Annotated in this window: 97 protein-coding genes, 1 tRNA gene and 2 riboswitches; of the genes, 38 read left to right on the forward strand and 60 right to left on the reverse strand. The window is 61.2% G+C overall.

What is annotated here, in order from left to right; genetic code table 11:
* Positions 1-192: 192 nt before the first annotated feature.
* The 4 genes from BM438_RS11775 to BM438_RS11795 form a co-directional block, all read right to left on the reverse strand.
* Entirely contained in the window at positions 193-846 is a 654-nt protein-coding gene (locus BM438_RS11775; protein WP_167378371.1) for an HAD domain-containing protein, read from the reverse strand.
* A gap of 382 nt (positions 847-1,228) precedes the next feature.
* A complete protein-coding gene (locus tag BM438_RS11785; RefSeq protein ID WP_093634461.1) occupies positions 1,229-1,435 on the reverse strand; it encodes a BPSL0761 family protein in 207 nt (68 codons plus the stop codon).
* On the reverse strand, positions 1,419-1,754 hold the full coding sequence (locus BM438_RS11790; protein ID WP_093634462.1) for a hypothetical protein: 336 nt from the start codon (positions 1,752-1,754) through the stop codon (positions 1,419-1,421). The genes BM438_RS11785 and BM438_RS11790 overlap by 17 nt, the downstream gene beginning before the upstream one ends.
* 414 nt (positions 1,755-2,168) lie before the next feature.
* On the reverse strand, positions 2,169-2,708 hold the full coding sequence (locus BM438_RS11795) for a DUF6471 domain-containing protein (protein WP_093634463.1): 540 nt from the start codon (positions 2,706-2,708) through the stop codon (positions 2,169-2,171).
* A 149-nt stretch (positions 2,709-2,857) separates the two neighbouring features.
* Here BM438_RS11795 and BM438_RS11800 point away from each other — a divergent pair, with 149 nt between their 5' ends.
* The 6 genes from BM438_RS11800 (at position 2,858) to BM438_RS11825 (ending at position 10,973) form a co-directional block, all read left to right on the forward strand.
* The gene (locus BM438_RS11800; RefSeq protein ID WP_093634464.1) at positions 2,858-3,373 is read left to right on the forward strand and encodes an HAD domain-containing protein; all 516 of its coding nucleotides are present in this window, start codon (positions 2,858-2,860) and stop codon (positions 3,371-3,373) included.
* An 8-nt stretch (positions 3,374-3,381) separates the two neighbouring features.
* The gene (locus BM438_RS11805; protein ID WP_093634465.1) at positions 3,382-3,861 is read left to right on the forward strand and encodes an HAD domain-containing protein; all 480 of its coding nucleotides are present in this window, start codon (positions 3,382-3,384) and stop codon (positions 3,859-3,861) included.
* Positions 3,862-4,759: 898 nt separating this feature from the next.
* Positions 4,760-5,512 (forward strand): hypothetical protein, encoded by a 753-nt coding sequence (locus BM438_RS44805; RefSeq protein ID WP_143131696.1) that lies wholly within the window; start codon positions 4,760-4,762, stop codon positions 5,510-5,512.
* Positions 5,509-8,448 carry a DDE-type integrase/transposase/recombinase gene (locus BM438_RS11815; protein WP_244179354.1) on the forward strand — a complete coding sequence of 980 codons (2,940 nt, stop codon included), beginning with the start codon at positions 5,509-5,511 and terminating at the stop codon, positions 8,446-8,448. The genes BM438_RS44805 and BM438_RS11815 overlap by 4 nt, the downstream gene beginning before the upstream one ends.
* A 16-nt stretch (positions 8,449-8,464) precedes the next feature.
* Positions 8,465-9,520: an ATP-binding protein gene (locus BM438_RS11820; protein ID WP_093634468.1), complete on the forward strand. Its 1,056-nt coding sequence runs from the start codon at positions 8,465-8,467 to the stop codon at positions 9,518-9,520.
* Positions 9,513-10,973 carry a TniQ family protein gene (locus BM438_RS11825; RefSeq protein WP_093634469.1) on the forward strand — a complete coding sequence of 487 codons (1,461 nt, stop codon included), beginning with the start codon at positions 9,513-9,515 and terminating at the stop codon, positions 10,971-10,973. The genes BM438_RS11820 and BM438_RS11825 overlap by 8 nt, the downstream gene beginning before the upstream one ends.
* A gap of 81 nt (positions 10,974-11,054) precedes the next feature.
* Here the strand turns inward: BM438_RS11825 and BM438_RS11830 are convergent.
* Positions 11,055-11,130 (reverse strand) — tRNA-Arg (locus tag BM438_RS11830).
* Between the two features lie 296 nt (positions 11,131-11,426).
* Here BM438_RS11830 and BM438_RS11835 point away from each other — a divergent pair.
* On the forward strand, positions 11,427-12,326 hold the full coding sequence (locus BM438_RS11835; protein WP_093634470.1) for a c-type cytochrome: 900 nt from the start codon (positions 11,427-11,429) through the stop codon (positions 12,324-12,326).
* A gap of 96 nt (positions 12,327-12,422) precedes the next feature.
* On the opposite strand, the gene BM438_RS11840 is transcribed toward BM438_RS11835, so the two are convergent.
* Both BM438_RS11840 and BM438_RS11845 read right to left on the reverse strand, forming a co-directional pair.
* Positions 12,423-13,001 (reverse strand): hypothetical protein, encoded by a 579-nt coding sequence (locus tag BM438_RS11840; RefSeq protein ID WP_093634666.1) that lies wholly within the window; start codon positions 12,999-13,001, stop codon positions 12,423-12,425.
* Between the two features lie 102 nt (positions 13,002-13,103).
* Positions 13,104-15,194 carry a UvrD-helicase domain-containing protein gene (locus BM438_RS11845; protein ID WP_093634471.1) on the reverse strand — a complete coding sequence of 697 codons (2,091 nt, stop codon included), beginning with the start codon at positions 15,192-15,194 and terminating at the stop codon, positions 13,104-13,106.
* Between the two features lie 430 nt (positions 15,195-15,624).
* Between BM438_RS11845 and BM438_RS11850 the strand changes: the two genes are divergently transcribed.
* The 9 genes from BM438_RS11850 (at position 15,625) to BM438_RS11890 (ending at position 27,194) form a co-directional block, all read left to right on the forward strand.
* Entirely contained in the window at positions 15,625-16,674 is a 1,050-nt protein-coding gene (locus tag BM438_RS11850) for an oxidoreductase (protein ID WP_093634472.1), read from the forward strand.
* 201 nt (positions 16,675-16,875) lie between these two features.
* The gene (locus tag BM438_RS11855) at positions 16,876-17,229 is read left to right on the forward strand and encodes a hypothetical protein (protein WP_093634473.1); all 354 of its coding nucleotides are present in this window, start codon (positions 16,876-16,878) and stop codon (positions 17,227-17,229) included.
* A 141-nt stretch (positions 17,230-17,370) separates the two neighbouring features.
* Positions 17,371-17,471: riboswitch (glycine riboswitch) on the forward strand.
* Between the two features lie 34 nt (positions 17,472-17,505).
* Positions 17,506-17,665: riboswitch (glycine riboswitch) on the forward strand.
* Positions 17,666-17,745: 80 nt separating this feature from the next.
* Complete coding sequence (gene gcvT, locus BM438_RS11860; protein WP_093634474.1) at positions 17,746-18,864, forward strand: glycine cleavage system aminomethyltransferase GcvT; 1,119 nt, start codon at positions 17,746-17,748, stop codon at positions 18,862-18,864.
* A 63-nt stretch (positions 18,865-18,927) separates the two neighbouring features.
* Positions 18,928-19,308 (forward strand): glycine cleavage system protein GcvH, encoded by a 381-nt coding sequence (gcvH, locus tag BM438_RS11865; protein ID WP_063497688.1) that lies wholly within the window; start codon positions 18,928-18,930, stop codon positions 19,306-19,308.
* Between the two features lie 94 nt (positions 19,309-19,402).
* Positions 19,403-22,333, forward strand: coding sequence for an aminomethyl-transferring glycine dehydrogenase (gene gcvP / locus BM438_RS11870; RefSeq protein ID WP_093634475.1), 2,931 nt, complete (start codon positions 19,403-19,405; stop codon positions 22,331-22,333).
* A gap of 118 nt (positions 22,334-22,451) precedes the next feature.
* Positions 22,452-23,582, forward strand: a complete 1,131-nt coding sequence (locus BM438_RS11875; RefSeq protein WP_093634476.1) for an alginate lyase family protein — start codon at positions 22,452-22,454, stop codon at positions 23,580-23,582.
* 28 nt (positions 23,583-23,610) lie between these two features.
* Positions 23,611-24,999 (forward strand): L-serine ammonia-lyase, encoded by a 1,389-nt coding sequence (locus BM438_RS11880; protein ID WP_093634477.1) that lies wholly within the window; start codon positions 23,611-23,613, stop codon positions 24,997-24,999.
* A gap of 62 nt (positions 25,000-25,061) precedes the next feature.
* Entirely contained in the window at positions 25,062-26,777 is a 1,716-nt protein-coding gene (locus BM438_RS11885) for a thiamine pyrophosphate-binding protein (RefSeq protein ID WP_093634478.1), read from the forward strand.
* Positions 26,778-26,927: 150 nt separating this feature from the next.
* The gene (locus tag BM438_RS11890; protein WP_093634479.1) at positions 26,928-27,194 is read left to right on the forward strand and encodes a PepSY domain-containing protein; all 267 of its coding nucleotides are present in this window, start codon (positions 26,928-26,930) and stop codon (positions 27,192-27,194) included.
* A gap of 100 nt (positions 27,195-27,294) precedes the next feature.
* Here BM438_RS11890 and BM438_RS11895 read toward each other — a convergent pair whose 3' ends face one another.
* The 4 genes from BM438_RS11895 to putA form a co-directional block, all read right to left on the reverse strand.
* Positions 27,295-27,915 carry a hypothetical protein gene (locus BM438_RS11895; protein WP_200654623.1) on the reverse strand — a complete coding sequence of 207 codons (621 nt, stop codon included), beginning with the start codon at positions 27,913-27,915 and terminating at the stop codon, positions 27,295-27,297.
* An 8-nt stretch (positions 27,916-27,923) separates the two neighbouring features.
* Positions 27,924-28,127, reverse strand: coding sequence for a hypothetical protein (locus BM438_RS45865; RefSeq protein ID WP_244179356.1), 204 nt, complete (start codon positions 28,125-28,127; stop codon positions 27,924-27,926).
* Positions 28,128-28,421: 294 nt separating this feature from the next.
* Positions 28,422-29,570 carry a branched-chain amino acid ABC transporter substrate-binding protein gene (locus tag BM438_RS11905; protein ID WP_093634480.1) on the reverse strand — a complete coding sequence of 383 codons (1,149 nt, stop codon included), beginning with the start codon at positions 29,568-29,570 and terminating at the stop codon, positions 28,422-28,424.
* An 89-nt stretch (positions 29,571-29,659) separates the two neighbouring features.
* Complete coding sequence (gene putA / locus BM438_RS11910) at positions 29,660-33,589, reverse strand: trifunctional transcriptional regulator/proline dehydrogenase/L-glutamate gamma-semialdehyde dehydrogenase (RefSeq protein ID WP_093634481.1); 3,930 nt, start codon at positions 33,587-33,589, stop codon at positions 29,660-29,662.
* Between the two features lie 312 nt (positions 33,590-33,901).
* On the opposite strand from putA, the gene BM438_RS45470 reads away from it, so the two are divergent.
* Positions 33,902-34,072, forward strand: coding sequence for a hypothetical protein (locus tag BM438_RS45470; protein WP_167378372.1), 171 nt, complete (start codon positions 33,902-33,904; stop codon positions 34,070-34,072).
* A gap of 111 nt (positions 34,073-34,183) precedes the next feature.
* On the opposite strand, the gene BM438_RS11915 is transcribed toward BM438_RS45470, so the two are convergent.
* From BM438_RS11915 to hemE, 4 genes are all read right to left on the reverse strand, one after another.
* Complete coding sequence (locus BM438_RS11915; RefSeq protein ID WP_167378373.1) at positions 34,184-34,429, reverse strand: hypothetical protein; 246 nt, start codon at positions 34,427-34,429, stop codon at positions 34,184-34,186.
* Positions 34,429-35,859 carry a YeiH family protein gene (locus BM438_RS11920; RefSeq protein WP_093634670.1) on the reverse strand — a complete coding sequence of 477 codons (1,431 nt, stop codon included), beginning with the start codon at positions 35,857-35,859 and terminating at the stop codon, positions 34,429-34,431. The genes BM438_RS11915 and BM438_RS11920 overlap by 1 nt, the downstream gene beginning before the upstream one ends.
* A gap of 181 nt (positions 35,860-36,040) precedes the next feature.
* Positions 36,041-38,287, reverse strand: coding sequence for a primosomal protein N' (locus BM438_RS11925; RefSeq protein WP_093634671.1), 2,247 nt, complete (start codon positions 38,285-38,287; stop codon positions 36,041-36,043).
* Between the two features lie 464 nt (positions 38,288-38,751).
* Positions 38,752-39,852, reverse strand: coding sequence for a uroporphyrinogen decarboxylase (gene hemE / locus BM438_RS11930; protein WP_093634482.1), 1,101 nt, complete (start codon positions 39,850-39,852; stop codon positions 38,752-38,754).
* A 218-nt stretch (positions 39,853-40,070) separates the two neighbouring features.
* On the opposite strand from hemE, the gene BM438_RS11935 reads away from it, so the two are divergent.
* Positions 40,071-40,859, forward strand: a complete 789-nt coding sequence (locus BM438_RS11935) for a transporter substrate-binding domain-containing protein (protein WP_093634483.1) — start codon at positions 40,071-40,073, stop codon at positions 40,857-40,859.
* 848 nt (positions 40,860-41,707) lie between these two features.
* On the opposite strand, the gene BM438_RS11940 is transcribed toward BM438_RS11935, so the two are convergent.
* The 26 genes from BM438_RS11940 to BM438_RS12065 all read right to left on the reverse strand — a co-directional run bounded on the left by BM438_RS11940 (position 41,708) and on the right by BM438_RS12065 (position 73,299).
* The gene (locus tag BM438_RS11940; protein WP_093634484.1) at positions 41,708-43,438 is read right to left on the reverse strand and encodes an AMP-binding protein; all 1,731 of its coding nucleotides are present in this window, start codon (positions 43,436-43,438) and stop codon (positions 41,708-41,710) included.
* Between the two features lie 242 nt (positions 43,439-43,680).
* Entirely contained in the window at positions 43,681-44,106 is a 426-nt protein-coding gene (locus BM438_RS11945) for a F0F1 ATP synthase subunit epsilon (protein WP_012434800.1), read from the reverse strand.
* 155 nt (positions 44,107-44,261) lie between these two features.
* Entirely contained in the window at positions 44,262-45,656 is a 1,395-nt protein-coding gene (gene atpD, locus BM438_RS11950) for a F0F1 ATP synthase subunit beta (RefSeq protein WP_093634485.1), read from the reverse strand.
* A gap of 102 nt (positions 45,657-45,758) precedes the next feature.
* Positions 45,759-46,643 carry a F0F1 ATP synthase subunit gamma gene (gene atpG, locus BM438_RS11955; protein ID WP_054038570.1) on the reverse strand — a complete coding sequence of 295 codons (885 nt, stop codon included), beginning with the start codon at positions 46,641-46,643 and terminating at the stop codon, positions 45,759-45,761.
* A 91-nt stretch (positions 46,644-46,734) separates the two neighbouring features.
* Positions 46,735-48,276 carry a F0F1 ATP synthase subunit alpha gene (gene atpA, locus BM438_RS11960; protein ID WP_093634486.1) on the reverse strand — a complete coding sequence of 514 codons (1,542 nt, stop codon included), beginning with the start codon at positions 48,274-48,276 and terminating at the stop codon, positions 46,735-46,737.
* A 58-nt stretch (positions 48,277-48,334) separates the two neighbouring features.
* A complete protein-coding gene (locus BM438_RS11965) occupies positions 48,335-48,874 on the reverse strand; it encodes a F0F1 ATP synthase subunit delta (protein ID WP_054038574.1) in 540 nt (179 codons plus the stop codon).
* A gap of 2 nt (positions 48,875-48,876) precedes the next feature.
* Positions 48,877-49,347, reverse strand: a complete 471-nt coding sequence (locus tag BM438_RS11970; RefSeq protein ID WP_054038575.1) for a F0F1 ATP synthase subunit B — start codon at positions 49,345-49,347, stop codon at positions 48,877-48,879.
* 138 nt (positions 49,348-49,485) lie between these two features.
* Positions 49,486-49,755 carry a F0F1 ATP synthase subunit C gene (gene atpE, locus BM438_RS11975; RefSeq protein WP_007180033.1) on the reverse strand — a complete coding sequence of 90 codons (270 nt, stop codon included), beginning with the start codon at positions 49,753-49,755 and terminating at the stop codon, positions 49,486-49,488.
* A gap of 93 nt (positions 49,756-49,848) precedes the next feature.
* Entirely contained in the window at positions 49,849-50,700 is an 852-nt protein-coding gene (atpB, locus tag BM438_RS11980) for a F0F1 ATP synthase subunit A (RefSeq protein ID WP_093634487.1), read from the reverse strand.
* Between the two features lie 161 nt (positions 50,701-50,861).
* The gene (locus BM438_RS11985; protein ID WP_054038579.1) at positions 50,862-51,407 is read right to left on the reverse strand and encodes an ATP synthase subunit I; all 546 of its coding nucleotides are present in this window, start codon (positions 51,405-51,407) and stop codon (positions 50,862-50,864) included.
* Positions 51,408-52,307: 900 nt separating this feature from the next.
* A complete protein-coding gene (locus BM438_RS11990; protein WP_093634488.1) occupies positions 52,308-53,195 on the reverse strand; it encodes a ParB/RepB/Spo0J family partition protein in 888 nt (295 codons plus the stop codon).
* Between the two features lie 18 nt (positions 53,196-53,213).
* Positions 53,214-54,005 carry a ParA family protein gene (locus BM438_RS11995; protein WP_093634489.1) on the reverse strand — a complete coding sequence of 264 codons (792 nt, stop codon included), beginning with the start codon at positions 54,003-54,005 and terminating at the stop codon, positions 53,214-53,216.
* 85 nt (positions 54,006-54,090) lie between these two features.
* Positions 54,091-54,774 carry a 16S rRNA (guanine(527)-N(7))-methyltransferase RsmG gene (gene rsmG / locus BM438_RS12000; protein WP_093634490.1) on the reverse strand — a complete coding sequence of 228 codons (684 nt, stop codon included), beginning with the start codon at positions 54,772-54,774 and terminating at the stop codon, positions 54,091-54,093.
* Positions 54,771-56,729 (reverse strand): tRNA uridine-5-carboxymethylaminomethyl(34) synthesis enzyme MnmG, encoded by a 1,959-nt coding sequence (gene mnmG / locus BM438_RS12005; protein WP_093634491.1) that lies wholly within the window; start codon positions 56,727-56,729, stop codon positions 54,771-54,773. The genes rsmG and mnmG overlap by 4 nt, the downstream gene beginning before the upstream one ends.
* 175 nt (positions 56,730-56,904) lie before the next feature.
* Complete coding sequence (locus BM438_RS12010; protein WP_093634492.1) at positions 56,905-57,657, reverse strand: ABC transporter ATP-binding protein; 753 nt, start codon at positions 57,655-57,657, stop codon at positions 56,905-56,907.
* Positions 57,658-57,668: 11 nt separating this feature from the next.
* Entirely contained in the window at positions 57,669-59,453 is a 1,785-nt protein-coding gene (locus tag BM438_RS12015) for a branched-chain amino acid ABC transporter ATP-binding protein/permease (protein ID WP_093634493.1), read from the reverse strand.
* Between the two features lie 4 nt (positions 59,454-59,457).
* Complete coding sequence (locus BM438_RS12020; RefSeq protein WP_093634494.1) at positions 59,458-60,513, reverse strand: branched-chain amino acid ABC transporter permease; 1,056 nt, start codon at positions 60,511-60,513, stop codon at positions 59,458-59,460.
* Positions 60,514-60,717: 204 nt separating this feature from the next.
* A complete protein-coding gene (locus BM438_RS12025; RefSeq protein WP_093634495.1) occupies positions 60,718-61,878 on the reverse strand; it encodes an ABC transporter substrate-binding protein in 1,161 nt (386 codons plus the stop codon).
* A gap of 418 nt (positions 61,879-62,296) precedes the next feature.
* Positions 62,297-63,463, reverse strand: a complete 1,167-nt coding sequence (locus tag BM438_RS12030; RefSeq protein WP_093634496.1) for an ABC transporter substrate-binding protein — start codon at positions 63,461-63,463, stop codon at positions 62,297-62,299.
* Between the two features lie 540 nt (positions 63,464-64,003).
* The gene (locus tag BM438_RS12035) at positions 64,004-64,975 is read right to left on the reverse strand and encodes a branched-chain amino acid ABC transporter permease (RefSeq protein WP_167378384.1); all 972 of its coding nucleotides are present in this window, start codon (positions 64,973-64,975) and stop codon (positions 64,004-64,006) included.
* Positions 64,975-65,859, reverse strand: coding sequence for a branched-chain amino acid ABC transporter permease (locus tag BM438_RS12040; protein WP_054038594.1), 885 nt, complete (start codon positions 65,857-65,859; stop codon positions 64,975-64,977). The genes BM438_RS12035 and BM438_RS12040 overlap by 1 nt, the downstream gene beginning before the upstream one ends.
* A gap of 196 nt (positions 65,860-66,055) precedes the next feature.
* Positions 66,056-67,270 carry an ABC transporter substrate-binding protein gene (locus BM438_RS12045; protein WP_093634498.1) on the reverse strand — a complete coding sequence of 405 codons (1,215 nt, stop codon included), beginning with the start codon at positions 67,268-67,270 and terminating at the stop codon, positions 66,056-66,058.
* 66 nt (positions 67,271-67,336) lie between these two features.
* Positions 67,337-68,095 (reverse strand): ABC transporter ATP-binding protein, encoded by a 759-nt coding sequence (locus tag BM438_RS12050; RefSeq protein WP_054038596.1) that lies wholly within the window; start codon positions 68,093-68,095, stop codon positions 67,337-67,339.
* Entirely contained in the window at positions 68,092-68,871 is a 780-nt protein-coding gene (locus tag BM438_RS12055) for an ABC transporter ATP-binding protein (RefSeq protein WP_054038612.1), read from the reverse strand. Before BM438_RS12055 ends, BM438_RS12050 begins: the two co-directional genes overlap by 4 nt.
* Before the next feature lie 408 nt (positions 68,872-69,279).
* Complete coding sequence (locus BM438_RS12060) at positions 69,280-70,995, reverse strand: GMC family oxidoreductase (protein ID WP_093634499.1); 1,716 nt, start codon at positions 70,993-70,995, stop codon at positions 69,280-69,282.
* Positions 70,996-71,760: 765 nt separating this feature from the next.
* A complete protein-coding gene (locus BM438_RS12065; RefSeq protein WP_093634500.1) occupies positions 71,761-73,299 on the reverse strand; it encodes a CoA-acylating methylmalonate-semialdehyde dehydrogenase in 1,539 nt (512 codons plus the stop codon).
* 133 nt (positions 73,300-73,432) lie between these two features.
* Between BM438_RS12065 and BM438_RS12070 the strand changes: the two genes are divergently transcribed.
* Positions 73,433-74,332, forward strand: coding sequence for a LysR family transcriptional regulator (locus BM438_RS12070; RefSeq protein WP_093634501.1), 900 nt, complete (start codon positions 73,433-73,435; stop codon positions 74,330-74,332).
* 374 nt (positions 74,333-74,706) lie between these two features.
* The gene (locus tag BM438_RS12075) at positions 74,707-75,243 is read left to right on the forward strand and encodes a class IV adenylate cyclase (protein ID WP_093634502.1); all 537 of its coding nucleotides are present in this window, start codon (positions 74,707-74,709) and stop codon (positions 75,241-75,243) included.
* 89 nt (positions 75,244-75,332) lie between these two features.
* Here BM438_RS12075 and BM438_RS12080 read toward each other — a convergent pair whose 3' ends face one another.
* Positions 75,333-75,824 carry an Lrp/AsnC family transcriptional regulator gene (locus BM438_RS12080; RefSeq protein ID WP_093634503.1) on the reverse strand — a complete coding sequence of 164 codons (492 nt, stop codon included), beginning with the start codon at positions 75,822-75,824 and terminating at the stop codon, positions 75,333-75,335.
* A gap of 148 nt (positions 75,825-75,972) precedes the next feature.
* Between BM438_RS12080 and phhA the strand changes: the two genes are divergently transcribed.
* Both phhA and BM438_RS12090 read left to right on the forward strand, forming a co-directional pair.
* Positions 75,973-76,863 carry a phenylalanine 4-monooxygenase gene (gene phhA, locus BM438_RS12085; RefSeq protein ID WP_093634504.1) on the forward strand — a complete coding sequence of 297 codons (891 nt, stop codon included), beginning with the start codon at positions 75,973-75,975 and terminating at the stop codon, positions 76,861-76,863.
* 49 nt (positions 76,864-76,912) lie between these two features.
* Positions 76,913-77,257 (forward strand): 4a-hydroxytetrahydrobiopterin dehydratase, encoded by a 345-nt coding sequence (locus BM438_RS12090; protein ID WP_279630550.1) that lies wholly within the window; start codon positions 76,913-76,915, stop codon positions 77,255-77,257.
* Between the two features lie 94 nt (positions 77,258-77,351).
* On the opposite strand, the gene BM438_RS12095 is transcribed toward BM438_RS12090, so the two are convergent.
* Positions 77,352-77,576, reverse strand: a complete 225-nt coding sequence (locus tag BM438_RS12095; protein ID WP_093634672.1) for a DUF3717 domain-containing protein — start codon at positions 77,574-77,576, stop codon at positions 77,352-77,354.
* Positions 77,577-77,749: 173 nt separating this feature from the next.
* On the opposite strand from BM438_RS12095, the gene BM438_RS12100 reads away from it, so the two are divergent.
* Both BM438_RS12100 and BM438_RS12105 read left to right on the forward strand, forming a co-directional pair.
* The gene (locus BM438_RS12100) at positions 77,750-78,436 is read left to right on the forward strand and encodes a response regulator transcription factor (RefSeq protein ID WP_028197606.1); all 687 of its coding nucleotides are present in this window, start codon (positions 77,750-77,752) and stop codon (positions 78,434-78,436) included.
* A gap of 143 nt (positions 78,437-78,579) precedes the next feature.
* Entirely contained in the window at positions 78,580-80,082 is a 1,503-nt protein-coding gene (locus BM438_RS12105; RefSeq protein ID WP_093634506.1) for a sensor histidine kinase, read from the forward strand.
* A gap of 72 nt (positions 80,083-80,154) precedes the next feature.
* Here BM438_RS12105 and BM438_RS12110 read toward each other — a convergent pair whose 3' ends face one another.
* The 7 genes from BM438_RS12110 to mnmC all read right to left on the reverse strand — a co-directional run bounded on the left by BM438_RS12110 (position 80,155) and on the right by mnmC (position 89,384).
* Positions 80,155-80,667, reverse strand: a complete 513-nt coding sequence (locus BM438_RS12110; protein WP_093634507.1) for an SET domain-containing protein — start codon at positions 80,665-80,667, stop codon at positions 80,155-80,157.
* Positions 80,668-80,887: 220 nt separating this feature from the next.
* Positions 80,888-82,000: an NADH:flavin oxidoreductase/NADH oxidase gene (locus BM438_RS12115; RefSeq protein WP_093634508.1), complete on the reverse strand. Its 1,113-nt coding sequence runs from the start codon at positions 81,998-82,000 to the stop codon at positions 80,888-80,890.
* 73 nt (positions 82,001-82,073) lie between these two features.
* The gene (locus BM438_RS12120; protein ID WP_093634509.1) at positions 82,074-82,787 is read right to left on the reverse strand and encodes a glutamine amidotransferase; all 714 of its coding nucleotides are present in this window, start codon (positions 82,785-82,787) and stop codon (positions 82,074-82,076) included.
* Positions 82,788-82,915: 128 nt separating this feature from the next.
* Positions 82,916-83,554: a MarR family winged helix-turn-helix transcriptional regulator gene (locus BM438_RS12125; protein WP_054042738.1), complete on the reverse strand. Its 639-nt coding sequence runs from the start codon at positions 83,552-83,554 to the stop codon at positions 82,916-82,918.
* A 535-nt stretch (positions 83,555-84,089) separates the two neighbouring features.
* Positions 84,090-85,205 (reverse strand): YbdK family carboxylate-amine ligase, encoded by a 1,116-nt coding sequence (locus BM438_RS12130; protein WP_093634510.1) that lies wholly within the window; start codon positions 85,203-85,205, stop codon positions 84,090-84,092.
* Positions 85,206-85,357: 152 nt separating this feature from the next.
* On the reverse strand, positions 85,358-86,563 hold the full coding sequence (locus tag BM438_RS12135; protein WP_093634511.1) for a cation:proton antiporter: 1,206 nt from the start codon (positions 86,561-86,563) through the stop codon (positions 85,358-85,360).
* Between the two features lie 853 nt (positions 86,564-87,416).
* Positions 87,417-89,384, reverse strand: coding sequence for a bifunctional tRNA (5-methylaminomethyl-2-thiouridine)(34)-methyltransferase MnmC2/FAD-dependent 5-carboxymethylaminomethyl-2-thiouridine(34) oxidoreductase MnmC1 (mnmC, locus tag BM438_RS12140; RefSeq protein ID WP_093634512.1), 1,968 nt, complete (start codon positions 89,382-89,384; stop codon positions 87,417-87,419).
* 414 nt (positions 89,385-89,798) lie between these two features.
* On the opposite strand from mnmC, the gene BM438_RS12145 reads away from it, so the two are divergent.
* Entirely contained in the window at positions 89,799-90,077 is a 279-nt protein-coding gene (locus tag BM438_RS12145) for an HU family DNA-binding protein (RefSeq protein WP_006050811.1), read from the forward strand.
* A 123-nt stretch (positions 90,078-90,200) separates the two neighbouring features.
* Here BM438_RS12145 and BM438_RS12150 read toward each other — a convergent pair whose 3' ends face one another.
* From BM438_RS12150 to BM438_RS45475, 3 genes are all read right to left on the reverse strand, one after another.
* Positions 90,201-91,523 carry a GTP-binding protein gene (locus BM438_RS12150; RefSeq protein WP_093634513.1) on the reverse strand — a complete coding sequence of 441 codons (1,323 nt, stop codon included), beginning with the start codon at positions 91,521-91,523 and terminating at the stop codon, positions 90,201-90,203.
* 157 nt (positions 91,524-91,680) lie between these two features.
* Positions 91,681-92,130 carry a lytic transglycosylase domain-containing protein gene (locus tag BM438_RS12155; protein WP_093634514.1) on the reverse strand — a complete coding sequence of 150 codons (450 nt, stop codon included), beginning with the start codon at positions 92,128-92,130 and terminating at the stop codon, positions 91,681-91,683.
* 346 nt (positions 92,131-92,476) lie between these two features.
* The gene (locus tag BM438_RS45475) at positions 92,477-92,653 is read right to left on the reverse strand and encodes a hypothetical protein (protein ID WP_167378374.1); all 177 of its coding nucleotides are present in this window, start codon (positions 92,651-92,653) and stop codon (positions 92,477-92,479) included.
* On the opposite strand from BM438_RS45475, the gene gspD reads away from it, so the two are divergent.
* The 3 genes from gspD to gspF are packed head-to-tail and all read left to right on the forward strand — an operon-like array spanning position 92,647 to position 97,800.
* The gene (gene gspD, locus BM438_RS12160; protein WP_093634515.1) at positions 92,647-95,013 is read left to right on the forward strand and encodes a type II secretion system secretin GspD; all 2,367 of its coding nucleotides are present in this window, start codon (positions 92,647-92,649) and stop codon (positions 95,011-95,013) included. The two genes, BM438_RS45475 and gspD, sit on opposite strands and share 7 nt — an antisense overlap.
* Positions 95,010-96,578 carry a type II secretion system ATPase GspE gene (gene gspE / locus BM438_RS12165; RefSeq protein WP_093634516.1) on the forward strand — a complete coding sequence of 523 codons (1,569 nt, stop codon included), beginning with the start codon at positions 95,010-95,012 and terminating at the stop codon, positions 96,576-96,578. The genes gspD and gspE overlap by 4 nt, the downstream gene beginning before the upstream one ends.
* Before the next feature lie 4 nt (positions 96,579-96,582).
* Complete coding sequence (gspF, locus tag BM438_RS12170; protein ID WP_093634517.1) at positions 96,583-97,800, forward strand: type II secretion system inner membrane protein GspF; 1,218 nt, start codon at positions 96,583-96,585, stop codon at positions 97,798-97,800.
* A gap of 30 nt (positions 97,801-97,830) precedes the next feature.
* On the opposite strand, the gene BM438_RS12175 is transcribed toward gspF, so the two are convergent.
* Complete coding sequence (locus BM438_RS12175) at positions 97,831-98,244, reverse strand: type II secretion system protein N (RefSeq protein WP_093634673.1); 414 nt, start codon at positions 98,242-98,244, stop codon at positions 97,831-97,833.
* Positions 98,245-98,417: 173 nt separating this feature from the next.
* Here BM438_RS12175 and gspG point away from each other — a divergent pair, with 173 nt between their 5' ends.
* The 8 genes from gspG to BM438_RS12215 all read left to right on the forward strand — a co-directional run bounded on the left by gspG (position 98,418) and on the right by BM438_RS12215 (position 105,199).
* Positions 98,418-98,882, forward strand: a complete 465-nt coding sequence (gspG, locus tag BM438_RS12180) for a type II secretion system major pseudopilin GspG (RefSeq protein WP_093634518.1) — start codon at positions 98,418-98,420, stop codon at positions 98,880-98,882.
* A 30-nt stretch (positions 98,883-98,912) separates the two neighbouring features.
* Positions 98,913-99,467: a GspH/FimT family pseudopilin gene (locus tag BM438_RS12185; protein ID WP_093634519.1), complete on the forward strand. Its 555-nt coding sequence runs from the start codon at positions 98,913-98,915 to the stop codon at positions 99,465-99,467.
* Between the two features lies 1 nt (position 99,468).
* A complete protein-coding gene (gspI, locus tag BM438_RS12190) occupies positions 99,469-99,885 on the forward strand; it encodes a type II secretion system minor pseudopilin GspI (protein ID WP_093634520.1) in 417 nt (138 codons plus the stop codon).
* On the forward strand, positions 99,863-100,540 hold the full coding sequence (locus BM438_RS12195) for a PulJ/GspJ family protein (RefSeq protein WP_093634521.1): 678 nt from the start codon (positions 99,863-99,865) through the stop codon (positions 100,538-100,540). The genes gspI and BM438_RS12195 overlap by 23 nt, the downstream gene beginning before the upstream one ends.
* Before the next feature lie 548 nt (positions 100,541-101,088).
* Positions 101,089-102,447: a type II secretion system minor pseudopilin GspK gene (gene gspK, locus BM438_RS12200; RefSeq protein ID WP_234487711.1), complete on the forward strand. Its 1,359-nt coding sequence runs from the start codon at positions 101,089-101,091 to the stop codon at positions 102,445-102,447.
* Positions 102,448-102,475: 28 nt separating this feature from the next.
* Positions 102,476-103,897 (forward strand): type II secretion system protein GspL, encoded by a 1,422-nt coding sequence (gspL, locus tag BM438_RS12205; protein WP_093634522.1) that lies wholly within the window; start codon positions 102,476-102,478, stop codon positions 103,895-103,897.
* Positions 103,894-104,397: a type II secretion system protein M gene (locus BM438_RS12210; RefSeq protein ID WP_093634523.1), complete on the forward strand. Its 504-nt coding sequence runs from the start codon at positions 103,894-103,896 to the stop codon at positions 104,395-104,397. The genes gspL and BM438_RS12210 overlap by 4 nt, the downstream gene beginning before the upstream one ends.
* 22 nt (positions 104,398-104,419) lie before the next feature.
* The gene (locus BM438_RS12215; protein ID WP_093634524.1) at positions 104,420-105,199 is read left to right on the forward strand and encodes a type II secretion system protein N; all 780 of its coding nucleotides are present in this window, start codon (positions 104,420-104,422) and stop codon (positions 105,197-105,199) included.
* A gap of 92 nt (positions 105,200-105,291) precedes the next feature.
* Here BM438_RS12215 and BM438_RS12220 read toward each other — a convergent pair whose 3' ends face one another.
* Complete coding sequence (locus tag BM438_RS12220; protein WP_093634525.1) at positions 105,292-106,857, reverse strand: efflux transporter outer membrane subunit; 1,566 nt, start codon at positions 106,855-106,857, stop codon at positions 105,292-105,294.
* Positions 106,858-107,102: 245 nt separating this feature from the next.
* Positions 107,103-107,465 (reverse strand): hypothetical protein, encoded by a 363-nt coding sequence (locus BM438_RS12225; RefSeq protein WP_093634526.1) that lies wholly within the window; start codon positions 107,463-107,465, stop codon positions 107,103-107,105.
* Positions 107,466-107,717: 252 nt separating this feature from the next.
* Here BM438_RS12225 and BM438_RS12230 point away from each other — a divergent pair, with 252 nt between their 5' ends.
* Together BM438_RS12230 and BM438_RS12235 are read left to right on the forward strand one after the other, a co-directional pair.
* On the forward strand, positions 107,718-108,260 hold the full coding sequence (locus tag BM438_RS12230; protein ID WP_093634527.1) for a MarR family winged helix-turn-helix transcriptional regulator: 543 nt from the start codon (positions 107,718-107,720) through the stop codon (positions 108,258-108,260).
* Between the two features lie 135 nt (positions 108,261-108,395).
* Complete coding sequence (locus tag BM438_RS12235; RefSeq protein WP_093634528.1) at positions 108,396-109,958, forward strand: DHA2 family efflux MFS transporter permease subunit; 1,563 nt, start codon at positions 108,396-108,398, stop codon at positions 109,956-109,958.
* Positions 109,959-110,379: 421 nt separating this feature from the next.
* On the opposite strand, the gene BM438_RS12240 is transcribed toward BM438_RS12235, so the two are convergent.
* From BM438_RS12240 to ada, 4 genes are all read right to left on the reverse strand, one after another.
* The gene (locus BM438_RS12240; RefSeq protein ID WP_093634529.1) at positions 110,380-110,880 is read right to left on the reverse strand and encodes a hypothetical protein; all 501 of its coding nucleotides are present in this window, start codon (positions 110,878-110,880) and stop codon (positions 110,380-110,382) included.
* 278 nt (positions 110,881-111,158) lie between these two features.
* Positions 111,159-112,775, reverse strand: coding sequence for a glutamate--cysteine ligase (gene gshA / locus BM438_RS12245; RefSeq protein WP_093634675.1), 1,617 nt, complete (start codon positions 112,773-112,775; stop codon positions 111,159-111,161).
* 338 nt (positions 112,776-113,113) lie between these two features.
* On the reverse strand, positions 113,114-114,031 hold the full coding sequence (locus tag BM438_RS12250) for a DNA-3-methyladenine glycosylase family protein (RefSeq protein ID WP_093634530.1): 918 nt from the start codon (positions 114,029-114,031) through the stop codon (positions 113,114-113,116).
* Positions 114,028-115,203 carry a bifunctional DNA-binding transcriptional regulator/O6-methylguanine-DNA methyltransferase Ada gene (ada, locus tag BM438_RS12255; RefSeq protein ID WP_093634531.1) on the reverse strand — a complete coding sequence of 392 codons (1,176 nt, stop codon included), beginning with the start codon at positions 115,201-115,203 and terminating at the stop codon, positions 114,028-114,030. The genes BM438_RS12250 and ada overlap by 4 nt, the downstream gene beginning before the upstream one ends.
* Positions 115,204-115,343: the final 140 nt, after the last annotated feature.

Genomic DNA, 115,343 nt, shown 5'->3' on the forward strand with positions numbered 1-115,343 from the left:
CTTCTTCGATAGTGTTCACGTGTCCACCTATTTAAGTGGATACGATGCTCCCAAGACCTTCCATGCAACTCAAGATGGGATGGCTAGGCGCTTACTCTGCGGTTCCTCCGTCACATGTTCGTTGAGAAATTGGCAAACCATCGCTGTCTTGGGCTGCTGTTGCGCTGCGCCCCCCATACTCTTCGGGCGTAGTTACAAGCTGCTGTCGTCGCGCACCTCGACAAGCCACTCCCGAATGCGCTGCTGCGCGCCTTCGTCGTTAATGCCACGCGTTGAGTCCAGTAGCACGAAGTTTCGTACCAGCTCACCGGGCTCTCTGCCAAAATGGTAGGCGCCGTACACGGAATCATCGATTGCTAGCCAGTTTCTCAAGCGCTGACCATAGGCATAGCATGTAATTACGTCGGTTCGGCCAGAGCCGTTAAGCAGGTAACTGAATCGTGCCTTCCTGCCCTGAGTGGTGTCGACGACCTTCCTCGCAAGTTCCGGCGGCAGGTAGGACATGACCTTATCCGTGGGCATCGTTTGCAGCCATGAGGTCGTCAGGACGATTTGCACGGCTGGATACGGCTCGAGCATCTTGACAAGCACTGGCGCGTACTCAAACAGCGGGCGTCCAGTGTCGAGCGAAATAATTCCTTCATCGTCCATCGACGCATGACCGACATGGAGAGTCCCGTCAAAATCAAGGAAGAGCGTCGGTGTTTTGTTTTCTTTTTCGTGCAGAACATGCTCGGAACTCTCAACGCTCCTCGCCGCTACCCTATCAATGCGGCGCTGGCTCAGCTCCATGATTGATGCGCCCGAACTCGGGCCGACGCTGGCTGAAGATGGATTTCGGAACATGATTTGACCTCCATCGAAACGTGGTCGACGGTTACTCGGTGAGCAGCTTCTGAAGTCGACGCAGAGCCCATTCGAGTTCGTTCGCAGACAGCCAGCTCTTTGCCTTGACCGCCGCCCTAATGCGGAGGAGCGTCTGCAACACCGATTCCCTCGGATGCGCGTTCGCAGCCTTCTTTGCGATTGGAACAAGTTGAGCCGCGAGGTCATCGCAAATGAGCCAGCGCGTCCGACGCTCCTCTCCCGTCTCATCCGCGCAATAAACGCCGTTGGACAGCCTGACGCGAACCTTCGGCGACGCGCCCGAAACGACAGCAGTGGCGACGTTCCGAGGGAAATCGTCCGGCACATGATGTTCGTTCACGTTGCCCCCTGCCGCCACTCATCAGTGTCGCCTTGCGACCGGGTCTGCCCAGATGCCTGGCAAGGCCGCGGCGGAAGCAGCAATGTCGACGTTAAGCGGATAGTGGCGAACTAACCGAGTTGCAGCAGCGCGCACCTCGTCGCCCGCGTCCCGGTGCGACGCCGCGAGCGTCTCGAGGAACGCACGCGTTGCAATAACGGCATTCGTGCGCTCATTCGCAGTTGTCATCAGGTCCTCCTGCGAGGAGTTGGGACGTGACGTCGGAAAAGGACTTCACCTCGTTCACCACGCACCAACGCCGCCAGACATAGTCTGCATTGTCGGAGCGGCCAGGGCTTCCGAGCAGCTGGTAGACCCGGCCCGAGAGCGTCCGGCCGCGCAGTTGTTTGTTGTCGAACGCGACAATCGCAGAGCTGACTCGACCGTTTAAATTGCGCTTGTCTGCGCCGACGAAGTGCCTTGTCCCCGCGTCGATTTCGAGCACCCTCCACCTGGAGATAAAAACTGCAGGCTCAGACGCTAAAGAGCCGATGGTCCAGAGAGCCATGACTGTCTCCTTCGGGGGAAATGAGGAATCTGGTTCGAACCGGCGAGGGACCCGACGTGCGGTGCGTGGTGCCGAGTGCAGAACGTCCGGCGCGATGACGAGCATCGTGCACTGCACTTGTCGTTCCCGGTGTCGAGTTGTTTATTTGAGTCAGAGATGTGTCGAGGGGCACGAAACTGAGCACAGCCTCTCGCGCTGGGAATGCTGATGTCATGGCAACATCCACCTTCGCATGGCGCGGTCTCAAGCCACCGGTGACGCTGGGTGGATTCCGATATGTACCGCTGCGTTGAACAACCGGCGCGAACTTTGATATTTTCCTTTTGCTTCGCGCGTCTCGTGTGTGTTTACACACACGAACTCAGTGTAGATTGTGGTCCCAAACTTTCAAGTATTTTCGACCCATCCGTGCTTTTATGGTATCGATGACCCTGCAAGCGCGGCTTCGTTTAACGAGGAGATATCCAGAAAGCGGAGAATGCTGTCGAAATGACAGACTGTTGCGCACTGCAGAAACAGCGTGGTCAAGAAAGAGCCGCTATCGATTTGTGATTGCAGCGAATCGACGGCGATAGATACTCCAATTTCCTCAAGACGGTTGGAGAGCATCCTCCAGTCAAGCCATGGCTGGCCGGCCAATTCTATGGCTAAAACCCTTGTCGCACGGGCCTCCCACGTGTCTGGCGACGAAAAAACGTCGACCCACCGCGAAGGACATTCCGCTTGGGACGCAACGAGCGTCTGTAAGAAAAAACTGAAGCGAAAGGTCCCGCGTATAACCTTCGCCTCGACCGCTCGAGCCGACTCCGGGACGCCCAGCTTCGCGAGTTCACCGGCCAACTGCGGGTAGCTCATGTCCTGTCGAGCGAGCACTACGCGAGCTGCTCGCGATGCGAGTCTTGTCCAGCTGGCATCCACGGTCATGGTTGATTTCACTTGAAAACGCGCTGACATGCACTATTTTTGATGTGTGGAAACACACACGGCTCTTTCAATAAAAGTAAAAGAACTGCCTCCCAAAGAGCCCCTCACCCCTCTCGCCGTCGAGCAGGTAACAGCTCGGACATGTCCTAAGGACCGGCGGTTCATTGGAAAACCCAACTATGGTTCAGGTAATGTACCTGGGCGTCGAGGGCGTCCTGTTCGAAAATCGTCCTACCAACGTCCGATTTCAACGCCCGCAGCTTGGAACGCTTCACCTAAAGCCGCTGCCCCTGCTAACTACAATCTCGCGCCTAATTGCAGGCCAACCCGACCTGTCAGTCGTTCTCAACTCTCGTTTGATAGCCGACTATGGCTACCGCAGCATCATCAACATGCTACCGGAGCCGATTGCCCGCAACACAATCGGCGCGACCATTCCCGGCAATCGCGTGCACAGGCGCGACGCAACAACATCTCGCGCCGACTTATTGCGTGCGGATATCAGAAGGCGCTGCCCGAATCACCTCGTTATAGTCGATGCCTCATCATATGCCATACCGTACGAGTACCTCCCTATGGCAGTTCACGTCAATACAGTTCATCCCCGAGCGACTGCTGCATTCGCCGACCGAATACTTAACTTGCTGTACGCAACGGCCGAAATGAACGACAGCGAAACTGGGCTGTCTGCATAGGGGCGCATATGCGGGTCTATCTAAACTTCGATGGCGTCCTTCACCCAAACCATCTTCTTTATCGGCCCGGCTATTCGCCGGCTCTGGCATGTCCTGGCCACACATCGTTCGAGTATGCCTGGATGCTCGCCGAAGTCCTCGGTGACCGTCGAGACATCACCGTCATTCTGAATACGTGGTGGACCTACTATCTAGCCACTGACGAATGCATCCAACTCCTGCCATCTTCCGTCGCGCGATTAGTTTCCGGCACAACACTTCAAAGCGCGGTTGCTGGAGAGCCTTTGCCACAGCGCTTGCAGGAAGCAGAGAAACACATCGCCGGGCGGCCGGATACGCCGCTCCTCGTCCTGGACAATAGCACCGCACGCTACCGTCGCGAACTGCTCCCCTACCTGCTACTGGTCGATGGGGAGAGAGGCCTCTCGTCATCGGCAGCGATGAAAGCGTTCACGCGCCGCTTGCACGACGGAGCACCATCAACATGATTCTAATTAGGAATGCTATGGAACTGATGCAGATGCAAACCCTTACCCAGCGCGCTCCGATTTCTGCGTTGCCATAGACGCGCTTCCGTCGCAACGAAACCCTTAGGGTGAACAAGAAAGGAAAACTTCGCGATATACCTTGAAATGCGCAAATGTCTACCTTAACTAATTGATTTGAAAGGAGATGTTTTCACTCAAAACGCTAGGCAAGGACACTTTGTCGCTTTAGAATTTCGTATCCCCCTGCCAACCTCTGGAGGTAACGACCCGACCAAAAATCTTCATACACTGGACACGCCGGCTTGGGCTTAGCCACCCCACTTTTCGTCTGCAGAAAAGAGAAGGGGTCGCTAAGCCCAAGCGAACTTGAACCGCGACCCCAGTGGCTCCCTATGAGAAAACCACAGCTAGCAACTAAATTTTCTCACGGGAGTCATTGGGCGTCAAAGGACTTTGCTCGTTCAAAGCGAGCGCGGAGCCTTTATCAAAATGCGCACAAGTAACCAGCAACTTCGCTCAACGTCTGCCTTTTACACGCATCATGATTTCCTGAGTTCTCGGCGACGACCGCGAGACCCCGGACAGCAATCCCGCCCCTGTTTTTCCCGCACGATTCCCTCCAGCTTCTTCGTTTCTCCGCCACCGCCGTTCGGCCCACTCGGCAGCTTCCCTTCCCCTCTCAACGCCCCCGGCAGAGCCAGCATCCACCGTCGTTTGTGGGCGGTAAATCCCAAGACGCACCCTTCCTAGGCGCAGCCGGAAGGTCACATGAGTAAGCGCAATCGCGGTCGACGAGGCCGCGAAAGCGTCGTCGCGTCTACGCATCGCCGGCACATCAGTTAACGATGTGTTGCGAGGGAGACGGCTGAAAACCTGAGCTTCACACCCGGAGGGCAACATGCATACTCAAGTGTCCCACTCCCGCTTTTCCAGAGAGCTTGGCGACTTTGCGCTTCGCCTAGAGCAATTCGGCGAGTTGTCTTCAACAGCACGCGCGAGCTTCCGACCACCTAACAGAGTCGCCACCTCAAAGGGAATGGCTCGCATCGTCGCACCCATCAGAAACCTGACTATCGCGCGATGCGACCGGCCACCACGCTGTCCAGAAAGCATCCAGCGCCTGTGCAGCGAAAGTGCCGAGTGCGCCATGGATGGTCGGGAACGCAAACGCGCCTCACCTAAACAATCTAAAGCCGACCGACCCATCGAAGCCAATTTGGACTCACTCGTGCTGGTGAAACCCTATGGTTTGGACAAAATTGTAGAAGTGAGATTGTCGCTTCAAGACGAGGCGGGGTCGACTGCCGGATTGTCGCCCGACTTCATATCGATGCAGGTGGGCATGCTGGCCAGGGATAGTCATCCTTTCCGCGTCGCTTCGAACCACGAGACGTTCGCAAAATGGCATACGTATCTACAAGATGCACCGGATGACAAGTTCTCTGTCGCAGCAGGGTCATTGCTCGCCTTCGCCAAGGTGAAGAAGGGCTCACCGCAATCTCATGAAAGAATCGGAAAGCTCAAAGAGATTCACTGCCATAAGTATCGTTGGAAGCGGTTCTGTTTGACGTTTCGTCTGTTCGTAACAGACAAGGGACGGCGACAGCTGTCGCATGTGCACGCCTGGACAACTGCGAATCGGAGTGCATGATGACCATCTCACTTCCAGTTAAGCTTCCCCCACTCTCAACATGGCAGCGGAACGAGCAATCTTGGCTTGAACGCCACGGCATCGGTACCGCGAAGCCGTTTTCTGACGAAGAGTTATCGGCAGCGCTGAACGCTTGGGGTATTCCGCAGGCAGGACGCGTCTACATCCTCCGGTGCCGCATAGAGTCCCCGTCCAGGAAGGTTCAAGGCAGGGCTCGCAACATCGTCAGCAACTACACATCAAAAAAACTGGGGAGGCGGGTCAGGACCGAGAGCAAAGGGCCCGAGTTTGCAGCCGTCTTTCGGTATGACCTAGATGGTGGCGCCACTCGCGAGTTCTACTGTCAGCCTCCGCAGGTCGGCATTCCGACGAAAATCCTGCGGACGTCGCGGCGTGGCAAGGTAACTGAGTACGTCCACACGGTGCCATACACTCCAGACATTTTCCGCCTCACCGCGGATGGTCCATTGGTTGAAGAGTGGAAAACCGAGGAGCAGCTGATAGCACTTGCCAAGAAGTATCCGTTTCGGTTTTTCAAGACGGAAACCGAGGCTACCTGGCACTGCCCCGAGCGCGAGGACTTTTTCAAGACGCTTGGCATCACGTTTTGTCTGCGCTCCTCGGCTGAGCACAACCCGATTTTCATTGAGAACCTGGACCACTTGCGTTCATATTTCCAGAACGAGAAGTGCACGCTGAGCGAAACCGCATGGTCGGCAATGGAACGCGTGATTAGCAAGCGCGGCGCGATGAGCATGGCCGCCCTGTTTGAACTCGCGTACAACGACGGGACGCCCTGGAACGAGGCGCTATTGCTTCCGACGCCTGCTGGGAAGTTTACGGTTGATGACGTCCTGCAAGCCATCGCAGAAAAACGTCTGTTCGTTGACCTCGACTATGACGACCTCGCAGACCCTTCCTCGGTCGTCCTATGCTCAAGTCGGGAACAGCTCGAAGCAGTGCAATGGCGCCGACCACCTCGCCACACTGTATCGACCTATTTCAACATGGAAGTCGAGGTGGGCACAGAGTTTATGTTTCGTGGACAGCCAGATGTCTATACGGTTTCTGCGATGCCGACAGGCAAGGTGCTATATCGCGACTCCGAATCGCGAGTATTCGAAGAGCTGTCCGAGATGCGTTTCCAACAACTTCTGGACAGCGATATTCAGTTGTTGTCGGCGCCACGGTCAACGGAAGAACTTCTCGCCCGGAACGAATACACCTCAGACAAGCAGATTCAGACAGCTCGCCGAAGATTTCTGCTCGTCACGCAGTTGGAGCAAGTGGACATCCCACATCCCTACAGCATCCGCACGATTCAGCGGTGGAAAAAGGCCGTGCGTGACGCAGGCGAGTCCCGGCCACTTCAAATGCTGGCGCTCATTCCACGTCGGCCCGGTGGTAGGGGGCCACAAATCCTTGAAGAGGTGCTAGCTCTAATCCGGGAGGTGGCACTCGCCGCAAACAACCCAACGAATCCGTCTGGCAGTCGTTCATACGATGCGTTTGTTCGCCTTTGCAAGGAGCGAGGCGTGAAACCCTGCGCCCGCAACACCTTCTATCTTCACTCGGCAATCTTCCGCGACATCCGCTCCCGCGAAGGCAGCCGCAACGCTTACAACGCTGAGCCAGCGGTCTGGTATTTGCATCGTGGTGACAAGATACATGGAGGCCGACCGTTCCACAGAGTCCATATTGACCACACGAAACTCGACATCATTATCAAGGTCCGTGGCCACGGAAAAAGAAGGTACAAGCTGCGGCCATGGCTGACCATAGTGGTGGATGCCGAAACGCGCGCCGTCCTCGCTTTCTATCTTGCGGCCCACCCGCCCAGCACTGTCAGTTGCATGATGGCGATGCGCGCGCTGGTCGCCATGCATAAGCGCATTCCAGACTTTCTCGTGTGCGACAACGGGAAAGAATTCCACTCCGATGCCTTCGAGAACTTCTGCGACCTCAACGACGTTACGCTCGAATTCCGTCCGGCGCATGAGTCCCGTTTCGGTGCCGTCATCGAGCGCCTGTTCGGTACGACAAACCAGTTGTTGATTCACGACCTCGTGGGAACCACGAAGGCCATGCAACACGTCAGGACTATAACTCGCTCAGTAGACCCGTTGCGTGCGGACCATCTCAGTTTCGTCGAACTGCATGGACTTCTCGACTACTTCTTCTTCGTTCAATACAACCGCGAAAGGCGTCATCCCGCGCATGACCATACGCCAGAAGAGTATATGAACAATCGCTTCACGGTAACTGGTCGTCGTTTGGCGCGTTTGAGACCCTACGACGAGCGGTTCATGCTCCAGACGTTGATACCAGTCAGCCGCGGTGGCACTCGTGCAATCGACCCACAAATGGGAATCAAAATTGGGCAGATATGGTACTGGGCCGATGAATTCGCCGGAAGTCGGAACAAGAAGAAAAGAGTTGAGGTGCGTGTCGATATGTGGAACGTGTGCGTAGCGTACGCCTGCATCGATAACCGCTGGGTCAAATGCGTATCAAAGCTCCTAATGCAATTTAGGCAATTGACACAGATTGAGCTTCGGTACGCCCTGTATGCAGTACGTCTGCGGCTGCGCGCAGCGCCGGCCGATAGCTTCGAAAGCGCTCTCCGAGGCGTGCTCGCCGAACACAATATCCCCGCTTCAGCAGATGTGACGGGCGCGACGCGACTCATCTACGGCAAGCCGGGGCTGACGGAAATCGATGCCATAGACGGCAGTGCGGACAACGAGGAAGCGGACCGCACTGATGAAGTCACGGAGGGCGGAATATTGGCGTCACAAGGTGAAGAGCGCGTCGACGAAACTCCAACGGCGATGTACCGACCGCGGTCTGACAGCGCTAAACAATTGCCCTCGCTTCCGAACTTCGGGCGCTTCAAAGTCGACTACTCGCACTTGCCTGTAAGGCAATCTATCTGACTCTCGGAGGTGTCACATGATAACGCGCGAACAAGCTATTGCAGGCTCGCCTGAGGACAAGGAAGCGTACATGAAAGCAACGTACGTTCCGCATCGCAACCTCGAGAACGTGATGTCTGAGGTGCGCAGTCGTATGACTGCAGGCGCTGGACTGTCTATCACGATGGTCGTAGGCCCTCCTGGCGTGGGGAAAAGTACATTCGGGCGGGTGCAGCTTCGGAACCTCCTGTCGCGGTATCCAATACAGCTTCAGGAAAAGCCCCACGTGATTCCCGCCGTGATGAGCGAGGTGGACGCCGCAGACAAAGGCGAATTCAATTTCATCCTCTTGTACAACCGGCTTTGTGCGGACCTTCTGGCGCCTAGCGCCTTGGACGGGTTTGTTCTTGGAGAGAGTGTTGGGGAACCCGCCGACCCTATTCGAAACAGCCGACTGATGTTTGAAAGGGCACTCAAACGTCGTGCGGTAAAGCATCTGATACTTGATGAAGCGGTTCACTTCACCAACTCGCAGACTGACCCGCTTCAGTATGGGAATCTGCTCAAATCGCTATCCAATCGCTCGGGATTCAATCTGCTTTTGCTGGGAGCGTACGGATGCGAGCAACTCGTGCTCGCGAGCGCACAGTTGGCTCGGCGCATTGGGATTGTTCACTATCCCAGATACCACCAGACAGAGGAGGACTTCATCGAATACTGTACTTTCGTGAAGTCTTTGCTCGCTCATATGCCCTACAACCTCGAAATCGACATCGAACGCCATCTCGAGTATCTGTTCGCTGGCACATTCGGTTTACCGGGAACCACGGTCGATGTACTGATGGGTGCCGCCGCGCGTTGCTTCGAGAACAAGAGCAAGATGTGGAAAGACGCCTTCCTGCTGCAATGCATGCCGTCGAAGGCAGCGCAACGAAAGATTGCTCGAGACACGGTTCGGGGCGAGAAGGACGTGCAACCCTTCCTGCAGATGGAACTCTTTCACGATTACGCGACTGAGCAAGATATTGTGGACGAGATGCTACTTGCCGAGACGCAACACAAAAAACTCAACGGAGGCAGGGCAAATGGCTGAGCCGATAGTTCTCGCATGCACTCCGGGAGGATGGCCCGAGGACGCACCTCCACGGTCCGCACTTTTTTGCCTGAGTCCTGAGGGTCATAGTGGAGACGACCTTGAGGACCTCGCCAGCTATTTTCGTCGGCTAAGCGATGACCATGGCATGCTCCCATGGACACTCGCGTTTCGCGTGATAGTCCCCCTGATTGCAAAGGGGGCACCTAAATGGCGCGAGAGGATGGCGGCATCCTGTTATGGATTGGCGATATGCGGAGTGACCAACCTAGCTGACAGTTGGGCGGGTGCGCTGAACGAAGCGACGAGACGTAATGACCTTCATCTGAATACGCTGGTTCCCCTTAGGGGAGTAGTCCCGCCAGCCAAGCTGTTGTCTCCGACTGAACGTTTTTGCCCGATTTGCTATGCGGACGATGAACGTTCGAATCGGCCGAAATACAACCGGCTCCTTTGGTCAATTGACTGCGTGACCGCCTGTCAATTGCATGGCGTCCAACTCCAGCCAGTCGTAAAGGCGAAGCGCGCTAAAGGGAGCGCATTCTGGCTACCGGGCCGGGCAAAGCGGGCGAACGCTAGTACTTTTTGGTTGCCGGGAGTCTCAAGAGTCGACGGACGAAGTCTTGCGAGTGACACCGGAACCGGTGCACGGGAGTATGAGATTGAGTTCGCGAGGCTCACAGCCAATTTGATTGACGACCTGCATCAGCACCCTCACGCGTTTGAAAACATCGGCGCTCCCGCGACTTTCCTTCGTTACGCGACGGACGTGCTCTTTGCCGGTAACACTACGCACTTCGCACGACATATCGCCGTCAGCAAAGGCGGCCTACACGAATGGACGTCGGGGAAAATCAGACCCAGTCTTCCGCGGCTCGTGCTCATCGCGTATTGCTGTGGCTGTGCTGTCGCGGATGTGGTTCTCGGGAACAAAGTGATGCTGCTCAAGCGTCCGCCACCGGCTCGTCCGGCGAACCTCATAGTGCGTCGACGTAACGGTGCGCTAAGGCCTAGGCAGGAGCTTCAAGACGAGTTTGAGCAGATTGTCGAGTCCGGAACGGCGTCTAGTGCGCGGGAAGTGGCGGACCGCTTGGACGTGTCCACGAAGTTTCTGCGCACGCTCTGTCCCGTGCTTCACAAGCGGCTCGTAGATGCGGGTAAAGAGCGCAGCCAAAAGGCTGTGAAGGAACGGGGGAAATTGAAATTCGACGAATTCCAAAAATCATTCGACTCGATGCTCGAAAGGCAGGAGAGACCCGTGAGACGCAGAGTTCAGAGCGACGTGTTCGAGCGCACCGGTATGACGTTCGGATTTAAGGAAGCAGGACGTTTCCTCAAGCGAGCACATGAGCTTGCAGATGTCGATGGGCGAGGTAAGGCGGGATGCGGTGTTGGAGGGTGTGGCGGGAAACCTAGAACGAGAAATCGTCCTTCCGTGGACCGTTATCTTTGATAAGACAGCCAATTGGTGTCGTTTACGACATCAATTGGCGAACTCCACAACAGGTGAATTCGCGGGAACCCTTGTCAGGATTGGTGCGCCCGGCTGGGATCGAACCAGCAACCCCTGCCTTCGGAGGGCAGTACTCTATCCATTGAGCTACGGGCGCTTCAACACGAAAGCGCGGCAACCTGAACAGGAGCGACGCCAAAGCGAGAGCGAAAGGATACCCGGTTTCAGCCAAACCGTCCACCGGACGGCCTAGATGGCGGGATCGCGCGCCTCCTGCCCGCCATCCCGGCGGTGCCGGCCGCACCCCGCGATGCGGGTAAACGCCTGCTGAACACCTCGCCGCGCCCCTCGCCGCCGCCGAAATGTTGCGTCTATAATCGTCCGTGCCTGATTAAAGAACAAGAAGTTGCCGTCACGCTGTACCGCTCACATACCCACGGAGACGAGACAAGCATGAGCGAAGCACCACACGGAGCCCCAATCAAAACCCCCGGGCAGCTCATCGCCGCGATCATTGCCAGCTTTGCGGTACCGATCGTCATCATCGTTCTGCTAGTGATCTACGTCGATAATTCGACGCGCACGGGCGCCGGCACAGACAGTCTTTCCGACGCCGAGGTCAGCGCGCGCATCAAGCCGTTCGCGCAAGTCGACATTCGCGATGCCAACGCGCCACGCGTCTACAAGACCGGCGAAGAGGTCTATAAGGCCGTTTGCTCCGCCTGTCACGCGTCGGGTGCGGCAGGCGCGCCGAAATTCACCAATACCGCCGACTGGGCGCCGCGCATCGCGCAGGGCTTCGACACGTTGTTGCACACGGCGCTGACCGGCAAAGGCGCGATGCCCGCGCGTGGCGGCACCAGCCCGGACGACTACAGCGACTTCGAAATCGCCCGCGCAGTGGCATACATGGCGAACAATTCCGGCGCGAGCTTCCCTGAACCGGCACAGCCGGCAGCAGGTGCGGCAGCTGCCGCGTCCGGCGCTACTGCCGCTGCGCCGGCAGGCGCTTCGGATGCTGGCGCCGCACAGGCCGCTGCAGCAATGGCGGCCATGGCAAGCGTGCCGCAAGCGGCTGCGCCAGCAGCAGGCGGGGCACAAAGCGCGGACGCCTCGCAAGCCGGCAAAGCGCTGTACCAGCAGGTTTGCCAGGCGTGTCACGCAGCCGGCGTGCTGAACGCACCGAAGTTCGGCGACAAGGACGCATGGGCGCCGCGCCTGAAAGAACCAATGGACACGGTCTACAACTACGCCCTGCACGGCAAGGGTGCGATGCCGCCCAAAGGTGGCTCGACTGCCTCCGACGCGGACGTGAAAGCCGCCGTCGACTACATGGTCAGCGCAGCGAAGTAAGGCGCTTCCGGTCCCTGTCGCAAAACAAAAAATCCCTGCCCGTGTCGCCACGGTGCAGGGATTTTTTATGCGAAATGCGTTTTACACGCCGTCGGGTCAGCCGCCTGCCGATGCAACTGCGGGACGGCTGAACGCCTCGACAAATGCCAACGCCGGCGTGCTACGCGCCAGCGACGTCAAATGCATGTGCAAGTCGGCAGGAACGAGCCACGGATAGCTCAGCCCATCCTGCAACGCGTCGAGCAACTTACCGTCGACGTCCGGCACGACGTCCATGCGTGCGACGTGAATGTGGAACGCCGTGACGGCCGGTGCCGCATCGAAAGTCCACCGATACATCCCGTGGCCGACGCGCAACGCGCCCGTTGCCCGTTCGCGCATCACCACGAGCCAGGGTAAGGCGTCGATCGTGTCGTTATCCACCGCTAGCGAATCGCACACGTAATAGGTGCGGCACTGCGCGTACTGCGCACCGAAATCGGTGACGAGCGTTTTAGCAATCGCATCCGTACCGACTGTGCGCGCCGGAAACGCGATATTCGACGTAGCAAGCGAAATAGTGAGAACCGCATTCGGTGCGAAAGCCTCGGCGATGCGGTTAGCACGCGTGTTGTCTTTCGCGTCGATGTAGGTTTCGAGCGCGCGGCGATAGTGCGCGAGCGGGGGCGTGGGCATGCGAGCGGTCTCCGATTGATGGGCCGTGCCACTGTAGCGCGCGTACGTCGCAAAACCGCCGATGCACCTGCCGCGCCCGGGGTCTTGCATCCACTCCCACGTTCAGGGCTTCTGCAACAACGCCTTCAAACTCGCAAGCCGGTCTTTCGGCGACATCGGCGCTTCTTCGGGAGTCGGCGGCGGGGCGTCGTCGAGCAGCATTTCGGGGATGAAGCGCGACGGCTCGCACACCACGGTTTCGCGCGCGCGTTTGCGCTTCTTGCACCAGTTCAGATGCAGGCTGCGCTGCGCCCGCGTGATTGCGACGTACATCAGACGACGCTCTTCCTCGATGCGCGCGTCGTCGATCGGCTCGTCGTCCGGACCGCCACGGTGCGGCATGATGCCTTCTTCGACGCCCACCAGAAACACGTGCGGATACTCCAGCCCCTTCGACGCATGCACCGTCGAAAGCCGTACCGCATCCGGGTCTTCTTCACGGCCTTCGAGCATCGACATCAGCGCGACGGTCTGGATCAGGCCGAGCAGACTCTTGCCGGTGTCGCCGAAGCCATCGGCGGTGTCGTAGCCGGTTGCCTCGCTCTTCTCCGAACCTTCCGGCTCAGCCTTGGTGCCCTTGCGTTTCAACCACTCCATGAACTCGAGCACGTTCTGCCACTTGGACTGCGCCTGACGTTCGTCGAACGCGTCGTACAGATAGGCTTCGTAGTGAATCGCGTCCATCAGTTCGTCGAGCAGCGTGCCCGCGGCATCCTTCTCGGCGCGATCGGTGAGGCGCTGCATGAAGTCGCAAAACACACGCATCGGTTCGATCTGACGCGGCGACAGGCGCGCCTCGATGCCGCCCATGTACACCGCTTCGAACAGCGACACCTTCGCCTGGCCTGCGAACGAGCCGAGCGCTTCGAGCGTTGTATTGCCGACGCCGCGGCGCGGCGTGGTGATCGCGCGAATGAACGCCGGGTCGTCGTTGGCGTTGGCGATCAGGCGCAGATACGCGCAGATATCCTTGATCTCGGCTTTATCGAAGAACGACTGCCCGCCCGACAGCACATACGGAATCCGTTCACGCCGCAGCACCTGTTCGAAGATGCGCGCCTGGAAATTGCCGCGGTACAGGATCGCGTAGTCGCGGAAATTCGCGCGCCGCTCGAACTTATGCGCGGACAGGCGGAACACCACGGATTCGGCCTCGTGCTCTTCGTCGTTGCAAGGTGTGACAGTAATCGTGTCGCCCATGCCGTGTTCGGACCACAGCTTCTTTTCGAACAGCTTCGGGTTGTTCGCGATCACGTTGTTCGCGGCGGTCAGAATGCGCACCGTCGAACGGTAGTTCTGCTCGAGCTTGATCAGATGCAGCTTCGGAAAATCCTTGCTGAGCTGCCCGAGATTTTCGAGCGTCGCGCCGCGCCAGCCGTAAATCGCCTGATCGTCGTCGCCGACCGCCGTGAACGCCGCACGCTTGCCGGCCAGCAGTTTCACCAGTTCGTACTGACACGCGTTGGTGTCCTGATACTCGTCGATCAGCAGATAGCGCAGCTTGTTCTGCCAGCGGTCGCGCACCTGCTCGTTCTTCTCGAAGAGTTCGGCGGGCAGGCGGATCAGGTCGTCGAAATCGACCGCCTGATACGCATGCAGCGTCGCCACGTAATTGCGGTAGACGATCGCGGCCTGATGTTCGTCCTCGTTCGCGGCGATCGCGATCGCCTGCTCGGGCATGATCATCCCGTTCTTCCACAGCGAGATGATCGACTGGATCTTGCGGATGAAGCCCTTGTCCGTCGAGCCGACCTGCTCCTGGATCATGCCGAAGCAGTCGTCCGAATCCATGATCGAGAACTGTGGCTTCAGGCCGACGTGTTCCGCTTCCTGCCGCAGAATCTGCACGCCGAGCGAGTGGAAGGTGCAGACCGTCAACTGATTGACGGGCACTTTGCGGCCTTCCTTGCCGGGCGTGGTGAGCGTCTTGCCTTCGAGCAGCTTGCCCACGCGCTCGCGCATTTCCAACGCGGCCTTGTTCGTGAACGTGACGGCGGCGATGTGGCGCGGCTCGAAGCCTTTGGCCTCGATCAGGTGGGCGATTTTCTGCGTGATCACGCGCGTCTTGCCACTGCCTGCGCCGGCGAGCACGAGACACGGACCGTCAAGATAACGGACCGCTTCATTTTGAGCGGGGTTCAGGCCTGCGGACATCGTCAGTGGATGGGTAATGCGGTTGAGGGCGCTTGGGTGCGGAATCGCGAGACCGAAGGCCCGGGGGCATGCTGCGCGGGGCTAGCGGCTGGGACGCTCGACTCGGTGTGAGGGGCATTCCGGCTCGCTGCGCTCCGCGCGAGAGGAGCGATGTTAACACGGATGCCTGAAGCCGATGCCGTGACAGATGCTCTGTCGGACGGCAAGGAAAGGGGGCCGTAATGGCAGCTCGCCTGACGACAAAAACGGAGGCTCAACCCGGTTGCCCGGAACACGGCCACAACTGCCATCCGGGCGCCGCCAAACAGGCGCAGCTGACAAACGCCTGCGACGATGCTGACAGCCCGCCTTCGGGACATGCCACAATTACGCTGTTGCGCGCCGCCGCCGCGGTGGCAAAGCGGCGCGCCGTTTTTGCAGGAAGACACGCATGTCCGCATCGCTGAAGATTGGATTGATGGGTTACGGTTTTGCTGGCGCGACCTTTCATGCGCCGGTGATCGAGCACTGCGGGCGAGCCAGCATCGCAGCCATCGCGACGAGCCAGCCCGAGCACGCGCTGGCCGATTACCCGCACGCAAAGGTGGTGGCCGATCTCGACGCCCTGCTGGCGCTCGAAGAAATCGACTGCGTCGTCATCGCGACGCCCAATGACACGCACTTCGACCTGGCGCGCCGCACGCTGGAAGCAGGCAAACACGTGGTGGTCGACAAACCGGTCACGCTCACCGCCGCCGACGCCCACACGCTTGCCAACATTGCACTGGCTCGCAGCAAGCGGTTCGTCCCCTTTCATAACCGCCGCTGGGACGGTGATTTTCTGACCGTGCGGGATCTGCTTGCCAGCAGAGAATTGGGGCGCATCACGCAATACGAATCGCATTTCGACCGTTTCCGGCCGGAAGTTCGGCAGCGTTGGCGCGAGGAAGCTTCGCGCGGCGGCGGCCTGCTATTCGATCTTGGACCGCACCTGATCGACCAGGCGCTGGCGTTGTTCGGCGCACCGCAGACCGTGTCCGCGACGGTTCGGACGCATCGCGATCAAGCCAGTGCACCGGACTACGTCCATATTCAGCTGGGATACGGTGAATTCGAGGTGGTGTTGCATGCCAGCGCGTTGACTGCGTACGTCGCACCGAGGTTTACGATTCACGGCACGCAAGGGAGCTACGTCAAATACGGGCTCGATACGCAGGAAGATCAGTTGAAAGCCGGCTTGCGGCCGGGCGATGACGGGTTCGGCGCCGGCAATGCGCCCGGTGTGTTGCGTGTGCTTGAAGAGGGTCAGGAAGTCGAGCGGGAGGTGCCCACACGCAACGGCGACTACGTCGGCTTTTATATTGCCTTGGCGGATGCCATTCAGAACGGCGCGAAATTTCCCGTCAGCGCTCAGGACGCAGTCGACGTCATGACGATCATCGAGCTTGCAGCCCGGAGCTCAGAAGAAGGCGTCCGGCTGCCGTTTGAACGCATTCGCTGACGTTTTCCTGCGCTATGGGCCGCTTTCTGCGCCATTGGCGGCAACACGCGAACCATGCCGCCGCCAATGGCAAAAAGCCTGACAAACCCGAAAGGAACATAACGTTACAAATAACCCCGTCTCCGCGGTCAGCGTGAATCCTCGGCAATCCGTTGCTACCCCAGTAGCACCACAAAACGACAACGACTTCCCGGAGTGTCCATGCCCCGTATCGTCCGCGCACTAGCAGCATGCGCATTGCTCAGTTCCCTCGCCGCCTGCGTGGTGGCCCCTCAGCAACCCGCGCCGGCGCCGCGTCCTAACCCGCAACAAATTGCGGATCAGCGCTTCAGCCAGGTCAACGGCCGTATCGACAACCTGAGCCGCCGCATCGACGCTCGCGTCAACCAAGGCTACTACCCGCCCCCGCAAGGCGGCGCGTTGCACCATCGCCTCGACGTGATCCGCCAGGAAGCTCATGACATGGCGGCGCAACACGGCGGCGGCCTGTCCGGCGACGAACAGCGCGTGCTGAACCAGGAACTGGACAACGCGGCACACGCCATCGGCGAATAATCGCGCCGGTTCAGGCACCGAAGCAAAGAAGCGCGGGCATCACGTCCCGCGCTTTTTTTGACTTTCGCGAACCCGCAGCGCCAACCCCCATGCCCCTTGCGGGCCTTTATTTGACAAGCCCCCGGCCCTCGCGTACATTCGCCGCACGCGTCGGGAGAGCGTGCTGGCCGCAGAAAATCGCAGGCCGCACCGCCGAAGGGGCACACCCGCAAACTCTCAGGCAAAAGGACCGACTGCGTCGAAGAACCCGCGCCCAGGCAACATCAAGGCACCGGTTTTTCGCACTCTGGAGAGCGGCAGTAGCCGTCTGCATCGTTTAATCGAGCAGATTCTGGCAAGCTGCCCACCGAAGGGGCGCGCGTTTCACCGTAGCGATCACGGCTTCACCATCGCACGGCAGCGCAATCTCTCAGGTATCGAGGACAGAGGGGTCATGCAACGCAATCGCTCGCAGGCATCAGCCGCGAGGCGTAGCGCCGCATGGCCTTTTTTGTTTCGCGAGACGCCTGAGGCCCCATGACCGAACTCAAACACACCCCGCTCAACGCCACCCATCGTGCGCTCAACGCTCGCATGGTCGATTTCGGCGGCTGGGACATGCCCGTCAACTACGGCTCGCAGATCGACGAACACCGCGCCGTGCGCACCGACGCCGGCATGTTCGACGTCTCGCATATGTGCGTCGTCGATTTCACCGGCGAGCGCGTGCGCGCCTTCTTCGAACACGCGCTGGCCAATAACGTCGCCAAGCTGCAAACGCCGGGCCGCGCGCTCTACTCCTGTCTGCTGAACCCGAATGGCGGTGTGATCGACGATCTGATCGTCTATTACTTCAGCGAGACGCACTTCCGCCTGGTCGTCAACGCCGGCACCGCAGAGAAAGACGTCGCCTGGTTCACCAAGCTCAACGCCGAAGGCAGCTACGGCCTGACCATCACGCCGCGCCGCGATCTGGCGATCGTCGCCGTGCAAGGCCCGAACGCCCGCGATAAGGTCTGGCAAGTCGCGCCGTCCAGCCGCACCTCCACCGAACTCCTTAAGCCGTTTAACGCCGCCATCGTCGACAACACGCCGTTTGGCGAATTGATGATTGCCCGCACCGGCTACACCGGCGAAGACGGCTTCGAAATCGTCCTGCCCGCTACGTCCGTCTGCGAATTCTGGGACGCATTAGTGCGTCAAGGCGTGCGCCCCGCGGGTCTCGGCGCGCGCGACACGCTGCGTCTCGAAGCCGGCATGAACCTGTACGGCCAGGATATGGACGACAACGTCTCGCCGCTGGACGCCGGCCTCGCCTGGACCGTCGACCTGACCTCGCCGCGCGACTTCGTCGGCAAGGCCAAACTTGAGGCCGACGGCTCGCAGGCCTCGTTCGTCGGCCTGATCCTGCTGAAGGAAAACGGCAAGGCGGCAGGCGTGCTGCGTGCTCACCAGAAAGTCGTCACGCCGGAAGGCGAAGGCGAAATCACCAGCGGCACTTTTTCACCCACGATGCAGGAATCGATCGCCTTCGCGCGCGTGCCGAAAGGCGTGCAGCCGGGCGACACCGTTCACGTCCAGATTCGTGACAAAAACGTACCCGCAAGCGTGGTAAAACTGCCGTTCGTACGCAACGGCAAAGTGCTCGCAGTTTAAGCAGCCGGCGCGTGCGTCAATCTTTTTAAGTTCATACCGAATAACACCGCATAGGAGCATCCGATGAGCATCCCGGCCGATCTGAAATACACCGAATCGCACGAGTGGGTCCGCACCGAAGCAGACGGCACGCTGACGGTCGGCATCACCGACCACGCGCAGGAAGCGCTCGGCGACATCGTCTTCTTCGAAGTCCAGGAACTGGGCAAGACCGTCAACGCCGGCGACACCGTCGCCGTGATCGAGTCGGTGAAAGCCGCTTCCGATATCTACGCGCCGGTCTCGGGCGAAATCATCGAAGCGAACCCGGCCGTCGCCGACACGCCAGATGGCGTCAACAGCGCGCCGTACGAGAACTGGCTCTTCAAGATCAAGCCGGCTGCGGACGCATCGCAGGATCGCCTGATCGACGCAGACGCGTACGCAAAGTCCGTCGGCGCCTGATTCACCGCAAGTTGCACCATTACGTTTAAACCCGACAGGCGCGGCGCGTCCGATTCGACAGTCGAACGGACGCCCGCACCGCCAGGAACACCTCATGAAGCTCGAACACCCGGATCGTCTGATGAACCGCACTCCTCTCTCGCTCGCCGCGCTCGAAGTGCATGACGCCTTCGCTGAACGGCACATCGGCCCGGATTCGGCCGACCAGCAAGCGATGCTCGAAGCCCTCGGCTTCGCATCGCGCGCCGCGCTGATCGACGCGGTCATTCCGAAGACGATCCGCCGCACCGAAACGCTGCCGCTCGGCCCCTTCACCCAGCCGAAGAGCGAAGCCGAAGCGCTCGCCTCGCTGCGTGAGCTGGCGGACAAGAACCAGGTGTTCCGCTCGTATATCGGGCAGGGCTACTACAACGCGCATACGCCGACAGTGATCCTGCGTAACGTGCTCGAAAATCCGGCGTGGTACACCGCGTACACGCCGTATCAGCCGGAAATCTCGCAGGGCCGTCTGGAAGCGCTGCTGAACTTCCAGCAGATGATCGTCGACCTGACGGGTCTGGCGATCTCGAACGCATCGCTGCTCGACGAAGCCACCGCGGCCGCCGAAGCGATGACGCTGCTGCAACGCGTCGGCAAGCCGAAGTCGAACGTGTTTTACGTCGCCGACGACGTGCTGCCGCAAACCATCGAAGTGGTGAAGACGCGCGCCACGCCGGTCGGCATTGAAGTGAAAGTCGGCCCGGCAGCGGACGCAGCGAACGCGAATGCGTTCGGCGTGCTGCTGCAATACCCGGGCGTGAACGGCGACGTGCGCGACTACCGCGCACTCGCTGAAGCCATCCATGCAGCAGGCGGCCACGTGGTGGTTGCTGCCGATCTGCTCGCGCTGACCGTTTTGACGCCGCCGGGCGAATGGGGCGCGGACGTAGCCGTCGGCAACACGCAGCGTTTTGGCGTGCCAGTTGGTTTCGGCGGCCCGCACGCGGCTTACCTTGCCGTGCGCGATGAATTCAAGCGTCAGATGCCGGGGCGCCTCGTCGGCGTGACCGTCGATGCACAAGGCAATCCGGCGCTGCGTCTCGCGTTGCAAACGCGTGAACAACATATCCGCCGCGAGAAGGCGACTTCGAATGTGTGTACCGCGCAAGCCCTGCTCGCGATCATGGCCAGCATGTACGCTGTCTATCATGGTCCGCACGGTCTGAAGACGATCGCGCTGCGCGTGAACCGCATTGCTGCGTTGCTGGCAGCCGGCGCGAAGAAGCTCGGTTACACGCTCGTCAACGACACATTCTTCGACACGCTCACGTTCGAAACCGGCGCACGCACCCAGGCGCTGCATGACGCGGCGACTGCGCGGCGCATCAATCTGCGTCGTGTGAGCGACTCGCGCGTCGGCATCTCGATCGACGAAACCACCACGCGCAGCGATCTGGCCGATCTGCTCGCAGCGTTCGCGCAAGCGGCATTTGTCGACGAAGTCCCGCAGATCGACACCCTCGACGCAGAACTCCCCGCAGAGAACACGGTGCCTGCCGCGCTCGAACGCACCAGCGCATACCTCACGCACCACGTGTTCAACCGTCATCATTCTGAAACGGAAATGCTGCGTTACCTGCGCAGCCTCTCCGACAAGGATCTGGCGCTCGACCGCTCGATGATCCCGCTCGGCTCCTGCACGATGAAGCTGAACGCGACCTCGGAAATGCTGCCGGTCACGTGGCCTGAGTTCGGTCAGATTCACCCGTTCGCTCCGGCTGAGCAAACGGTCGGCTACCGCGAAATGATCGATCAGCTCGAACAGATGCTGGTCGCGGCCACCGGCTACGCAGCGGTGTCGCTGCAGCCGAACGCCGGCTCGCAAGGCGAGTACGCGGGTCTGCTGATCATTCACGCGTACCACGCATCGCGCGGCGAAGGTCATCGCAATGTCTGCCTGATTCCCGCTTCGGCGCACGGCACGAACCCGGCATCGGCGCAGATGGCCGGCATGCAGGTGGTCGTGGTTGCTTGCGACGCGCAGGGCAACGTCGATATCGAAGACCTGAAAAAGAAAGCCGAACAGCACGCTGACAAGCTTGCTGCGATCATGATCACGTATCCGTCCACGCACGGCGTGTTCGAAGCGAACGTCCGCGAAATCTGCGAGATCGTGCATGCGCACGGCGGCCAGGTCTATGTGGACGGCGCGAACATGAACGCCATGGTTGGCCTCTGTGCGCCGGGTCAGTTCGGCGGCGACGTCTCGCACTTGAATCTGCACAAGACCTTCTGTATTCCGCACGGCGGCGGCGGGCCGGGCGTCGGTCCGGTCGCGGTCGGCGCGCATCTCGCGCAATTCCTGCCGAATCAGATTTCGTCGGGCTACGAGCGTGCGCAGAACGGCATCGGCGCTGTGTCGGGTGCACCGTACGGTTCCGCTTCGATCCTGCCGATTTCGTGGATGTACATCGCGATGATGGGCGCGAAGAACCTCACGGCCGCCACCGAAACCGCGATCCTCAACGCGAACTACGTCGCGAACAAACTCGCGCCGCATTACCCCGTGCTTTACTCGGGCCCGGGCGGACTGGTCGCGCACGAATGCATTCTGGATCTGCGTCCCATCAAGGACACCAGCGGCATTTCCGTCGACGACGTCGCCAAGCGACTCGCCGACTACGGCTTCCACGCACCGACCATGAGCTTCCCGGTGCCGGGCACGTTGATGGTCGAGCCGACCGAATCGGAATCGAAGGAAGAGCTCGACCGCTTCATCGAAGCGATGATCGCGATCCGCGAGGAAATCCGCGCGGTGGAAGACGGCCGCTCGGACCGCGAAGACAATCCGCTCAAGCACGCGCCGCACACGGCGGCGGTAGTCATCGCCAACGACTGGAAGCATGCGTATGCGCGCGAAACCGCCGCATATCCGCTGCCCACGCTGATCGCCAAGAAATACTGGCCGCCGGTCGGCCGTGCGGACAACGTGTACGGCGACCGCAATCTGTTCTGCTCCTGCGTGCCGATCGCCGACTACGAGTAAGCCGGCCCGCAAACCGCGCAGCGCCTCGAAGGTTGTAAGCAGGCGTTGCGCGGTTCTGTCGCTTGTGTCCGCAAACGGCTAACATCACACACCGAACCAGCCTAACGAGGAGTTTCGCATGGCGCGAAAGGTGCGATTGATGCAAAGCCGGACCGAAATCAGGCGAACCCAAACATGGCAGCAGGCTTGCACGCTATTGCTGACTGGCGCAGCGGTGCTGCTGCCGCTACGGCAGGCGCAAGCCGCAATGAATTTTTGCGCGGCTCCCGCGCTGCAAACCAGCGAGCGCACCAATGCCGATCCAGGCGTCAAGGCGCTGGTGAGCAATGTACTGGCACATCTGAACGACCCGCCGCATGCGCTGGCGAAACTGCATACGGAAGGCACGCTGCCGCACGAGGGCATTTACGATCAAAGCGTCGAGGCGGAGAAGGATCTGGATCTGCTGCGCGACGCCGCGCTCGCCTGGCGCGCGACCAGTGACGACCGTTATCTGAAACTGGTCGACCGCTTGCTGTATGCATGGGTCACGACTTATCAACCCAGTTTCAATCCGATCGACGAAACCCATTTCGAAGGCCTGATTCTAGCCTACGACATGACCGCGAGCGCGTTGCCGGTGAAAACGCGCAATGCATCGATGGCGTTCCTGACGAAGCTCGCGAGCGGCTACATCGAGCAGATCGACGCGCAGCCGCGACCGCTCAGGGGTACGTTCAAAAACAATTGGCAAAGCCACCGGATCAAGCTGATCTCGATGGCTGCGTTCACGCTGGATAACCGCAAGATGATCAACGCGGCGCAGCGCCTGTTCGACGAGCATATCGGCGACAACATTGCGCCGGACGGCTCGACGTTCGACTTCGGCGAGCGCGACGCGCTGCACTATGTTACGTACGACCTGCAGCCGCTCGTGACCGCCGCGCTCGCTGCGCGCCGCCACAACCGCAACTGGTTGCCGGAGAAGGGAGCGAACGGCGCGTCGCTGCAAGCCGCGCTGAACTGGCTCACGCCGTACGCGGATGGCAGCAAAACGCATGAAGAATTCGTGCATTCGAACGTTCCGTTCGATGCCAAACGTCGCGAGGCCGGTTTGCCCGGCTATTCGGGTCAATGGGATCCGAAAAACGCGACGGAACTGTTTCACCTGGCGGCGCGTCTCGACGGACGCTATACGCCGATCGCGCTGCAGCTCGCACCGACGCCGCCCGCATGGCTCGCCGTGTGCTTACCGCTGCCGGCGCGCTAAACTAACTTTTATCAGCAGGGAGCAGTAAATGGCAGTCAGCGTGTTCGACCTCTTCAAAATCGGCATTGGTCCGTCCAGTTCGCATACGGTCGGGCCGATGCGTGCGGCGCTGATGTTCGCGCAAGGGCTCGAACGCGACGGGCTGCTTGGCGCGACGGCATCGGTGAAAGTGGATCTGTATGGGTCGCTCGGCGCGACCGGCAAGGGTCACGGCACCGATCGCGGCGTGATGCTCGGCCTGATGGGCGATGCCCCTGACACCGTCGATCCGGACACGATCGCACAGCGGCTCGAAGCGGTAAAGGCGTCGCGCAAGCTCGCCTTGCTCGGCACGCACGACGTGCCGTTCGTCCAGAAAGATCACATTTCGTTTCTTCGCCAGGCGCTGGCCGAGCATCCGAACGGCCTGAAACTCCGCGCGCTCGATGCACAAGGCGAGACGCTGCGCGAGTCGACCTATCTGTCGGTGGGCGGCGGTTTCGTGGTGACGGCGGGCGCGCCGAACACGAAGGTGCTGAGCGCCGTCGAACAATTGCCGCATTCGTTCCGCAGCGGCAACGAATTACTCGCGCTGTGCAAATCCACCGGCAAGAGCATCGCGCAATTGATGTGGGAAAACGAACGCGTCTGGCATACCGAAGAAGAGACGCGTGCGGGCTTGCTGAAGATCTGGAATGTGATGCAGTCGTGTGTATCGCGCGGTTGCGGTATCAACAATCCGGATGCCGACGGCCACTTGCCCGGTCCGTTCCAGGTGAAGCGCCGCGCGCCGCAGTTGTATCGCGCGTTGTCGGGCAATCCTGAGCTGGCGCTGCGTGATCCACTTTCGATGGTCGACTGGATCAATCTCTACGCCATCGCCGTGAATGAAGAAAACGCTGCGGGCGGCCGCGTGGTCACGGCGCCGACTAACGGCGCGGCCGGAATCATCCCGGCGGTGCTGCATTACTACACGCGCTTCATGCCGGGCTCGAACGAGCAGGGTGTGATCGACTTCCTGATGACGGCGGCGGCAATCGGCATTCTGTACAAGCTGAATGCGTCGATTTCAGGCGCGGAAGTGGGATGCCAGGGTGAAGTGGGCGTGGCCTGCTCGATGGCCGCGGGTGGGCTCGCCGCGGTGATGGGCGGCACGCCTGAGCAAGTCGAGAATGCTGCCGAGATCGGCATGGAACATAACCTCGGGCTGACGTGCGATCCGGTCGGCGGGATGGTGCAGATTCCGTGTATCGAACGCAATGCGATGGGCTCGGTGAAAGCCGTGAATGCCGCGCGAATGGCGCTGCGCGGCGACGGCACGCATTACGTGTCGCTGGACTCTGTAATCAAGACGATGATGCAGACCGGCGCCGATATGAAGACGAAGTACAAGGAAACGTCCCGCGGTGGGTTGGCGGTGAATATTGTGGAGTGTTGAGAACACAACGACCCGACCGGACCGATCGCACCCCCATCGCAACGCCTGGAGGCTTCATCGCAATGCCGCTCGCTTCTGAATCTTCTTCCACTGCGCAAACTACCGGCGCACGTCTCGTCGTCGACGCCTTGCTGACGCACGGCGTCGAACGTGTTTTCTGCGTACCCGGCGAGAGCTTTCTCGCGGTGCTCGATTCGCTGCACGACGAAACAGATCGCATCCAGACCATCGTCTGCCGGCACGAAGCGGCGGCCGCGAACATGGCTGAAGCCGTCGGTAAATTGACCGGACGTCCGGGTGTCGCGATCGTCACGCGCGGCCCCGGTGCGACGCATGCATCGATCGGCGTGCACACCGCGTTTCAGGACTCGACGCCGATGATCCTGCTGATCGGTCAGTGCGCGCGTGAGCATCTCGATCGCGAGGCCTTTCAGGAAATCGACTACCGGCGCATGTTCGGTCAGATGGCGAAATGGGTCGCGCAAATCGACGATCCGAAACGCATTCCCGAGTATCTGAGTCATGCGTTTCACACGGCGACGTCGGGGCGTCCGGGGCCGGTCGTGTTGTCGTTGCCGGAAGATGTGTTGAGCGAAGCGTGTGATCTTGTTGCTGGCGCACCCGCGTACAAACGTGTGGCGGCGTCGCCGTCTGCGGCGCAGATGGACGAGTTGCGTCGATTGCTGGAAGGCGCGCAACGGCCGATGGTCATTGCCGGCGGCAGCGGTTGGACGCCTGCGGCATGTGCCGATCTGCAACGCTTCGTCGAGAATTGGCAATTGCCGATCGGCCTCGCGTTCCGCTTTCAAGACACGCTCGACAACGAGCATCCGAATTACGCGGGTGATGTCGGGCTCGGTATCAATCCGGCGCTGGCTCAACGTATCCGCGATGCGGACCTGCTGCTCACGCTCGGTCCACGGCTAGGCGAAGCGACGACCAACGGCTACACGCTTCTCGATATTCCGAAGACCAAACAAACGTTGGTGCATGTGCATCAAGGTGCGGAAGAACTCGGGCGTGTGTACGCGGCGGATCTGCCGATTGTCTCCGGCATGCCGGAACTTGCAGCATTGCTTGCGGCGTTGAAACCGTCTTCCGGCAAGCTCGCATGGGCCGGCGCTGCGGAAGAAGCGCATCGCGCGTATCTCGACTGGCGCAAGCCGCGCCAGATTCCCGGCGACGTGCAAATGGGCGAAGTGATCCAGCAATTGCGCGCGCATCTACCGGAAGACGCGATCCTCACGAACGGTGCGGGCAACTACGCAACGTGGCTGCATCGGCATTTCTCGTATCGGCATTTCCGCTCGCAACTCGCGCCGACCAGTGGCGCGATGGGGTACGGTGTCCCAGCGGCGATTGCGGCGAAGTCGATGTATCCGCAACGCGCCGTGGTCGCATTAGCCGGCGACGGCTGCTTCATGATGTCCGCGCAAGAACTCGCGACGGCAATGCAATACGACTTGCATGTGATTTTCATCGTCGTGAATAACAGCCACTTCGGCACGATCCGGATGCATCAGGAACGGCACTATCCGAATCGTGTGCATGGCACCGGTCTCACGAATCCGGACTTCGCGGCATTCGCAAAGTCGTTCGGCGCACATGGTGAGACGGTGGAGCGGACTGAAGATTTTCTGCCGGCGTTGCAGCGTTCTCTGGAAGCGAAGCGCGCGGCAGTGATCGAGATTCGCATGCCGCAGGAGGCGAGTACGCCGGGCGCGACGTTGGAGCAGATTCGCGAGCAGGGGAGGAAGCTGCGCGGAGAGACGGCTTAGCGAAAAAAGGCTTGTGGGCAATATCCCTCGGCACAGGCGAGTCTTAAGTCGAATTTTTGACGTACAGCAGACTTACCATGCGATCACCTTGTGCAGCGTTTGACGAATCGGCTACGGTAGCCATTCGTCTGAACGATTCAAGGAGTCGGTATGCTGAAGGCTGCTGTATTTGCAGGTGCGCTGGGATTGTCGAGCGCGGTGTTCGCGATGGGCGAGTCCTGTCCAGTTCATCCAACGGCAGAATGGATGAAGGAGAGTGACGCCCGTGCGCAAATCGAAGCGCAAGGCTATAAGATCGCGAAGTTCGAGATCGACGATAACTGCTATGAGGTCGAGGCCTACAACCAGGACGGCAGAAGGATGGAGTTGAACTACGACACCAAGACGCTCGCTGTCATCCGGCAGAAGATCGACTGAAGCCATTGGCTCACGCAAGCAGCTGCATAAAAGAGCCCCGCGGGAAAAACGGGGCTTTTTTACCTTCACGCTATAACCTGATTACCTGCCAAACGAACAACTACGCGTATATCACCGACAACGCACCAAGCTCTTTCATCAACGCGGGCTTGTGCGATTCGATCACGTCGGTTTGGATTTGATAGATCACGGACTTGATGACTTCTGTCTGACTCATGGTCGTCTCGTGCATGAGTGTCTTGATATCTTCGGCGATGCGCGGCGTCACCTTCATCGAAAGCCGCCGCCGTGCAGCGCCGCGGCGCTCCTTGAAGCGCTCGGTCGCCGACTTATGTGCCTTAATCAACCGTGCCCGCGGATATTCACCGGATGCAAACCGGTGCAGATAGAGCGTCATGAGCACCTTGCGGAATTCGGTCGAGCTCGCGCTGTCGACCATATAAGCGGCCAGGTCGAGAACATCGAGATAAATGGCCGGCAGTTGTGCCTCAATCGGCCTGACTTCCTTCTGCCGCGCTTCGCGGACGGCTGGCGTGGATTGCGCTGGAATGGCGACCACGTGGTCACAGACGTCACACACCGCCGCGAGAATATTCTTCACCTCACCTTTGCCGTCGCTGAAAGGTACGTCACGCCGCGCAAAGGTCGTGCTCACAAGCTGCTTGCAGTGATGGCAGATTGCCTTGCTTTTCTCGCCTTCTTCGTAGAGTTTCATCTTCATGGCTTCGCTCACTGGTGCACGCTGATAAACACGGTTTCCGGATTACCCACGAAGTAGAACTTCACGTACCAGCCACCCGACTCAATGATATGAACATCTATTGCCGGCGCGTTGTGATGAGGTGACGAACTGTATTGTGTGCCATCGCTCTTCGTAATGAGATCCTCAACGAACTGAGCGGTGACTTGCCCGGTCGACAGAAGGTTTTTCACGTTAATGGCAGAACGGGCCTCATGCTCGAACTTCCCGGATCTAAGCGCGGAGATCGCCGCGCGCTTCGCTTGCCTGTACTTGCTTGGTATCGACAACCACACCCCCGATTATACGATATGTCTCGTATAAAAAGCGCTTCGCTGATTTCGCGCCACCCGTGAGGATTGTCGATGAATTTTTTTTCGGGAGAAGGCTAACTAATCGAGCTCACGCAGGCAGCACAAACTCGAAGAGCCATAAAAAACCCCGCCGAAGCGGGGTTCCTGACATCAAAGCGAACAGCGAAAAACCGCTTACTTCCCGCCCACGCTTTGCAGCGTCGTCCACTTGCCGTCGACAACCTTGTACAGCGTGATGCCGCCGTTCTTCAGGTCGCCCTTGCCGTCGTACGCGAGGTTCGCTGCCGTCACTGCCGGCATCGAGGTCTTCGCGAGCAGCGGCAGATACTTGGCCGGATCGGTCGAGTTAGCCTTCTTCATTGCGTCGAACATCGCCATTGCGCCGTCGTAAGCGTACGGCGAGTACGTTTGCACGTCTTCGTTGAAGCGCTTCTTGTACTTTGCGACGTAGTCCTTGCCGCCCGGCATTTCTTCCAGCGGCAGGCCGGCAAGCGATGCCACCGTGCCGTTCGCTGCGTCACCCGCGATCTGGATGAAGGTCGGCGTGTGGACCATTTCGCCACCCATCAGCGGTGCCTTGATGCCCAGTGCCTTCATCTGCTTGACCATCGGTGCCGCTTGCGAATCCGCGCCGCCGTAATAGATCAGGTCCGGGTTGACCGACTTCAGCTTGGTCAGGATCGACTTGAAGTCGACAGCCTTGTCGTTCGTGTATTCACGATCGACGATCGAGCCGCCCGCTGCCTTCGCTGCCTTTTCGAACTGATCAGCCAGACCTTGGCCGTAAGCCGTGCGGTCGTCGACGATCGCGATCTTCTTCACGCCCAGGGTCTTCACCGCGAACGTGCCGGCAACCGAACCTTGCTGCGTGTCGGACGTCATCATGCGGAACGTGGTCTTGAATCCTTGTTGCGTGTACTCAGGCGCCGTCGCCATTGCGATTTCGGGGATGCCCGCGTTCGCGTAGATGCGCGAAGCCGGAATCGTGGTGCCCGAGTTGAAGTGGCCGAGCATGCCCTTGATGCCGTCATCCACCAGCTTTTGTGCAACGGTCGTGCCGGTGCGCGGGTCAGCCTGGTCGTCGGCCGAATCCAGCACGAAGCGAACCGGCTTGCCGCCGATCACCGGCTTGGTGGCGTTCATGTCTTCCACAGCCAGCGTGATGCCGTTCTGGAAGTCCTTACCGTAGTGTGCCTGTGCGCCCGTCATCGGACCGGCAAAGCCGATCTTCACGTCTTCGGTCGATTGAGCGTTGGCCGTCCCCGCCAGCGACATTGCTGCAACCAGCGCTGCGCCTGCCAGCTGTTTCATTTTGTGTTGCATAGCTTCTCCTTGGTACCAGGTGTGGATGGAGCGGTTTTTCGGGGTCGCCGTACCGCTTCCGTTTTTTTGAAGTAATCGATGAGGTTCGCTCAACCGATCGTCATCAAATTTGCATTGCCGCCTGCTGCTGCCGTATTCACGCTGACCGAGCGTTCCGTCAACAGACGCTCGAGCGCATAGTCCTCATCGCCGCTTTCCAGCGCGCCCGCCGCGACGCCCTGCACCGAAACGATCGGTCCCGCACGTTTCGCGACTTCCTTCACCAGCGCCAGCAGTTCATCGCTATCGCCTTCGAACAGCACGGCGTCGAACGGTGTATCTGCGCTCTTCTTCACGCTTGCGTAAGACTTCAACGCGGCGGGCAGCTGCGACACCAATTGTTCACCAGCCGCACCTTCGAACAAGGCGCGATTTCCCGTAGCCAGTGCTGCGGCAAACTGCACGCGCGCACCGCTTGCCGTCGAGGCGATACACAGCACCGTGCCGCGCGCACCCAGCGTGTACGTGTTGCGCTCGCCCGTGGGCCCAGACAATACCGCAGTTGCGCCCGCCGGCACATGCGACAGATAACCGTCGCAGCGCGCAGCCAGCACCGGTTGCTGTTCGCTAATCAGCCAGTCGCGCAGCGCCGTCAAGGCGGCGGACGGATTATCCCCGTTCACGCCGGCTTGCGGCACATCAACGATCAATGCATCGGCCAGCGACTTCGGCAACCCGGCCGGACGCGTCGCCAGCAAACGCTGCAGATACAGCGCACCACCTGCTTTCGGACCCGTGCCCGACAAACCTTCGCCACCGAACGGCTGAACACCCACCACCGCGCCGATCACATTGCGGTTCACGTAGATGTTGCCGACATGCGCGCGGCTGATCACGTGAGCGATCGTTTCGTCGATCCGCGTGTGAATGCCAAGCGTCAGGCCGTAGCCGGTCGTGCGAATCTGTTCGAGCAGCTTGTCCAGCTGGCTGCGGCGGTAACGCACCACATGCAGCACCGGGCCGAACACTTCACGCTTCAATTCGTCGATGCTGTCGAGTTCGATCAGCGTCGGCGGAACAAACGTGCCTTGTCCCGCGCCTTCCGGCATCGGCAGCTGCTCGACCTTGCGGCCTTTCTCGCGCATCGCCGCGACGTGCGCGTCGATACCGCGCTTTGCGTCGAGGTCGATGACCGGGCCGACGTCGATCGACAGGCGATCAGGATTGCCCACCGACAGTTCGCGCATCGCGCCCGTCAGCATTTCGAGCGTGCGGTCCGCGACATCTTCTTGTAGACAAAGAACGCGCAACGCGGAACACCGTTGACCGGCGGAGTCGAACGACGACTGCAGCACGTCCGCGACCACCTGTTCAGCGAGCGCCGAGGAATCGACGATCATCGCGTTCTGGCCGCCAGTTTCGGCGATCAGTGGAATCGGCTTGCCTTCCGGATCGAGGCGATTCGAGAGCGTCTTGTTGATCAGACGCGCGACTTCGGTCGAACCGGTGAACATCACCGCCCGAGTGCGCGGATCGGCCACCAGCGCTGCGCCGACCGTTTCGCCGTTGCCGGGCAGCAGTTGCACCGCGCCCGCTGGCACGCCGGCTTCGCGCAGGATACGCACGGCTTGCGCGGCGATCAGCGGCGTTTGTTCGGCCGGTTTCGCGAGCACAGTGTTACCAGCAGCCAAAGCTGCAGCCACCTGGCCCATGAAAATCGCCAGCGGGAAGTTCCACGGGCTGATACAGACCACCGGACCGAGCGGGCGATGCGTGTCGTTGGAGAACTCGTTGCGGATCTGCGTGGAGTAATAGCGCAGGAAATCGATCGCTTCGCGGATTTCTGCGACCGCGTTCGCCAGCGATTTACCGGCTTCACGGACCACGAGACCCATCAGCGTGTGCATCTGGGCTTCGAGCAGATCGGCGGCACGCGCGAGGCAATCGGCGCGGGCGTCGACCGGCGTCGCTTGCCAGATCGGTGCGGCGGCGACTGCGTGGGCCATGGCGGCGCTCACATGTTCCGAGGTCGCTTCCACCACAGTGCCGACGAGGTCACGATGATCGGCCGGGTTGCGCACATCACGCGCGACACCCACGGCGATTTCGTTGTCTTCGAGCATAGGCGCCGCGCGCCACGGATGATGCGCGCTCGCCAGCAACGCCGACGACAGCGAAGCCAGACGATGTTCGTTCGACAAATCGAGGCCCATCGAATTGAGACGCTCGGCGCCGAACAGGTTGCGCGGCAACGGAATCTTCGCGTGCGGCGCGCCGAGCGGGACGATCTTCGAGGCTTCGTCGGCCGGGTCGGCGATCAGGTCCTTGATCGCAACGCTTTCATCGGCGATGCGGTTCACGAACGAGGTGTTCGCGCCGTTTTCCAGCAGGCGACGCACGAGGTATGCGAGCAGCGTTTCGTGCGTGCCGACCGGCGCATACACGCGGCACGGACGGTTCAGCTTGTCGCGGCCGGTGACTTCCTCATACAGCGGTTCACCCATGCCGTGCAGGCATTGGAACTCGTACTGGCCGGGGTAGTAGTTATTGCCCGCGAGGTGATAGATCGCCGACAGCGTGTGCGCGTTGTGCGTGGCGAACTGTGGATAGACCGCGTCCGGCGCGCTAAGCAGCTTCTTCGCGCAGGCGAGGTAGGAGACGTCCGTGTAGATCTTGCGCGTGTAGACCGGATAGCCTTCGAGGCCGTCCACTTGTGCGCGCTTGATTTCGGTGTCCCAGTACGCGCCCTTCACGAGGCGGACCATGATGCGGTGACGGCTGCGGCGCGCCAGATCGATCAGGTATTCGATCACGAACGGGCAGCGCTTCTGATACGCCTGCACCACGAAACCAATGCCGTTCCAGCCAGCCAGTTCCGGATCGAAGCACAGCGCTTCGAGCAGATCGAGCGAGATTTCGAGGCGGTCGGCTTCTTCGGCGTCGATGTTCAGGCCGATGTCGTAGCGGCGCGCGAGGATCGCCAGCGAGCGGACGCGCGGCAGCAGTTCGCTCATCGTGCGTTCCTGCTGCGAACGCGAGTAGCGTGCGTGCAGCGCGGAGAGCTTGATCGAGATGCCCGGGCCTTCGTAAATGCCGCGGCCGCCGGCTGCCTTGCCGATCGCGTGGATCGCCTGTTCGTACGAGGCGTAATAGCGTTGCGCGTCGGCTTCGGTGGTGGCCGCTTCGCCGAGCATGTCGTACGAGTAGCGGAAGCCGCGTGCTTCGTACTTGCGGCTGTTGGCGAGCGCTTCGGAGATGTTCTCGCCGGTGACGAACTGCTCGCCCATCAGGCGCATCGCCATATCGACGCCCTTACGGATCAGCGGCTCGCCGCCCTTCCCGATCAGACGCGTGAGCGCCGACGAGAGGCTCGCCTCACTGTTGGTCCCCACCAGCTTACCGGTGATCATCAGGCCCCACGTTGCGGCGTTGACGAACAGCGACGGCGCCTGGCCGACGTGCGATTTCCAGTCGCCCTTACTGATCTTGTCGCGGATCAGCGCGTCACGCGTGGCGCGATCCGGGATACGCAGCAGCGCTTCGGCGAGGCACATCAGCGCCACGCCCTCCTGGCTCGACAGCGAAAACTCGTGGATCAGACCTTCGACGCCACCACCCTTGCTCTTGCCGCGCAGCGTTTCGACCAGCTTGCCGGCCATCGCCTGCACGTCGTCCGCGAGATTGGCCGGCAGACGCGCCTGGCCAAGAAGGAACGGCACGCACTCCGGCTCGGGACGGCGATACGCGGCGGTGATCGCCGCGCGCAGCACCGATTGCGGTTGCACGTTCTGCGCGAATTCGAGGAACGGATGCGACGCACCGTCTTCCTCGTGCTCCACCGCGGCGCCGTCAGCCAGATCGGCCGAGCCCGTGTGGCCCGACAATTCCGGCGGCAATTGGCCATGCTCGATTTTTTCGAGGTACGCGAAGATCGCCTGCTTGATCAGCCAGTGCGGAGTGCGTTCGAGCCGGGTGGCGGCATCTTTCAGCCGGGAACGCAGGAGGTCGTCGACCTTGACGCCAAGGGTGGTGCTAGCCATGTTTCCTTCTTCGGATACCAAACGAATTCGGTGGGAAAGACTAAAAGTTGGGCGAATCGTACGCCTCCAAATAAAAAGGTGCAACCATGCGTTGAGCATGGTTGCACCTTTCTGGAATCCCGGTACCGCGGGGGTTTGCGCCGGATGGCGCTGCGCGTGGCAACGGCGGTTGCGATCAGTACTTTCCCTGGCGTGATTCTTTTCGCTTTTACCCTTATCAGATCGCTCGGCGCGCCGTTATACAGAATATGGATGGTCGCGGCCGCAAGGCACGCACATAAAAACGGTACGGGGTTTTAGAGGACTGGCGAAATGGAAAAGTGGTTAGTGATATTGGGCATCTGGGCGATGTGCGCGACGTGCGGCGTGCTGTTCATCCGCGGCGCGACGCGCGGCCCGGGCAAACGTGAGACGGAAGGAAGGCAGGCGCGTCCGGCATCGCGCGCATCGGCTGGCGATGCGCGGGCAGCTTTGAACGATTGAGGGGCTAAGCCTGGCGGCTAATGATGGACATCAGGACGCCGTTCCTCGACTGACACCTTAAAGCAAGTACGCGCCGCCGGCTCACACCGGGCGGCGGTGCCGACGCGCGCGTCACTGGCGCGGAATGGGGTCGTACTGAGCGCAGGTGTCGTCAGGTGAAACGAGCTGGTCGTGCAGACGGCAAAGCCGGCTGTCCGCCACGCTCGCGCCAAACCCGGAACTGAACACGGCGAGGCCCGGAATGCTCTGCTCCAGTGAATGCCGATCCTCGGCGCGATACCGGCAGTTTGCACAGCGCGGCGCGCACGCATCGAAACGCGCGTGGGCCGTGCCGGCGATGCGGACCGCCTCGCTCATCACGAGCCCTGCCCCAAGCTATTCCAGTACGGTGCGAACACGTGCGCGGACAGCGCGTAGCCGATGGCGATATTGACGACCACGCCCGCCGTGAAGGCCAGAAACGGCTTCAGGCCGGTGGCCGAAAGCGCGCGCAAACGCGTGGTCAAGCCGATGCTCAGGAAACAGAACGTGAACGCCCATGTGCGTAGCGCCGTGATCGGCGCGACGAATTCGGGCGTGACGACCTTGCGGTAGTCGGCCAGCGAGTAGTGGCTGGCGATCCACGTCACCAGCGCCGACGCGATCACGAAGCCGATCACGAACTTCGGAAAACGCGCCCAGATTTCACCGGCGTTGGCCTTGGCTTTGACGCCGCTGTCCTGCGACTCCCAGCGCGTCGTCGCGACGATGGCGAGCGCGAACGCCCAGATACCGATCCAGATATCGCGCCCGACCACCTTCATCAGCGTGAACGCCTGCAGCGATGCCTCGGGAGCGCCCGCAATCGCACCACCCGCGTGCTTCGCGAAGTCGCCGTAGGCTTGCGCGGCGGCAATACCCGCGGCGTCGGCGAATTCCGACGTGCCGATCCATGCGCCCGCCACCGCTGTCGAGAGCCCCAGCGAGCGCGACGCGAAGGGCAGCACGAAAATCATCACGATCGCCCACAAGACCACCAGCGTAATCGCCACCGATGCCTGTTCGCGTTTGGCGCGCACCGCACCGGCAATCGCGATCGCCGCCGACACGCCGCACACCGCGCCGCCCACGCCCAGCACGGCCGCAAAGCGCCGGTCGAGACCGAGCGCCTTGGCGACAAGGAAGATCACGAAGAACGTCACGAGCGAGACGATGGTCGCCTGCCCGACCGCGACCGGCCCCGCCCACACCAGCAAGGTGAACGGCAGCGTCGCGCCGAGCAACACGATACCGACCTTGATATAGAACTCCACGCGCAAGCCCGCAGAAAACCACTCGGGCAACGTGAACACATTGGAAATCAGAAGGCCAAGCGCCAGCGCAACCAATGGCGGCTCGAGGTTGTACTTCGACGCATTGATCCACGCGCCCAGCGTGAAAATCAGCGCCGAGGCGATGAACAGGATCAGGAACGAGCCCAGGAAAATGCCGACCCGCTGCTTCAACGCGGCAAGGCTCACGCCGAACAGCACGGCGAATACGACGAACAGCGCGACATAGTTCGGCAGATGCTTGCCGATGTCCTGCGCGGCCTGTCCCACGCTCGCCCATTTGGCCGGCGCCACCGCCAGCCACTTGATGCTGCTGCCCGAGGCGAACAGCGCCCAGGCAATGACGATCACCAGCAGGCCGATCCAGACAGCCCACCAGTCTTCAGTTGAAAAGAGCCCGCCGCCGTGTGCGCTATGGTCACTGCGCGGTTTGCTGGGCGCGGCGCCAGTCGGCAATGTCTGGTTGGTATCGCTCATCGCAAATGCCCCGAGGAAGTTGAGGTGCGTCGGCGCGGGATTTTTGAGTTTTGCCTGAAGGTGCGCCGATTCGGCGAAATATAGGCGAGCGGTGGCGCAAAACGAAACGACCATTCGCTCTATGAATATGACTTAAAGGAGTAATGCCGCGAAGCTGTCGCAAAGCGGCCGGCAGCGGGCGTCAGATGTCGAGGGGATCGACTTCGAGATTCCAGCGCAGCACGCCTTTCAGGCCGCGCAGCATCGGCTGCCAGGCGCGCAAAGTGGCCTGCAACGCGGCCCGCGACGCGCTTTCGATCAGCAATTGCGCCCGATGCACGTGCATCACCTTGACGATGGTGAGCGGCACGGCGTCATAGACCGTCACGCGCGCGGCGGCCGGGATCTCCGTCAGCGCGGCAGCCGCCTGTTGCAGGAAAGCGAGCGCGGCTTCGAGCGTGCGGCCTTCGGCGCGCAGCAAAGCCTGATAGGCGAACGGCGGCAGATGAGCGTCGCGCCGCTCGGCCAGCGTCGAATTGGCAAAGCCGACGTAGTCATGCCGCCCCAGCGCGTGATACAGCGCATGGCGCGGATAGCGCGTCTGCACCAGCACTTCGCCCGGCAAACCGGCGCGGCCCGCGCGGCCGCTCACTTGCATCAATTGCGCGAAGAGGCGTTCGCTCGCGCGGAAATCGTGTGAAAACAAGGCAGTGTCGGCGTTCAGCACACCCACTAGCGACACGCGCTGGAAGTCGTGGCCCTTCGCGATCATCTGCGTGCCGACGAGGATATCGACCTCGCCCGCGTGGACATCGGAAAACAGCGCCTGCGCGCTGCCTTTGCGGCGTGTGCTGTCGGCGTCGATGCGCAGCACGCGGGCGCCGGGCACCGCGCTCGCCAGCGTTTCTTCGACGCGTTGCGTGCCGCGCCCCATCGGCGCGATGTCGACATTGCCGCACTCCGGGCACGAGCGTGGAATGCGTGATTCCCAGCCGCAGTGGTGGCAACGCAGCGCGCGCTCGGGTTTGTGCAACACGACGTAGGCGCTGCAACGCGGACAACCGGCCACCCAGCCGCAAGCGTCGCAGGAGAGCTGTGGTGCGTAGCCGCGCCGGTTCAGGAACACGAGACTTTGCTCGCCGCGCTCGAGCCGCACCTTCAACGCGGCGATCAACGGCCCGGACAAACCCTCCACCGAGGCCCGCCCGCGCCGCCGCTCTTCTTCGAGATCGATCAACCTGACGGTCGGCAGGACGGCCTCGGCAACCGCACGGCGCGACAGCGTGAGACGCTTATAGCGCCCCTGATCCGCCTGCCACCAGCTTTCCAGCGACGGCGTAGCCGAGCCGAGCACAACCGGCAAACCGAGTTGCTTGCCACGGTAGATCGCCAGATCGCGTGCCGAATAGCGCAAGCCTTCCTGTTGCTTGTAGGCCGGATCGTGTTCCTCGTCGACGACGATGATCGCGAGTTTCGGCAGCGAGGCAAGCACGGCCAGCCGCGTGCCGAGCACGATGCGAGCGCGCCCGGTATGCGCGGCGAACCAGTTGCGGGCGCGTTCGCCTTCCGCGAGGCCGCTGTGCAACGTGACGATCGAGGTGCCTTCGAGCGCGGCAAAGCGCGCACGGAAGGCCGACTCGAACTGTGGCGTCAGATTGATTTCAGGGACGAGGACGAGGGCCTGCGCGTCGGGCTTCGCCGCCAGAATCTCGGCGAGCGCGCGCAGATACACCTCGGTTTTGCCGCTACCAGTCACACCGTGCAGCAGGAAGGGCGCGAAGCCGTTCGCGTCGCGGATCGCTTCGACCGCAGTCGCCTGTTCGTCGGTGAGCGTGGGCAGGATGGGTGCGGGGGTATCTGGCGATGCGGGGGTGGCGAGCACCTCGGCGGCTTCGATCACTTCCAGCGCGACCCAGCCTTCGGCTTGCCATGCGTCCAGAGTTGCGATGGCCTTGGGATGCAGCGTGCGAGCGTCGGCCGCACTCAGAAACTCGGCCTCTGCCAGGGCTTGGGCAAGCTTGCGCAATGCGCTTGCACGCGCCGGCAATGTTTCCGGCAACGCGACGCGACCCTCGGCGGTCAGGCTGTAGCGCTCCTCGGGTGCGAACAGGCGCGACCAGCGCGCCGCGTCGCGCAGGGCTTGCGGCAAAGCGGGCAGGGCCACTTCCCCGAGGCCGCGCTGATAGTAGTCGGCGGCGAAGGCTGCGAGCCGCAGCCATTCGGTCGACACCGGCGGGCAGGCGGTACAGACATGGGTGACCGCTCTCAGGCGGTCGGCGGGTACGTCACTGTGAGTGGTCACTTCGCAAACGAGCCCCACCACGTGACGCTTGCCGAACGGCACGCTCACCATCATGCCCGGCGCGACACTTTCGGGCGTGTCGCAGCGGTAGTCGAACAAAGTCGGCAGCGGATGATCCAGCGCGACGCGGACGAATACTTCGCTCACGCGGCGGTGTGAATCGGGTGAATGGATGCGGCCTGACGCCGCGTCACGGTGCACATTGAGCAAACGGCGAACCCATCGAAGTTAAAGTAAAACTTCAATTTCGGCGCTAAGTTTTGGATTCGGCTGAACAATTGCAATCGGTCCGCTTGCCTGTGGATAACTTTGTTGAGAACTTCGTTCAGATGGGCCGGGAACCGCGCTGCAGCGGCCTTCTGTGGGTTTCCGCACATTTTGCCGTGAACCCTTGAAACCCTTGCCAGACAAGGCTTAGATCAAATGCGCCTGCAATGTGCAAGGGCTAGGGCACGACGAAAGCTTCTACCGCGCCGCAGCGTGATTAATGTGCATAAGTCAAGTCTTGACTTTCACAGGACCGCCATCTGACGGCCTGCCGACTACAAATATTCCCTTAGGGCGAGAGCCCAGTTCGCTGCATTGCAACAAAAATGGCAACGTTTTCGGCGTCAGCTTGGTGCATGCGCGCCGCTGCGAATCGCCCGGCTATGACGATGGACTTCATCCACGAGTTCAGCAACATTCTCCGGCGGCGTGAACTGCGAAATGCCGTGGCCGAGATTGAAAACGTGGCCGGGATGATTACCGAAGCTGTCGAGCACCGCGCGCGCTTCCATGCGGATTGCGGCCGGCGGCGCAAACAGCACCGAAGGATCGATATTGCCTTGCAGCGCCACCTTGCTACCTACGCGCTCGCGCGCCTTGCTCAGGTTCACGGTCCAATCGAGACCCACCGCATCCACACCGATATCGGCGATCTCGTCGAGCCACAACCCGCCGCCCTTCGTGAAGGTGATCACCGGCACTTTTTCTCCGTCGTGATCGCGCTTCAGTTGGCTCACGACCTGCTGGATGTACTGCAACGAGAAGCGTTGGTAGATGCCGTCAGCGAGCGCCCCGCCCCATGTGTCGAAGATCATCACAGCTTGCGCGCCGGCTTCGATCTGCGCATTCAGGTACGCCGCAACCGACTTCGCGTTGACGTCGAGAATGCGGTGCATCAGGTCCGGACGTGCGTACAGCATCGATTTGACGGTGCGGAAGTCCGCTGAACCGCCGCCTTCCACCATGTAGCACGCCAGTGTCCACGGGCTGCCCGAAAAGCCGATCAGCGGCACGCGCTGACGGCCTTGCGCGTCGGTCAGCGCGGTGCGGATTTCGCGCACGGCGTCGGTCACGTAGCGCAGTGTGGCGTCGATATCGGGAACGGCGAGGCGCGCCACATCGTATTCCGTGCGCACCGGGCGAGCGAATTTCGGACCCTCGCCGGCGACGAACTCGAGACCCAAGCCCATGGCGTCAGGCACGGTGAGGATGTCGGAGAACAGGATCGCGGCGTCGAGCGGATAGCGCTCGAGCGGCTGCAGCGTGACTTCCGTTGCGTACGCCGGGCTCTTCGCCAGACCGAGGAAACTGCCCGCGCGACCCCGCGTGGCATTGTATTCCGGCAGGTAGCGGCCAGCCTGCCGCATCAGCCAGATCGGCGTGTAGTCGGTCGGCTGGCGCAGCAGCGCGCGCAGGAAAGTGTCGTTCAGGAGTTTATGGGCCACGTTGCGTACGACTGAAGGCAAAGGAGCATTTTACCGGACCCGGCTGGCCACATCGCGCTTGATGCAGGCAATAACTGTCGCGCACCTTGCTTGCGGCCGGCTATTTTGCTGCCCGGTGCGGCGTCGTGACTCAGCTGAACGGCCAATGTTCAAGCGTGAATTGCCGGGCTATCATCCGACGGCCTTACCAAACAATTACGCGCAATCAAGGAGACTCGATGAACAAGGCAGCACTCGCACTGCTCGGCGTTTTGACCGGTGTTTTGATGCACGCAGGCGTGGCTCAGGCGCAGACCGCCGCGGCACCCTCGCGGCTTGACGAAATCCTCGCGCGCGGCACGCTGCGCGCCTGTACGACCGGCGATTACAAGCCGTACTCGTTCTACAAAGCAGACGGCCAGTTCGAAGGTATCGATATCGACATGACCGAGTCGCTCGCCAAATCGCTCGGCGTGAAGACGGAATTCGTCAAGACGTCGTGGTCGAACCTGATGAACGACTTCGTGGCGAAATGCGACGTCGGCGTGGGCGGCGTTTCGCCGACGCTCGAGCGCCAGAAGCGCGCGTTTTTCACGCAGGCGTACATGATTGACGGCAAGACGCCGATCGTTCGGTGTGACGACGTCAACAAGTATCAAACGGTGGCGCAGATCGACCAGCCGGCAACCCGCGTGATCGTCAATCCGGGCGGTACCAACGAGCGTTTCGCCAAGCAGTATTTCCCGCATGCGAACCTGACCGTCTATCCGGACAACGTGACGATCTTCAAGCAGATCCTCGCCGGCAAGGCCGACGTGATGGTGACGGATGCGTCGGAGACCTTGCTGCAACAAAAGCTGAATCCGGGCCTTTGCTCGGTGCATCCGGACAAGCCTTTCCAGTATGGCGAGAAGGCGTGGCTGCTACCGCGCGGCGATGCGGCATTCCAGCAATACGTGGATCAGTGGTTGCACCTTGCGCGAGCGACCGGCGAATATCAGGCGATCTCGGATAAGTGGCTGAAGTAAGTTGCACGGGCCGGCCTGCGCCCCGCTCAATCGGAAAAGCGAAGCAGTTCGATTGATTAATAGGTCCGCATGGCCGGCACAATCATGTAACCAGACCCCAAGGCACTACGCAAAACTCGAACAATGCGGTTGAACAAGGGCCCAACAAACCGGCCGCTTGCGACGTCCACCCTCCTGCGCGGGGTGTTGCAGCGCAACGCGCGCGTTCATCCGGGAATCGAGGGACTTCGTAACGCTGGAAAAGCGCCTGTAATACAGCCGATCTGCCCAGAAAAAGATGCGCATGCAACTATTTCATGCGGAATCGACTGAACGGATTACGCCGCAGTATGCGTCGCGAATAGCATCAATCAAGCGTATGAAATTGCGTAACAGTCATCGGTAAAAACTACGTTTAAAACGTTTCGGATTGGAAATAAGTCCCGCAACGCCTTATCTGGCGGGCGTTACAACCTGAAACACTTTGTTACCGCGCTCGTAGGTTAATTCGCCCACAATGCCCTCAACGGTTTCAACACGGATGTGGCTGGGTGCGTGGTGTGAGCGGATACGATGCACTTGCCGGTCGGCGTTTGCCGAAGCCCTGTGAAGGGGCATCCCTGCTGGGGCCGTAGTCGACGCAGGGTCGTCGTCTCAGTTGGTTCCATCTTTGGTCTCCTCGCGCTAACCCCGTAGCGTGTGGTTTTTAGCGGGCTCCAGGCCCGCTTTTTTTTCGTCTGGTTAAACGTTTGCGAGCTTCCCGACGGATCGATTTTCGGCCCACGGGTTCATTCAATGGCAAACGGTTTTCCCCAATATGCCGGCCGGCGCTGCGCGAAAATTCGCGCAGCGCCGAACCCGCTTCGCCATCAGGCTGTCTTGTCTGCCTGAATCTTCAATTCGCTGATCATCCGTTCGCGCATGACGAATTTCTGCACCTTGCCGGTCACCGTCATTGGCAATTCGTCGACGAAGCGGATGTACTTCGGCACCTTGTAGTGTGCGATCTGGCCCTGGCAGAACTGCTGGATTTCCTCAGCTGTGGCCTGCTCCCCTGAGCGCAATACGATCCACGCACACACTTCCTCGCCGTACTTTGCGTCCGGCACGCCGAAGACCTGCACGCTCTGGATTTTCGGGTGGCGGAACAAAAACTCTTCGATCTCGCGCGGGTAGATGTTTTCACCGCCGCGAATCAGCATGTCCTTCAGGCGGCCGACGATGTTGCAATAGCCTTCGGCATCGAGCGTCGCCAGATCGCCGGTATGCATCCAGCCGTCGACGATGCTTTCCCGCGTCTTCGCTTCGTCCCCCCAATAGCCCTGCATCACCGAATAGCCCTTGGTGCACAGTTCGCCCGTCTCACCGACCGGCACGATCGCGCCGAGCGGGTCGACGATCTTCACCTCCAGATGCGGCTGGATACGGCCGACCGTCGTGGTGCGTTTGTCGAGCGGATCGGTGGTCGAACTCTGGAAGGACACCGGGCTGGTCTCCGTCATGCCGTATGCGATCGTGATCTCGTTCAGATGCATCTTCGAGACGACCTTCTTCATCGTCTCGATCGGGCACGGCGAACCAGCCATGATTCCGGTCCGCAGGCGCGAGAAGTCATAAGTGGCGAAGCTCGGATGATCGAGTTCGGCGATGAACATGGTCGGCACCCCGTGCAGTGCGGTGCACTGCTCTTCGGCGACTGCCGCCAGCGTGGCGGCTGGATCGAAGCCCTCACCCGGGAACACCATATTCGCGCCGACCGATACGCAGGCCAGCACCGCCAGCACCATGCCGAAGCAGTGATAGAGCGGGACGGGAATGCACAGGCCGTCCTGCTCCGATAAACGCATTGCCATCGCGATATAGCGCGCGTTGTTGACGACGTTCCTATGGGTCAGCGTCGCGCCCTTCGGATTGCCTGTCGTGCCGCTGGTGAACTGAATGTTGATCGGGTCGTGCGAGGATAGTGTCGCACCGATGGCGTCGAGCCTGGCGACGTCAAGTGTTGCGCGGCCCTGCTCGATCACGTCCGAGAAGCTCAGCATGCCGGGCGTTTCCGTGTCGCACATGCGGATCACGTAGCGCAGATCGGGCAAGCGCGCGGCGCGCAGTTCGCCCGGCGCCTGGGTCGCCAGTTCCGGCGCGAGCTCCTGCAGCATCTCGAGGTACATCGACGTCTTGAAACGCTCTGCGGCGATGATCGCCTTGCAGCCCACCTTGTTCAAGGCGTACTCGAGTTCCGCGAGCCGGTAAGCCGGGTTGATATTGACGAGCACGGCGCCGATGCGTGCCGTAGCGAACTGGGTAAGCAGCCATTCCACCCGGTTCGGCGACCAGATGCCGACGCGGTCGCCCTTCTCGATACCGAGTGCGAGAAGACCGGCCGCCAGCACGTCGATTTCCTCGGCGAACTCCTTCCATGTCCAGCTGATTCCCTGCTCACGAAACACCACGGCTGGGCGCTCAGGGAAACGCGCCGCAGTGTCGCGCAGAAACTGGCCTACCGGGGCTTCGCTCAACGGAATCTCGGTCGACCCGCGAGCATACGACAGATTGTCTTTGGGTTCGATGAGTGCGCCTTCGCCTGACATGTGAGTTGCCATGGTGTTGTCTCCGTGAGCAGAAGCTCGCCCAGTCTATTGAAATGAAATTGAAATCGATTGTGCCACCGGCGTGTGTCCGTACGGCATCAAGTCTTACCCGCAGCGCATTGGCGGCTGCAGGACTCGCTCCGACTGCTGATCGCTCGATCCGAATGCATGATTTTGCTGACCTTTCCGTAAACGTCAAGTTAAGGTCAAAAAAAAGCAGCCGCAAGGGCTGCTTTCTCTCTGATACGTGATACTTAATTCTGACCGCGCAGCTTGCGCAGACGCTGGATCGCAGCGAGCTGAGCCGTCGCGTACGCCAGTTCCGCTTGCGCGGTGGCGTATTCGAGGTTCGAGCCCGTGTTCTGCAGCGCTTCTTCTGCGCGCTTGCGTGCATCTTCGGCCTTGGCTTCGTCGAGATCCTTACCGCGGATCGCCGTGTCGGCGAGAACCGTCACAGCGCCAGGCTGGATTTCGAGGATACCGCCGGCGACGAACACAAACTCTTCTTCGCCGTTTTCAGCTTCGATGCGCACTGCACCCGGACGAATCCGCGTGATGAGCGGCGTGTGGCCCGGCAGAATGCCGAGCTCACCTGCTTCGCCCGGCAGCGCGACGAACTTCGCCTGGCCCGAGAAGATCTGCTCTTCCGCGCTGACGACGTCTACTTTAATGGTTGCCATATCGACTCCTGTGGCGACCCAAATTAGCGCTTTGGCGCTTACTCGGGTCCCATGCAAGGCTGGATTGAGTGTAGTAAGAGGCGCCGTTTTCGCGAAATACTACCCCGCAGGTAGTATTTCAGCGCGAGCGGCGCCCGCTTCGTTACACCCGACCTTTACTGGATCTTCTTGGCCTTTTCGAAGGCTTCGTCGATCGTGCCGACCATGTAGAACGCTTGTTCCGGCAGGTGGTCACACTCGCCCTCAACGATCATCTTGAAGCCACGAATCGTTTCCTTCAGCGGCACGTACTTGCCCGGCGAACCCGTGAACACTTCAGCGACGTGGAACGGCTGCGACAGGAAACGCTGGATCTTACGAGCGCGCGCCACGGCGAGCTTGTCTTCCGGCGCCAGTTCGTCCATACCCAGAATCGCGATAATGTCGCGCAATTCCTTGTAGCGCTGCAGCGTTTGCTGTACGCCGCGCGTGATTGCGTAGTGCTCTTCGCCGATCACGTTCGGGTCGATCTGACGCGAGGTCGAATCGAGCGGGTCCACTGCCGGGTAGATACCCAGCGAAGCGATGTCACGCGACAACACGACGGTTGCGTCCAAGTGGCCGAAAGTCGTAGCCGGCGACGGGTCGGTCAAGTCATCCGCAGGGACGTACACGGCCTGAACCGACGTGATCGAGCCGGTCTTGGTCGACGTAATACGCTCTTGCAGCTTACCCATTTCTTCAGCCAGCGTCGGCTGATAGCCCACTGCCGACGGCATACGGCCGAGCAGTGCCGACACTTCCGTGCCTGCCAGCGTGAAACGGTAGATGTTGTCGACGAAGAACAGCACGTCGAGGCCTTCGTCACGGAAGTGCTCAGCCATCGTCAGACCGGTCAGCGCGACGCGCAGACGGTTGCCCGGCGGCTCGTTCATCTGGCCGTACACCAGCGCGACCTTGTCGAGAACGTTCGAGTCCTTCATTTCGTGATAGAAGTCGTTCCCTTCGCGGGTACGCTCGCCAACACCGGCGAACACGGAGTAACCACCGTGTTCCTTAGCGATGTTGTTGATCAGTTCCATCATGTTCACGGTCTTGCCCACACCGGCGCCACCGAACAGGCCAACCTTACCGCCCTTGGCGAACGGGCAGATCAGGTCGATAACCTTGATGCCGGTTTCGAGCAGTTCCGTCGACGGCGACAGTTCGTCGAACGCCGGAGCCTTCTGGTGAATACCGCGAACCACGTCCGAGTTGATCGGGCCGGCTTCGTCGATCGGGCGACCCAGCACGTCCATGATCCGGCCGAGGGTCGGCTTGCCAACCGGCACGCTGATCGGCTTACCGGTGTTCTTCACCGTCGTACCACGGCGCAGACCGTCCGAGGCACCCAGACAGACGGTGCGGACGACGCCGTCGCCCAGCTGTTGCTGGACTTCGAGGGTCAGTTCCGAACCGTCGAGAATGAGCGCGTCGTAAATCTTCGGCATGTGGTCACGCGGGAATTCCACGTCGATCACCGCGCCGATGCACTGTACGATCTTGCCTTCTACCAAAGCAGTAGTACTCATCGCTTTTCCTTTAGATACTCAATTCTTCACTCGCGCAAAGGCGCAGTTTCGGTGGGTGCGCCGCGAAGGGCGCACACGAAGCGGCGTACCTGACCTTTATGGTCAGACTGCCGCCGCGCCACCGACGATTTCCGACAGTTCTTTCGTGATCGCGGCCTGACGGCTCTTGTTGTACACGAGCTGCAGTTCGTTGATGACCGTCTTCGCATTGTCCGAAGCGGCCTTCATTGCGACCATCCGTGCCGACTGCTCCGATGCCATGTTTTCCGCGACGGCCTGATAGACCAGCGCTTCGACATAACGCACCAGCAGTTCGTCCACTACTGCCTGTGCATCCGGCTCGTAGATGTAGTCCCACTGCGTGCTCGGCGTCGTGCCGTCTTCGTCCTTGCGCTCGAACTGGTCTGCCGACAGCGGCAGCAGTTGCTCGATCACCGGCTCCTGCTTCATCGTATTGACGAAGCGCGTGTACGCGAGGTACACCGCCGAAACCTTGCCTTCCGAGTACAGGTCGAGCTGCACCTTCACCGCGCCGATCAGCTTTTCCAGATGCGGCGTGTCGCCCAGATGCACGACATTCGACACCACCTTGGCGCGCAGACGATTCAGGAAACCCAGACCCTTGGTACCGATCGCAGTTGCTTCGATCGTCTTGCCCTGGCCTTCCAGTTCCTTGAACTTCTGCAGCGACGCACGCAGCACGTTGGTGTTCATCCCGCCGCACAGACCTTTATCGGTCGTGACGAGGATGATGCCGGCCGCTTTCGCGCCTTCGTTCGACACCATGAACGGGTGACGATACTCCGGGTTCGCACGGCTCATGTGCGCAGCGATATCGCGGACCTTATCGGCATACGGGCGAGCAGCGCGCATGCGCTCCTGAGCGCGGCGCATCTTCGATGCGGCCACCATCTCCATCGCTTTCGTGATCTTGCGCGTGTTTTGCACGCTCTTGATCTTGCCGCGAATTTCCTTCATTCCAGCCATTGCTTGCTCCTTGATCGAAGCAGCGCGGGTTCAGTTGCCTGTGGCCCGCGCCGCTTCAAGGTCCGTTTATGCCTTGCGGATCATTCGCGGATCAATAAGCGCCGGACTTCTTGAAGTCTTTGAGAGCCGTATGCAGCAGGGCTTCGTCGTCCTTCGAGAGTTCCTTGGTATCTTCGATGCGCTTGATCAGGTCAGCGTGCTTCGACTTCAGGTAATCGCGCAGGCCCTTTTCGAACGGCAGCACTTGCGCGACTTCGAGGTCGTCGAGGTAACCGTTGTTCGCAGCGAACAGCGCGACAGCCAGTTCCCACACTTGCAGCGGCTGATACTGCGGCTGCTTCAGCAGTTCCGTCACGCGGCGGCCGCGCTCCAGCTGCTTGCGGGTTGCTTCGTCGAGGTCAGATGCGAACTGCGCAAACGCTGCGAGTTCACGGTACTGCGCCAGGTCGGTACGGATACCGCCCGACAGCTTCTTCACGACCTTGGTTTGAGCCGCACCACCCACGCGCGAGACCGACACACCGGCGTTAATTGCCGGGCGGATACCTGCGTTGAAGAGGTCGGTTTCCAGGAAGATCTGGCCGTCGGTAATCGAGATCACGTTCGTCGGAACGAATGCGGTCACGTCGCCTGCTTGCGTTTCAATGACCGGCAGCGCCGTCAGCGAACCGCTCTTGCCCTTCACTTCGCCGTTCGTGAACTTCTCGACGTACTCTTCCGAGACGCGAGCAGCACGCTCCAGCAGACGCGAGTGCAGATAGAACACGTCACCCGGGTAAGCTTCACGGCCCGGCGGGCGGCGCAGCAGCAGCGAGATCTGGCGGTATGCCCAAGCTTGCTTGGTCAAATCGTCATAAACGATCAGGGCGTCTTGACCGCGGTCGCGGAAGTATTCGCCCATCGTGCAGCCGGCGTACGGTGCGAGGTACTGCATCGCAGCCGATTCCGAAGCCGAAGCGGCCACGACGATCGTGTATTCCAGCGCGCCGGTTTCTTCCAGCTTGCGCACCACGTTCATGATCGACGAAGCTTTCTGGCCGATCGCGACGTAGATACAGAAGAGGTTCTTGCCCTTCTGGTTGATGATCGCGTCGACTGCGACTGCGGTCTTGCCGCACTGGCGGTCGCCGATGATCAGCTCACGCTGGCCACGGCCAACCGGCACCATCGCGTCGATCGACTTCAGACCGGTTTGAACCGGTTCCGAAACCGACTTACGCCAGATCACGCCCGGAGCGATCTTTTCGATTGCGTCGGTTTTCTTCGCGTTGATCGGGCCCTTGCCGTCGATCGGGTTGCCGAGTGCATCGACCACGCGGCCGAGCAGCTCCGGACCCACCGGCACTTCGAGAATGCGGCCCGTCGTCTTGACGACGTCGCCTTCCGAAATGTGTTCGTACTCACCCAGAATCACGGCGCCGACCGAGTCGCGCTCGAGGTTCAGTGCGAGACCGAAGGTGTTGCCCGGGAATTCGAGCATTTCGCCCTGCATCACTTCCGACAGGCCGTGGATACGCACGATACCGTCGGTCACGGAGATCACGGTGCCCTGGTTGCGAACGTCTGCGCTCGCTTCAAGGCCCTGGATCCTGCTCTTGATCAGCTCGCTGATCTCAGAGGGATTGAGTTGCATTATTCGCTCCTGATAGTCAATTCTGTTGCGTGCCAGCCGCTTCAGCGCCTTAGGCGCTTCAGGCCGTCAGAGCCGTCTGCATGCTGGCAAGCCGCGCGCGGACCGAGGTATCGAGCACTTCGTCACCGACCGTCACGCGCACGCCGCCGATGAGCGACGAGTCGACTTCGACCGTCGGCTTCAGCTTGCGCTTGAATTTGCGTTCGAGACCTGCGACGAGTTCGTTCAACTGCGCGCCTTCGAGCGGGAATGCGCTGACGATCAGCACATCTGCCGCCCCTTCGCGGGCGTTCTTCAACTCTTCGAACTGCGTGGCGATTTCCGGCAGCAATTGCAGGCGATGGTTATCGACCAGCATTTGCACCAGATTCTTCGCTTGCGCATTGTCCTTGAGCGGCGACTTGACCGCGGACAGCAGCAGATCGCTGACCTGTGCGCGGCTCACTTTCGGGCTCGAGGCGATCGACAGCACTTCGGGCAGACGCGCAACCTGTGCCAGCTCCTGCACGAGCGTGGACCAGGCGGCGATGTCACCAGCTTCGGCCACGCCAAACAGCGCTTCTGCGTACGGACGGGCGATGGTTGCAAGTTCGGCCATGATCAGAGCTCGGCTTTCAGTTGATTCAGCAGGTCAGCGTGAGCTGCCTGGTCGACTTCGCGCTTCAGGATCTGTTCAGCGCCCTTCACTGCCAGTGCAGCAACTTCGCCGCGCAGCGTTTCGCGGGCTTTCACGACTTGCTGTTCCGCGTCGGCCTTCGCTTGCGCGATGATGCGAGCGGCTTCAGCTTGTGCTTGAGCCTTGATTTCGTCGGCGACTGTCACTGCGCGCTTTTCTGCGTCAGCAATACGTTGCTGACCGTCGTTGCGGGCCTGAGCCAGTTCCTGGTCGACGCGCTTGTGGGCGGCTTCGAGTTCAGCCTTGCCCTTTTCAGCGGCAGACAAACCGTCAGCAATCTTCTTTGAGCGCTCGTCGAGGGCGTTGATCAACGGCGGCCACACGAACTTCATCGTGAACCACGCGAGGATCAGGAACACGACCATTTGCGCAAACAGGGTTGCGTTGAGATTCACGGTGTTTCCTTAAACGTTGCTAGTTCGGAAAGTGAAACGGCAAGGCGCTCATCGATTCTGTATTCGATCAGCGCCCAAGTGCCCGTTCCGCCCTGCGCCTTTACCAGTTATAGCTCAGGCGCAAACTTCCGAGGAACCTCAGCCTGCCAGCTTCGACAGCAGCGGGTTCGCGAACGCGAACAGCATTGCCACACCAACGCCAATCAGGAACGCAGCATCGATCAGACCAGCCAGCAGGAACATCTTGGTTTGCAGCGGGTTCATCAGTTCCGGTTGACGAGCACATGCTTCGATGTACTTGCCACCCATCAGGCCGATACCGATACAGGCGCCGATTGCACCCAGGCCGATGATGATGCCGATACCGATGGCGGTCAGACCCTGGATGTTGGCGATGAAAGCTTGCATGATCACTCCTTTGTGAAAAGTCTTTTAGAACTGGTTGGAACTGGGATTTAATAAAAACAAAACTAAAACAATTCGTCGTTCGACACGCCGTGATTAGTGGCTGTCGTGTGCCTGTCCGATGTACACCAGCGTCAGCATCATGAAAATGAACGCTTGCAGCAGAACGATCAGGATGTGGAAGATCGCCCAGACCGTGCCTGCAATGACGTGGCCGATAAAGCCGAGCACTGACGCGTCCGCGCCGAAACCCCACATGCTGCCGAGGAGAGCAATCAGCAGGAACAACAGCTCGCCCGCGTACATGTTGCCGAACAGCCGCATGCCGAGCGAAACCGTCTTTGCGACGAACTCGATGATGTTCAATGCAAGGTTCGGGATCCACAGCAGCGGATGCGCGCCGAACGGAGCCGACAGCAGTTCATGCACGAAGCCGCCTGCGCCCTTGATCTTGAAGTTGTAGTAAATCATCAGCGCGAACACGCCGAGTGCGATACCGAGCGTACCGTTCAGGTCGGCCGTCGGCACGATGCGATGGTGGGGGATGGCTTCCGACAAACCCAGCCAGCCGATTACGCGGCCCGGCAGGTCGACGGGGATGAAGTCGAGCGAGTTCATCAGCGCGACCCAGACGAACACTGTCAGGGCCAGCGGTGCGATGAAGGTGCGCGTGCCGTGGATCATCGACTTCGATTGATCTTCGACCATCTCGACCAGCATTTCGATCGCGCACTGGAAACGACCCGGCACGCCGGACGTCGCCTTGCGAGCCGCCAGATGCAGGATGGCGATCGTGGCCAGACCGCAAACGATCGACCAGAAAAGGGTGTCCAGATTCCACACGTGAATGTCGAAAATCGACGTCTGGTGCGCGGTGGAAAAGTTCTGCAAGTGGTGCGCGATGTACTCGGACGGATCCAGAGCGCGCGTGCCTTCGCTAGCTGCCATATCGTTAATGCCACCCAAATTGTCGAAAATCGTCTTAGGCCGTTCCCGCCGCAATTCTCTATTGCGGGAACACGCCGGGTGCGGATCGTGTCATATCCGCACTCCTTACGCCAGCGCTGCGCGCCGGCCTGAATTTTGTGTTGCTACTCTCTGCTCCTACCTTAGCGCCACGCGAGGGCGATCCAGTATGTCTTGAGCGCGATGAGGTAAGTCACGAGCAGCGGCACCCAGCGTACGTCGTGATACCAGAAGGCGATGGCTACAAACATCGCGATCGTTGTCCCCATCTTGAGCGCTTCGCCGATCATCCAGCTCATCACTGTTTCGGCGCCGCTCAGCGTTCTAAGTCGTGCCGCGAACAACGCGCCCGGCACCCAGCAGATCGCTCCCCCCAGGAACGCGGACAGCGCAGCAGCGCCCGGCGGCTTGTAGAACAGCCACCACACCAGCGTAGCACCCAGGGACAAAACCATTTGCGCCACCACGACCTTGAAAGGCGTGACGCGCGATGGACGACTCACATTCGGACCAAACAGCTTTTCAGCCTCAGCCCGCGTGAGCGGAACGATATTGTTATCTTGTTGCTCGACATCCCACGCATCGTCAGTTGTAACGTGCTGACCGGTGGACGCAACGGAAACGGTGCGTTCAGCGCGGTGGTCGTCACGCCCATTCTTCGGCGCTTGATTCGACGTTTTAACCGCCATCGCAGTGTTCCGAAAGTCTTGTTCCAGCCCGCGAGCTTACGCTGCGCTTACGGGGTTGCCGTGCAATTAAATCCGGGCGATTGTAAGCGATAGTTGCAGGCAATTCAAGACTTTAGGCCTTTCAATAACCAGTGTGAAAACGGCCGCCACGATGCGGGAACGCGAACTCGGGCGGTGTGTACACGGCAAATGTAAGGCGGCCGGGGGATGGCAAAACATGCGCGCTGAGTCAGGCCGCTTGAAGCGCTCGGGTGCATCGTTTCGACGCTGCTACGGACGTCTCAAAAATGCAACAGACGATGTTTTTTGCCACGTTTGGTAGACATGGAGGACTGCGCCGGGTAGAAGCGCGATGGTGATTGCAGGGCCCACCCCCATGGCGACCAAACATCACCGGAGCCCGCCCTCTGCCCTGACGGTCGACGCAGCATGTAGCCAGGCGCCTGCCACTTCATGCCGGTCCCGCCCTGCCCTCGCATCCCGCCAATCCCGGCGTTGGCACCTAGCGCCCGCTGACAGATCCCAGCAAGTGAAAGGACGGAGTACGCGAAACCCGTGGCGCCGCCGCGGCCAAGCCTGCGCGGCCAATCCAGCTCACCGCACAACCCGGCCACGTCCGCGTCACCACGGAAATATCCGCTCAAACTGATACATCGCAATCCTTATTATTAAACGCGACACATAGTTAGGTATCCAACCGATATCCACATAGGTTATCAATTGAGCAGGGGAACCATCAAACAAGCCATGCTTGCGGCGGATACGACCGGCGCCCCGCCGCTACCGCCGAACAGCACACCAGGCGCGCCAAACAGCTTGCGAGCGTGAGCTGAGAATCAGAAACCAGCCCCAGCCAGCCCACAAACATGCCCAACATCCTTCTCATTCAACCCGCCACGCTCAAGCCGTTGCGTTACCGCGCAACCGGACAAGAATCCCTTCCAACGCGTCCAGATCGCCAAAATCCACCAACACTTGGCCACGGCCGCGTCGGCCGAGCTTGATCTTTACCGTTGCGGCGAGCAGATCCGACAATTCCTCCTCAAGCCGTCGCGTATCGCGGCCGCCGTCCTGATTCGCTCGCGCCTTGACCGCAGGCGCAACTTTAGTCGTCGTCGTCACCAGCTTTTCGGTTTCGCGTACCGACATGCGCTTGTTGACGACCTGGTTGGCCAACGTGATCTGCGTCGCGGCGTCGACGGCCAGAAGCGCGCGTGCATGCCCCATGTCGAGATCGCCGGCCAGCAGCATCGTCTGCACCGGCGACGCCAGGTTCAGCAAACGCAGCAAGTTCGACACAGCACTGCGCGAACGGCCAACCGATTCGGCCGCCTGTTCGTGCGTGAAATTGAACTCGTCGAGCAAGCGTTGAATACCCTGCGCTTCTTCCAGCGGATTCAGATCTTCGCGCTGAATATTCTCAATCAGCGCCATCGCAGCGGCAGCCTGGTCCGGCACGTCCCTCACCAGCACCGGCACCTCATTGAGACCGGCGATACGTGCCGCACGGAAGCGCCGCTCGCCGGCGATGATCTCGTACTTATCCGCCGATACCGGCCGCACCAGGATAGGCTGCATGAGCCCCTGAGCGCGGATGCTGGCGGCCAATTCCTGCAACGCGCCCTCGTCCATGCGCGTACGCGGCTGGTACTTGCCGGCCTGCAGCTTACTGAGCGGCAGCACGTTCGGTGCGCCCTCGATCACGACGGCCTCGGTAATATCCGCACTGCCACCCAGCAATGCTTCCAAACCGCGACCCAACCCTTTCTTTCTTGCTACTGCGTTCATCGTGCTTCCTCGATCCGCTTAGGACGCCTGGGGCGCGTCATTCAATGTGCGCACCCGCTCAATCATCTCTGCACCGAACTGCACATACGCCTGCGCACCGCGCGAGGCCTTATCGAACACGACGCCCGGCAACCCATAGCTAGGCGCCTCGGCAAGGCGTACGTTGCGCGGGATCACCACGTCGAACACCTTGTCGCCAAAGTGCTCTTTCAGTTGATCCGAAACTTGTTGTTGCAAGGTGATGCGCGGATCGAACATCACGCGCAGCAGGCCGATCACCTTCAGGTCGCGATTCAGGTTCGCGTGCACCTGCTTGATCGTGTTGACCAGGTCGGACAGTCCCTCAAGTGCGAAGTACTCGCATTGCATCGGGATCACTACGCCATGGGCGGCGCACAGACCATTGAGCGTCAGCAGCGACAGAGCCGGCGGGCAGTCGATCAGCACGAATTCATATTCGCTTTCGACCTCCGCCAGGGCGACTTTCAGCTGACGCTCGCGGTGCTGCACGCTGACCAGTTCGACTTCGGCACCCGCCAGTTCACGGTTCGCGGGCAGCACGTCGTAGCCGACGGCTTCCGGACGCACTCGCGCATCCGCCACAGCTACGCCATCCACAAGCACTTCGTAGACGGTGTTCGCACACGCCGCCTTGTCGACACCGCTGCCCATCGTGGCGTTGCCCTGCGGGTCCAGATCGATGAGAAGGACTCGCTGTCCCTGCGCTGCCAGGCTCGCGGCCAGATTGACTGCCGTCGTCGTCTTGCCGACGCCGCCCTTCTGGTTCGCAACGCAGAAGATTTTTGCCATCGTTGGTGTGTCCCTTTTGCTGCTTGAATAAAGTAGAAAGCGCTCGTGGTATGCGGTGCGTGCCTGTCACCTACTGGTGGCGGCCTCAGCTACGCTCGTCCACCCGCACCTTGATCAGATGCCGCTCAGCGTCGAGCGACGGCACATTCAGCCGGATGATCTGCTCCACATGGGCACCCGCCGGCAGGCGCTCGATCTCACCATCCGGACGCACCCCCTTCATCGCCCAGATCGCACCCTGCTCTGCAACGAGATGACGGGCCAGTGTAACGAAATCCGCGAGCTCTGCGAATGCACGCGACACGATTACGTCGAACTTTGCCGGTACTTCGGCGCCCGACCGCAAAGTCTCGACCCGGCCCGTGACAACCGACAGATTCGCAAGGCCGAGCTCGGCTTTGGCCTGGGCCTGAAAAGCCGTCTTCTTGTGCACGATGTCGTTCACGGTGACGGTCCACTCAGGCAGGACGATGGCCAGCACGATACCAGGCAAGCCGCCACCGGAGCCCACGTCCAGCACCGAAGACGCGCCGCGCGTAGCGAGATGCGGCACGATCGAAAGCGAATCCAGGATGTGCTGGATCAACATCTGCCGCGGATCGCGAATCGCCGTCAGGTTGTAGACGGCATTCCATTTGGACAGCAGCGCAACGTAGTCGAGCAGTTTGCCGAGTTGCGCGTCGCTGAGATCGAGGCCGAGCTCGCGGACGCCGTCCGCTAGCAGCGGCGCCAATGCCTCGTTACCGCCTCCCTTCTGACTCACCGTCATTGCACCACCGGTGTGCTGTCCGCGCCGGGTTCGGCGGGTTTCGTCGAACGGCGTCCCAAGCCACGCTTGAGGTGAACCATCAGCAAGGAGATCGCCGCCGGCGTAATGCCGGAGATACGCGACGCCTGGCCGATGGTTTCAGGGCGGAATTGCGTCAGTTTCTGACGCGCTTCAAACGACAGCCCTCTTACCTCCGCGTAGTCCAACCCCTCCGGCAAACGCGTACTTTCGTGCGACTCATTCCGCTCGATCTCATCGGCCTGGCGGTCGATATAGCCTTGATACTTGATGCCAATCTCGATCTGTTCCTTGATCTGGGCGAGCAGAACGTCGTCTTCGGCTAGCGTCTCAGGCGCAGCACATGCACCCTCGCGCAAACCGCAGACACCGTCGTAAGTCACACCCGGACGGCGCAGCAGATCCGCCAAACTGTATTCGTGGTCGATCGGCTTGCCGAGCAATGCCGTCGCTTCTTCGGCCGGCAGCGTCTTGGGGTTGACCCACGTCGTGCGAAGGCGCTCTGTTTCACGTGAAACAGCATCGCGCTTGCGGCTGAATGCGTCCCAACGGACGTCATCGACCACGCCGAGTTCGCGGCCGATCTCCGTCAGACGCATATCGGCGTTATCTTCACGAAGGCTCAGACGGTATTCGGCGCGGCTCGTGAACATGCGATACGGCTCGGATACCCCTTGCGTCACCAGATCGTCGACCAGAACACCCAAGTAGGCCTGATCGCGGCGCGGGCACCATGCATCCTTGCCCTGCACGTGCAAGCCGGCGTTGATCCCCGCCAGCAAACCTTGCGCAGCCGCTTCTTCGTAGCCGGTTGTGCCATTGATCTGGCCCGCAAAGAACAGCCCGTTGATCACCTTGGTCTCCAGCGATGCCTTCAGCCCTCGCGGATCGAAGTAGTCGTATTCGATGGCATATCCCGGCCGCAGAATATGCGCGTGCTCCAAACCACGCATCGAACGCACGAGTTCCAGTTGCACGTCGAACGGCAGGCTGGTGGAAATCCCGTTGGGATAGAACTCGTTCGTCGTCAGCCCTTCTGGCTCGAGGAAGATCTGATGCGATTCCTTCGACGCAAAACGGTGAATCTTGTCTTCGATCGACGGGCAGTACCGCGGCCCCACCCCTTCGATCACGCCGGTGTACATCGGTGAGCGGTCGAGACCACCACGGATGATGTCGTGCGTCCGCTCATTCGTATTCGTGACCCAGCACGGCACTTGACGCGGATGCTGCTCGACGCGCCCCAGAAACGAGAAAACCGGCACCGGATCCAGATCGCCCGGTTGCTCTTCGAGCTTCGAAAAGTCGATCGTCCGACCGTCGATGCGCGGCGGCGTCCCGGTCTTGAGGCGGCCTTGCGGCAGCTTCAGCTCCTTTAGACGACCGGACAGCGACACCGCTGCCGGATCGCCGGCACGGCCACCGGTGTAGTTGTTCAAACCCACGTGAATCTTGCCGTCGAGGAACGTCCCAGCCGTCAGCACGACTGCGCGCGAGCGGAAACGAATCCCCACCTGCGTCACCGCACCGACCACCCGGTCGCCTTCCACCATCAGATCGTCGACCGCTTGCTGGAACAGCCACAGGTTCGGCTGATTCTCCAGCCGATGCCGGATCGCCTGCTTGTACAACAGACGGTCCGCCTGCGCGCGCGTCGCGCGAACGGCAGGCCCCTTCGACGAATTGAGGATGCGGAACTGGATCCCGCCCTCGTCCGTCGCAGCCGCCATCGCACCGCCGAGCGCATCGACTTCCTTCACCAGATGGCCTTTGCCAATGCCGCCGATGGACGGATTACAGCTCATCTGACCGAGGGTTTCGATGTTATGCGTCAACAGGAGCGTCGTATTGCCCATGCGTGCCGAAGCCAAAGCGGCCTCAGTGCCCGCATGACCGCCGCCGACGACGATTACGTCAAATTCTGTGGGAAAAAGCATCGCAGATCTCACGCCAGATCGTCGCGTGAGCCTTTCAAAGGAAAATGTATGGGCGAATTATAACGGGTTCGGTTTAGGCCCGAATTTCGGCCGAATGGCCAGGCAAGAAAAAAGCGGTGTGTTTCACGTGAAACACACCGCTTTGACCCACAGCGATTTGAACAAAAGTGGAGAACTAAGCCACTTTCTTGGCCAACCCCAGATACGTCTCGATCACGCGCGGATTCTGCGCCAGATCCGCGGCCGGCCCTTCCAGCGCCAGTTCACCCGTTTCAAGCACATAGCCGTAGTCGGAAATCTGGAGCGCGGCGCGTGCATTCTGCTCGATCAGCAGCGTCGCCACACCGGTCTGCCGCAGCGCACTAATAATGTGGAAAATTTCTTTCACGATCAGCGGCGCGAGGCCGAGGCTCGGCTCATCGAGCATCAACAGATCGGGTTTGCCCATCAACGCACGGCCCACCGCAAGCATCTGGCGTTCGCCACCGGACAACGTCCCGGCCGCCTGCTTCCGCCGCTCTTTCAAGCGAGGAAAAAGCGTAAAGACCGGCTCGAGCTGATCGAGAAAATTGCGCTCCCCTGCCCGCTTACGCCGATACGCGCCGAGAACCAGATTGTCTTCAACAGTCATCGACGCAAACAGTTCGCGCTTTTCCGGCACCAGGCACATGCCGCGCGCGACCCGCTTTTCAACCGGCACAGCGCTAACGTCTTCACCCTGATAGAGGACCGCGCCTCTCGCATGACCCGCGGTCGGCAATGCGCCCATGATCGCGTTCAGCAACGTGGACTTGCCCGCGCCGTTCGGACCAATCACCGAGACGATCTGACCAGGGCGCACCTTGATTGCCGCGCCATGCAGCGCTTCGACCTTGCCATAGCGGACCGACAAACCGTTCACGTCGAGAATCGGCGCAGCATCATTCATCGTGTTCTCCATCACTCCACCCCGCCCAGATAGGCTTCGAGCACAGCCGGGTCTTGCTGGACATCCTGCGGCAAGCCTTCGGCGATGCGCGTGCCAAACTCCATCACCACCAGCCGATCCGTGAGATTCATCACGAAATCCATATCGTGTTCGACCAGCAGCACGCTCATGCCTTCGGCTTTAAGGCGGCGCAGCAAGTCCGCCAATTGCAGTTTTTCCTGATACCGCAGACCGGCGGCAGGTTCGTCGAGCAGCAACAGGGTCGGGTCACAGCACAGCGCACGGGCAATTTCGAGAATCCGCTGCTGCCCCAGTGCCAGGCTACCGGCCTCGTCGTACATATGCTGTTCAAGTCCGACGCGACGAATCTGGCGAGCAGCTTCCGCCATCAAGCGCGCTTCTTCCCCACCGTTCAGGCGTGCGACGCTGCGCCAGACACCGGCCTGCCCACGCAGATGCGCGCCGATCGCTACGTTCTCCAACACCGTCATGCCCGGCAGCAGCTTGACGTGCTGGAACGTTCGGCCAATGCCGCGTTTGACGATTTCACGTGAACTCAGCGAATCGATACGCTCGCCGCAAAACGTGATTTCGCCGCTCGTTGCCTGCAGCACACCCGTGACCAGATTGAAGGTGGTCGACTTGCCAGCGCCGTTCGGCCCGATCAAACCGATGATCTGCCCGGCTTTCACCTCGAAGCTGACGTCGTTCACCGCGACCAGCCCGCCGAACTGCTTGCGCGCCTTGTTCACCGTCAACAGGTTTTCGCCCGCCGCTGGCCTGCTGCGCTGCGGCAATGGCTCTGCATGATCCGACAGATGCGCACGCGGCCCCTTCGGGAAAAACCGCGCGACAAACGGCCAGACGCCCTGGCGAGCGTATTGCAGCAACAGCACCATCAAGATGCCGAACACGATCACTTCGAAGTTGCCGTTCTCGCCGAGCAGCTTCGGCAGCAGGGTTTGCAGATAATCCTGCAGCACGGTCAGGATTGCCGCACCGAGCACAGCGCCCCAGACATGCGACACGCCCCCCACCACCGCCATGAACAGAAACTCGATGCCGTGGTTCAGACCAAAGGGCGTCGGATTCACCGCGCGTTGCAGGTGCGCGTACAGGAAGCCTGAAATCGACGCCAACACCGCGGCATAGACAAAGATCACTACACGCATCCAGCCCGTATTGACGCCCATCGCTTCGGCCATCATGCCGCCGCCGCGCAAAGCACGGATCGCCCGCCCCGGCCTGCTATTAAGCAGATTTTGAACAGAAATCACCGCGCCGAGCACCACCACCCAGATCAGGTAATAGATATGACGGCCGGACTCCAGGTTGATACCAAAAACATTCAGCACCGGAATCCCATTGATGCCGTCGTACTTGCCGAGCATCTCCAGGTTGCCAAACAGATAGAACAGCGCGAGCCCCCAAGCAATCGTGCCGAGCGGCAGAAAGTGACCCGACAGCCGCATCGTCACGAGCCCGAGCATCAGCGCGATCAGCGCCGTTACCACCACGCCCGCGATCAGCGCGAGCCAAGGCGACACACCGTACGCCGTCGTCAGATACGCGGTCGCATACGCGCCGATGCCGACGAACGCCGCCTGCCCGAAGCTCGTCATCCCGCCGATACCCGTCAGCAGCACGAGACCGATCGCGACGATCGAATAAAGGCCGATGTAGTTGAGCAGCGTCACCCAGTACTCGGGCACATGAATCGGATGCGGCAGCACCGGCAACGCGAACAGCACGACGAGGAACAACCAGAAGAACTTGTTTTGCATGATCCGTTTCATCGTGTCACTCCTCTTCCTCTTCCGAGTGCGGGCTGGCCAGACTCCGCCACAACAGCACCGGGATGATCAGCGTGAACACGATCACTTCCTTATAGGCGCTCGCCCAGAACGACGAATACGACTCCAGAAGACCGACGAGGATCGAGCCCGCGGCTGCCAGCGGATAGCTGACCAGGCCGCCGATAATCGCCCCCACAAAGCCCTTCAAACCAATCAGGAAGCCCGAGTCGTAGTAGATGGTGGTCAAGGGTGCGACCAGGATGCCGCACAGCGCACCGAGGCCCGCCGCGAGCGTGAACGCGAGGCGCCCTGCCTGCGTCGTGCCGATGCCGACGAGCCGCGCGCCGAGCCGGTTCACGGACGTTGCGCGCAAAGCCTTGCCGGAGATCGAGCGATCGAAATACAGATACAGCCCGCCGATCAGCACCACCGCCGTGCCGACCACCCACAGGCTTTGCCCGGAAATCGACAGCGTGCCGAGGTTGAAGGTCGCATCGGAGAACGCCGTGGTGCGCGAGCCTTCCGCACCGAACATCACGAGCCCGAGGCCGACCATCGCAAAGTGCACCGCCACCGCGACGATCAACAGCAGCAGCGTGGTCGCCTCCGCGATCGGCTCGTACGCGAGCCGGTAGACGAAAGGCCCCATCGGAATCACGATCAGCAGCGTCAGCGCGATCTGCGCGATCATCGGCAGCGAATGCAGGAAAACACCCTGCGTGAGCGCGTACACCGCAATCGGAAACAGCAGATATTTGCCGACCAGCATCACCAGTGTGCGCGCCGCATGCCGGCGTCTTTCGGGATGCCGCACCAGCCCCGCTATCTCGACGACAAAGCATGCCGCGCCCATCGCCATCAACAACCAGCACGTGGCCGGAAATTTTTGTGTTTGCAGTGCGGCGAGCGTCAGCGCGCCGTACGAAACAAACTCGCCCTGCGGGATGAAGATCACCCGCGTGACGGAGAACACCAGCACTAGCGCAAGCGCGAGCAGCGCGTAGATCGCGCCGGTGGTGATGCCGTCCTGTGCGAGGATCGCCGCAATTGATAGATCCATACTTCCTCGTCCTGAAGCGTCGAAGTCAAAACCGGGAACAGTCGTGGCGGCAGAACGCGCGGCCGGCCACTAACCAGCGATGCCTGAAAAAGCGACCGCCGCGCCGGAATACGGCGCAGCGGTCGTTGCCATTGTCATCGAACAGAATGGCAATGCGGCGTCTTGCGCCGCATGCTGCGCGAGAGGCGCGTATCGTTTTTGTTGTTAGTCGTTCAGCAGCTTCCACTTGCCGTCGACGATCTGCACGATCACGCGTGCGCGCTTGTCGAGGCCGTTGTGGTCGGTCGTCGTGGTGTTCATGATGCCGTGCGAGACCGGCAGTTCCTTGATGTTTTCAAGCGCGCTGCGCAGTGCCATGCGGAACGCTTCGCTGCCCGGTTGAGCGGTCTTCAGCGCGACCGGAATCGCAGCTTGCAGCATCTGGCCGGCGTCCCATGCGTGACCGCCGAAGGTCGCCACCGAGCCCGCGCCATACGCTTTCTCATACGCGTCCTTGTAGGCTTCCGACGACTTCTTCACCGGATTCGAATCCGGCAGCTGATCGGCTACGAGGATCGGACCAGCCGGCAGGAGTTCGCCTTCGCAATCCTTGCCGCACACGCGCAGGAAGTCGTTGTTGGCGACGCCGTGCGTCTGGTAGACCTTGCCCTTGTAGCCACGCTCCTTGAGCGTCTTGGCCGGCAGCGCCGACGGCGTACCCGCGCCCGCGATCAACACCGCATCCGGGTTCGCGCCCATCGTCTTCAGCACCTGGCCGGTCACCGAGGCATCGGTGCGGTTAAAGCGTTCATTGGAGACGATCTTCAGATGATGTGCCGCGGCCGCCGCGGTGAAGACGTTGTTCCAGCCGTCACCGTACGCATCCGCGAAGCCGATGAAGCCAACCGTCTTCACGCCGTGACGCTCCATGTAGTCGGCGATCGCGTCAGCCATCAGGCTGTCGTTTTGCGGTGGTTTGAAGGCCCATGCGCGCTTGGCGTCCATCGGCGAAATGATCGCAGCCGATGCCGCCAGCGAGATCATCGGCGTCTTGCCTTCAGCCGCAGCGTCGAGCATCGCCAGCGAATTCGGCGTGACGGTCGAACCGACGATGGCGTCGACGTGGTCTTCGTCGATCAGCTTGCGCGTGTTCTGCACGGCCTTGCCGGTGTCCGATCCATCGTCGAGGATGATGTATTGCACCGTCTTGCCGCCGATCTCTTTCGGCAGCAGCGCGATCGTGTTCTTTTCAGGAATCCCGAGCGATGCAGCCGGCCCCGTGGTGGACAGCGTGACGCCGATTTTCACCTGCGCGAAGGCAGCGCCCGCGCCGCACATCAACGCCATCGCGATACCGGTGCGTACCCATTGCTTTGTCTTTTTCATGCAAGTCTCCAAACGCTTTGAAGCGCGTATCTGTAATCCGGCGCACGGGCCGGGTGTCTGAATCTAGTTATAGGGTTCAGGCATGCCAAGCATGGTTTTCCCTGCTCAACATCAACGCCGTCGCCGTTCTGGTGCAACTCCCCTGCTGCGAACCACTACTGCGATTTCTAATGCCCGAAACACTAACATGTTAGTAGTATTGCGTTCTGCATCATTCACGGTCAATAGACTGTCGCCCGAATGCGGGTTTGTCCTGAAACGGGCCGCTTAGGCCGCGCTTTTGACCGCGTTTTCATCTCCGATGTTTCGCTTGTCCAACACACTTCAAGCGCCGCCAATCATCAAATGCGGGCAATAAAAAAGACGCGGCAACTGCACGCGTCTTTTTTGAGTGGGTTCCGTATCGCTTCGCCTTCGCTCAGTCGCCGGACAGCTTCCACTTGCCGCCGGCGATCTCCACCATCACACGCGCCCGCTGGTCGAGACCAGCGTGGTCGTTCGCGCTCATGTTGAAGATGCCGTGGGAAGCGGGCATGTCTTTCGTGTTTTCGAGTGCCGCACGTAGCGCTTCGCGGAACGCAGGCGTGCCCGGCTGACCTTTCTTCAGCGCAAGCGGGATCGCGCGTTGCAACAGCAAGCCTGCATCCCAAGCGTGACCGCCGAATGTCGAGACCGAACCGGCGCCGTACGCCGCTTCATACGCATGCTTGTAGGCGAGCGCGGACTTCTTCACCGGGTTCGAATCGGGCAACTGGTCAGCGACCAGCAACGGACCGGCTGGCAGATAGGTGCCTTCGCAATCCTTGCCGCACACGCGCAGGAAGTCGTTATTGGCGACGCCGTGCGTCTGATAGTACTTGCCCTTGTAGCCGCGTTCCTTGAGGGTTTTCTGCGGCAATGCGGCCGGTGTGCCCGCGCCGGCGACCAGCACCGCATCCGCGTTCTGCGACATGATCTTCAGCACCTGGCCCGTCACCGAAGCGTCGTTGCGCGCGAAGCGTTCGTTCGCGACGATCTTGATCTTCGCGAGATCGGCCGCCTTGCCGAACTCCTTGAACCAGTTCTCGCCGTACGCATCTGCAAAGCCGATGAACGCGACCGTCTTCACACCGTGATTCGACATATGCTGCGCGATCGCGGTGGCCATCAGAATGTCGTTTTGCGGTGTCTTGAAGACCCACGCGCGCTTCGCATCCATCGGTTCGACGATGCTCGCCGCGGCGGCCATGGAGATCATCGGTGTGGTGCTTTCGGAGGCGACGTCGATCATGGCCAGCGAGTTCGGCACGACGGTCGAGCCGATCAACGCATCCACATGATCTTCGCTGGTGAGCTTGCGTGCGTTCTTGACGGCCTGGGTTGAATCCGTGGCGTCGTCGAGCACGATGTAGTCAATCTTCTGCCCTGCCACTTCTTTAGGCAGCAGCGCGATCGTGTTCTTTTCCGGAATACCAAGCGACGCAGCCGGCCCCGTTGCCGACACCGTGACGCCGATTTTCACGTCCGCGAATGCGTGGCCACTCCATGCCGCGGATACCCCGGTGGCGACCAATGCCGCGCTCATCCAACGCAATGCCGACTTCATCCCGCTCCTCTGTCTACCCCGTTATTCATTTGAATCCAAATCCGCAGACTTGAATCACCGACCGCTCGGTCGGTGAATGGCAAGTTTAGCGGACGAAAGCCCCGCGCTGCAAGCATTTTGCAGGGTAAGGGCAGATGAAATCGGGGGTGGCTCGGTGAATAAAAAAGGGTCACCGAATTAGCGGAGAAATTGAATGGCGAATAACGAAAAGCACAAATAAAAAGCGCTGTTGGATATCAATCCAACAGCGCTTTCGTCTGGGCACTGAGTGCCTCATTGTCTCCTCGTTCTCCACCTGCAAAATTCGTGGTGCATCAGAACTGCATGAAGATTAAACGAGCACCCTCCCCCTTACAACTAGCAATTACCCTAGTGGTGCACTGCGGCACAAATGTGGGGCACGTTTTGTTCCGATTTAGCGCGAGGCCGGCCTGCGCGCAACGCAAGATCCAGCCTGACCGATTTCACGAGCGCCGAATTATATCGGATGCCAAAGCAATTTGAAATTCAGCGTCCCCTCATTGCCGCCTCATTGCCGCTTCAGGCCCGCAATGGCCGCACTCTCGCGATGATCTCACCGACAATACCGCGCCGGAACGCCAGCACGCAGGCAATGAAAATCACGCCCGTTACGATGGTCACGGATTCACCCAGCGAGCGGAACCATTCGACGCCTGTCGACGAAGCCAGCGCCGTGCCGATATCGCCGAGCCGGTCTTCGAGCGCAACGATCAGCGCCGCGCCGAGCAGCGGCCCGAACAGCGTTCCCATGCCACCCACTAGAGTCATCAGGATCACGAGACCCGACATAGTCCAGTATGCGTCACTCAACGTCTCGAAGCCCTGCACCAGTACCTTGAGCGAGCCCGCCAGACCGGCGATCCCAGCAGACAGAATGAACGCCAGCAGTTTGAAGCGATCGGTATCGTAACCAAGCGACACGGCGCGCGGCTCGTTCTCCTTGATCGCGACCAGCACCTGCCCGAACGGCGAGTGCACGATCCGCACGATCAGCAGGAATGCCAGCACCATCACGGCCAGCACGACAAAGTACAGCGTCACGTCCGACGACAGATCCAGCAAGCCGAACAATTTGCCGCGCGGCACGCCTTGCAGGCCGTCCTCGCCGTGCGTAAACGGCGCCTGCAGGAACACGAAGTAGACCATCTGCGCGAGCGCCAGCGTCACCATCGCAAAGTAGATGCCCTGCCGGCGAATCGCGAACAGGCCGACCACCAGCCCAAGCAACGTCGCCGTGGCGGTGCCCGCCAGCACACCGAGCTCCGGAGAGAAGCCGAGCGTCTGCATCGCATAACCGGTGACGTAACCGGCCGAGGCGAGAAACATTGCGTGACCGAACGAGAGCAGCCCCGTGTATCCAATCAGCAGATTGAAGGCCGCGGCGAACAACGCGAAGCACAGCACCTTCATGACGAAGAGCGGATAGATGCCGAGCACCGGCACCGCGAGAAGCGCGATCAGCAGCAGACCGTAGAGCACTTTTCTCTGCATCATTTTTCCTTGCCGAAGAGACCCGCCGGGCGCACCAGCAACACGAGCGCCATGATCACGAAGACGACGGTTGCCGACGCTTCCGGGTAAAACACACGCGTCAGCCCTTCGATCACGCCAAGCAGCAGGCCGGTCAGGATCGAGCCCATGATCGAACCCATGCCGCCGATCACGACCACCGCGAACACGGTGATGATCATCGGCTGGCCCATCAACGGCGAGACCTGAATCACCGGCGCGGCAAGCACGCCGGCGAACGCGGCCAGCGCGACGCCGAAGCCATAGGTGAGCGTGATCATCAACGGCACGTTGACACCGAACGCCTCGACCAGTTTCGGATTCTCGGTGCCCGCGCGCAGATAGGCGCCGAGGCGCGTCTTCTCAATCACGAACCACGTGGCGAAGCAGACCACGAGCGACGCCACCACTACCCACGCGCGATAGTTCGGCAGGAACATGAAGCCGAGATCGGTCGCACCGGAAAGCGCCGACGGCACGTCGTACGGCTGGCCGGACGAACCGTAGATCGAGCGGAACACGCCTTCGACAACCAGCGTGAGTCCGAAAGTGAGCAGAAGCCCATAGAGGTGATCAAGCTTGTACAGCCAGCGCAGCATCGAGCGTTCGATCACGATGCCGAACACGCCGACGATCAGCGGCGCGAGCACCAGCATCACCCAGTACGGCAGGCCGAAATACGACAGGCCCATCCACGCGAGCATCGCGCCGAGCATGAACAACGCGCCGTGCGCGAAATTGATCACGTTGAGCAAGCCGAAGATCACCGCCAGACCCAGGCTGAGAATCGCATAGAACGAGCCGTTCACGAGCCCCAGCAGCAACTGGCTCAGCATCGCCGGTAGCGGAACGCCAAAGATTTCCATTGAAGCCTTAATCCCTTAAGCCAACGTCAGGGTGAGATCGGTTACGTATGATCCCGCCGGCGCGCGGCCGGCGAGCCATCCGCTCGATCGCGCGCGGCACATGAAGCAGCTGACCATCAGTCTGTGTACCAAAACGGCGCTATGTATTTCCCGCCAGAAAAGGCTGACAGACGGTCAACTGGTTATCAACCTACGCTTATTTCCACATCGCGCAGCGCGTTTCAGCCTTGGTCGTGAACGCCTGTTCGCCGGGAATCGTCGCAGTGATCTTGTAGTAGTCCCACGGCTCTTTGGATTCGGCCGGCGTCTTCACCTGCATCAGGTACATATCGTGGATCATGCTGCCGTCCTGACGGATGTAGCCCTTCGCGTAGAAGTCGTCGATCTTGGCCTTCTTCAGTTGCGCCATCACCTTGTCGGAGTCGGTCGAGCCGACCGTCTGCACGGCCTTCAGGTAGGTCATGGTTGCGGAGTAGTCGGCAGCCTGCAGGCTCGACGGCATCTTCTTCATCTTGTCGAAGTAGCGCCGCGCCCACGCGCGCGTAGTGGCGTCCTTGTTCCAGTACCAGCTGTCCGTCAGCACCAGGCCCTGGGTCGTTTCCAGACCCAGACTGTGGACGTCGTCGATAAACATCAGCAGTGCGGCCAGCTTCATCGTCTTCGTGATGCCGAATTCCTTGGCGGCCTTGATCGAGTTGATCGTGTCGCCGCCCGCGTTGGCGAGGCCGAGGATCTGCGCCTTCGACGCTTGCGCCTGCAACAGGAAAGACGAGAAATCCGATGCCGAAAGCGGATGACGCACAGCGCCCAGCACCTGGCCGCCGTTGGCCTTCACCACGTCCGACGTATTCTTTTCGAGCGCCTTGCCGAACGCGTAGTCAGCCGTCAGGAAGTACCACGTCTTGCCACCCTGCTTCGTCACCGCCGAGCCCGTGCCCTTGGCGAGCGCCGTCGTGTCGTACGCGTAGTGGATCGTGTACGGTGTGCATTGCTCGTTGGTCAGGGTGTCGGCGCCCGCGCCGATGCTGATATAAACCTTGTGCTTCTCACCGGCCACCGTGTTCATCGACAGCCCGGTTGCCGAATTCGTGCCGCCGATCAGCAGATCGACGCCATCCCGATCGAACCATTCGCGCGCCCGCGACGCCGCGATGTCGGCCTTGTTCTGGTGATCGGCATAGACCACCGAGATCGGCTTGCCATTGACCTTGCCGCCGAAGTCGGCCACGGCCATGCGGATCGCTTCGAGACCGCCCTGGCCATCAATATCCGCATACAGACCCGACATGTCGGTGATGAAGCCGATCTTCACGGCATCGTCAGCGGCCTGCGCGCTGCCCATCGTCAACGCGGCGCCGGCGGCAACCGCGAAACAGAGTGTGGCAAGCCGCGCGAGTGGGTTCTTTTTCATTCCTGTCTCCTGGTTTCTTCGCTTGTGGTTATCAGAGGCAATCGGACGTTTCTCGTTACTTCCTGTCTATACGCCCAGTAAGTCGTGCAGCACCGGCATCTTGCTTTCGAGCTCGCCGGCCTCGAAGTGTTCGACGATCGCACCATGCTCCATCACATAGAAGCGATCGGCGAGTGGCGCGGCAAAGCGGAAATTCTGTTCGACCATCACAACCGTGTAGCCGCGCGCCTTGAGCGTCATGATCATGCGGGCCAGCGCCTGCACGATGACTGGCGCCAGGCCCTCCGAGATTTCGTCGAGCAGCAGCAAACTCGCGCCGGTGCGCAGAATGCGTGCGACCGCCAGCATCTGCTGCTCACCACCCGAGAGCCGCGTGCCCTGGCTCATGCGGCGTTCCTGCAGATTCGGGAACATCGAATAGATTTCTTCGAGCGACATCATGTGTGCCTTGTCGCCGACGGGCGGCGGCAACAGCAGGTTTTCCTCACACGAGAGGCTCGAAAAAATCCCACGCTCTTCCGGGCAGTAACCGATGCCGCAGTGAGCGATACGATGTGTGGGCAGATTGATGGTTTCGCGGCCGCTAATGCGGATCGAGCCGGTGCGCCGGCCGGTCAGCCCCATGATCGCGCGCAGTGTGGTGGTGCGCCCCGCGCCGTTACGGCCCAGCAGCGTGACGACTTCGCCACGGTTCACCGTCAGATCGACGCCATGCAGGATATGGGACTCCCCGTACCATGCCTGCAAACCCGTGATCTCCAGCGCGGGGGCACCGCCAGCCGTGTCGCTCACCTCGAGACTTTCGCGCTCGGCAATCGTATTCATGCGTGGGCTCCGGCGAGCGCCGCGTCGGCGCTGCCCATATAGGCTTGCATCACGAGCGGATTCTTCGACACTTCGGCATAGCTGCCTTCCGCGAGCACCTCGCCTCGTTGCAGCACGGTGATGGTGTCGGAGATGCCGGCGATCACGTTCATGTTGTGCTCGACCATCAGGATCGTGCGGCCGCTCGATACCTTCTTGATCAAGGCCGTGACGCGATCGACGTCTTCATGGCCCATGCCTTGTGTTGGTTCGTCGAGCAGCATCAACTCGGGCTCCATCGCGAGCGTGGTGGCGATTTCGAGCGCGCGCTTGCGGCCGTAGGACAGTTCTACCGTGAGCACGTCGGCGAAATCGGTCAATCCGACCTGGGTGAGCAAGTCCATGGCCCGATCGTCGAGCTGACGCAGCGTGCGTTCGCTCTTCCAGAAATGAAATGCCGTGCCGAGCACACGCTGCAAACCGATGCGCACATTCTGCAATGCTGTCAGATGCGGAAATACAGCAGAAATTTGAAACGAGCGGATGATGCCGCGCCGGGCGATTTGCGCCGGGCGTTCACTGGTGATGTCGATTCCGTTGAAGACGATCTGGCCCGCGGTCGGTTCAAGGAATTTGGTGAGCAGATTGAAGCAGGTGGTCTTGCCTGCCCCATTAGGGCCGATCAGCGCATGGATCGAGCCACGGCGCACGCGCAGGTTCACCCCGTTCACGGCGATGAAGCCTTTGAACTCGCGGGTGAGGCCGCGCGTTTCGAGAATCGTATCGCCGAGAATCATGTTCCCTTCCATACGGAGTAAGGCGAAGCATTACGATCTTCCGCGCGAACGGCTGCGCGACTTTTATGTGTGACGGCGGCACCCCGTGCCGCTCGTTGGCGTACTGCACCAATCCGGACGGTAATCCATGGGCGGCACGCAGCATGGCTGCCATTGTCGCGCCAATGATGCAGCGCATTCATTGGGATTTGCACTTAGTGGATGACGACTGTTTGAAGCGGGCCCGAGGCGTGCTCAAGCGGCACGCCACCCTTGCTCGGGGCGCCTGAAGGATGCGCACGCGATGCGTCAACCTTGCTCGGCAGGCGCCAGGGGGATCCGCGAGCGCTGCTTCCATCACGCTCGAGGCATGCCAGGCAAAGTCCGAGGCACGCACCGCGGCTTCGGCTCCCACAGTCACGCCGAGTGTCACACGGCTGACATGGACGGCGCACCGCTAGTCTGAACCAGGACATTGCCGCCCGAGCGTGCGCGACGGTCTTCGCGGATCATGTCGCTGGCGCGCTCGGCGATCATCAGTGTCGGCGAGTTGGTGTTGCCCGAGGTGATGGACGGCATGATTGATGCGTCGACCACCCGTAAACCGTCAACCCCGATAACTCGTAGGCGATTGTCGACGACCGCGGCGGGATCGTCGGCGGTGCCCATCCGGCAAGTGCCGACCGGATGAAAGATGGTGGTACCGACCGCGCCCGCGGCCTGCTGAAGTTCTTCTTCGGTCTGATACTGGATACCGGGCAGAATCTCTTGCGGCCGATAGGGCGCGAGCGCAGGCGCCGCGGCAATGCGGCGCGTCAGACGCAATGCGTTGGCAGCGACGTGCCGGTCGTAATCGGTGGACAGATAGTTGGGCGCGATCAACGGCGGCGCCGACGCATCGGATGATCCGATGTGAATACTGCCACGCGAGGTTGGCCGCAACTGACACACCGACGCGGTAAATGCATTGAAGCGATGCAACGGTTCGCCGAAGCGATCGAGTGAGAGCGGCTGCACGTGATACTCGAGATCGGGACGCGTGAGCGAGCGGTCATTCGGATCGGACTTGGCGAACGCGCCGAGTTGCGATGGTGACATCGACATGGGGCCGCTTTGAAAGAACGCGTACTGCATGCCGATCATCAGCTTGCCCCACCAATGCGCGGAAGCGGTATTGAGCGTACGCACGCCGTCGACTTTATAGGCCATGCGCAACTGCAGATGGTCCTGCAGATTTTCGCCGACGCCGCACAGATCCTTCACAACCTCGATACCGAGATTCTGGAGGCGCGCACCATTACCGATACCGGAGAGTTCGAGCAATTGCGGCGAGTTGACCGCACCGGAACTGAGGATCACTTCGCAACGGGCTTTGGCGAGATAGTCCGTGTTGTCGCCGCGATATTCGACGCCTGTGCAGCGACGTCCCTCGAACACGACGCGCTGTGTATGGGCACCGGTGATAACGGTGAGATTGGGTCGCCTAAGCGCCGGACGCAGAAAGGCTTTCGACGCGTTCCAACGGATGCCGCGTTTCTGATTGACGTCGAAGTAACCGACACCGGTGTTGTCACCGCGATTGAAGTCATCGGTAGCGGGTATGCCGGTTTGTTGTGCGGCTTGTGAAAACTCTTCGAGGATCTTCCATTTCAGGCGTTGTTTTTCGACGCGCCATGGGCCGCCTGCTCCATGCGATTCGGACGCGCCGGCGTGGTGATCTTCGCTGCGTTTGAAGATGGGGAGGACAGAGTTCCAGGACCAGGAGGCGTCATTGGTGACGCGAGCCCATTCATCGTAGTCCTCGCGTTGGCCGCGCATGTAGATCATGCCGTTGATGGAGGAGCTGCCGCCTAGTACTCTGCCCCGCGGGTATGAGAGCGAGCGGCCGTTCAGGCCGGGTTCTGACTGGGTTTTGTAGAGCCAATCTGTGCGGGGATTGCCAATGCAGTAGAGGTAGCCTACCGGCACGTGGATCCAGTGGTAGTCGTCTTTGCCGCCGGCTTCTAGCAGGAGGACCTGCACCTCTGGATCTTCCGATAGGCGGTTGGCGAGGACGCAACCTGCTGTGCCGGCGCCGACTATGATGTAGTCGAATTCGCCTTCCAGGCGGCGGGTTTTTGTTTGTGTGTTTTCTGGGGTGTTCATCGTTTTGTCTCCTAAGCTTTTTTGCTTTCGCGGCGCTTATTGTCTGTGTTCTTACGGCGTTGGCCTTTCCTTGTTCTGGCTTTGGTGCCTTTCCTTGCTTTGTTAGTGGTCTATTAGCGTTGCCCCTGTGCGGGGCGGCACCTACTTCTCTTTGCTGCTGCAAAGAGAAGTAGGCAAGAGAAAGCAGCTCAAACCGCTAATGCTAAGTGGGCACCGTGGTCTGCAGCGGGTAGTGGTGCGACTGGAATCTGGGTTCGTGCCCCTGCACGTGCTTGTGACAAGGGAGTCATACTTCCGGCGGCGCTGCGCGCGCCGAAGAGTACTTCATAAAACCATCCGTTCACTCAGGCCTACCCCACTCGCAATCGCTGCCTTCACATCGAGCGCCTAGCACGCGCCACTAACTAATCAAGCACCTCGCCGAGGCGAAGCCGACGGCCCCCACAAACCTCAACCGAAGCCCGTGGTTTCCCATGCATACCCGTCCGCGACGCACGTAGTGCGGAGTGGGAGCTGATGACTCCTTTGTCACTAACGCTGAATGTGAGAGAACACGGATTCCAGTCGCACCACTACCCGCAGCAGACCACGGTGCCCACTTAGCAGGGGCTTCTAGCCGCTTTCTTTTGCCTACTTTTCTTTGCGGCGGCAAAGAAAAGTAGGTGCCCCCCCGCACAGGGGGAACGCTAATAAACCAAAAGCAAATCAAGGAAAGGCCAAAGCCCCAAGAACCCTGACAAAAAGCGCCGCAAAGGCAAAAAAAGTCTACTTCGCTACTGGCATAGTGAACTCAGCCCCCTTCCCGATGCTATCGGGCCACCTCTGCATGATGCTTTTATAGCGAGTATAGAAGCGCACGCCTTCTTCCCCATACGCATGGTGATCCCCGAAGAGGGACTTCTTCCACCCACCAAAAGAATGCCAAGCCATCGGCACAGGAATCGGCACATTAATCCCCACCATCCCAATCTGGATCTGCCGCGAAAACGCCCGGGCCACGCCACCGTCAGAGGTGAACAACGACACCCCATTAGCAAACTCGTTAGCGTTAATCAGCTCAACAGCAGAAGCAAAATCCGGCACCCGCACAACACACAACACCGGACCGAAAATCTCCTCGCGATAAATCTTCATATCGGTCGAGACATCATCAAACAACGTGCCGCCGAGAAAGAATCCCTTCTCATGCCCAGCCACCTGATGGCCACGCCCATCGACCACCAGCTTCGCACCCGCCGCAACGCCGGCATCGATATAACCGGCCACTTTCTCGCGATGCGCCGCCGTCACCAACGGCCCCATCTCGGCTTCCGATTCCATGCCGTTCAGAATCTTCAGGCTCTTCACGCGCGGTGTCAGTCGCTCGATCAGTTCATCGGCTATATGCCCGACCGCAACCGCCACCGAAATCGCCATGCACCGCTCGCCGGCGGAACCATACGCAGCGCCAATCAACGCGTCGACCGCCTGATCGAGATCCGCGTCCGGCATCACCACGAGGTGATTCTTCGCCCCGCCCAAAGCCTGCACGCGCTTGCCGTGCTTCGTGCCTTCCGTATAGATGTATTCGGCAATCGGCGTCGAACCGACAAACGACAACGCGCTCACCTCGGGATGTACGAGCAACGCATCCACCGCCACCTTGTCGCCATGCACGACGTTGAACACGCCGTCCGGCAACCCGGCTTCCTTGAACAATTCAGCAAGACGGTTCGATGCCGACGGATCACGCTCCGATGGCTTCAGCACGAACGTGTTGCCGCATGCGATCGCCACCGGGAACATCCAGCACGGCACCATCATCGGAAAATTGAACGGCGTAATGCCGGCAACCACGCCCAGCGGCTGGCGCAGATTCCAGTTGTCGATGCCGCCGCCGATCTGGTCGGTGAAGTCGGTCTTCAGCAGATTCGGAATGCCGCACGCAAACTCGACGATCTCGATGCCGCGCATCACCTCGCCCTTCGCATCGGAAAACACCTTGCCGTGCTCGCGCGTGATCAATTCCGCCAGTTCGTCATGGTGACGGTCGAGCAATTCCTTGAACTTGAACAGCACGCGCGCCCGCTTGATCGGCGCGGTTTCGCTCCATGCAGGAAACGCAGCACTGGCGGCAGCGACCGCCGCATCCACCTCAGCGACGCTCGCCAGCGGCACGCGTGCGCTCACGCTGCCAAGCGCGGGATTGAAGACGTCAGCGAAGCGGCCGCTCGTTCCCTCGACCATCTTGCCGTTGATGAAATGGGTCAGCGCGCGTGCGCTCGTCTCGCTCCGGACAGCCTCGTCCTGATATGTCTCGCTCATGTTCTTGTCCTCTTCCTATGAAGGTCTTCCGCCCACCGCGAACGGCGTGATGAACGCAAGCGTACGGCGCTTCGGGGCGACAAATCCAATGAGTAATGCTCAACTGCGCTATAAGGCGAGCTAATATCAGGATATGGATCTGACTCTGCTACGGGCGTTCGTCACCGTGGCACGCGAGGGCAACCTCACGCGTGCCGCAGTGCAGCTTCACCTGACCCAACCCGCCGTCAGCCTGCAAATCAAGCATTTGCAGGAGACGCTCGGCGTGACGCTGTTCACGCGGACCTCGCACGGGCTTTCGCTGACCCGAGACGGTCAGGCCCTCCTGCCCCACGCCGAACGCGCCTTAGGCGCCGCGAGCGACGTTCAGCGTGCGGCGGCGTCGCTGCGCCACGAAGTGCGCGGTCGTTTGCGGATCGGCACGATTCTCGATCCGGCGTTTCTGCGCCTCGGCGGCTTTCTCAAGCAACTGGTGGAAACCTGGCCGCGCATCGAAACGGCCTTGCGCCACGGGATGTCGGGCTGGGTGCTCGAACAGGTTCGTGCCGGTGAACTGGATGTGGGTTACTACATCGGCCTGCCATCCGATGACGATGCCCGCGACGGCGCTGCCTTTCATGCCGTCACGCTCACGCACTTCCAGTACCGCGTGCTGGCGCCGGCGGGCTGGAAAGATCGCGTGAAGGGCGCGCGCGACTGGCGTTCGCTCGCCGCACTGCCATGGATCTGGACGCCGCCTGCGTCCGCGCACAACAGGTTGTTGTCGCGCTGCTTTGGTGAGGCCGGCGTCAAACCGATTAAGGTGGCGGAAGTGGATCAGGAGCCGTCGATGCTCGATCTGGTCAAATCAGGTGTCGGTCTGACGCTCGCGCGCGATGCCACCGCAATTGCCGAAGCACATGCACACGCGTTGACCATTGTTGAAGGCGTCACCGTGCCGACCCAGCTCAGCTTCATCACGCTCGCCGAGCGCAAGGACGAACCAGCGATCGCCGCGGCGTTGAAGCTGATCGAGCAGCAATGGGCGACTTGAGGACGGCGTCAAGGCCGGCGCGGACCCATGCCTGAGGGCACCACGGTCGCAAGGGCGATATGAGCTGCTCTCATGACAGCCGCGCACCATGCGACCGATTGTCATCTCTCCGCGTGCCCTCGCAGACCGCTTTCGGCTGGTGGCGTAAGCAGAGCAAGCTCGCAGGCGGTCAATCGAGGTTCGCCTCGAAGCCCGCATTTGCTGGCCTCGTCATCTGAAACCACACCGTCACGCACTTTTTGTTAGATTGAGGGTTCGCGCTCACGCGCCGGCCCCGCATCGTTTCTGTTCCGTCTGACTTCGTCCTTCCCGGCAGCTTCGCCCCGGCACCACCGGAAGCTGCCGACCACGCCATCCTTCGACAGGAGCCTGACATGGCACGCAACATTGAAATCAAAGCCCGCGCCCAGCATTTCGAACAACTGCGTGAACGCGCCGCGAAGCTTGCGCCGGATGCGCCGCTGATCTTCCGCCAGCAGGACTTTTTCTACGACGTGCCGCGTGGCCGCCTGAAGCTGCGCCAGTTCGACGACGGCACGCCGGCCGAACTGATCTTCTACCAACGCGACGACCGGGATGGCCCGAAGGCGTCGTATTACACGCGCAGCCCGGTGACCAACCCTGAAGCAATGCACGCGCTGCTCGCCACGGCGCTGACCACGCGTGGCATCGTCACGAAGGAACGTCACGTTTATCTGACGGGACGTACGCGGATCCATCTGGATCGCGTCGACGGTCTCGGCGACTTTGTCGAGCTCGAAGTGCTGCTAGCTCAGGACGACGACGAAGAAGGCGGCCACGCCGAAGCACACGCGATGTTCCAGACCCTCGGCGTACCGGAATCGGACCTGGTTGCGGTGGCTTATGTGGATTTGTTGAGCCCGAACACCGAGCCGAAGCAGGCTGCGTAAAACCTAAGCATCAAGGGTCGCGGCGACGTCAATACAGAAGCCGCGGTCCTTCATACCCCCAACGCCAGAAAGTCCAGGAAGCCCCCGCATCAAACGGCGGCCGCCCCCGGCGACAGATGGGCGAGCGGCAACGGCCCATTACGCTTGAAGGTGGTCAACACGATATTGGAGCGCACGCTGTCGACGCCCGGCACACGCATCAATTTCTTCATCACGAACGTCGACAGATAGTTCAGATCGGGCGCGACAATGCGCAGCAGATAATCGGCGTCGCCGACCACCGCGTGGCATTCCAGTACTTCCGGCAGCACCTCGATCTGTTGCTGGAACTGCTCGATGATTGAGTCGCCGTGATGCTTCAACTTCAGACTCGTAAAAGCCGTTACGCCGAGCCCGAGTTTTTCCGGGCGCAGCACGACGCGGTAGCCGTCCACCACACCCACCTGCTCGAGGCGCTGCAAGCGCCGCCCAATCTGCGACGGTGACAGCGGCACCTGCTCAGCCAATTGCTGATGCGTGGCCCGGCCGAAGCGCTGAAGCACGTCCAGCAGCGCGAGATCGAAGTGATCGAGTTCTAACATGATTTATTTCCGCATTGAATCGGCAATTGATGCACGATTATTGCATATTGACACACCATAACGCCAACATTGCGCCCACTCCGCACGCCTACCGCTCTACACTTGCATCACCGTTTCAACTCGCAAACACCGTAGAGCGCGCAGCATCATGTCCACCGCCAACACCGCCAAACTCAAAGAGCAATTCGACGCCGGCCTCGAAACCCGCGCCGACTTCACCATCGACCAGCCGACCGAGCGCTACGGCGCGGTCGACCACGCTGTATGGCAGCAGCTCTATGCACGCCAGACTGCGTTGCTCAAGGGCCGTGTGTGCGACGAGTTTCTGGCAGGCGTCGACTGTATCGGCATGCCGCACGACCGTGTGCCCTCATTCGACGAAATCAACGCCAGGCTAACGCCCGCGACGGGCTGGCAAATCGTCGCCGTGCCCGGACTGGTGCCCGACCAGGTGTTCTTCGAGCATCTGGCGAATCGCCGTTTTCCGGTGACATGGTGGATGCGCCGCCCCGACCAACTCGATTATCTGCAGGAACCGGACTGTTTTCACGATCTGTTCGGCCACGTACCGCTGCTGATCAATCCGGTGTTCGCGGACTACATGCACGCGTACGGCCGCGCGGCGCTTGCCGCCAATGATGCCGGCGCCCTGCCGCTGCTTGCCCGGCTCTACTGGTACACCGTCGAGTTCGGCCTGATCCGCGACGCGGCGAGTCCTAACGGCGTGAAGATCTATGGCGCGGGCATCGTCTCAAGCAAAGGCGAGACGCTCTACAGCCAGCAAAGCGCGGCGCCGAACCGGCTCGGCTTCGACCTCGAACGCGTGATGCGCACGCGCTATCGCATCGACACGTTCCAGAAAACCTACTTCGTGATCGACGACTTCGCGCAGTTGTTCGGCGTCGCGCAAACCGACTTCGCCCCGCTGCTCGCCAAGCTGGCTGCAGAGCCCGCGTTCGCGGCAGGCGACGTGCTCGAGCAAGATCGCATGATCACGCGCGGCTCGCAGGAAGGCTGGCAAGCCGACGGCGATATCTGACAACACGGCCTGAGCAGGCCGGCAGCAGGCTGATGCCATCCGTGAAAAAATAGCGGATAGGCACGCCTGCCGGCGCGCCTGTTCAGATCAACGAGGTAGCACCATGATTAGCAAACTGACTTCCGAAGAACGCGCCACGCAAGTGGCTGAACTGCACGGCTGGCAAGCCGTGGCGGGCCGCGACGCGATCCAGCGCCACTTCAAGTTCGCCGACTTCAACGAAGCATTCGGCTTCATGACGCGCGTGGCGATCAAGGCGCAGGAAATGGATCACCATCCGGAATGGTTCAACGTGTACAACAAGGTGGAAATCACCTTGTCGACGCACGAAGCCAATGGCTTGACCGAGCGAGACATTAAATTGGCACGATTTATCGACAGTATTACTGCGTAATACAAGCGATCAGATGCCTCGATGCACCCCGCATCGCGCGATTTGACGGTAATGAAAGGGCATTGCAGGCAATCCGGCGCCCAAACCTTCAGTTCTACAGGCTATTATTAAGGCGCACGTAAGAATCCCACGCAAGCCTCGCAAACCCGTCTAAACGATCCGGTGATAGCGTGTGCTGACGCTGTACAATCATCAGCGCATACGGCTTGGAGAGCGCGCTTGCCTCCTTGCACAGAACGAGTTCGTCGCCGCTCGAAGGTGAGCGGGCGCGCCAGAAGTTGATCGCGGCTTCCAGTTCGTGGATCGTTATCTCGGACATGACTTCGTGGTCACTCAGTGGCTGCTTGATGGCTACTTCATGGCTGCTCGATAGCTGTCTCGTGGCTGCCTGGTGCCAGTTCGGCACGGCCACGCGGCACGCTGCCTGTGCAGCAGGCGCCCCGGCGAACCGCTTGCCCAAACGCCTAAAACCATTGTACTTGAGCGAAATCCATGCGACTCCTTCTGATCGAAGATGACCGCCCCATCGCACGCGGCATCCAAAGTAGTCTCGAACAAGCCGGCTTCACCGTCGACATGGTCCATGACGGCATTTTCGCCGAACAGGCCCTCACCCAAAACCGCCACGAACTGGTGATTCTAGATCTGGGCCTGCCCGGTATCGACGGCATGACGCTGCTCGCGCGCTTTCGTCAGAGCAATCGTCACACGCCGGTGATCATCCTCACCGCGCGCGACGAGTTGAACGACCGCGTGCAAGGCCTGAATTCCGGCGCGGACGACTACATGCTGAAGCCGTTCGAACCCACCGAACTCGAAGCGCGCATCCGCGCCGTGATGCGCCGCAGCGGCCCGCATGGCGACATGCCGCGTCCGGAAGTGTCGTTGGGCGGTGTGCGTCTGTCAGGCGTCGATCGCCGCATTTTCAACGACGACAAGCCGCTCGAGCTGTCGCCGCGTGAATTCGCGGTGCTCGAAATGCTGCTGCTGCGCCACGGCCGCGTGGTCAGCAAGGCTCAGTTGCAAGACCATCTGACGCACTTCGGCGGCGATCTCGGCGATACCGCGATCGAAGTCTATGTGCACCGGGTGCGCAAAAAGCTCGAAAACTGCCGTGTCGAAATCGTCACGGTGCGTGGCTTCGGTTACCTGTTGCAGGAAATCCGTCAGGCCGCATAATCGTTGCAAGGGCCGCAATCTGAATTGCGGCCTGACAGCGCCGGGCCGGCGCCGCGCACTCGGTGCGCAATTCGCCGGCGTCCGGCGAATTTTCACGGTGCTACGGTGCTCTACGCCGTTGCTCCTTTCCCGCGCGTTCGATCATGCCCCAGCCGGCCGCCAATAGTCTGCGCCGCACGCTGCTGCGGCGCCTCGCTGCTCCCCTTTCGCTGCTCGCCCTGATGAGCGGCCTGATCGCTTACTGGCTGGCGTGGCAGTACACGCAGCATGTGGTCGACCGCTCGCTCGCCGATCTCGCCACCGCGATCTCCAAACAGATCCAGATTGCCGGCCCCGACGCCAAGGTGACGGTGCCGCCGCTCGCGCAAGCCATGTTCTCCGATCCGGTCGAACAACTCGTCTATCGGATCAGCAACGGCGAAACCGAAATCGCCGGCGACCACAACCTGCCGCTGCAAGGCACCAGCGTGCGGCGCATGCATTACGCGTACGTTTTCGAAACGCAGCACCAAGGCGTGACGGTGCGCGTGGCCCAGGTGCGCGTCGATCAGCCCACCGGCAATCCAATCGTCGTCGAAGTGGGTCAGCCGGTACATCACCGGTTTCAGATCGCCGCCGAGTTTCTGGTCGCCATCATGATGCCACTGCTGTTGCTGCTGCTGGCGGGCTGGGTCATCGTGTGGCGGGTCGTCAATCAGCAGCTCAATCCACTCACCGATCTCGCTGATTCGCTCAACCGGCAGACCCACACGTCGCTCGAACCGGTGGACGAGACCTATGTTCCGGTTGAAATCCGGCCGCTCACGGGCGCGTTGAACGCGCTGCTCGATCGTCTGAAAACTGCCCTCGACGGCCAGCGCAAATTCATCGCCGACGCCGCGCATCAGTTGCGCACGCCGCTCACTGCCGTCAAGCTGCACGCGGAACAGGCGGCGGTGGCGCGTGACCCGCAGCAAACGCTCGCCGCGGTCCGTGAACTACGCGCGGCGGCCGACCGCGCCGTGCGGCTGTCGAACCAGTTGCTTTCGCTGGCGCGCGCGGAGCCGGGCGAACAGGCGGCACGTTTCGTCACCGTGGATATGGCCGCGCTCGCTTTCGATACAGGTGCGGAATGGGTGCCTCGTGCGTTGACTTTCCACGTCGACCTCGGCTTCCAGCGCCTCGACGATCCGGGCAACGATCAACCGCTGATGGCGCGCGGCAATCCCGTGCTGCTGCACGAAGTAATCGCCAATCTGCTGGATAACGCGCTCAAGTACGTGCCGCCTTCGCGTTTTGATGGCGGCCGCATCACCGTAACGGTGTCGCAAACCGCGATCGACAATCTGCGCATGGCCGAGATCGTCGTCGAAGACAACGGGCCGGGCGTGCCGCTCACACAGCAAGCCGATCTGTTCAAACGATTCTTCCGCGGCGACGGTCAGAGCGACGCCGGTGTGGACAGCGGCGCCGGCCTCGGTCTCGCGATCGTTCACGACATCATGGTGCTGCATCACGGCAGCGTGCATTACGAAGATGCGCCGGAAGGCGGTGCGCGCTTTATTGTGCGCATTCCGCTGATACCGATCAGCGTGCAGCAAGAAGTCGAACCCGAGGTGCGGCGTCCGGCAAAAAAATCGGCGCACTCGGCGCCGATCGATATCTGACTTTGTAGTCGGTTGACGTACTGCCACGGGCTGCCTTGAGTTCACTTACGTTCAACTCAGACAGCCCGCGTTTCATTTCTTCTTCGCTTTTTTCGCGGACGTCTTCACCTTCTTCACCGTCTTGTCGGATTTCTCTTTCTCCGCCGGCGCCAGCATCGTGCCGCGGCACTTGCGCGCGCCGCAACGGCATTCATATTCCTTCTTGAGCTTCTTGGTCTGGCGCGCGTCGATGACGAGGCCGTAGTCGTAAAAGACTTCCTCGCCCTCGGCGATGTCGCGCAGCGCGTGCACGTACACGTGACCGTCGATCTCTTCGGCTTCGCAGTTCGGCGCGCACGAATGGTTGATCCAGCGCGCGCTGTTGCCGTCCACTTTGCCGTCAATCACCTTGCCACTGTCGAGCGCGAAGTAGAACGTGTGATTCGGTTCGTCCGGATTGTGCGGATGACGGCGCAACGCTTCTTTCCAGGAGATCCGCTCACCCTTGTATTCGATCAGCCGTTCGCCGGCCGCAATCGGCTCGGTGGCAAACACGCCTTTGCCGTGCACACCCGAACGGCGCACGGCGATCCTGCGTGAACTCATTGAATGAATCCTTGTGAAGAACTAGGGGTGAAGATCCGGCAGCCGTCAGAAATGCCCGCGTCTAACGCGCTGCTTTTTCCGACGCGGATAGCAAACGCGGCGCCTTGCGAGCGCCGCGTCGACCTGCGACGCTCATGCGCCACATCCGGCATCCTACACGCTCAAGACGGCTTCGTTCAACCGTCAATAAGACGTGCGCGCACAAGGCACGTTGGCTGGTTCACCGTTGTCCGAACGAAATATCGCCGAACAGCGCTTTTTGCTCGCGCGGTTGCGAACGCCAGTACTGCGGCGGCGCTTCGACCGTCGCGCCGAGCTGCGCCGCGGCATGCCACGGCCAACGCGGGTTGTAGAGCAACGCGCGAGCCATTGCGATCAGATCCGCATCGCCTTCTTCAATGAGTTGTTCGGCATGCAACGGATCGGTAATCAGGCCCACGCCGATAGTAGTCAGGCCCGTTGCGTGTTTAACGGCCCTCGCGAAAGGAATCTGATAGCCCGGCTCAAGCGGGATCTTCTGCAAAGGCGAAACACCGCCGGACGACACGTCGATCCAGTCGCAGCCGCGCTTTTTCAATTCCTGCGCGAACGCGATCGTGTCCTCGAGCGTCCAGCCGCCTTCGACCCAGTCGGTCGCCGAGACGCGCACGCCAACCGGTTTGTCCGCGGGAAACGCGGCGCGCACGATGTCGAAAATTTCGAGCGGAAAGCGCATCCGGTTTTCGAGCGAACCGCCGTAATCGTCGCTGCGTTGATTGGCGAGCGGCGACAGGAACTGGTGCAGCAGATAGCCATGTGCCGCGTGTACTTCCAATGCATCGATGCCGAGACGCGCGGCGCGACGCGCGGAGGCCGCGAAGGCTTCGCGGATCCGGTTCAGTGCGGGCGTGTCGAGGGCAAGCGGTGGCTCTTCACCCGCCTTGTGCGGCAATGCCGACGGCGCATGTGGCAGCCAGCCGCCTTGCGACACCGGAATCAATTGGCCGCCTTCCCAGGGCACATGGCTCGACGCCTTGCGCCCTGCGTGCGACAACTGCATGGTGACGCGAATCGGCGAATGCCTGCGGATCGCGGCCAGGACCGGCTTCAGCGCGGCTTCGGTAGCGTCGTCCCACAGTCCGAGATCGCCCGGCGTGATGCGGCCATCCGGTTCGACGGAGGTCGCCTCGATGCACAACATGCCGGCGCCGGATAACGCGAGACTGCCGAGATGGATCATGTGCCATGCCGTCGCCTCGCCACGTTCGGCGGAATACTGGCACATCGGGGAGACGACGATACGATTGGGAAGCGTCACGCTACGCAGCGTGAGCGGGGAAAAAAGCGCGCTCATGGATTACGCCCAGTAGAAACCCGAGAGCGATCGAGCATAGCACCGCGGATGATTGTCTGCAGGCGTGCGCGGATCAGGGTTTCGGCTCGACCTGATCGAGCCACTCACCGAACATCCGGCGTGCGGCGACTTCCAGCGGCGGACCGAACTGTGCGGTCTCGGCCCGCAACTGCCGCGCATCGATGCCGTGGCCGGCAATTTCACCGGCATTGCCGATCAACCAGGGTTCGAACCGGTCAGCGCGAATCTCCGGATGACATTGCAGACCCAGCACATGGCCGCCCCACGCGAACGCCTGATTTTCGCAGGCGGGCGTCGAGGCGAGACGTGTGGCGTTGTCGGGCAGATCGAAGGTGTCGCCGTGCCAGTGCAGCATCGACGTGTGGGCGCCGTCCAGATGACGCACCGGCGAAGCACGGCCCGCATCGGTGAGCGTAAGCGGTGTCCAGCCGAGTTCGGTATGGCCCGCGGGGTAGACGCGTGCACCGAGCGCACGCGCGATCAATTGCGCGCCGAGGCAGATGCCAAGCGTCGGCAAACCGGCGGCGATGCGCTTTTCGATCATGGACAGCAACGGGACAAGCGTCGGGTAAAGCGCGTCGTCAGTTGCACTGATTGGGCCGCCGAGCACGACCATGAGCGATGCGGCAAACGGGTCCGGCGCTTCGATACGGGCGACGCCAACGTCGAGATAGCGCACCGGGCGCCCCCGCTCGCCGAGCTCCAGCTCAAGACTGCCCAGATCCTCGAAGTGCACGTGGCGAATGGCCAGAACTTCCCGATTCATCAGCCTGTCCCACCTTAAGGTTGCCTAAAGACTTGCCGCTACACGGCGCCAACCAGCCGGCTGACGGTATTCACCGCCCGCCGGCACACGGCTTCGCAGTGTAGCGGATTGTCCCAGGAGAAGCCGCCTTATTGGGCGAAGATCTTCCAGGTCTTCTTTTGGGTAGCGACGTCGGCCACTTCGTACACCGAGCAATCGAGACGCAGATCCGTGTCCGACATCTTCATGTCGAGCAGCGCGCAGTGGTGCGGCGTCTTCTTCGGATTCTTGCTCGGCTCGAAGTGCGAGCAGCTCAGGCACATGCGGTGCGGCGGAATCGTGCCTTGCGCTTCCAGCTGATGGATGGTCTTGAGCAGCGTGCGATAGAACAGTGTCTGCTCTTCGTCGCGCAGCGTGCCGACCGCCTTGGCCAGGAAGTCCGGCCATTGCGCAGCGCGCTTCGCGGCGGTGCGGCCACGCGCCGTCAGACGGACCGCGAGGGCGCGGCCGTCGTCGAGGGCGCGGCGCTTTTCGACCAGACCTTTGGTCTCGAGCGTACTCACGGCATCGCTGGTAGTCGCGGCGGTCAGGGCCGTTTCGCGGGCAATTTCACCAAGACGCATCGGGCCCTTGCGTTGCATCAGCAAGACCAGGATTTCGCCCTGGGTCGGCGTAAGGCCTGCGCCTTCCGCCCATTCCCAAGCCTGGCTCCGCATGGCCGTGCTCAATCGCAATAGGCTGTGGGTCACTCGCCCGGTTGCCTGTTCTCCGTATACGCCTTCGCTCATAATCTTCGTTTGGTTTATTAGCTTGCGAGCGATGTCGGCAAACCGCTGCCGAACACGCCCGTAGCCTGTGTGGGGTAGCCTCGCCGTAAAGCAGACGAGACGGTTTCTACTATCTCAAAAATTTACCGCCTTGCAAGCCAAAGGCAGATGAAACGACATTCTATGCGAGACCGGCCAATCGTACAGCTAAGTTATCCAACGCAAGCTGTGGATAACCATGGGAAAACACAGGGGATGGCGTGTGTGCCGATTCTTGATAAGTAACTTGCCCCCTCTTTCCTTACTAAAGTTGTCCTCGTTTACCGCCCTCGATGCGCCCCGGATCAGCCTGGTTATGGTTTACGTAGCACTTTGACTTTTCAGGGAATTATTCAGTTGTCCACAGGCAGATGCAATGCTTGTTAACTACTACTACGTTTGTATACGTAAACTTTAGAAAAACCTGAAGGCCCCCGAGCTGGAAATTTATTTACGAAAAAAAACCCGCACGAGGCGGGTCTTCCTTACGGTTTAACGTAAGCAATCCTCTATCTAGCTAGGCTCGCCACTGCAGACACTGCTGTCGGACAGCTTCATGCAAGGACTTTTCCTGATCGAAGACGCCCCGCAGCCACGTCGCATCGTTGACCTGGCCGCGCGCAATCGCACCGATTTCGGCGAGCGCGTTGCCCGAACCCAATGCTTCGGCGTGCGGTGCAATCAGATCCAGCGTTTCGAGGATATCTTCGGAAATCGTCTTGCGTTCGCTTGTTTGCGGGTTGATGCAGTTGCCGGCCAGACCGAAGCGGCATGCTTCGAAGCGGTTGAACGTGTAGACGAGATAATCGTCTTCCTTCGGCACGATCGGCTTGTCGAGCAGCAGATGGCGGGCAAGCGTCTGGATGTAGCAGGCAATCGCCGCGGCGCGATCCACTGAGAACGGCGTATCCATCACGCGTACTTCGATCGTGCCGAAACCGGGCTTCGGCCGGATGTCCCAGTAAAAATCCTTCATGCTGTTGACCACGCCGGTGTGGACCATCTTCGAGAAATATTCCTCGAAACTGTCCCACGTCAACACGAATGGCGCGCGGCCCGAGAGCGGGAACGCGAACACGGAATTCAGTCGTGCCGACTGAAAACCGGTGTCCACACCTTGCACGAACGGCGACGAAGCGGACAACGCAATGAAATGCGGGATGAAGCGCGACATCGAATGCAGCAGATACAGCGCGCTGTTCGGATCCGGACAGCCGATGTGCACGTGCTGGCCGAACACCGTGAACTGCTTGGCAAGATAACCGTACAACTCGGAAAGATATTGAAAGCGTGGCGTATCGACGATTTGCCTTTCACTCCATTGCTGGAATGCGTGCGTGCCGCCGCCGCACAAGCCGACGTTCAGACGGTCGGCCGCCGACACCAGCGTGTCACGGATTGTGCGCAAATCGGTGACAGCCTGTTCATGCGTCGTGCAGATACCGGTCGACAGCTCGATCATGCTTTCGGTGATTTCCGGCGTGATGTTGCCGGGAATCTTTTCGTCCTTGATGAGGCGCATCAGATCCGAGCCGGCTTTGGTCAGATCATAGTCGTGCGTATTGACGATCTGCATCTCGAGTTCGACACCGAAAGTGAACGGTTTCGAATCGATGAAGGGTTCGAGTGACATAGCGTCCCCTGAGTCAGGTCGGCCGATGTGTGTCACATGTCTGTGTCACACATCCGGCCGTTTTTGAATCGAATAAGTTGGATAAAGCGCGCAAATCAGGCGCATGAAGCATTGGACAGCGCATCGGACAGCGGCGTGCCCTTGCCGTGCGCTTACTCTTCGCGCCGTTCAGCCACCTGCGCCAGGCTGCGATACACGAGCCACGGCCCGAGAATCTGCAGCACGAAAATCGAACACATCACGATCGCGCGCAGTTGCGGATCGAAATTCGGATAGAGGTTGTAGGTATCGTCGACGAGCAGGTACGCGAGCGCCGACATGGGCGATAACGACAAACCGAGCGCCATGCCCTGCTTCCAGTTCAAGCCGCTTGGCTTGGCGAAGGCCATCACGCCCACCAGTTTCGCAACCAGACGCGCAACAATCAGACCCAGCGCCGCGACACCGCCAAGCGCGATGTCTTTCCATTCGAACGACGTCAGCGTCAGCACAAACAGAATCACCGTCAATAACCAGCCGGCCGTGCCGAAATGTTCCGGCCACAACTGCGGGCGAGCTTCAAGATTCTTCACGATGATGCCAGCGGCCAGCAACGCGAGAATGGTGGAAAGCTTGAACACATGCGCCACCGCAATGGCGAGCAGCACGAGGCCGAACAGCGCGACGAACGAATGCTCGTCCTGCATGTTCAGACGACGATAAAAAAACGTGCAGGTGCGCGCCAGCAGATAGGCCAGCACGAGTGAGCCGACCAGCAGATACAGCGGCTGCAGAATCGTGGCGTAGACGTTGCCGTAAACCTCCTGATGCAACCAGCTCGAGACAAGCTTTTCGACCACCACCGCATACATGCTGTTCAATGCGGTAAGGGTCAACAGACGTTGGGTCACCTGACCTTCCGCGCGTAGCTCCGTTTTGAGCTGGATCACCATAGCCGGCGAAGTCGCCATGGCAATTGCGGCAAGCACCGTCGCTACGATCAGCGGCACTTTCAGGAATAACAAAACCGGCAAAACCAGCGCGAACGTCAGCGTGGCTTCCGCGACGCTCGACAGAATCAGCCAGGGATTGCGACGAATCCAGCGCAGATCGAGCCGGCTACCCAGTTCGAATAACAACAAACCGAGCGCTACGTCGAGCAATGGCCGCGCGGCGCTCGCGGAATCGGCGTCGATCACGCCGAAACCGGCTGCGCCGGCTACCAGACCAATGACCGCATATCCGGAAATGCGCGGCAAACGCCATGCGCGATAGCACAGTTCACCGCACAGACCCGCGGCGAGCAATGCAAGACCAGCCCAAAAAATGGCGTCGGGTGTGAGTGGCCAGGCTGGGAAAAATGAAAACGCCGACTTCATCGTGATGGGTTCTCCTTGGCAGCAACGGCAGACAACACGAACCGGCGCAAACACCGGCGAGCGGATGAACGCATGAGGCGCTCACTGTCGCGATCGCTTCGCGTGACCCGCGTTGCGAGTTTTCAACGATCGGATGATCTGAATGTGCCGCTGCCGCAAGGGGCGCAGCGCATTCTGGGGGCGGCCGTAGCTACCGGCCCGGCACGGTGAAAGAACGCCGTCGACTTTGAATCAGATTCTGATTGCGCGGCACCGTTCCATTGCAGCGCGTGCGGCCAGCGGCGAGGCACGACGCGGAAAAGAACGGCGATTGTGCCATAGCTTTTTCAGACTTGACCGAAAAGACAGGAACATGCAGGCAAAACGGTAAAAACGTACGTTATCTTCACGGGATGAGGAAAAAGCGACCGTTTTAAAAACGGGTCGGGCTCCCATAGCGTACAGATCTGACGTTGCAGATGTGTTTCCTGGGACACGGCCGGAGGCGTTTTCCTCCAACTTTCGACGCTTCGGGCTCAACGATTGCGCTCGATCCCGGCACGGCCTTTCTGTTTACAGGTTTACCGTATGTATACGTAGTAACAGTTAACAAGGTGACTCGTTTTCTGTGGATAACTCCGGTTTACCGAATTGATTCATCGGCTTGCCGCTCGCATAACAGGATGCACAGCGTGTGCGGCAGCGGCGGGTATACAAGGGTAACTTTTCGCGATTTTCGGACGCGGCAGAGTTACCCCGTTTACGTCCACAACGGTTCCACATGAGTTGCGCCGGTAAACGGCGCGGTTATCCACAAGTTTCGGTGGATAACTTTTATTCACGCTGATGTTCGGTGTGCACGGTTAACTACGGGTTAACTCACCGTTCCCTGGCGCAACGCACGCAAGAGGAAGCGGGCTGGATCGATGTCTTCCGCCAAATCCCGTTCGAGCGGCCACGGCTCGCCTTCAATCTGCGAGGCGATCAGCTCCGCTCCAAGTGCCGCCCATACCAGACCGCGAGAACCGTAAGCGAAGGCGCCGTACAAGCCGTCGACGCGTGGCAGATCGAGCGGCCATGCGCCACGCAGGCGTTGGGCGTCGCGTGCCGAGGCGGTTTCATCGGCGAAGTTGCCGATCATCGGCATCCGGTCACTTGTGACGCAGCGAAATGCGACGCGCCCGTCGAGCTTTAACGCCTGTGCCGGATCGACAATGGCGTCAAAGGCGGGCAGCATCTGCGCGACGCGCTCGAGGTTTTCCAGATGGCCATCCGGTCGCAACGCGGTGTCAGGGTCGTCGAGCTCGTAGGTAGCGCCGGTCAGCGTAACGCCGTCGGCGAGTGGGACGGCGTAGCCTTCGCCTATAACCGGCATTTCGAGTGCTGGCACCGTGCCCGGCGGCAGCAAAGTCAACTGGCCGCGGATGCTGCGGGTCGGTGCGTACTGCAAACCGGCGAGCCGCGCGGCGTCGTGCGCGCTCGCGACGATGACCACGGGCGCATGCGCGATGGCTTGCCCCGCTGTGTCGAAGACGATCCATTGATTGCCTGATCGCTCGAGACGCGCTACGTCTACTCCAAAGCGGCGTTCGAGCAGCCCGCCCGCCGCTGCGCACTGCGCGGCGCAAAGCGACGCCGGGTCGATCCAGCCGCCTTGGGGAAAGAGCCAGCCGCTTTGCGCGAGTGGCATGCCGGCAAGCCTTTGTGCTTGGCTCAGCGAAACCGGCGTCACATATTCCGCGGGGTAACCGAACGCGGCGATTGCCTCGCTCATCGAGCGTGCTTCTTCATCGTCCGCGGCGATCTGCAACAGTCCTGGCGCGCCGCGCAATGGGCGGTAGCCAAGGCGTTCAAGCGCGGCCCAGCGTCTGAGCGTGTACAGAAAGCCTGCCCGCGTGACGCGCGAAGCGACGCTGTCGTCGCGCGAGATCATGGGATGGAACACGCCGGCCGGATTGCCCGAGGCGTCCTGAGCCACCGACGCGTGCCGTTCCAGCGACGTGACGCGCCAGCCGCGTGCGGCCAGACGCTCGATCGCCGCGCAACCCGCGAGCCCGGTGCCGATCACGATCGCATGCCGTTCATCGACTTCAAGCGGCGCGGGCGGCTCATAACGGCGCACGCGCCAGCGTGGGGCGAAATGGCCAACCAGCATCGCGCGCTTCCAGCCGAAGCCGTCGACTTTTTGGTACACAAAGCCGTTTTGCGTCAGCGCGCGTTTGATGTCGCCGGCACTGCTGTAGGTTGCGAACGTGGCGTTCTCACCGGCCATCCGGGCGAGCGCCTTGAAGATTGCGGGTGTCCACATTTCGGGGTTTCTCGCCGGCGCGAAGCCGTCGAGATAGAACGCATCGGCGCGCAACCTCAATGCTGGTAGGCTTTGTGCGGCGTCGGCGAACACTAGCGTCAACGTGATTCGCCCGCCCTCGAATTCGAGCCGGTGCGTGCCGGGGACAAGCATCGGCCATTCGGCGGCCAGCGTTTCCGCCAGCGCGGCGATCTCCGGATCTGAAATCGTCTTCGCATAGACGCTGCGCAAATCGGTTTGAGTAAACGGATGCTTCTCAGTCGAGACGAAGTGCAAGCGCTCGCAGCGCGCCGGATCGGCACGCCAGGCGGCCCAGGTCATCAGGAAGTTGATCCCCATGCCGAAGCCGGTTTCGAGCACGGTGAAGACGCGGCGGCCCTGCCATCGTTGCGGCAGTCCATTGCCGCGGAGGAAGACGTATTCAGCCTGCTCGAGACCGCCGACAGCGCTGTGATAGATGTCGTCGTAGAACGGCGAAAAAGGCGTGCCGTTGTCGCGAAAAGCGAGGACGGCGGGGATCAGCGGATCGGTCATGCGCGGCAGAAATGACGCTCGAAAGAGCGGGTCAGACGTTACCGCCAGCGCGCGCAACTCGCCGGGCGGCGAAAAAGACGTGCTGCAACGTTGGCAAAAACCAACGCTAAGCCCCGTCCATGCTGGGTTTCAGCCTTCAATTGGGCTCTGCGAGGAGGAAAAGGAAGGGTTTCCCCTCGATATCTGCCCCAGAACCGCTTAAATCTTCGAAACCCTTATCCTGATTGGGTTTGCGCTGCGCTATCATAGCAAGCGCCGCGAAGGGAGCGGCAGCACGGCCGACGGGCAGTCACTGCCCGGCGCTAATTGTCCGGAGGGGATCCGGAGCCGCAGCTGCTCGACGGCGCGGCCCGCGCACGTATAATCGGCGCGTTCGCGCTGTTCGTGTCAACCTAAACTCAGAAAGGAACCTTAATGAACAAACAGGAACTGATCGACGCCGTCGCAGGACAAACCGGCGCCAGCAAGGCTCAAACCGGTGAGACGCTGGATACGTTGCTTGAAGTGATCAAGAAGTCTGTGTCGAAGGGTGACGCGGTCCAGTTGATCGGCTTTGGCAGCTTCGGTTCGGGCAAGCGCGCAGCACGTACGGGTCGTAACCCCAAGACCGGCGAAACTATCAAGATCCCGGCCGCCAAGACCGTGAAGTTCACGGCTGGTAAGGCGTTCAAGGACGCAGTCAACAAGCGCTAAGCAGATTACTGCCTGGCAGTTGACACCCGCCAACGGCGGGTTTTTTTTCGTCTGCGATTTCTGTTTAGCCGCGACGGGCGTCACGGCTAAACAGTCCGCATCAGGCGGAAAGGCCGCTCGAACTCAATCGTGGCGATGCACGATTTCGCCGTGGCCATGACCGTCGTGGTCGTGGTGATTGTGGTCATGATCATGGTCGTCTTCGTCGAAGTCCCATGCAGGGAACGGATCGGCGAATTGTTGCCACGCTTCTGGTCCCGCCGTGTATTCCTCATCGGTCAGCAGGCACGCGTCGAACTTCGCTTGCCAGACCGCCGGGTCGATGCCGACGCCGATCATCACCAGTTCCTGGCGGCGATCTCCGATGCTCAGATCGTCCGGATCGCCGTACCAGTCGGCGGCAATTTCGGCGGCCAGCTCGTCATCGCCGTCCGGCCATTCGCTGCGATCCTGCGCGGCCCACCACATTCCCGCCGGACCATGTCGGCAAGCGCCGCCCGCTTGCGACAGCGAACCGGCAATGTCATTACGCGTTGCGAGCCAGAAGAAGCCCTTGCTGCGCAAGACGCCCTTCCATTCCTGATGCAGCAGCGCCCACAGGCGTTCCGGGTGAAACGGCCGCCGCGCGCGGTAAATGAAATTGCCGATGCCGAATTCGTCCGCTTCACCGTGATGGGCATGGCCGTGTTCGTGGTCGTGCCCATGCTCGTCGTTAAGCGACGCCAGCCAGCCCGGTGCGCTCGATGCCTCATCGAAATCGAAGCGCCCGGTGTTCAGCACCTCGGCCAGCGGCACTTCGCCGAAACGGCTCACCACCTGCACGGCACGCGGATTGATGCGGGCGAGGATACGCTGCAAACGCGTGAGCTCATCCGCGCTGACCAGATCGGCCTTGTTCACCACCAGCACGTCGCAGAATTCAATCTGCTCGATCAGCAATTCGACCAGCGTCCGATCGTCCTCTTCGGTTGCGGCGATGCCCCGCTCGGAAAGCGCGTCGGCCGAACCGTAGTCGCGCAGGAAGTTGAATGCATCGACCACCGTCACCATCGTATCGAGCTGCGCGACGTCGGACAGCGATGCGCCGTCGTCGTCGACGAAGGTGAAGGTTTCGGCGATCGGCATCGGCTCGGCTACACCGGTCGATTCGATCAGGATCGCATCGAAGCGCTTTTCACCCGCAAGCCGCTTGATCTCGACCAGCAAGTCATCACGCAACGTGCAGCAGATGCAGCCGTTCGACAGTTCGACGAGCTGCTCTTCGACATGCGAGAGCGCGGCGGCGTCGCGCACGAGCGTTGCATCGATATTGACGGCGGCCAGATCGTTGACGATAACGGCGACGCGCAAACCGGCGCGATTCGCGAGGATGTGGTTCAGGAGCGTGGTCTTGCCGGCGCCCAGAAAACCGGAGAGCACGGTGACGGGCAATAGCGGCTGGTTCATCGCAGTACGGGAAAACAAGAGGATTGGAAGGCGTGCCGGGTTGGGGTCGCATGACTCCGGGGCCGGAAGACGGCCGAACACCGACGGCAGCACGAAGCCGCATTGTGCATCAAACGGGGAGCGGCCGCGTGACGGGCCGGATCGGGACGTGCGTGAGTCAGCGTGCAGCAGCCGGCATCAGATTCCACTTGCGCAGGATTGCAGCGATCTGCATCGCATACTTGTCACGCAGTGCCGGCGTCTCGGAGTGATATGCGCCGACCGCCTGCCAGGTATTGCCGTACTTGTTCATCTGGCGGCGCAGATGCCACGCCGCGATGTAGACGTTCTTGCAAGGCTCCATGAGCGTGCCCTGCGAGATGCCGTACTGCGCGAGAACGGGCAGATGGATCGAGTTGATCTGCATCACGCCGTAGTCGGTCGAGCCATTGGCGTTCTTATGCTGCGCGTCCGGCCGATTGTGTGACTCCTGCCACGCAATTGCGCGCAGAATCAAGGGGTTGACCTTCTGATACTTCGCCGCTTCGTCAAAGCAATCGGCGCGTGCCTGCCCTGCTGCGATCAGCACGGCAAGTCCTGCGGCGACGGTGACAAAGGTTCGTTTCATCAGTCAAGACGACTAATCAAATCGCAAGAGTAAGGTTTGGTAAGGCAAAGCATCGGCCATACTTCAGTATCTGGAAGCCGGTGAGGCGTACTGGCCGGGCCTTCGTCGGCCATCGGGGAAAACCCGCGTTGCCAAGTCACAACCAGTACCTCGAACGGCTCGTATCATACCGGCAGACTTACATGCGTCAAGTTAGCTAACCGACATAATCAAGCGTAAAACGAAGCGCTTCTGCGGTTCGCCGCACACAAGCTCGTTTGCTTTCAATTGTTTGACAGTCAGCGACGGTCTTTAGAGTAATCGCACGGAGCCGTTCGTTTTGTGACAAATCCGACATGAAAAACTGTTACTGTTGCTTTTTTTCGGGCATTGGAAGTAAGGCATCCAGGGCGTTGATCGCCTGTGAAGCCGGCTGGCAGACCGACAGGGCGGCGGCCTGCTCCAATGTTCGCACTGCATGACCGTTGGCGGCTGTTGCCGTCGACATCGATCCCATATTCCATGAGAAGAAATCGTATGGCATTGCGTCGCGTCGCAACGGCGCTGCTGGTGGCTGGATTGATCACCGCGCAGACAGCACAGGCACAGGTGACACTCAACTTCGTGAACGCCGATATCGACCAGGTGGCCAAGGCGATCGGCGCGGCGACCGGCAAAACGATCATCGTCGATCCACGCGTGAAGGGTCAGCTGAACCTCGTGTCGGAGAATGCAGTGCCTGAAGATCAGGCGCTCAAGACCTTGCAATCTGCTTTGCGGATGCAGGGCTTCGCGCTGGTCCAGGACCACGGCGTGCTGAAGGTCGTACCCGAGGCCGATGCCAAGCTGCAAGGCGTGCCGACCTACGTCGGCAATACGCCGGTGGCGCGAGGCGACCAGGTGGTCACGCAGGTGTTCGTGCTGAAGAACGAATCGGCCAATAACCTGCTGCCGGTGTTGCGTCCGCTGATCTCGCCGAACAATACCGTGGCAGCCTACCCTGCCAACAACTCGATTGTCGTGACCGATTACGCCGACAACGTGCGGCGTATCGCGCAGATCATCGCGGGTGTCGATACGGCTGCGGGCCAGTCGGTAGCGGTCGTGCAGTTGAGGAACGCCAACGCGATCGACATCGCCACGCAGTTGACCAAGATGCTCGACCCCGGCGCGATCGGCAGCACCGACGCAACGTTGAAGGTGTCGATCACCGCGGATCCGCGCACCAACTCGCTGCTGATTCGCGCGTCGAACGGCGGCCGGCTCGCAGCCGCGAAGCAGCTGGCGAAGGAACTCGACTCGCCGACCACCATGCCCGGCAACATGCACGTCGTCGCGCTGCGCAACGCCGACGCAACGAAGCTCGCGAAGACCTTGCGCGGGATGCTCGGTAAGGGCGGCGACACCGGCTCATCGGGTGGCTCGAATGACGCGAATTCGTTCAACCAGAACGGTAGTGGTGGAGGCGGCTTCGGCAGCAATTCGACGGGCACGTCGGGTACGCCGCCGCTGCCGTCGGGCGGACTCAACGGCAGCTCGGGGGCGTCACCCTTGGGTGGTGGCGGGGGCGGCGGATACGGTTCGAGCGGCGGTTCGGGCTCAGCCGGCCTGCTCGGTGGCGACAAGGACAAGAACGACGACAATCAGCCGGGCGGCATGATCCAGGCGGACTCGGCGACCAACTCGCTGATCATCACGGCGGCTGAGCCGGTGTACCGCAACCTGCGAGCAGTGATCGACCAGCTCGACGCGCGGCGCGCGCAGGTCTATATCGAGGCGCTGATCGTCGAGTTAAACTCGAACACGAACGCCAACCTCGGCATTCAGTGGCAGGTCGCGAACAATTCGATCTTTGCCGGCACCAACCTGGCGACCGGCACCGGCAACAGCATTATCAATCTGACGGCCGCGGCCGCAGCGACGGGCGCGACCGGCGGTCTCGCCGGGGCGCTCGCAAGCGGGAGCGGTATCCAGCAGGGTCTCAACGTCGGCTGGATTCACAACATTTTCGGCGTGCAGGGTCTCGGCGCGCTGTTGCAGGCACTCTCGCAGACTCAGGATGCGAACGTGCTGTCGACGCCTAACCTCATCACGCTCGACAACGAAGAAGCGAAGATCGTTGTCGGCACGAACGTGCCGATCCAGACGGGTTCGTATTCGAACCTCACGAGCGGGACGACCAGCAACGCGTTCAATACGTTCGACCGCGTCGATGTCGGTCTGACGCTGCACATCAAACCGCAGATTACCGAGGGCGGGATTCTAAAGCTGCAGCTCTACACGGAAGACTCGGCGATCGTGAACGGCACGACCAACGCGGCGACCAATCCGGCGGGTCCCGAGTTCACCAAGCGTTCGATCCAGTCGACCGTGCTTGCCGATAACGGCGAGATCATCGTGCTGGGCGGCCTGATGCAGGACAACTACCAGGTCAGCAACAGCAAGGTGCCGTTGCTGGGCGATATTCCCTGGATCGGCCAGTTGTTCCGCTCGGAACAGAAGACCCGCGCCAAGACCAACCTGATGGTGTTCCTGCGCCCCGTGATCATCACCGATCGCGATACCGCGCAGGCCGTGACGGCGAACCGTTACGACTACGTCCAGGGCGTGACGGGCGCGTACAAGTCGGATAACAACCTGATCAAAGACAAGGACGATCCGGTGGTTCCGCCGATGCCGATCGGCCCGAGCCAGGGTGGTTCGCCCGCGATGAATCTGTTCGATCTCGACAGGATGCGTCGTCAGCAGATGGCGCCGCCGGTCATGAATGGTGGCCCTGTGCAGACGAACCCGGTCACGAATGGCGCCGCTGTGCAGACGAATCCGGTTACGAACGGTGGTGCTGTGCAGACCAATCCGGTACCGACGGCACCGTCCACGGCGTCACCTGGAGTGCAGCCGTGAGCACGCCGTCCACGCCGCCGTCAGCTTCGGGATCGTCCGCAGCGGCGCGCGTCGCTGCATCGACGCAAGCCGCGGCGATTCCGCCCGCAGTCGCGGCGGAGCATGCCGAACGCATCGCGCCGTCGGCGGTCGCGGCGCGTCTCGTGCCCTACGGCTTCGCCCGCGGCGGCCAGATTCTGGTCGCGCATCAGCACGCCGATAGTCTCGAAGTCTGGATCAGCGAACGCACCAGCGATGCTGCGCTTGCTGAAGTCGCACGCAACTTCGGCGCGTTGTCCGTGGTGCGTGTGCCGGCTGATGACCTCGCCCAGGCGATCAACCAGGCTTACGCGCGCCAGGACGGCAGCGCGGCGCAGGTGGTCGGCGAAGTGGAAGGCGAAGTCGATCTGTCGCGTTTGATGCAGGACATTCCCGAGATCGAGGATCTGCTCGAGTCGGAAGACGACGCGCCGATCATCCGCATGATCAACGCGCTGCTCACGCAAGCCGCACGCGAACAGGCTTCGGATATTCACATCGAGCCGTTCGAGACTTCTTCTGTGGTGCGCTTCCGTGTCGACGGCACGTTGCGCGATGTCGTGCGGCCGAAAAAGGCGCTGCACGGCGCGCTGATCTCGCGGATCAAGATCATGGCGCAGCTCGACATTGCCGAGAAGCGTCTGCCGCAGGACGGTCGGATCACGCTGCGCGTCGGCGGACGTCCGGTCGACGTGCGTGTCTCGACGCTGCCCACCGGCCACGGCGAACGCGCGGTGTTGCGTCTCTTGGAAAAGGACGCCTCACGCCTGAATCTCGAAGCGCTCGGCATGGCGCCCGATACGCTCGTCAAGTTCGACAAGCTGATCGGCAAACCGCACGGTATCGTGCTGGTGACCGGCCCGACCGGCTCGGGCAAGACGACCACGCTGTACGCGTCGATGTCGCGGCTTGAGACCGCGACCACCAACATCATGACGGTCGAAGACCCGATCGAATACGACCTCTCAGGCATCGGCCAGACGCAGGTCAACGAGCGGATCGGCATGACCTTCGCGCGGGCGCTGCGCTCGATACTGCGGCAGGACCCGGACGTCATCATGATCGGTGAAATCCGCGACCTGGAAACGGCGCAGATCGCGGTGCAGGCATCGCTCACGGGTCACCTTGTGCTGGCGACATTGCACACGAACGATGCGGCATCCGCCGTGACCCGTTTGACCGACATGGGCGTCGAGCCGTATCTGCTGGCATCATCGCTTCTCGGCGTGCTGGCGCAGCGGCTGGTGCGGCGCCTGTGCCCGGTATGCCGCGAAGAGCGCGCCGAGGAAGATGGCAGCGTGCGCTGGCATCCGGTCGGTTGCGAGAAATGCGGCCAGTCGGGTTATGCGGGACGTCGCGGTGTCTACGAACTGCTTCTGATCGACGATGAAATCCGCACGCTGGTTCACCGCAATGCGTCCGATGCGGAAATTCTCACTTCGGGTCGCGCGCAAGGCATGCGTACATTGCGCGAAGACTCGGACCGCTGGCTCGCCTCCGGGCTGACGTCGCTCGAAGAAGTGATCCGCGTGACGGGCGGAGCATAAGCGCATGCCGGCATTTCGTTTCGAAGCAATCGATGCGGCGGGCAAAGCGCAAAAAGGCGTGCTCGACGCGGACAGCGCGCGCGGCGCGCGGACCAATTTGCGTTCGCAGGGACTGACGCCACTCGTCGTCGAACCGGCTGCGACGCGCACACGTGGTGAGCGCAATCAACGTTTGTCGCTGGGACGGCGTTTGTCGCAGCGCGAGCAGGCGATTCTCACGCGGCAACTGGCCAGCCTGCTGATTGCCGGTCTGCCGCTCGATGAAGCGTTATCGGTATTGACCGAGCAATCGGAGCGCGACTACATCCGCGAGCTGATGGCGTCGATTCGTGCGGAAGTGCTCGGCGGCCATTCGCTCGCCAACGCGCTGACGCAGCATCCGAAAGACTTCCCTGAGATCTATCGGGCATTGGTGGCCGCCGGTGAACATACCGGCAAGCTCGGTCTCGTCCTCTCGCGTCTGGCCGACTACATCGAGCAACGCAACGCGCTCAAGCAGAAGATCGTGCTCGCGTTTACCTACCCGGCGATCGTGACGCTGATCGCCTTCGGTATCGTCACGTTCCTGTTGAGCTACGTGGTGCCGCAAGTGGTGAACGTGTTTGCCAGCACCAAACAGCAACTGCCGATCCTCACCATCATGATGATGGCGCTGTCCGGTTTCGTGCGGCACTGGTGGTGGGCGATGCTGATCGGCGTGGTCGTGCTGGTGTATCTGGTGCGCTCGATCCTGAAGCAGCCCGGCCCGCGCCTCGCGTTCGACCGGTGGCTGTTGACCGCCCCGCTGCTCGGCAAACTCGTGCGCGGCTACAACACTGTGCGCTTTGCCAGCACGCTCGGCATTCTGACGGCGGCCGGTGTGCCGATCCTGCGCGCATTGCAAGCCGCAGCCGAAACGCTCAGCAATGTCGCGATGCGCGAGAACATCGACGATGCGATCGTGCGTGTGCGCGAAGGCACGTCCTTATCGCGCGCGCTCGGCAATACGAAGACATTTCCGCCGGTGCTGGTTCACCTGATCCGTTCCGGTGAAGCGACCGGCGACGTGACGACCATGCTCGATCGCGCGGCCGACGGCGAAGCACGTGAGCTCGAGCGTCGCACGATGTTCCTGACGAGCCTGCTCGAGCCGTTGCTGATTCTGGCGATGGGGGGCGTGGTGCTGGTGATCGTACTGGCGGTGATGCTGCCGATCATCGAGTTGAACAACCTGGTGCAGTAATGCGGAAACCGGGCAGAACGCCCGGTTGGGTCAGCGCACGTAGATGGTAGGACCTGGCGCATTGGCCGGCAGGAACACTTCGGAATGCGCGCCATTGCGGTCGATGATGATCGAGCGGGCGCGGACTTCGGAGAGTTTGGCGCCTTGCATGAGCGCGCTGCCGAGCGACACAGCATGCGGCGGTTCGCCACCGACGCTGACGATGGCCGCGGCGCCTTCCCGCAAAGCGAGGATGCCGAACAGATGCACATCCTGGTTCGCGCTGCGGGTGAGTTGTCCGCCGAACAGCGTGGCAGCCTGATCGGTCGAGACCTGCGTATGCGCGGCGGCGGCGGGCAACGGCGCGCCGGACGTCGTGGAGATCGTGATGACCCAGTAGGTCAGCGTCGCGCAGAACACGGCGAACAGTGCGAGCGACAGAAGGCGGATTTGGATAGCGTTCATGCGCATATTGTACGGACTATTGTGAAAATTGCGTTGGGGTGCCTGGCGGTTTCACGCAACCCTTCAAGAACATGACATTAAAATGACCGGCCGGGCGTGTTCAATGGCATCTTGATTGCCTGGCGCGCGAATTCCGCCCGATCGAAATTTCACCTGAAAAGAGGTAGCAAGCTATGCAATTGTCGACCCTTCGCCGTCATGAAATCGCGGGTCCGCGCAGCCGTCGTCAACGCGGTTTCACGCTGATTGAAATCATGGTCGTGATCGCGATTCTGGGTATTCTGGCCGCGCTGATCGTGCCGAAAATCATGAGCCGTCCGGACGAAGCGCGGCGTGTCGCCGCCAAGCAGGACATTGGCACCGTGATGCAGGCGCTGAAACTCTACCGTCTCGACAACGGCCGTTATCCGACTCAGGAGCAAGGCTTGCGCTCGCTGATCGAAAAGCCGAGCACGGACCCGGTGCCGAACAACTGGAAGGACGGCGGCTACCTCGAACGTCTGCCGAACGATCCGTGGGGCAATAGCTATCAGTATCTGAACCCGGGCGTGCATGGCGAGATCGACGTCTTCAGCTATGGCGCCGATGGTAAAGCGGGCGGCGAAGGCAATGACGCCGACGTAGGGTCGTGGCAATAGACGGGTAGTTGATCGTTCGTGGCCGGCACTATGCGACTGTCTGCTTGCAAGTCCCGTGTGGACACTCCGTGTGCGGCGTCGCTGCCGGGCACGGCGTGCGCCGGCGCGCGTGAATTCAGCGCAGGCCGTCGGAAGCGTGCGGCGGGTTTCACGCTGCTGGAAATGATGGTGGTGCTGGTGATAGCGGGCATTCTGGTATCGCTGACCGCGCTGACGATGACGCGCAACCCGCGCACCGATTTGAACGAAGAAGCGCAGCGTCTCGCGCTGCTGTTCGAGTCGGCCGGCGACGAAGCGCAGGTGCGCGCAAGACCGATCGCATGGCAGCCGCTCGACGGCGGCTTCCGCTTCGATCTGCGTACCGAAGACGGCTGGCGTCCGCTGCGTGACGACCTGCTTGGGCCGCGCAATTGGGAAGGTGGTGTGACTGGCGTCACGATCGATTACCCGGGGTCGGACTCGCACCCGAGCCGTGTCGTGTTCGGCACGGAAGCGATCGACGTACCTGTGCAGATCACGCTGTTTTCTGCCGCGGGGCGCGCGACGATCATCGGCACCGGCAATGGCCGCTATGAGGTGCACTGAGATGCGTCGTTGCAGGAATAAGGGCGCTCGCGAGATGGTCCACGACGCAGAGCGCGGTTTTACGATGATCGAAGTGCTGGTGGCGCTGGCGATCATCGCGATCGCGTTGGCGGCGTCGTTGCGCGCGGTGGGGAGTCTGGCGAGCGGCGAAGCCGATTTGCATCGTCGGCTGCTGGCGGGATGGAGCGCCGACAATACGCTCGCGCAATTGCATTTGACGCATGGCTGGCCGAACGTTGGCTCGACGAGTTTTGACTGCTCGCAGGGCAATCTGGAGTTGATCTGTACCGAGCATGTGACGGCGACGCCGAATCCGGTGTTTCGTCGGGTGGAAGTGATGGTGACGACGCCGGGGCGTTCCGGCAATCTCGCCCAGATGGTCACGGTGGTCGCGAATGAAAACAACCGTTCGCTCTGAGCGCCGCGGCCGATCGGGCGCGCGTGGTTTCACGCTGATCGAGTTGCTGGTCGCGATCGCGATCATGGCGGTGATTGCCGTGCTGTCGTGGCGCGGGCTGGACCAGATCATTCGTGGCCGGCAGACGATCACGAACGCGATGGAAGACGAGCGCGTCTTTGCGCAGCTGTTCGACCAGATGCGGATCGACGCGCGGCAGGCCGCATCGGATGATGAGTCCGGGCAGGCGGCCGTATCGGTTAGTGGCAACGTGCTGCAGATCGTGCGGGAGATGGTATTGCCGGGGACGGCGCCGCGCTTGCAGGTGGTGAGGTATCGCATATCCGAGGGGCGCGTGGTGCGGTATGCGTCGCCGCCGCTGGGGAATGTGGGCGAGTTGCGGGGTGCGCTGCGTGGTGGTGAGGGGAATGGCTGGACGGCGGTACCTTTGATGGGGGGCGTCGGGGCTATTTCTGCTCGGCTGTATGTGCCGAAGGTTGGCTGGACCACGCAGATGAAGGATGTGCAGAGTGCGATTACGGAGAACGATAATAATTTGAAGGTGCCCCAGTTGGGGAATGCGCCGCTGCCGCGGTCGGTGACTGGGCTGGAAGTGAGTGTGGGGGCTAAGTCGTTGGCGCGGCCTGTAACGCGGGTTTTTCTCGTCGGAGAATGAGTATGAGGTTCTCTTCTTTGTCTCCGCGACGCTCTGGGTTTGGGCGCGTGCGCGCGTGCCTTTCGGTTTTGTCTTCTTTGCTTGCCTGGCGGGTTTGTCTGCACGCTTGCGGTGTTGGCCTTTCCTTGATTTGCTTTTGGTCTATTAGCGTTCCCCCTGTGCGGGGGGGCACCTACTTTTCTTTGCCGCCGCAAAGAAAAGTAGGCAAAAGAAAGCGGCTCAAACCGCTAATGCTAAGTGGGCACCGTAGCCTGCAACAGGTAGTGGTGCATCTGGAATCTGTGTTCGTGCACCTCCATACGCTAGTGACAAGGGCGTCATACCTCCCGTCTCACACTGCGTGCTCGCCGGAAGAGCAATTCAATAAACCAGTGGTCCACTTGGTCCCACCCCACTCGCAATTGCTGTCTTTCGCTTGGGTCGCGCATGCAACGCGCAACCAACCAGTCAGGCGCCTCGCCGAGGCGAAGCCGACGGCTCCCGAAGCGAACAAACCCGCCCCCTGGTTTTCAGAACGACTCTTCGGCGCGCGTAGCGCCGCTGGAAGTATGACGCCCTTGTCACTGACGCCGAATGTGAGAGAACACAGATTCCACGGAGCCACTGGCGGTTCTGAGCTACGGTTCCCGCTTAGCATTAGCGGTTTGAGCTGCTTTCTTTTGCCTACTTTTCTTTGCAGCCGGCAAAGAAAAGTAGGTGCCGCCCCGCACAGGGGCAACGCTAATAGACCACTAGCAAAACAAGGAAAGGCCAACACCCTAAGAACACTGACAAAAGCGCAAAGCAGGCAAAAGAGCCGAGCAAAGACCAACGCCGTAGGCAAACACCGAAGCGCCGCGCAGGCAACCCAACGCGGAGCAGCCATCATCAGTGCCCTACTAGTAGTCGCGCTATCAGCGATCCTAGTTTCGGGCATGCTCTGGCGCCAGCAAGTCCAAATCCGAAGGATCGAAAACCAACGCCTCCTCTCCCAGGCGCAATGGGTCGCCCGCGGCGCGCTGGACTGGACGCGCCTGATCCTCCGCTCGGAGGGCGACACCTCAGCAGGCATCACCTACCTGGGCGGCCTATGGGGCGTCCCCATTGCCAAAACCCGTCTGTCGGATTTCCTCGGGCAAATCGGCGAAGTCAGAGCCGACCAAGGCCAGGCAACCTATCTCTCAGGTTCAATCGAAGACGCTCAGGCCAAATTCAACCTCCGTAATCTCGTCTCGAGCCCCGCGCCGGGCGTCATGCAGATCAATACGGAGCAGATCGGCGCCTATCAGCGCCTGCTGGTATCCCTCGGCGTGAATAGCCAACTGGCAAAGAACACTGCAGTGCAGATGCGCGCGAGCCTCGGTCAATCGGCAACACGCTTCCAGACCGTTACGTCCACTACCGGCGCGCCGGCAGCCCCGATCAGCACGGGTGGCGGCGCCACGAGCGGCAGCTTCACCGACAAACCCGGTATGGAAGACGGCGACGACAACGCGGCCGTCGCGCCGCTGCAAATGACCAGCGTCGATTCGCTGCTGGATATTCCTGGCTATACGCCGGAAATGGTCGCGCGCTTGCGGCCGTTCGTCACCGTGCTGCCCACGGTGTCGGCGGTCAACATGAATACGGCCTCCGCCGAAGTGATCGCGGCCATCGTGCCGGGGATGAACCTGTCCGCCGCGCAAGCCTTCGTCGCGCGTCGGCAGACAGTGTTTTTCCATAACGTCAGCGACGTGCAACTCGCCTTGAGCGGCGCCGGCGTACCTTCGGTCGGGATCGATCCGAGTCAAATGGATGTCAACACGAACTACTTTCTGATCCACGGCCGCGTGCAGCACGAACGCGCGGAAGTGGACCGCACGACCCTCGTCTATCGCGACGCATTGACTCACACTACGCGTATCGTGCGGGTACAAGACCAACTATGAATAACGCCTTTCCCAGAGAGAGTGGCCTTTGAGCACACTGATCGTCCTACTGCCGCCGCGTGATCCGGCGGTGCCATCGCAGGAATGGCAACTGCCGGAGTTGCCGTTCGTGCTGCTCGACAAGTCGGGCCGCACCCAACGCGCGGGCCGCTCGGCGCTCGCGCTGCTGCCGCGCGCTACGTCGACGGTGCTGATGGTCGCCGCCCGCGACCTGCTGATGATGCCCGCCAAGCTGCCGCCCTTGCGCGGTCCGAGATTGCGTCAGGCGCTGCCGAATGTCGTCGAGGATCAGCTGATCCAGGACCCGCAAACCTGTCACATCGCCGTCGATCCGCAACCGGTCGCGGGCGGCCGGCAGTTGCTCGCGATCATCGACCGCGGTTGGTTCCGGTTCATCTGCGAGGCCTTTGCCGCCGCCGGTCACCGCAGCGTGCGCGCCGTGCCGGTTACGCGCTGTCTGCCGCAAGCCGTCGCGCTCGACACGCCCGCCGAAGTCGCGGAAATGGTCAACGCGGGCGAGCCGGTTATGGCGGACTCGGCGAGCGTGGCAACATCGCTGCCGGGCGTGGCGCCGGTGATGGCGCCTGGCGTCGCGTCGGTGGTGCCGATGGTGGCGGCCGTGCTCGGCGCCGTCGTCCAGACCGCGCCCGCATTGCTGCTTGGGAGTGAGATCGAAAGCGCGCCGGTCAGTGGCACACCGCGCGTCGAACTGGCGATCGCGCGCGGCGTGCAGGGCGAAGGGCTGGCCGTGCCGGCTAATTCTGTGAACGCGACGCTCAGCGCGCTTGCCGGTGCGGCGCAGATTTCGCTCTACATGCTGACGGAAGTGCCCGGCAACGAGCCGAGTCTCGCGGCGACCAGCCCGGCGAAGCTCGCGGCCCATATCCACGGGGCCAGCCCGCTGCCGTTCGAGCAACTCGCCCGCCGTGCGCTGGAGTGCCGTTTCGACCTGTGTCAGTTCGAGTTCGCCTCGCAGCCGTGGCGGCTCGACCGCGCGACGCTGCGGCGTCTGCGCCTGCCGGTCGCGCTGGCGGTCGCCGCGCTGGTGATCGCGATTATCGGCGCGAACGTGCAGTGGTTGATGCTCGCGCGTCAGCGCGACGCAATCAACACGCAGATGACCGAGCTGCTCCTCAACGCTTTCCCCAAGACGACGGTCGTGCTCGATGCGCCCGACCAGATGTCGCGCCAGTTGCAACAGTTGCGGGTGGCTGCGGGTGAGTTGTCACCGGACGATTTCCTGTCGCTCGCCGATGGCCTCGCGCGTTCGTTGGCGCCGGTGCCGGTCAACGGCATCGCCGCGCTCGACTATCACGACCGGCGTCTCGATGTGACCTTCAAGCCCGAGGTGAAACTCGACCCCGATTTCGCCAAACGTCTCGCGCGCAATGGCCTGACCGGCGCGATCGACAGCAATACCGGCAAGTGGACCATCAGGAACGGACAATGAAAGCTGAACTTGCCCAAAGCTGGGCTGGATTCTGGGACCAGCGCACCGAGCGCGAAAAAACGCTACTGGCATGGGGCGGCGGGGTGCTGGCTGTCGTAATTGCATGGTCGGTGCTGTGGGCGCCGGCACAGGACGGCCGCGCGCATCTGCGTGAATCGCTGCCCAGCTTGCAGCGTCAGCTGGCGCAGATGACCGCGCAGGCGAACGAAGCGCGCCAGCTCTCCGCCGCGGCTCAAGGTGTTGCACCGACCGGCGCGGCGCTGAAGGACGCGCTCACCGCCTCGCTCGGCGATCACGGCCTCGCCGCGACCCAGGTGCAGGTGATCGGCAACATGGTGCAGATCCAGATGAAGAACGTGGCGTTCCCTGCGTGGACGAGCTGGGTCGACGATGCGCGCAAGCAGTTCAAGGTCCAGGTCGCCGAGGCGCACGTGACCGCGCTCAAGGAAGACGGCCAGGTGGATCTGACAGCGTCGATGCAGCCGTCTACCGCGAAATGACCGCGCCGTTACAGGATTTCGCATGACTTACTGGATGCGGCGCCTGCGCGTCGCGCTACCCTGGCTGGCGGTCGCGCTGCTGGCGAACGCAGTCGTGATGCTCACGTTGTTGCCGGCCGCATGGATCACGCCGCAGTTCGGCAGACAAACGCATGGCCACGTCAATCTCGTCAATCCGACCGGCTCACTGTGGCACGGCTCGGCCACGCTGATGCTCGCCGCCGGTTCCGACATGAGCGCGGCGACCCTGCTGCCGGGGCGAATCGAATGGCACACGGCGTTCTGGCCGCTCTTCACCGGCCGTGTGCGGATGACCATGCGGCACAGCGAAGCGATGCCCGACCCGATCACCGTCGATGCGACCCTGCGCAGCGCGACCATCACGCCGGGTGCGTTGGCGGTGCCGGCTTCGTTGCTGAGCGGCCTCGGCGCGCCTTTCAATACGCTCGATCTGCAAGGTGACGTGCGCCTCGCATGGTCCGATTGGCGCAGCTTCAATCAGGAAGCGTTCGGTCAGTTGACCGTGACCCTGAACGACGTCAGTTCGCGCGTCTCGCTGGTCAAGCCACTGGGTTCTTACCGGTTGCTGTTCCAGGCGCAGGGTGTGTCGTCCACGCTGGATCTGACGACTCTCAAGGGGCCATTGATGCTGACCGGCAATGGCACAGTGTCGGCCGTCTCGACATCGTTTCGTGGGACAGCCAGCGCCGCCCCGGAAGCACGCGACAACCTCGCGGGACTGCTGAATCTGTTGGGCCGGCCAAGCGGACCGGACACGGTCGCGTTGACGTTCGTGCACTGAGGCGCTGAGCCGCGGGTCGTAAAAAAAAGAGGCATGGCTGCATTTCGCGGCCATGCCTCTTTTGCTTTGCCTTACCCGGGCGAGTTCTTTGCCTAGTTGCTCTGCGCCGGTTGCGGCGCGGCGCTGCTTTGTGCCACCGGCGTCGCCGACGCCGCAGGCTGCGGTGCTGGCGCCGCCATATCGCCCGTTTCGCGGTTCATTTGCGCCACGTCCCAGCCGCCGCCGAGCGCCTTCACCAGACCCACCGACGACACCATCCGCTGCCCGGCGATGTTCTCCAGCTTCTGCTCAGCCAGGAAGGCCGTGGTCTGCGCGGTCAGCACGTTGACGTAGCCAACCGTACCCGCCTTGTATTCGTTCGTGACGATGGCCAGCGCCTGACGCGCTGAATCCACCGCCTGCTGCTGCACGACGATTTCCTGTTCGAGGATGCGCTGCGAGGCGAGATTATCTTCGACGTCCTGGAACGCGGTCAGAATCGTTTGACGGTACGCGGCGACGTTCTGGTCGTAGGCTGCACGCGCGGCTTCGGTCTTTGCTTCACGCAGGCCGGCGTCGAAGATCGTGGCGGCGAGTTGCGGGCCGAGCGTCCAGAAACGCGACGGCGCGGTCAGCAATTGCGAGAACACCGAATTCTCGAAGCCACCCGTGGCCGACAGCGTCAGCGTCGGGAAGAACGCCGCAATCGCGACGCCGATCTGTTCGTTCGCCGCCGCTGCCTTGCGCTCGGCCGATGCGATATCCGGGCGCCGCTCGAGTAGCGCCGACGGCATCTGCTCAGGCACGGCCGGTGGCGTGGCGGTGAGCGGCATCGGCGGAATCGAGAAGGTCGAGGCCGGTTCGCCGACGAGTACGGCGATCGCGTGCTCGTCCTGCGCGCGCTGCACACCGTTGTCGATTGCCGCCGCCTGTGCCGATTGCAGCTGCGTTTGCGCCTGGATCACGTCCGAGCGCGCGGCGACGCCGGCCGCGTACTGGTTCTGCGTGAGCTGCAGCGAGCGCTGGTAGGCCGCGACGGTGTCGTCGAGCAGCTTCTGGGTGGAGTCGAGCGCGCGCAGCGAGAAATAGGTTTGCGCGAGCGTGGCCTGGGCGGACAGCCGCGCATTCGCCAGATCGGCGGCGGCGCCCTGTTGGCCGGCTTTCTGCGAATTGACCGAACGCGTGACCGAGCCCCACAGGTCCGGCTCCCAGCTTGCGTCGAGTTGCACGTTGAAGCTGTTGCTGACGCTGGAGCGGCTTGAGACGGTCGAATTGCCACTCGACGACGAACCGTTGCCGGAGCGCGTGGCGCCTGCCGATGCACCGATGGTCGGGAAATAGGCCGCGCGCGCTTCGCCCACCAGCGCACGTGCCTGGCGATAGGCGGCGGCAAATTGGGCGATGGTCTGGTTCGACGCGTTCAGCTGGTCTTCGAGCGCGTTGAGTTGCGGGTCCTGGTAGATGGTCCACCAGTCGCCGCGGTCGTGCTGATCGGCCGGCTGGGCGACTTTCCAGCCTGGCGCGGCTTCCTTGTAGGACGCGGGGATCTCGGCCGCGGGCCGTTTGTAGTCGGGGCCGACCACGCAACCGGCCAGCACGGTGGCGAGGGCCGCGGCAACCGCGATAGTCAGGGCGCGGGGCGCAAGCGTCCGCGCGCGCGAGATTCGTTCAAACTGCATGCAATGGATTCCTTCTGGACGCCGCAGTGCGGCCGGTGGCGGCACTGCCGGCCGAGATCATGGCTCTGCCGGAATGTTAGCGTATGGGACCGCTTGGGCGCGGGAAACTGAAAGGGTAATGCGGGGGAAGGCGGAGGTGTGTTACTTAGCGTGTCGGGATGGTTACGTGCTGTTACCGGCCTGGCTGCCGCTGGCGACGGAAAAACGCCGCACAGGCAACGAAGGCCGGTCCCTCGACTAGAGAATCAAACGCGCGAATCCGATGACGTGGGTTGCCGGGCCTGCTTGCCAGCAGCGGCACGACACGGCGCGCCAGAGCGTGCCTGGCAAGGGCCAAGCGGGCTTGCCGCAACAGCGGTGGTCGCGACGACACTCCCCGTCGCAATGACGGACCCCGCCGACTCCACCGGGACGACCTTGCTCTCCTTCTGCCCTCGCCGATGCTCCACCCACGCCAACACCGCGACGCCCACCGATCCACCGGGCAGCACGAACAGCACGGCGAACAACGCGAGTTTCCACCAGCGATGCGGACCTTGAAAGCTGCTCAGCGCGGAGTCGGTCAGGGAGCGGCTCAAGCCGCCAAGGGTGTTTTTGAGGTACAGCATCAGGGAAATCCTTTTGGCACGGCGCCATCGCGGCGTGCAGACAATCGGTCAGAACATGGTCTCGGGTGGCGCGGGTCGCGCGTAACTCGTTGCCTATAATAATATTGACTATGCAATTAAATTTCAAGATACTTTGCTCGCGCGCGGCTGCGGTGTTGTTTTTTGCGCCGTTCGCACGACGCGAAATGAAATTTGACTTGTCTGCTTAGGCAGCTAGAATCCGTTCTGCTCGACGATGTTCCCGGATACACGATGCCCGACGGCCCTTACAACGCGGACGAGATTCACCTCGAATCGAGTCTTGGCTATTACCTGACGAAAGCGCGAAACGTGCTGGTCGAGCGGATGGACCGCGCGGTCAAACCGTTAGGACTGACCGCCCAGCAAATCGGCGTGATTCTGGTGTTATCCGCGCACCGCGCGAGCACGCCGTTCGAGTTGTCGCGCGTCATGTCATACGACAGCGGATCCATGACGCGTCTGCTCGATCGCCTTGAAAAGAAAGGCTTTATCGTGCGAACGCGCAGCGACGCCGACCGCCGGATGGTCAAGCTCGAGCTGACGCCGCAGGGCCACGAAGCGGCGAAGCAATTGCCCAGTCTGGGCGCCGCCGTGCTGAATGAGCAGTTGCGCGGATTTTCCGCCGCCGACCACGCCACCCTGCTCGACCTGCTCGGCCGTTTTATTGCGAATGGGATCGATGCGGGAGGAAGCGCATGTTGCGGCGTCGGACCATCGCAGGACTCGCTGGAAGACTCACCCGAAGAGCCTCCGCCAGGTCACGGCGGACAGTAACCAAGAGGCGTTTTTGAAAGCGCCATCGTTTGAAAATATCTGTCTGGGCAGAGGATGATCCGGCATGTATGCGCGCCGCTTGAAGGGTGCGATAAAGCTGCCGCGACAAGCTTTCCCGGCTGAGGAGAAACACACATGGCTGCCACGGCTTCCGCCGACGCCCTACCCGCCGCCGAACCCGCTCCGCTCAAAGGCGGGGCGCTGGCCTTGCTTACCGTTGGCCTTGCGCTCGGCACGTTCATGGAGGTGCTCGACACCTCGATCGCGAATGTCGCCGTGCCGACTATCTCCGGTAGCCTCGGCGTGGCGACCAGTCAGGGCACTTGGGTCATCTCGTCGTATTCCGTGGCCTCGGCGATCGCCGTGCCGTTGACCGGGTGGCTGGCGCGGCGCGTCGGCGAGGTGCGGCTGTTCACGTTGTCCGTTCTGCTTTTCACGATCGCCTCGGCGCTGTGCGGCTTCGCGCATAACTTCGAGTCGCTGATCGCATTCCGGCTCGTGCAAGGGCTCGTGTCCGGGCCGATGGTCCCGCTTTCGCAGACGATTCTGATGCGTTCGTACCCACCGGAAAAGCGCGGGCTCGCGCTCGGCCTATGGGCGATGACTGTGATTTGCGCGCCGATTTTCGGTCCCGTGATGGGCGGCTATATCACCGACAACTACACATGGCCGTGGATCTTCTATATCAATGTGCCGATCGGGTTGTTCTCGGCGGTGTGCGCGTTCCTGTTGCTACGTGGCCGCGAAACCAAGGTCACCAAACAGCGTATCGATGCGGTCGGCCTCGCATTGCTCGTGATCGGCGTGTCGTGCCTGCAGATGGTGCTCGACCTCGGTAAGGATCGCGACTGGTTCAACTCGACGTTCATCATCACGCTAGCCATTATCGCGGTGGTGTCGATTGCGTTCCTGCTGGTGTGGGAGATGACGGACAAGGAACCCGTTGTCGATCTTTCGCTGTTCAAGGATCGTAACTTCGCGCTCGGCGTGGTGATCATTTCATTCGGGTTTATGGCGTTCTTCGGGTCAGTGGTGATTTTCCCGCTCTGGCTGCAGACGGTGATGGGGTATACCGCTGGGCTTGCCGGTTTGGCGACGGCGCCGGTCGGTATTCTCGCGCTGTTTTTGTCGCCGATGATCGGCAAGAACATGCATCGGCTGAATCTGCGGGTGGTGGCGAGTTTTGCGTTCATCGTGTTTGCGTTTGTGTCGTTCTGGAATTCGACTTTTACGCTCGACGTGCCGTTCAATCATGTGATCTGGCCGCGGTTGGTGCAGGGGATTGGCGTTGCCTGTTTCTTTGTGCCGATGACTACTATTACGCTGTCCAGCGTGTCGGATGAGCGGCTTGCTAGTGCTTCAGGGCTGTCCAACTTCTTTCGGACTTTGTCTGGGGCGATTGGGACGGCCATCAGTACGACGTACTGGGAGAATGACACTATTTATCATCATGCGATGTTGACTGATTCTGTGAACGTCTATTCGGCTAATACCAATGCTTATACCAATGCGTTGGGGAGTATTGGGCTTTCTGGAGATAGCCTCACCGCTCAGTTGAATCAGGTTGTTACTGCACAGGCTTATATGATGGCCACTAATGATTTTTTTCGTATTTCTTGTGCGGCGTTTCTTGTGCTTGCTGTGCTTGTTTGGGTTACTAAGCCCAGGAAGGGGGTTGGGCCTTCTATGGGGCATTGAGCGTTCTTTTTTGCCTTCGGCGGTGGTGCCTTTCCTTGTTTTGTTAGTGGTCTATTAGCGTTGCCCCTGTGCGGGGCGGCACTTACTTTCTTTGCCGCCGCAAAGAAAGATAAGCAAAGAAAGCGGCTAGAAGCCCCTGCTAAGTGGGCACCGTGGTCTGCTGCGGGTAGTGGTGCATCTGGAATCTGGGTTCGTGCCCGTGCATACGCTTGTGACAAGGGAGTCATACTTCCGGCGGCGCTCCGCGCGCCGAAGAGTAATTCCTAAAACCACTCGTCGTGCTTTTGCGTTGGTGGGTGGGTGTGTCTGATTTTTTGTGCGAAGCCAATCGGATCGTTCTACACGCGGTGTCTGGTGAAGCGATCCTCGCAGAGGATCGCGAACCGGTTCGTTGCTGATTGCGTTGCCGCTTTTGCCTCTCCTACTGCGTTATCGCTTCTCCGCTTGTTCCCGGGATCGATTGTCCCTGCGAGGCGTCGGGGTGCATCGCCGTTGGTGATGGTTGCGATGGTTTTGTGGCGCTTTGCGGTGCGCCCGGCGTGTTGCCTCGTACGTATTGCTTGAAGTCGGCGCCCGCCTCCCATGGGTTTGGTTTGCAACCCATCGAGCCGTCGCAATGTGCGGCGAAACCGATCGTTGCTGTGCCGTCCGGGTTCGGGGTGCGTGTGATCTGGTACGCCAGCGCGCGCTTGCCGCCGTCCGGGCCCGATGTCTGGATCAACGTGTCAGTCGATGACTCGATCTTGTACGTCGAATGGCCCGCTACCCAGGTCTGCGCTCGCTGCCACCAGACATCACACTCGGCCTTGCTCGAACACGTCAACGGCGTCGTCGCGATCTGCATCACGTCGGGGTTCACCTGCCCCTGCGTCGAACACCCCGCCGCCACTACGCACACCACAGCCAACAGACCTTTTTTCATCGCGGTGAAGCCTCCCTCTCTGGAGCGTGTCGTCTAAGTTGGACCGTATCCCCAGCACAGTGTTTCATACGCATTTGCGAATGGTTAAACGGACGGAGAATTTGCCGATGCAGTTGGGCCGACGGCGGCGCTTTGCGTAGACGTTACCTAGGCGCAATAAAAAAGCGGCCATGAAGGGCCGCTTTCTACTTCGCAAATGAAAATGCCGTTCAGCGATAACTGAACGGCATGAGTTCTTAGCCTGCTTTTTCCGGCGCGCTGCCTACGTTCGTCGTCGTTTAGACGCTAAACCGGTTCAGCGTGTATGCCCTGTAGGCGGCGACAAATGCGTCGAATGAACCCACCTCTTCTCGTTCAAGCTTGGCCTGCTCTGCCAGCGATTGCGTCGCGAGGTCGGCGAACTCTTTCGTCTGTGCGGCATCCAGCGGGCGTGCGCGGAAATAGGCGGCGTGCGCTTCGCTTTGCTCGAGGCCAAAGGTGAGGAAGCTCTGCTGCTTGTCGCGCATCGTCTGTAGTACGCGTGCGGACGGTGTCAGCGAGGCATCCGCCAGTTTTGCCCGTTGAACCGCCACGGCGCGTGCGTGTGAGTCACCGCCGTGTAGTGCGTCGAGCGTAGCCGCTGCCGAGTCGATCTTGACGAGCAGTTCGTTCGCCCAGTCCGTCATCGCGATCGGGTTGCCGTTGCGCGTCAGTTCGAGGTCCGGTTTGCGACCTTCCATCGTTACGCGGCCGAAGTTCTGATTCGCCTCTGCGTACGCGTCCGGTGGCAGCGTTGCGCTGTCGTCGAGTGCGCAGACCAGCAGGTAGGCGTCCAGAAAACGCGACGTCTCCAGTGAAATGCCGGTCGGCTCAAATGGGTCGATGTCCATGCAGCGCACCTCGACGTATTGCACGCCGCGCGCAGCCAGCGCGTGCAGCGGACGCTCGCCGGGATGCGTGACGCGCTTCGGACGGATCGTCGAATAGAACTCGTTTTCGATCTGCAGTACGTTCGTGTTGATTTGCACCCACTCGCCGTCGCGTTGCGTGCCGATCGCTTCATACGCGGGATACGGCTGGCTCACGGCCTTCGCGAGTGCGTCGAGGTAGCCCGGCAAGGTGTTGTAGTCGGCCTGCAGCGCGGCTTGCGCCGTGGTGTTCGAGTAGCCGAGGTCGCTCATGCGCAAGCTGGTCGCGTACGGGCGGTACAGCGTGTCGGCGTCGAAAGTTTCGAGCGTGTGCTGGCGATCGCGCAGGAAGCGGCGATCCAGTGCCGGCGATGCGCCGAACAGATACATCAACAGCCAGTTGGTGCGGCGGAAATTGCGGATCAGCGCGAGGTAACGGTCGGACTGGAAATCGACGGCGTTTGCCGTGGATTGCTGGTCGGCATGCAATACCCGCCACACTTCTTCGTTCAGCGAATAGTTGTAGTGGATGCCCGCAATGCACTGCATCGTGCGGCCGTAACGGAGCGCGAGGCCAATGCGGTACACGTACTTCAGTTTGCCGATATTCGACGTGCCGTAATGCGCGATCGGAATGCCTTCGTCCGTTTCGGGCAGCAGGCCCGGCATCGAGTTGTTCCACAGAATCTCGTCGCCGAGTTCGGCGTAGACGAAACGATGCAGCGTATCGAGTTTCTCGAGCGTGATCGCGACGTCGTGTTCAGCCGGCGTGATCAGTTCGAGCAACGCCTCGGAATAGTCGGTGGTGAGCGACGGATGCGTGAGCGCCGAGCCGAGCGCGCGCGGATGCGGCGTCATGGCGAGCTTGCCGTCGTGCGTCACGCGCAGGCTTTCCTTTTCGATGCCGCGCAGGCCGCGTATCAGCGCGTCGCGCTGCGGGCCTGTGGTGAGCACGGACAAGCGGTGCGAGAACGTTTCGTTCGTGCGGGAAGGTGTCGTGTTTGGCATTGATGCGAGTCGGGCGTTGTCGGCCGCCATGTGCCGCTTCACTGCTTAGGTGCAGAACTGCGCGGTTGACAACGTTCGGCGGAATTTTCGGGTAGCGGGCACTTTAACATCTCGCCACGACGGCTGCTTGAGGCCGCTCCGGACGGCCTTCCGACGACACAACTTGGCCTGATTTCGGCACGATTCAGCACGAAAGTAGCTGCCCTGCGCCTTACGCTACCCTTCGCGCGCTCGACGCGCGATTCGCTTAGCGTCCCGAGTGCAGCCGCCACGCTAGCCGCGTGCCCACGCCCACGGTCCGCCAGTTCCGTGCTGCCCTCCCCGACCGCTACACCACCTCAGCCGCCGCGCGCGGCGCCGGCCCGATCCGCCACCTCGTTCCATAGATGCATTGCGGCGTACGCGCGCCATGGCCGCCATGTGTCGGTGCGAGTGCGTTGCTGCGTGGGCCGCACGAGCGACGGATCGCGCGCGCAGATTGACTGCATCAGCACGAGGTCCCATGCAGGCCAGGCGTCGGCATCACGCCATGCACGCATCGCCACATACTCGACAGTCCATGGCCCGATGCCAGGCAGTGCCAGCAACGCAGCACGCAGGCTGTCGGCATCGGCGACGTTGCTGTCGAGCGGCACGTCGCCCGAAGCGACTGCCTGCGCGAAGCCCTGCAACGCCGCTACGCGTTTACCCGGCATGCCGATCTTTTCCAGATCTACGGCCGCGAGCGCGGCGGGCGTCGGAAAGCGCCACGCGGTGTTCTCATGCGGATGACCTTCAATGCGCTCGCCGGCACGCTGCACCAATCGTCCGATGATGGTGGTCGCCGCCTTCACGCTGACCTGCTGCCCGACGATCGCGCGCACCACCAGTTCGAAGCCCGACCACGCGCCCGGTACGCGTAGACCCGGCACGGCTTTGATCAACGGCGCAAGCCATGGGTCGGCGCCTAGTTCGTTGCCGATCTTCTTCGGATCAGCATGCAGGTCGAACATCCTCGCGATCGGCGCGGCGAGCGCGTCGGCGTGACGGCTCGCAGGGCCGTCGATGTTCGCAACGATGCAGCGCTTGCGCGGATGCAGGCGTACGGTCAGCGTGCCGCTGTCGCCGGCCCAATCGATCGCGCGGCGATAGGCACCGTCTTCGACGGCTTCGACGCCGGGCGTCGCGCGCCCGCCGAAAAAGCGCAGCAGACGCGGCCAGTCGAAGGGGGGGGTGAAGGGCAGTTCGAGTGTTGCGACGTCGTCAAGCGTGCTCACGCGGCATGGTCCAGGTTGGTGGTGGTTGCGATGGCCGCGTGCTCGCGGCGCTTGGGTTCGTCGCGCGAAACGTCGCCTGCGTGCTGGGCTTCGTTATCGAGCAGTGCGGCCTTGCGCGGCAGGCCCCAGCGGTATCCCGCCAGCGCCCCGCCCTTCTGCACGACCCGGTGACACGGAATCGCCAGCGCGACCGGATTCGTCGCGCACGCGCTCGCCACCGCGCGCACAGCGCGCGGTGAGCCGACCGCTTCCGCGATCTGCGAATAGCTGCGCGTCTCACCGTAGGGAATGCGCCGCAGCGCGTCCCATACACGTTGCCGGAACGCGGTGGCGGCGATATCCAGCGGCAGATCGAAGTCCTGGCGGGTGCCGCGCAGATACGCGTCGATCTGGGCGATGAACGGTGCAAGCCGCGTTGCGTCTTCGACCAGTTCGGCGTTGGCAAACTCGCCGCGCAGATCGTCGACGAGTATCGCCGCATCGTCGCCGAAACCGATTTTGCAGATGCCTTTGTCGGTTGCCGCAATCAGCACGAAACCGAGCGGGGTCGACGCGCTCGCGTAGCGTACGGTGAGCCCGGCGCCTTTGCGGCGAAACGCGGAGGGCGCCATGCCCAATTCGGCTGAAGCGCTGTCGTACATCCGCGATGGCGAGCCGAAGCCGGCGTCGAGCGTGGCGCGCGTCACGTCCGACCCGCTCTGCAGCGCATCGCGCAACGCGGCGCCGCGCTGCGCGGCCTGATACTGACGCGGCGAGACACCCACCACGCGCTTGAACAGGCGCTGCAAGTGGAACGGACTGACGTGCACCGCGTCGCTCAGCTGCGCCAGCGTGAGGCGTTGCTGCGGATCGGCATCCAACGCGGCGCAGGCGCGATTGACGATCTCCAGTTCGCGCGGCAGGCCGCCCGGCTGGCAACGCTTGCAATCGCGATAGCCCGCGGCGCGAGCGGCGTTAGCGTCGGTGAAGAACGCGACATTTTCACGACGCGGCTGGCGCGACGCGCATGACGGGCGACAGAACACGCCCGTCGTTTTGACGGCGAAGAAGAACGCGCCGTCGGCCTGCGGGTCGCGGCGGGTGACGGCCTCCCAACGTTCGGCGTCGGTGGTCCAGCGCGGCGTGCTGGTGGCGGCTTCGTTGCTGATCTCGGTAGTGTCGGTGCGGTTCATGATGGTCCCGGAAAGTCGGTGTCGATGCTCACCAATGTAGGCCGCATGCTGAAACACTACGCCCCGGTTCTTGCTCTGTCATTGCGCTTCCTCGTAGGGCCGGAAGCCCCGCCGGGCGCCCGTTTCGCCTCAAACTGCGA

Origin of the sequence: Paraburkholderia aspalathi, from assembly GCF_900116445.1 — a bacterium.
Classification (GTDB): Bacteria; Pseudomonadota; Gammaproteobacteria; order Burkholderiales; family Burkholderiaceae; genus Paraburkholderia; species Paraburkholderia aspalathi.

Excerpts from the sequence above, each read along its gene's own strand:
- BM438_RS11775 (WP_167378371.1), bottom strand. The coding sequence starts at position 846 with ATGTTCCGAAATCCATCTTCAGCCAGCGTCGGCCCGAGTTCGGGCGCA.
- BM438_RS11785 (WP_093634461.1), bottom strand. The coding sequence starts at position 1,435 with ATGACAACTGCGAATGAGCGCACGAATGCCGTTATTGCAACGCGTGCG.
- BM438_RS11790 (WP_093634462.1), bottom strand. The coding sequence starts at position 1,754 with ATGGCTCTCTGGACCATCGGCTCTTTAGCGTCTGAGCCTGCAGTTTTT.
- BM438_RS11795 (WP_093634463.1), bottom strand. The coding sequence starts at position 2,708 with ATGTCAGCGCGTTTTCAAGTGAAATCAACCATGACCGTGGATGCCAGC.
- BM438_RS11800 (WP_093634464.1), top strand. The coding sequence starts at position 2,858 with ATGGTTCAGGTAATGTACCTGGGCGTCGAGGGCGTCCTGTTCGAAAAT.
- BM438_RS11805 (WP_093634465.1), top strand. The coding sequence starts at position 3,382 with ATGCGGGTCTATCTAAACTTCGATGGCGTCCTTCACCCAAACCATCTT.
- BM438_RS44805 (WP_143131696.1), top strand. The coding sequence starts at position 4,760 with ATGCATACTCAAGTGTCCCACTCCCGCTTTTCCAGAGAGCTTGGCGAC.
- BM438_RS11815 (WP_244179354.1), top strand. The coding sequence starts at position 5,509 with ATGATGACCATCTCACTTCCAGTTAAGCTTCCCCCACTCTCAACATGG.
- BM438_RS11820 (WP_093634468.1), top strand. The coding sequence starts at position 8,465 with ATGATAACGCGCGAACAAGCTATTGCAGGCTCGCCTGAGGACAAGGAA.
- BM438_RS11825 (WP_093634469.1), top strand. The coding sequence starts at position 9,513 with ATGGCTGAGCCGATAGTTCTCGCATGCACTCCGGGAGGATGGCCCGAG.
- BM438_RS11835 (WP_093634470.1), top strand. The coding sequence starts at position 11,427 with ATGAGCGAAGCACCACACGGAGCCCCAATCAAAACCCCCGGGCAGCTC.
- BM438_RS11840 (WP_093634666.1), bottom strand. The coding sequence starts at position 13,001 with ATGCCCACGCCCCCGCTCGCGCACTATCGCCGCGCGCTCGAAACCTAC.
- BM438_RS11845 (WP_093634471.1), bottom strand. The coding sequence starts at position 15,194 with ATGTCCGCAGGCCTGAACCCCGCTCAAAATGAAGCGGTCCGTTATCTT.
- BM438_RS11850 (WP_093634472.1), top strand. The coding sequence starts at position 15,625 with ATGTCCGCATCGCTGAAGATTGGATTGATGGGTTACGGTTTTGCTGGC.
- BM438_RS11855 (WP_093634473.1), top strand. The coding sequence starts at position 16,876 with ATGCCCCGTATCGTCCGCGCACTAGCAGCATGCGCATTGCTCAGTTCC.
- gcvT (WP_093634474.1), top strand. The coding sequence starts at position 17,746 with ATGACCGAACTCAAACACACCCCGCTCAACGCCACCCATCGTGCGCTC.
- gcvH (WP_063497688.1), top strand. The coding sequence starts at position 18,928 with ATGAGCATCCCGGCCGATCTGAAATACACCGAATCGCACGAGTGGGTC.
- gcvP (WP_093634475.1), top strand. The coding sequence starts at position 19,403 with ATGAAGCTCGAACACCCGGATCGTCTGATGAACCGCACTCCTCTCTCG.
- BM438_RS11875 (WP_093634476.1), top strand. The coding sequence starts at position 22,452 with ATGGCGCGAAAGGTGCGATTGATGCAAAGCCGGACCGAAATCAGGCGA.
- BM438_RS11880 (WP_093634477.1), top strand. The coding sequence starts at position 23,611 with ATGGCAGTCAGCGTGTTCGACCTCTTCAAAATCGGCATTGGTCCGTCC.
- BM438_RS11885 (WP_093634478.1), top strand. The coding sequence starts at position 25,062 with ATGCCGCTCGCTTCTGAATCTTCTTCCACTGCGCAAACTACCGGCGCA.
- BM438_RS11890 (WP_093634479.1), top strand. The coding sequence starts at position 26,928 with ATGCTGAAGGCTGCTGTATTTGCAGGTGCGCTGGGATTGTCGAGCGCG.
- BM438_RS11895 (WP_200654623.1), bottom strand. The coding sequence starts at position 27,915 with ATGAAGATGAAACTCTACGAAGAAGGCGAGAAAAGCAAGGCAATCTGC.
- BM438_RS11905 (WP_093634480.1), bottom strand. The coding sequence starts at position 29,570 with ATGCAACACAAAATGAAACAGCTGGCAGGCGCAGCGCTGGTTGCAGCA.
- putA (WP_093634481.1), bottom strand. The coding sequence starts at position 33,589 with ATGGCTAGCACCACCCTTGGCGTCAAGGTCGACGACCTCCTGCGTTCC.
- BM438_RS45470 (WP_167378372.1), top strand. The coding sequence starts at position 33,902 with ATGGAAAAGTGGTTAGTGATATTGGGCATCTGGGCGATGTGCGCGACG.
- BM438_RS11915 (WP_167378373.1), bottom strand. The coding sequence starts at position 34,429 with ATGAGCGAGGCGGTCCGCATCGCCGGCACGGCCCACGCGCGTTTCGAT.
- BM438_RS11920 (WP_093634670.1), bottom strand. The coding sequence starts at position 35,859 with ATGAGCGATACCAACCAGACATTGCCGACTGGCGCCGCGCCCAGCAAA.
- BM438_RS11935 (WP_093634483.1), top strand. The coding sequence starts at position 40,071 with ATGAACAAGGCAGCACTCGCACTGCTCGGCGTTTTGACCGGTGTTTTG.
- BM438_RS11940 (WP_093634484.1), bottom strand. The coding sequence starts at position 43,438 with ATGGCAACTCACATGTCAGGCGAAGGCGCACTCATCGAACCCAAAGAC.
- BM438_RS11945 (WP_012434800.1), bottom strand. The coding sequence starts at position 44,106 with ATGGCAACCATTAAAGTAGACGTCGTCAGCGCGGAAGAGCAGATCTTC.
- atpD (WP_093634485.1), bottom strand. The coding sequence starts at position 45,656 with ATGAGTACTACTGCTTTGGTAGAAGGCAAGATCGTACAGTGCATCGGC.
- atpG (WP_054038570.1), bottom strand. The coding sequence starts at position 46,643 with ATGGCTGGAATGAAGGAAATTCGCGGCAAGATCAAGAGCGTGCAAAAC.
- atpA (WP_093634486.1), bottom strand. The coding sequence starts at position 48,276 with ATGCAACTCAATCCCTCTGAGATCAGCGAGCTGATCAAGAGCAGGATC.
- BM438_RS11965 (WP_054038574.1), bottom strand. The coding sequence starts at position 48,874 with ATGGCCGAACTTGCAACCATCGCCCGTCCGTACGCAGAAGCGCTGTTT.
- atpE (WP_007180033.1), bottom strand. The coding sequence starts at position 49,755 with ATGCAAGCTTTCATCGCCAACATCCAGGGTCTGACCGCCATCGGTATC.
- atpB (WP_093634487.1), bottom strand. The coding sequence starts at position 50,700 with ATGGCAGCTAGCGAAGGCACGCGCGCTCTGGATCCGTCCGAGTACATC.
- BM438_RS11985 (WP_054038579.1), bottom strand. The coding sequence starts at position 51,407 with ATGGCGGTTAAAACGTCGAATCAAGCGCCGAAGAATGGGCGTGACGAC.
- BM438_RS11990 (WP_093634488.1), bottom strand. The coding sequence starts at position 53,195 with ATGAACGCAGTAGCAAGAAAGAAAGGGTTGGGTCGCGGTTTGGAAGCA.
- BM438_RS11995 (WP_093634489.1), bottom strand. The coding sequence starts at position 54,005 with ATGGCAAAAATCTTCTGCGTTGCGAACCAGAAGGGCGGCGTCGGCAAG.
- rsmG (WP_093634490.1), bottom strand. The coding sequence starts at position 54,774 with ATGACGGTGAGTCAGAAGGGAGGCGGTAACGAGGCATTGGCGCCGCTG.
- mnmG (WP_093634491.1), bottom strand. The coding sequence starts at position 56,729 with ATGCTTTTTCCCACAGAATTTGACGTAATCGTCGTCGGCGGCGGTCAT.
- BM438_RS12010 (WP_093634492.1), bottom strand. The coding sequence starts at position 57,657 with ATGAATGATGCTGCGCCGATTCTCGACGTGAACGGTTTGTCGGTCCGC.
- BM438_RS12015 (WP_093634493.1), bottom strand. The coding sequence starts at position 59,453 with ATGAAACGGATCATGCAAAACAAGTTCTTCTGGTTGTTCCTCGTCGTG.
- BM438_RS12020 (WP_093634494.1), bottom strand. The coding sequence starts at position 60,513 with ATGGATCTATCAATTGCGGCGATCCTCGCACAGGACGGCATCACCACC.
- BM438_RS12025 (WP_093634495.1), bottom strand. The coding sequence starts at position 61,878 with ATGAAAAAGACAAAGCAATGGGTACGCACCGGTATCGCGATGGCGTTG.
- BM438_RS12030 (WP_093634496.1), bottom strand. The coding sequence starts at position 63,463 with ATGAAGTCGGCATTGCGTTGGATGAGCGCGGCATTGGTCGCCACCGGG.
- BM438_RS12035 (WP_167378384.1), bottom strand. The coding sequence starts at position 64,975 with ATGCAGAGAAAAGTGCTCTACGGTCTGCTGCTGATCGCGCTTCTCGCG.
- BM438_RS12040 (WP_054038594.1), bottom strand. The coding sequence starts at position 65,859 with ATGGAAATCTTTGGCGTTCCGCTACCGGCGATGCTGAGCCAGTTGCTG.
- BM438_RS12045 (WP_093634498.1), bottom strand. The coding sequence starts at position 67,270 with ATGAAAAAGAACCCACTCGCGCGGCTTGCCACACTCTGTTTCGCGGTT.
- BM438_RS12050 (WP_054038596.1), bottom strand. The coding sequence starts at position 68,095 with ATGAATACGATTGCCGAGCGCGAAAGTCTCGAGGTGAGCGACACGGCT.
- BM438_RS12055 (WP_054038612.1), bottom strand. The coding sequence starts at position 68,871 with ATGATTCTCGGCGATACGATTCTCGAAACGCGCGGCCTCACCCGCGAG.
- BM438_RS12060 (WP_093634499.1), bottom strand. The coding sequence starts at position 70,995 with ATGAACACCCCAGAAAACACACAAACAAAAACCCGCCGCCTGGAAGGC.
- BM438_RS12065 (WP_093634500.1), bottom strand. The coding sequence starts at position 73,299 with ATGAGCGAGACATATCAGGACGAGGCTGTCCGGAGCGAGACGAGCGCA.
- BM438_RS12070 (WP_093634501.1), top strand. The coding sequence starts at position 73,433 with ATGGATCTGACTCTGCTACGGGCGTTCGTCACCGTGGCACGCGAGGGC.
- BM438_RS12075 (WP_093634502.1), top strand. The coding sequence starts at position 74,707 with ATGGCACGCAACATTGAAATCAAAGCCCGCGCCCAGCATTTCGAACAA.
- BM438_RS12080 (WP_093634503.1), bottom strand. The coding sequence starts at position 75,824 with ATGTTAGAACTCGATCACTTCGATCTCGCGCTGCTGGACGTGCTTCAG.
- phhA (WP_093634504.1), top strand. The coding sequence starts at position 75,973 with ATGTCCACCGCCAACACCGCCAAACTCAAAGAGCAATTCGACGCCGGC.
- BM438_RS12095 (WP_093634672.1), bottom strand. The coding sequence starts at position 77,576 with ATGTCCGAGATAACGATCCACGAACTGGAAGCCGCGATCAACTTCTGG.
- BM438_RS12100 (WP_028197606.1), top strand. The coding sequence starts at position 77,750 with ATGCGACTCCTTCTGATCGAAGATGACCGCCCCATCGCACGCGGCATC.
- BM438_RS12105 (WP_093634506.1), top strand. The coding sequence starts at position 78,580 with ATGCCCCAGCCGGCCGCCAATAGTCTGCGCCGCACGCTGCTGCGGCGC.
- BM438_RS12110 (WP_093634507.1), bottom strand. The coding sequence starts at position 80,667 with ATGAGTTCACGCAGGATCGCCGTGCGCCGTTCGGGTGTGCACGGCAAA.
- BM438_RS12115 (WP_093634508.1), bottom strand. The coding sequence starts at position 82,000 with ATGAGCGCGCTTTTTTCCCCGCTCACGCTGCGTAGCGTGACGCTTCCC.
- BM438_RS12120 (WP_093634509.1), bottom strand. The coding sequence starts at position 82,787 with ATGAATCGGGAAGTTCTGGCCATTCGCCACGTGCACTTCGAGGATCTG.
- BM438_RS12125 (WP_054042738.1), bottom strand. The coding sequence starts at position 83,554 with ATGAGCGAAGGCGTATACGGAGAACAGGCAACCGGGCGAGTGACCCAC.
- BM438_RS12130 (WP_093634510.1), bottom strand. The coding sequence starts at position 85,205 with ATGTCACTCGAACCCTTCATCGATTCGAAACCGTTCACTTTCGGTGTC.
- BM438_RS12135 (WP_093634511.1), bottom strand. The coding sequence starts at position 86,563 with ATGAAGTCGGCGTTTTCATTTTTCCCAGCCTGGCCACTCACACCCGAC.
- mnmC (WP_093634512.1), bottom strand. The coding sequence starts at position 89,384 with ATGACCGATCCGCTGATCCCCGCCGTCCTCGCTTTTCGCGACAACGGC.
- BM438_RS12145 (WP_006050811.1), top strand. The coding sequence starts at position 89,799 with ATGAACAAACAGGAACTGATCGACGCCGTCGCAGGACAAACCGGCGCC.
- BM438_RS12150 (WP_093634513.1), bottom strand. The coding sequence starts at position 91,523 with ATGAACCAGCCGCTATTGCCCGTCACCGTGCTCTCCGGTTTTCTGGGC.
- BM438_RS12155 (WP_093634514.1), bottom strand. The coding sequence starts at position 92,130 with ATGAAACGAACCTTTGTCACCGTCGCCGCAGGACTTGCCGTGCTGATC.
- gspD (WP_093634515.1), top strand. The coding sequence starts at position 92,647 with ATGGCATTGCGTCGCGTCGCAACGGCGCTGCTGGTGGCTGGATTGATC.
- BM438_RS45475 (WP_167378374.1), bottom strand. The coding sequence starts at position 92,653 with ATGCCATACGATTTCTTCTCATGGAATATGGGATCGATGTCGACGGCA.
- gspF (WP_093634517.1), top strand. The coding sequence starts at position 96,583 with ATGCCGGCATTTCGTTTCGAAGCAATCGATGCGGCGGGCAAAGCGCAA.
- BM438_RS12175 (WP_093634673.1), bottom strand. The coding sequence starts at position 98,244 with ATGAACGCTATCCAAATCCGCCTTCTGTCGCTCGCACTGTTCGCCGTG.
- gspG (WP_093634518.1), top strand. The coding sequence starts at position 98,418 with ATGCAATTGTCGACCCTTCGCCGTCATGAAATCGCGGGTCCGCGCAGC.
- BM438_RS12185 (WP_093634519.1), top strand. The coding sequence starts at position 98,913 with ATGCGACTGTCTGCTTGCAAGTCCCGTGTGGACACTCCGTGTGCGGCG.
- gspI (WP_093634520.1), top strand. The coding sequence starts at position 99,469 with ATGCGTCGTTGCAGGAATAAGGGCGCTCGCGAGATGGTCCACGACGCA.
- BM438_RS12195 (WP_093634521.1), top strand. The coding sequence starts at position 99,863 with ATGAAAACAACCGTTCGCTCTGAGCGCCGCGGCCGATCGGGCGCGCGT.
- gspK (WP_234487711.1), top strand. The coding sequence starts at position 101,089 with ATGACGCCCTTGTCACTGACGCCGAATGTGAGAGAACACAGATTCCAC.
- BM438_RS12210 (WP_093634523.1), top strand. The coding sequence starts at position 103,894 with ATGAAAGCTGAACTTGCCCAAAGCTGGGCTGGATTCTGGGACCAGCGC.
- BM438_RS12215 (WP_093634524.1), top strand. The coding sequence starts at position 104,420 with ATGACTTACTGGATGCGGCGCCTGCGCGTCGCGCTACCCTGGCTGGCG.
- BM438_RS12220 (WP_093634525.1), bottom strand. The coding sequence starts at position 106,857 with ATGCAGTTTGAACGAATCTCGCGCGCGCGGACGCTTGCGCCCCGCGCC.
- BM438_RS12225 (WP_093634526.1), bottom strand. The coding sequence starts at position 107,465 with ATGCTGTACCTCAAAAACACCCTTGGCGGCTTGAGCCGCTCCCTGACC.
- BM438_RS12230 (WP_093634527.1), top strand. The coding sequence starts at position 107,718 with ATGCCCGACGGCCCTTACAACGCGGACGAGATTCACCTCGAATCGAGT.
- BM438_RS12235 (WP_093634528.1), top strand. The coding sequence starts at position 108,396 with ATGGCTGCCACGGCTTCCGCCGACGCCCTACCCGCCGCCGAACCCGCT.
- BM438_RS12240 (WP_093634529.1), bottom strand. The coding sequence starts at position 110,880 with ATGAAAAAAGGTCTGTTGGCTGTGGTGTGCGTAGTGGCGGCGGGGTGT.
- gshA (WP_093634675.1), bottom strand. The coding sequence starts at position 112,775 with ATGCCAAACACGACACCTTCCCGCACGAACGAAACGTTCTCGCACCGC.
- ada (WP_093634531.1), bottom strand. The coding sequence starts at position 115,203 with ATGAACCGCACCGACACTACCGAGATCAGCAACGAAGCCGCCACCAGC.